We start from the raw sequence: 115,343 nt of genomic DNA on the forward strand, positions 1-115,343 counted from the left end.
CGGTGGCCTTGGAACAATGGGATACGGCCTGCCATCGGCGATGGGTGTGCAACTCGCCCACCCCGATGCCCTCGTCGTCGACATTGCCGGCGAGGCATCGATCATGATGAACATCCAAGAGATGTCGACGATTGCCCAGTACCGGTTGCCGGTCAAGGTGTTCATCCTCAACAACGAGTACATGGGCATGGTCCGGCAGTGGCAGGAATTGCTGCACGGCGGCCGCTATTCGGAAAGCTATATGTCGTCTTTGCCGGACTTCGTGAAGCTCGCCGAGGCGTTCGGGGCGGTTGGCCTGCGCGCGGAGCGACTCGAACAGCTGGACGACGTCATCAAGGAGATGATTTCGGTCGACCGGGCGGTGATTGCCGATATCCGCGTCGACAAGGCGGAGAACTGTTTTCCGATGATCCCATCGGGGGCAGCGCACAACGAGATGCTGCTTGGCCCTGAGGACAAGGCGGAACAGCCGATTTCGGAAGAAGGGATGGTCCTCGTATAACTGCCTGAGGCGGCTAATCGCCAGCGGCGCGGGCGCGCCACTGCGGTTCGCCCGTTGCTTGACCGGGACTTGCGGCCCCACGGGCCGGAGTAAAAATGAATTATCGAATAAGGATAACCGACCATGCCTGAGTCCGCTCGGCAGGAACAACATACGATTGCGGTTCTGGTGGACAACGAGCCCGGCGTTCTCGCCCGCGTCATTGGGCTTTTCTCGGGCCGCGGCTACAATATCGAGAGCTTGACCGTTGCCGAGGTTGATCAGCAAGGCAAGCTGTCGCGGATCACGATCGTTACGTCCGGCACACCAATGGTCATCGAGCAGATCAAGAACCAGTTGGGACGGCTCGTGCCCGTGCACCGGGTGAGCGACCTGACCATCGCCGGTCCCCACGTCCAGCGGGAAATGGCCCTCGTCAAAGTGCGCGGCGCCGGCGAGAAGCGCGTTGAGGCATTACGGATTGCCGACATCTTCCGCGCTCGCGTGGTCGATTCATCAAACGAATCGTTTGTTTTCGAGATCATCGGGAAGACGACGAAGCTCTCCGCATTCATCGGCCTCATGCAGCCGCTCGGGCTGATCGATGTCGCACGCACCGGCGTCGTTGCCATCGCGCGTGGGCCGGAGCCCTTCTGAGGGTCGGCGGCGAACGGCAGCTTTTCAACAGTATCGGTCCCAGCCGGGGCATCGGATGGGCCGGGATTAGTACGCGGGAGGACACAATGCGTGTTTATTACGATCGCGACGCCGATCTGAACCTGATCAAAGGTAAAAAGGTCGCGGTCATCGGCTACGGCAGCCAGGGCCATGCCCATGCTCTCAATCTTCGCGATTCCGGCGTGGCTGATGTGCGCGTCGCCTTGCGGCCGGGCTCAAGCAGCGTTGCCAAGGCCGAGAATGCGGGACTGAAGGTCGTGGGGCCCAGCGAGGCCGGCGCCTGGGCCGATGTGGTCATGATCCTCACGCCCGATGAACTTCAAGGCGGCCTTTATCGCGATCACCTCGCCGGTACTTTGAAGAAGGGCGCGGCGCTCGCCTTCGCGCACGGGCTGAACATCCATTTTCGCCTGATCGAGCCCCGTCCGGATCTCGACGTGTTCATGGTCGCGCCCAAAGGCCCGGGCCATACCGTTCGTTCGGAGTATGTGCGCGGCGCCGGTGTTCCCTCGCTGGTCGCGATCGGTCAGGACGCCAGCGGCAACGCCCTCGAACTTGCCCTCTCCTACGCCGCGGCACTCGGCGCCGGACGATCGGGTATCATCGAGACGACCTTCCGTGAGGAATGCGAGACCGATCTTTTCGGCGAACAGAGCGTGCTGTGCGGCGGATTGACGTCACTTATTCTCGCCGGATACGAAACGCTGGTCGAAGCGGGGTACGCGCCCGAGATGGCGTATTTCGAGTGCTTGCACGAAGTTAAACTGATCGTCGATCTGATCTACGAGGGCGGCATCGCCAACATGCGCTACTCGATCTCCAACACGGCCGAGTACGGGGACTATGTTTCCGGCCCGCGCATCATCGATGCTACGGTCAAGGCGCGTATGAAGCAGGTTCTGGACGACATTCAATCCGGCCGATTCGCCAAAGACTGGATGCTCGAAAACACTGCCGGACAGCCCAGCTTCAAAGCGTTGCGCCGCCGCGCCGCCGAGCACCCGATCGAGCAGGTCGGCGAGCGGCTGCGGGCAATGATGCCGTGGATCGGCGCTAATCGCCTTGTCGACAAGTCGAAAAACTAGCCTATTTGGGGTATATGGACCGCACTTGAGGAAACTTGGGTTTCCGGGAGCCCCCTCAGGTGCGGCAACCATAATCTGGTTGACAAGAAAAATCGTCCCATGTCACTTGTGGCGTGAAGCCCCGTCCGGCATGAAATTCGCTTTCGTTCCGACCGTGGCAGCGCCCTGACGTTGCAGCAGACATCGATGCGATGAGAGCCGTCGGCCGCTCAGCGCCACGAGACGTAATCGCGCCCCACGTCGCTGCGTGACCGAGTGGTGGGGGTTATGGCAAAGTCGCACCGACGCGGGCATAGCCGTCCATCCAGCGGTGGTGGGCGGTCAATCCAAAGCGCGACGCCGAGTGGCCGAGCGCGGCTGACTAAGGCGAGTCCTGAATCGCCCTCAGCAGGTTCATGACGTCTATTCTGCAGGGACTGATCCCGATGACTACCGCGAGCGACCCCAACCGAATCATCATCTTCGATACGACGCTGCGCGATGGCGAACAATCGCCCGGCGCTTCAATGAACCTGGATGAAAAGCTGCGGATTGCCCAGGTTTTGGAAGAGATGGGCGTCGACGTCATCGAGGCGGGATTCCCCATTTCGTCGCGCGGTGATTTCGAGGCCGTGCACCAGATCGCCAGGCAGGTCAAGTCATCGACGGTTTGCGGCTTGGCGCGGGCGGTACGCGGCGATATCGAGCAGGTCGCGGAGGCGCTCCGACCCGCTCCGCGCGGACGAATTCATACGTTCATTTCTACCAGTCCGCTGCACATGAAGTATAAATTGCAGTTGGAACCCGCGCAGGTCCTGGAGCGCATCGTCGAAAGCGTCTCGTACGCCCGGCGCTTTACCGATGACGTCGAGTGGTCTTGCGAGGATGGATCGCGCAGTGAGCACGACTTCCTCTGCCGGTGCGTCGAGGCGGCAATTGAAGCCGGCGCGGGCACGATCAACATCCCTGATACCGTCGGGTATGCAATTCCGACGGAATTCGCGGCCCTGATTGCGATGTTGCGCAATCGGGTGCCGAATATCGATCGGGCGATTCTCTCCGTGCATTGCCACAACGATCTCGGCCTTGGCGTTGCCAATTCGCTCGCGGCGGTGAACGAAGGCGCGCGGCAAGTCGAGTGCACGGTCAATGGCTTGGGCGAGCGAGCCGGCAACGCGGCAATGGAAGAGATTGTCATGGCGTTGCGCACACGCAACGATCTGATGCCGTATACTACCGGCGTGAGGTCGGAATTGATCATGCGCGCGTCGCGGCTTGTCTCGGCCATCACCGGATTCGTTGTGCAGCCGAACAAGGCGATCGTCGGCGCCAACGCGTTCGCTCATGAATCGGGCATCCATCAGGATGGCATGTTGAAGCATGCTGGAACGTACGAGATCATGACGCCCGAATCGGTTGGCCTGTCGAAGTCGAAGCTGGTGCTCGGCAAGCACTCCGGCCGTCACGCGTTCCGCGAAAAATTGAACGAACTGAACTACGAATTGGGTGACAATGCGATCGAGGAAGCATTTCGCCGCTTCAAGGAAATCGCCGACCGCAAGAAGGACGTATTCGACGAAGATATCATGGCGCTGGTCGATGACGAACTGACGCGTGTGGGCGATCGCATCAAGCTCGTCGCACTCGAGATCGAATGTGGCACGCGGCGCTCTCGAGCGACGATGACGCTCGAAATCGATGGTCAACGGCGGGAATGCGCGGAGAATGGCGACGGGCCTGTCGATTCGGCTTTTCGCTGCATCAAGCGGCTGTTTGAGACGCAAGCGCGCCTCAAACTGTATCAAGTACACGGCGTGACTGGCGGCACGGACGCCCAGGCCGAAGTGACTGTAAGACTCGAAGAACAAGGTCGGACGGTTAACGGGCAAGGCGCGGATACGGATACTGTGGTTGCCTCCGTTAAAGCGTACCTCCATGCATTGAACAAACTTATGGTCAAACGTGAGAAGCACGCGCCATCTGCACTGTCGGCTTGAACGCGATCGGTGAAACGGCCATTCTGCCGCAGTTTTGCATAGCACTATTTCGGATCCGGAGCGGACGCGCCGGTGCCCGACTTTCCGGTAAAGTAGCGAATTCAGCGATCGATCCAAGCGAGGGGCGATGTTCTCACGGCTATTCGGGTTTCTCTCGGCCGACATGGCGATTGACCTCGGCACGGCGAACACCCTCGTCTATGTCAAGGGCAAGGGAGTCGTGCTCAACGAGCCGTCCGTCGTGGCCATTGTCGAATACAAGGGCCGCAAGCAGGTCCTGGCGGTCGGCGAAGAAGCAAAGCTGATGCTCGGGAGAACGCCGGGCAATATTCAGGCGATTCGTCCGCTGCGCGACGGCGTCATTGCCGACTTCGAAGTCGCCGAAGAAATGATCAAGTATTTCATTCGCAAGGTTCATAACCGGCGCAGCTTTGCCAGCCCGCTCATTATTGTCTGCGTCCCGTCGGGCTCGACCGCGGTCGAGCGACGCGCAATTCAGGAATCGGCGGAACAAGCGGGCGCGCGGCGGGTTTTCCTTATTGAGGAACCGATGGCGGCAGCAATCGGTGCCGGCCTTCCGGTGACCGAACCGACAGGCTCGATGGTTGTCGACATCGGTGGCGGTACGACGGAAGTGGCGGTGCTATCGTTGGGCGGCATCGTCTATGCGAAGAGTGTCCGCGTCGGTGGTGATAAGATGGACGAAGCCGTGATCGCGTACATCCGACGAAATCACAACTTGCTCATCGGCGAGGCTTCCGCCGAACGAATCAAGGAAGAAATCGGCTCGGCCTGCCCGCCGGAAGACGGCGACGGCCAGACGCTTGAGATTAAGGGCCGCGATCTGATGCATGGAGTACCAAAGGAACTGGTGATCAGCGAGCGGCAGATCTCTGAAAGCTTGGCGGAGCCGGTGGGAACGATCATCGACGCCGTGAAGGTTGCGCTTGAGCATACGGCGCCGGAACTGGCGGCGGACATCGTCGATAAGGGCATTGTGCTTACGGGCGGTGGCGCGCTTTTGGCGAATATCGATTATGTGCTGCGACATGCGACTGGCCTTCCGGTCACGATCGCTGACGACCCGCTATCTTGCGTTGCCCTGGGAACCGGGCGCGTACTTGAAGAGATGAAAAAAATGCGCAACGTCCTTAGTACGATGTATTAGGGCGCAGTTTGGTGCTTGGATGTTCGTTTCCGCCGGTTCACAGTAGAATCCGAACGGGGTTTCAGGACCTGTCGCACGAACACGTTGTTTAACGCTGCCCTTAAAGTTTTGGCAACGCCAGGACCAAGTCCGGTATGCCCGCTGCTTTGAAATCGTTCTTTCACTGGTTTGTCTACGCGGGCCTCGTCGTGTTTGCCGGGGGGTTGATGTTGCTCGGCAAGGCAGACACGATCCTGATCGAACGGCTACGGCTCAAGGTAGACGACGTGGCGGTGCCGGTGCTCGAAGTTCTCTCCGAGCCCGCCGATGCGCTGGCACGGGTTTTGGAAGGTGCGCAACGTTGGATCAATGTTGCGGACGAAAACGCGCGGCTGCGCGAAGAGCGCGAACGCCTGTTGCGTTGGCAGGCGATTGCACAACGCCTGGAAGTCGAAAACGCTGGCCTTCGGCAGTTGCTCAAGGTTGTTCCGGAACCGCAGGCGACCTATCGGTCAGCACGCGTCGTCGCCGATTCGACCGGAGTCTTTGCTCAGAGCGTATTGATTAGTGCTGGTAGCCTTGCCGGCATTGAGCGCGGGCAAAATGTACTCACCGGTGAGGGTCTCGTTGGACGCATCGTTGGCGTTTCGGCTCGCGCATCCCGTGTTTTGCTGATTACCGACCTGAACTCGCGCGTGCCCGTGTTTGTTGGCCCATCGAACGTGCGAGCCGTGCTCGCCGGGGACAATTCGGAAAGGCCGAAACTCGTCCACATCGTTCCGGGTGCCGCCATAGAACCGGGGGATCTTGTGGTTACGTCGGGAATAGCCGGCGGATTTCCACCCGGCTTGCCGGTGGGATCGATCGACAAGGTCGACGATGAGGTTGTAACGGTCACGCCAAACATAGACCGCAACCGCCTAGAATACGTTCGAATTGCCGATTACGGCATGGATTTCCTGAAAGTTGATGCTCCGCTCGCGACGAAGGAAGAGCGGCCAAGCCAAGCGGCAGGGAACAACCTCGGGGGGGAGAGCGCCCAACGGACGGACGCACGACGATGAAGGCGTCTTTCTTGCGACGAGCTGATACGGTCAGTCGCCATCTTGTGCCGTGTGCACTGACGTTCGCGATGCTGTTCGTCGGTCTCGTCCCGCTGCATCTCCCATCGTTTCAGGCGGTGGCGCCGTCGTTGCCGTTAATCGCGGTATTCTACTGGACGCTGTATCGTCCAGACTTGATGCCGGTCCTTGCGGTATTCTTGATCGGCCTTCTACAAGATATCCTTGGGGGGCTACCAATCGGCGTAAGTTCAGTGACCTTTGTTTGTGTTCATGCTGCGGTCACAAGTCAGCGCCGGTTTTTCATCGGAAAATCGTTTAGCATTATTTGGCTCGGATTTACCGTGGTGGCAGTTGGCGCGCTTGCATTATCGTGGTTATTGAGCTGTGCATATTATGGCGCGAGCGTCTCGTTGCATGCAGTGGCGTTTCAGGTCCTGATTACCGTCGGATGCTTTCCAGTCGTCTGCTGGCTGCTCCTGCGCTGTCAGTTGTCACTGCTTCGTCAAATTTAGGCACATGGCGCGCGACCTTGATCGTCAGCGGCAGTTTACCCGGCGGGCACTGCTTCTCGCCGGCGGCAAGGCGGGGCTGCTCGCCATTCTCGCTGGCCGTCTCTATTACCTTCAGGTCGTTGATTCCGAGCGGTACCTGACGCTCGCCGAGGACAACCGGATCAATGTGCGGCTATTGCCGCCCCCACGCGGTCGAATTCTCGACCGGACGGGTCGGCCATTGGCGTCGAACCGGCAAGACTACCGCGTCGTCGTCGTCGCCGAGCAGACGTCCAGCGTCGAGGGAACCCTCGCCGCACTCGGCACCCTCGTTCCAATCAGTGACGGCGATCGCAAGCGAATTCTGCGCGAAATCGGACGCCAGCGTCAATTTGTGCCGATAACCGTGCGCGAAGACCTCGATTGGAACGACGTCGCCCGCATCGAAGTCAATTCGCTCGACCTGCCGGGAATCTCTGTCGAGGAAGGCCGAAGTCGCGAATACCCTTATGGTCCGGCTCTCTCGCATGTCTTGGGCTACGTCGGCGTCGTCTCCGAAGCGGATCTCGCGGAGGGGAGCGATCCGTTGCTCGAGTTGCCCGGTTTTCGGATTGGCAAAGCCGGGATCGAACGCAGCTACGAGCGAGTTCTCCGCGGCATCGGCGGTAATTCTCAGGTCGAGGTCAACGCGGTTGGTCGTGTCATCCGCGAACTCGACCGAACGGATGGGGAGCCGGGGGACGATGTAACGCTCGGGCTCGACCTCGATTTGCAGCAACTCGCGATCGACCGGATTGGCGACGAAAGCGGCGCGGTCGTTGTCCTCGATGTCGAGACAGGCGAAGTCCTGGCGATGGCTTCGACGCCCGGCTACGATCCGAGTGCCTTCGATCGCGGGCTGAGCAGCGAGGAATGGAAATTCCTTACAACCAATCCCAAAGCCCCGTTGATCAACAAATCGATCGCCGGCGTGTATGCGCCGGGGTCAACGTTCAAGCCCGTTGTGGCGCTGGCGGCGCTCGAAAAGGGCGTCCTCGATCCGAGCGCCACGGTGTTCTGTTCGGGGGCGTTTCGTCTCGGCGATGCCGTATTCCACTGCTGGAGGCGCGGCGGCCACGGATCGCTGGCGATGCGCGATGCGCTGGCGCAATCCTGTGATTGCTACTTTTACGAAGCTGCTCGCAGGGTTGGCGTCGACCGCATTGCTGAAATGGGACATCAGCTCGGTCTTGGCGCGCCGCTGGGGATCGATCTGCCCCATGAGCGTAGTGGCTTATTGCCGACGCGAGATTGGAAAACCGCAACGTTTGGCACCGGGTGGTCGGTCGGCGAGACGGTCATCACCGGCATCGGTCAGGGTTATGTTCTATCGACGCCGTTACAGTTGGCGGTAATGTCGGCACGCATCGCCAACGGCGGTAAGGCCATCGTGCCGCGGATGGTCCGTGATCTAGCCGTCGCTGAGCGCGCCGGGGTGGTGAAAACCGCGATCAACCTCGGCATCAGCGCCGCCCATCTCAAGGTCATCCAAGACGGAATGAACAACGTGGTGAACAGCGCCCGCGGGACAGCCAAGAGCGCGGCGATCCATGTGCCGGGTTTCGAGATGGCGGGCAAGACCGGAACGTCCCAGGTGCGGCGGATCTCCAAGGGTGAACGGCAATCGGGGGTGATCAAGAACGAACATTTGCCGTGGGAACGACGCGATCACGCTCTGTTTATCGGCTATGCGCCCGTCGCCCGGCCGCGTTATTCGTGTGCCGTCGTGATCGAACACGGCGGAGCCGGATCAAAGGCCGCTGCACCGATTGCACGCGATGTCCTTACGGCGGCGCAAACCCTGGGCGACAAACGGGTGGTTGGTGCGGACAAGGAGCGAACACCGGGGCCGCGGCGCGAGGGCTGACCGACAGTGGGATGGAATTCGTTGAATCGTCCAGGCGTGACGTTGGTGGACAAGCTCCTGCAGATCCGTTGGCTGTTCGTGCTGGCGATCTGCGGCGTTGGCGGTGCCGGCATCGCGATGCTGTATTCGGCCGGCGGCGGCAGCATGGAACCGTGGGCGATTCGCCAGTGCGTCCGCTTTATCATCGCGCTGCTTCTCATGATTACGGTCGCCGTCTGCGACATCCGGTTGTGGCTGCGCTGGGCGTACCCGATGTTCTTCGCCGCTCTCGCGCTGCTGGTCGTGGTCGATTTCGCCGGTTCCATCGGTATGGGCGCGCAGCGATGGATTGACCTTGGATTTATCAACCTACAGCCCTCCGAGTTGATGAAAATCGCGCTTGTCCTCGCCTTGGCGCGCCACTTCCACGGGTTTGCTTCGGAAGACGTGCGTCGCCCATGGCGGTTGATCATTCCCGCTTTGATGGTTTTCGTCCCCGTGGGGCTGGTCCTCAAGCAACCGGATCTAGGGACAGCCATCATGCTGCTGGCGGGCGGTGGAGCCGTCTTTTTCGCCGCCGGCGTCAGCTTGTGGATGTTTGGCGTGGTGCTTGCCGCAGGATTGGCGATGTTACCCGTCGCCTGGCAGTTTCTGCACGACTACCAACGCAACCGCGTGATGACGTTCCTTGACCCCGAGAGTGATCCGCTCGGCGCCGGCTATCACATCCTTCAGTCGAAGATCGCGCTCGGGTCCGGCGGGCTGTTCGGCAAGGGCTTCATCCAGGGCACACAAAGCCACCTCAATTTTCTTCCCGAAAAGCAGACTGATTTCATTTTTACCATGCTTGCCGAGGAATTTGGGCTGATCGGCTCCTTGGGTATGCTGGGGCTCTATATCGTCATCCTGGCTTATTGTTTTGCCATCGCGCTGTCCGCGCGAAGTCAGTTCGGCCGCCTGTTGGCAATGGGCATTGCGTCGACGTTCTTTCTTTATTTATTCATTAACATGGCGATGGTGATGGGTTTGATCCCCGTCGTCGGAGTTCCGCTGCCGTTGGTCTCCTATGGTGGCACGGCCGTCGTATCGCTGATGGCGGGGTTCGGGCTGGTAATGAGCGTCTATGTCCACCGCGACGTGATGATTAGTCGCCACTCGACGGGCACTGAGCGCTGAATGCCCGATGGCTGCACCGTCAACGTGTCATCGTCAATTGACGGCAAGCGCGATGGCCGAGCGATGCTGACGGCGCTCTCGTCAAGACACCTCTTGTCGCCACGGCGAGGCGCTTGCCGACGGAAGCGGCCGGCGAATTCCTGGCCAAACTTCAGGCCCCATTGCCGGATCGTCTCATGCGTTACCAATATGCCGCGGGCGGCCAGTATCTCCTCGATGATGCGCAGGCTCAGCGAAGACCGAAAATATAGCCTACTGCATAGCTGAACTTGGGCTCCATACCTCGGGGAAAGACTAGTCAGGGCTCCGTCGTCCTGTGCAGCTCCCGGCGGCCCAGGGTATAGGCGAGGTTTCATGCTCGGCTACCGAAGGCACATGCAGGCATAGGGGGTGCTCGGCGAGCCATCCGGGTCCGGCGATCATGATCACCACGGTGCGCGCCACAATCAGCAACTCGAGACGCAACCAAACCAGCGGTCGGCTGAGTGCCATCGCGTAGGCGTGGTCGTAGAACAGTTTGCGGCGGACGTCATCAAGGCAATGATCGCTACCGAGGTTGACCTGGGCAAAGCCGGTAATCCCCGGCAGGACGCCAAACAGGCGCTCGGCATAGAACGGAAGCGAGCTGTTCAGCGTGTGATGAAAGGTCGGCCGCTCGGGCCGCGGCCCGATCAACGACATCTCGCCACGGAGGACGTTGAGGAGCTGAGGCAGCTCGTCGAGACGGGAGCGGCGCAGGATGTTGCCGACGCGGGTCACCCGCGGGTCGTCGTCACTCGCCCACACAGCACCACTCATGCTCTCCGCATCCTCGCGCATGGAGCGGAACTTGATGATGCGGATCAGCCGGACATGATCATGGCCGCACTCGCCGATGCGAAGCTGGCGGAAGAATACCGGACCTTTGCTGTCGAGCTTGATCGCCAGCGCCGCCAGCGCAAACACAGGTGACGTCAGTGTCAGCAGCGTGATCGCAGCGGCGACGTCGATGGTCCGCTTGAGGATGCGCACGCATGGGTGGATGTGGCCCACCCGCCCCGCGGTCGCCGCTCCCATTGAAACCCCCGTCCATGCCAATGCTTGACCCGCACTCGCGGTAAGCGAAACGCTGCCGTGGCGCCGCGCACCGCCCCAGCCACAGCCCTCCCGGCCAAGAAGATAGCGGCAGGAGCCGACGAAGGCGGCGACATAGCCGGAGACGACATAAGAGATTCGATCGACGGTCCGTGGCCAACGGCCTCCAGGCCACAGAGTCGAGGCCACCGTCACGCCGCAGGCTGCCGCTGCAACAACCGCAGGCGCGGCAAACACCATCGCCTGACCGGCCAGTGCCAGGGAGCCCACGACCGCTAGCAGCAGCAGCAGCGGGGTGATGGCGCGCAGTCCCTTGCCGGAGGCGAAGGCGAAGGCCGTCCCACCGAAGCGCGGATGGATCAATTGCCGGAGGCGGAGCAGTTGCTGAAGATTTCCGGCGGCGATGCGCTGCCGCCGCCGGCGATCCTGCTCGGCGGTGGCACGTTCGAGCTCAATGGCGACGATGCGCGGATCGGAGACGGCGCGGGCGCCGTGGGCGACGATGCTCATCGGCAGCACGAAGTCGTCGTTGATGGTATCCGCGGCAAGGCTGCGGAACAGTCGGGCGCGGAACAGGTAGAAGGCGCCATGCGCGCCGATCGCCCCACCGACTACGGACTCCTGGTCGCGGAGCTTAGTTTGATACCCCCAGTACGCGGCCTCGCCAGCGCCGAAGGCGCGCAGCAGCCGATAGGTGCCGCAGACGACGCCGACCTGGGGATCGGTGAAGCGGCGGGCGGCGATGAGCAGCGCATCGACCGACACCAAGGCCGAAGCGTCGCTGAGGGCGATCACCTCGTCGCCCATCTCCGGGACCAGCGCATTGATCAACGCGAGTTTGCCGCGATTCACGCTGAATTCGCGAACCTCGACACGCAGGTGTCGGCATTCCGGCTGCTCCGCCACGGCGCGGGCGATGGCCGCCGTCTCGTCTCCGCATCCGTCGCAAGCGATGACGACGCGCAGGCGTTCCGCCGGATAGTCGAGGACAGCGAGATTGCGGATCTTATCGCCGATCACCGCAGCCTCGTTGAAAGCGGGGACAAGCACGACGACGCTGGGTAACAATCGATCTGCATCGGTCGGCCGATAGCGGCGCGGCGATACCGACGGAAGGGTGACAGGGTGGCGTCGAGCCCACGCCCAGAGCAGTGCAGGATAGATGGCGTGATGGTAGACAAGGAGGACAAGGCTCGCGACTGTCATGCCTGCGACGAGGGTCATCATCGCCGAACCGACGGAGTCAGGCAGCAAGCACGGCACGGTAGGCGGCTGCCATCGCGCCGGCATCGTAACCGTCGATGATAAAAGGGCGCAGCGTGGCATGGTTGCGCCGCTCGAAGGCGCGAACGAGGCCGGCCGCCAGGGCTTCGGCATTGCCGGGCTCGACGGCGATCGAAACGTCTGGTGCCAGTACCTCGCGGACCGCACCGACGTCGGTCGCCACCGCTGGAATCCCGCACGACTGCGCTTCCAGCAGCGCCAACGGCAGGCCTTCGGCCTCCGACGGCAGGCAGAACACATCGAGTGATTGGTAAAAGGCTTCCATGTTGTCGGTATGACCGAGAAAATGGCATCGTTCATCCACCCCCAAGGCGATTGCATGCTCCTGCAAAGCCGCCCGCATGCTTCCATCCCCGGCAATCGCGAGTTCAAACGTGTCGGGCAGACGTGCGATCGCGTCGATCAGCAGTTTATGTCCCTTGACCGGCTCAAGGCGGCCGGCCGAGCCGATGAGCTGTGTCGCCAGCGGTAGGCCCAGCACCCGGCGCGCCGCCAGCTGATTACCCGGGCGGAAGCGCGTGGTATCGATGCCGTTGGCGATGATTATCGGCCGGCTCGACGGGATCGCTGCAACGAGGGCGGAGGCGACCATCGCCGCGTCGGCAATCAGATGCGGGCGCAGTAGCGCCAGCGCTGCGGTCTGCAACGTTCGCCGCCGTCGCGATTGAAGGTGCCAAGCATCGTGCTCGGTATGCACCAGCCGGCGCACACCAGCGAGCCGCGCGGCAAGGCCGCCGTAAAGCAGCGGGCCGATGTGATGCGTGTGCACTGCGGTGGCGCCAATGCGGTGCAGCAGCCGGGCAAGGGTGAGCACGGTGGAGAAGTCGCGACCGGGTGGCTTGGCGAGTGCATGCAGCCGTGGACCCACCGACGAGACCCTCGGCCAAAGAGCCGTTAATCGCTCGATGGTGTTTTCCAGGCTGACGACATGAACCTCGACGTCGCCGGCGAGCAACCGCTCAAGTTCGAGGACCATCACCTGAATTCCCCCAGGCTCGAGTTCCTGGACGACCTCGACAACGACGGGACGCATGCAAGTCTTCCTCACGACGCCGAAATCTTGATCGGGTGAACGGAGGCGGAGAAGCGGCTGTCGTGAGCCCCACTCGGCGGGCCGTCGTCATCCGTGGCCGAAGCCTTGGCCGCTGTCGGCGCGCCGCTGGGCGGCAAGCGGGGAATGCGGGCAAGCACCGGCGCGTTGGTGGCGCGCTCGACGTCTGCCCGCGAGCGCACTGCGTCATCGGCGAACTCAGCAGCAATGGCCAATCCGAGGCCGAGCGCAATGCCCCCGGCAATGCCGGCAATCAGGAACAGGCTCGCCGTTGGGCCGACCTCGACGGGCAGGTCCGGCGGCGCGTTGATTTTGACGCGATCGCCGGCTTCAAACGTACCGAGGTCGCCAGTGACCCGGGCAAGTTCGAAGCGCCCGACCAGCTTGTCGTAGATTTCCTTCTCTGTCGCGAGCGCGCTCTCCAGGTTGGTCAGCTCCGACTGCACGTCGCTCTGGTTGGCGACCGTCTGCTCCGCTTCGGCGAGGGCGCGCTCGAGCTGCATCACCTCCACACGCAGAGAAATTTGCTGTGCCCGCGCCGCACGCACCGGCTCGAGCTGCATGGCCAGGCGCTGTGACGGCGAAGCGACGCCGGACCCGCCAGCCTGGAGGTGTTGCCGCTGCTCCCTCAGCGTTTGCAGTTCGCGCTGCAGGGCCTGGAGTGTGGGATGACGGTCGGTGTACTTCGATCGCAACTGGGCGATCTGCCCATAGAGATCGGCAATCCGCTTGTCGAGTTCCTCGGCGACCGGGTCGGGCGGTGTGAGTGTCGCTTGCAGGTCCGCTAGCGACGCGTCGGCACCGGCCAACGCCGTGCGGCGGTCTTCGAGCATTTTGCGGACTTCGGTGAGGTGGGCAACGTTGGCCGACTGAACCTCGGGCAGGCGAGCGGCGTTACGGACGCGGAAATCGGCGAGACGCTGTTCGGCCTTGCGCAGCAGCGGCCCGCGCTGCTCGATCTGCCGTTCGAGAAACTCAAGACTACTGGCGATCGACGAGCGTTCGGGGGCGGTAAGCTTCTCGATGAAGCGGGTACCGATCTGGCTGAGCTCCCGGTCGAGTGCGTTCGCCGAGTGCCCGCGCAACCGCAACTCAACGAGGTCGGTGCCGATCAGCTTGATCGCGAGGCCATTCGACAGGCGGGAGACCACCGAGTCGCGGTCCGTCTGAGAAGTCGCCTCGGTAATCTCGCCAAGATCGAGAGCGACTCTCTCCAGTACCTGCGAGTGGTGGACGAGTGAGTTGAGCACCGGCATCCGCTCCTGCAAGCGGGTACCGACGGCGAGATCGCCAAGGTAGGGACTCTGCTTCGCAGGTTCCTGCACCATGATCGTCATCTGCGTCTCGTAGGTGCGCGGGGCGTAGTGGCCGACGACGAAGCCGAGTGGCGGCAGCAGCAGCATCGGAATAAGAACGAGGAACCGCCGCCGCCATCCGGCGGCGAGGAGCAAATGAAGGATTTCCGGAAACGACCTATGCATCGCCGGCCAGCCCGCGCCGCGAGTCAGCAATGCGCGGTGGGCGTCTTGAAGCTTGCTGCCGGCAGCAACGGCATAAGGCTATGGGCACGGTATCGTCCACTGGCGATGAGTTCCACCGCGATAAGAGCAAGCGTCAGGCCAACCGCACGCCAGGGGCGACGCAGGGCAAGCCGCCAGCCCGACGGGGCGGCGCGATGGAAAAAACGGAGAGATTGCGGCAACAGCAGCGGTCAAGCTGCGGGTGCACACCGCCGCTGCCCGGCAAAAGCTTGCAATTTGCGATGCGAATTGACGAGCTGGACTTGCAAAGGGGCCGAGCGCGAGCAGGCGTTCCACCCGCGCTCGGCGGTAATAGATCATCCGCGCCTAAGGAGTGACGATCGTTCCCATCTTGACGACTTCGAAGTTGCTAGCGGCCAGTTGACCGAGCCAAGCGAGTTCGTCGTTGTCCCAGCGCTCGTCCGGTGCGCCGGAAACGAACCAGTTGCCGCCGTTATCGGCCAGTAACATGCCGTATTTCTTCATCGCGCGGGCGATAACCTGGACGTCGTGTGGTAGATACGAGATGTCGACGCCCGCCTTCAGGCGCACACGCATGCCAAAGGGGGCATACTGGCTGCCGGTATTGCTGCTCGCCCAATGCCGCGCCGGCGCGATGTAAGCCTTACGGGTGTAGCCCGGAGCAAGCGTAAAGCGCAGCGCATGCCGGATCTCGCCGGCTGCGACCTCGTCGTAGCGGACGAGTCCGGGGAAGATTGGCAGGCCCGCGGCATCGGCCGACGTCCAGCCGGCCGGCCGGAGCGCGTTCGAGTTTAGATCGAAGACAGCGCCGTTCGAGGCCCGCCAAGAGCTGACGCTGGTCGGGTAGTTGCCCACAGGGTAGGTACCGAAAGTCTCGAACAGCTTGCCGAACTGGGTCGGCTTCGCACAGTCGCGCTGGATGACAAGCACGTGCCGGTCCATATAGCTGGTGGCGCCGAGTCCCTCGATGGGCGCATTGGGCGGAAACGGATAGGGGCCAGCGTCGCTTTCCAACGGCCACGCGGTAAAGTCGATGGGAACCAGCGGCTGGTTTTCCGGAACGACGATATAAGGCACACCGATTTTCGTACCCCCATAGGTGCCGGATCCGAAGTCGGCGTGCAGGCGGGTGCTGAAGTTGGTGGTGTTGAGAATGGTCGAGGAGTTCGGATCGACCGCGGCGGTGGAGATGTCCTGGTTCCAGGGGTTGTCGGCCGGGAACGGCAGCTTGCCACCGAGGCTCGCCCCCGCGCCGAGATTGACGGCGCAGGTCACCGGCGCCGACGATGGCGTCGTTGCCGATTTGGTTACCGTCGCCGAGGCGTTACCGGCATCGTCGTACGCGGTCAGACCGTAGGAGTAGGTCGTCGCCGCGGCAAGACCGCTATCGGAGTAGGTTGTTGCCGAGGTCGTCGTCAACGCTGCGCCGTTGCGAGTCAACTTATAAAGCACGCTGCTCGTGTCGTCGGTCGATGCGCTCCAGGCCAGATCGACGCGATTGGCGGCAGGGGTCGCCGTAAAGTTGCTGGGGGTGGTCGGCGGCGTCGTGTCCGCGGTGGGGGTGCCAGCCTGGAAGACGACGTCGACCCAGTAGTTGCTAGCCTGCCAGGTCGCATTGGGAAACTGGACGTTCGAGCCGTAGCGGTAAACGCCGTTGCCGCCGGTCGCGCTGCTCGCCGGAGCATGCAGCGCGCCGTTGCTCGCCCAGTTGGCGAAGTAGGAGGGAGTCGTGCTGTAGTGGCCGGCCGAGTGGTAGGATGCGACGTATGTCTTGCCGGAGGAAATCGCCACCGGTTGAGTAAACCGCACTTCCTGCCAGCCACTGGCGGTTTCGTCGGCGGATGTCGCCGTAGCGAGCTTGGTCCCGGTGCTCGTCCACAAGCTGACCGGATGGCTTCCAGTATTCTGCGGACCTTTGTAGAAGCGCAGGCCGAGCACCTGACCAGCGACATCACTGTAGAACTTGACGCCCAACTCGACGGAGGAGGTATCCGGGTCAGTGATCACGCTCGGCGTTGCCGATGACTGCCAGATGGTGAGCGGCGTCTGGGCGATGGCAATGTAGACGGTCGCGGTGCTCTGGGCGCTCGTGCTGGCGTCTTCGATCGTGTAATCGAAGCGGGCGTCGGCGACAGAGTCCTGCGCGGGAGTGAACGTGATCCGCCCGCTGGTAGCGAGACTGACCGTGCCGTTGACGGCATGACCCACAGAGACAACACGCAGGAGGTGGCCGGTGCGTGTGTCGTTAGCGATGAGTTGGCCCGGCGTCAGTGTGAGAGTCGTATTGATTGTCGTCGATTGTAAATCGTCGACGGCAATCGGCACTTTCGCGGCGCTCAGCGACGGTGATGGCGCTGCGGCAATCGCCGCAGCTACAGCGAGGGCGCCAAGCGGCACAAGATAAATTTTCATTGTCATTGACCAATCCAGGGGGTTCTTGCTTAGGCAGTCTATGTCTAAGCACCCCATTTGGGCCATAGTTGGGCTATTTTGGGAAGATTCGCGGGCAGCGCTCCCTCGCCCATTTCGACCGCAAGAGGTCGCGTAGACCATCTCCGACAGCATCGAAAATTTCCCCTTCTAAAGACTAATCGCGTGATTTTATTAGCATAATCATCAGGCGTGGCCCGCAAGCGGACGCGTCCGCCACCTCAATGCTGGCGACAGTAAAGCGAGAGCAGCACCGCAGCCATACCCTATTTGGGTTAACCAATGCGGAGATTTTGAGGGGACACTGGTTGCGTCAGCGGCGAATCATGGCACGGCAACGACGCCCGGCATGCGCCGTTGGCTCACCAGACTGCGAGGATCTCTTCGACCTGACGGGCGCGCACGCTCCACGACTCGTCGGTCACCCGGACAAGACGTTGAGCGGCTCGCAGCCGACCCTCGGCGCCAGCCCGACGGATCGCCGCGACGAACGCCTCCGGGGTAGAGGCGACCTCGACGAGATCCCGGTAGCCGTCGAGCGCCGGAAAATCGGTGGCAACCACCGGAGCACCGGCCGCGAGATACTCCCTAAGTTTCAGAGGGTTGCAGGCGCGAATCTGCGCCGTGTCGCGAAACGGCAGGAGCGAGACGTCCCAGTGCTGTACATAGCCGGGGAGTGCCGCGTGCGGCCGCGGTCCGACAATGTCGACATTGGGCAGCGCGCGCAGGGAGCTGACGTCGCTACGCACGGGCCCGATTAGCAGGAACCGCCAGTCGGGCAGGGCAGCCGCGGCTGCGGCGATCAGCGGGACGTCGATCCATGCCGAAAGGCTGCCGAAGAATCCGGCGACCGGTGTACCGGCGAGAAAGTCGGCGGCACGTGGCTGACGGTCACCGAACCGCCGAAGATCGACGCCGTGCGGGACAACCACAGTCTTGTGCGGCGGAAATCGTGCCGCTAGCGCCGGGCTGGCGGCAAGGATCACGTCCGCTTTGTTCTGGAGCTCCGCTTCGCAACGGCAGACAGGGGTATGATCGACGCCGTCGAGCGCCCCCCAGTCGTCACCGCAATAGTAGACGACCGCCCGTTCACCGATGCTGCCGATCACGTCGACCGCCGTGGGCAGCGAAATCCACAGGATCGGTCGTTCCAAGCGATGCCGACGCAAGGCACGACGCACCGCTCGGCCAAGCAAAAGGCGGTTGAGGTACCGCGCCGCACGGCCCGACGCTGCCGGCACGGCGAGCGGCGCCAGACGATGAAACAGTCGCATGTCGCGCGAGTCGGCTTTCCCGTCCTCTGCCCGGTCCGCCGAACGCCCGCCACGGGCAACGGCGAGCAACTTTTGGGCGGCCCGTCGCATGTCATGGAGGGTAGCACGTGGGCGGCGCAGGCCGATCGACTCGACCCAGACCACGGCGCGGCTACCGGCAAGCTCGCGGACCAAGTGCTGGGTGCTGCTCGGGTGCGCCCCCCAGTCCTCGCCGAAGACGACGAGCGGTGCGCTCATTGCCGCTCCACCGGCGTCGCCGCGTCGATGAATCGGACGACACGGGCGGGAACGCCGGCGGCGAGCACGAACGCCGGCAGGTCGCCGGTGACCACGCTGCCGGCCGCGACCACGGTGCCACGGCCGATGCACACCCCGGCGGTCACGGTCACCCCGGTCGCCAGCCAGACGTCATTCTCGAGAATGATGTCACCGACCTGATCCGGCGTGTCCGGCAGGCCGGCGGCACGGTCGAGGGCGTCGAGCGGGTGGCCCGGATATCCGGCGAGAAAGGCGCGCCCGGCGAGGCGGACGTTGTCGCCGAGGGTGACCCGGCGACCGACCGCGATCGTCGTCTGCCAGCCGATGTCGACATTATCGCCGATGGTCAGTTGTGGAACGTCGTCTCCCGCCGAACGCCCGCAGAATGTCGTCTGTGTCGAGATCCGGCAGCCCCGCCCGACGCGCACGCTCAGCGGGCCGGTGACCAGAGGCAGACCGCCGCCGTAAAGGCGCAGCGCCGGGGCTGGCGCAGCGAGGCGTGCCTTGAACAAGGGCGTCCACCACAGGGCTGCCATCAACGCGCCGAGTCCGTCTGTGCCGACGCGAACCAGATAATAGAGCGGGAGGTGAAGCGCGCGGATTACCGGTATCTCAAAGCCCCGCAGTCCGACGATGGCCCGATAGGCGACATCGGCCAGTGGTGTGCGCCGCTCCTTGATGGTGCGGCGCAGGTGCAGCGAGGCGGCGGCGAGCCGGCCGCTGAGTCCATCGATCTCCCGGCCGTTATCCATCGCGCGCCTCACTGTCTTTCGGTCGATTCCCGTGCCCTGCCGAGTCGCGCATGATTGTTCCGGGCGCAACCGCGGTGGCTGGCCCGCCCTCGGCCCCCGCGAATGCATAGCGCGATATCGAGACGCTCAGGGCCAGCAAGATGTAGATCGGCCAAGTGTACGCTTGGCTGAGGAAGGTTCCGGAGACGACGAACCCGGCGATGCCGGCGAGTAACGACATCGCCGTCGCCCGCGCATAAGCGTCGCCATCTGCGGCCTCAAGCCGCCGGGTCGCGCGCAGCAGCTTGCCGGCGGTAGCACCGATCATCGCCACGAAGGTGAAAAAGCCGATGAACCCAGCTTCGGCTAGCACCTGGAACCAGACGCTGTGCGCTGCCACTGCCCTGCCGTGCCACTCATCGGTATAGTCGAAGTAGTTGTCGACGAACGTCATCATGCCGACGCCGGTGATGGGGTGGGCGAGAGCCATGTTGACGGCGGTCTGCCAAGCTTCGACGCGTCCCATCGCCGATTCATCAAGCCCATCCTGGGAGCCGACGAGGACGGTCCGCTCGCCGATCCCGGCGCCGACATAAAGGCCCACCGCCACGACGGCGCCGAGTGTCGCGGTCACCGCCAGTGACTTGACCTTCTGCTGAATGAATGGGGCGACAACGGCGAGAACGCCGAGGATGCCGCCACGGCTCTGCGTCGCCAGGATCGCCAGCATCAGTATGACGACGCTCACGGCGCCGAACAGTCGGCTGAGCATCGGAATTCGCCGGGTCATCGCCAGCCCCAGCGCAAAGCTGACCGGAAAGAGCAGCACCAGCGAGAGGTCGTTGGGATCGCCCAGGACCGAGCCAATGTCGCGGCCGATCGTCACTCGGGTGCCTTCGACCAGGCCGATGCCGTTGACCTTGTTCCACAAGGTCACCCCGGAAACCGCCAGGCCGGCAGCGACGAAGGCGTGGGCCGCACGGGCAAATTGCTGCGGACCGGCCGACAGCCATGCGATGGCGAGGGTAATGATCGCCACCTTGATGAAATAGCTGCTCCAGAAGGCAAAGGCGGTCTCGCGGCTCGTCGCCACCGCCACACCCAGAGTGAGTTCGGCGAAAAACAGTGCAAATAAGCTGAGTTCCACCGACCAGTACGGGCGAATCCGCTTGGTCCCCCAAAGGTGCCAGACCAGCGCGGCGAGCGCCGAGACAGCCGCGAGTTCCGGCATGTGGAACGAGTAGAGCGCGGGAAAAACCTCGGGAATGCGAAAATGGGACAGGACCACGAAGGCGAGGCAAAGCTCGAACGGCACCGTGCACAAGGGCACGAAGAACAGCACAAAGGCGACGAAGCCACCCAGCGGCTTGCCCACTGCCTGCCAGACGGCGCCGACGACGGCGCAGGCAGCAACGGCCACCGCGATCTGCGCGCTGGGCTGCGCCAACAACGGTCGGTTGCGGCGCTTGACGCGGCCCTCGCGCCGACCGCCGGCAGTCTCGCTCTTCGCCGGAGCGAAAGCGCTCACGTTGCCCGGCGGCACGTCGCGTCTCCCCGTCCGGCTTCGCAGCCGCTGCGCATCCGCGGTTGCGCACGCTCATCCATTATCGTGCCAGGTCTGCTGGCCACCAGCCGAACGTCTGGCCGTCCCGGGGAGGGGTCCAGCGCGCGTTCGGCCGGTCGCGAATACCGCGCAGGCAGTCGAGGGTGGGTCTGACTGTGCGCCACACGGTCGGGCCGAGCAGCGCCTTGGTGCGCAGCTTCCACCAGATCGCGGCGCCGCGCAGCGCCGGATCGGTATGCTCGGCATAGGCCAGCGCGATGCGATAGGTCTCGGCATCGCCGATATCGAATGCGGTGCTGGCGATCCAGAACGCCTCGGCGGCGAAGCGCCGGTGCATGGCGGCTCGCCAAGCGCCGATCTCGGAAAAGCAACCCGCCGCCGCAGCGATGACGCAGTCGGCCGCTTGCTCGACTTCCTTCATATCGCGCAGGCGCGCGGTACGGTACTTATGACTCATGTTGTTGCCATGCCACCGATAGAACGCCTGAACGGCACGAATGACGCCGATCGGCCCCCGGATGGCGAAACGCATCCACATCTCCATATCGCCGCTGTGCGGCAGCTCGACCGAATAGCCGCCCACCGCCTGCTGTACCCGCGTGCGTACCACCGCGGTCGGGGTTGACACCGCATTACCGTGCTCGAAGCAGCGCTGCAGGAACTGACGGCCGGGGATGACCTGGGACTCGGCCGAGCGCGGTGCCTCTACCGATGCTGGGTGCGCAGGGTCGGAAAAGTACTCGGCGAACCCGTAGGTCATGCCGACGTCAGGGTGGCGGTCCATCAACTGCGTCGCCCGCGCGAGCGCGCCCGGCGCCAGCAGGTCGTCTGCCGAGATCAGCAACGAATACTCGGCGCTCGCCCAACCGAGCAGTCCTTCGTTGTAGGTCAGGATATGCCCGCAGTTTTTTGTGTGGCGGCGAAAGGTCACGCGGGGATCGCGTTCGGCCAGCCGGGCGCCGATCTCCGGTGTCTCGTCGCTCGACGCATCGTCAATGATCAGGACCCGAACATCGACCCCCGCTTGCCGAAGAATGGCCTCGACGCAACCTTCGAGGTAGCGGCCGTAGTTGTAACAGGGGATGACGACGTCGACCGCGCTCATCTCTTACTTCCTTTCGAGAACGGCGACCGCTGCCGGCGACGCCTCTTCGGTGCGGCGCAAAGCGCCAAGCGAGGACGCGCCGGGCCCCGAGCAGGTCTCTCCGCCGACCGCGTAGGGGCTACCGCAGGACCATGTACCGGCTTCGTGGAACACGCCGAAGTGTGCATCGAACAGGTCGTGGCGGACATGAAAGGTGCCGCCGATCTGCGCGCACAGCACCTCCTGAAATCCCCGCTCCCGGATGAGGATGTGGACGGTGTAGACGTCGGCAACGAGCTTGAGCGGCGGCGTCAGCACCTCGATCGTGGCCACGCCCTGTTCACCATCGACTTTGACCCCATCGGCTTCACTACTAAAGTTGCAGCATGCGACGGCATCTGAGCGGAGGAAGGCGATGATGAAGTTGGGATCGACGAGTTTGGTGCGGGATTCGTAGACGATGCGGATGCGCATCCGCTCGCCGAGGTCGAAGACCGTCTTATCGTCTCCGGCTTCGCCCGAGATGACCACGTCTTTGATCATCACCGGCCACTGCTCCGGCGCGGCGCCGGTACGCAAGGTGGCGAGACGGCAGTCGGTCTCGTAAAGCTCGATACCCTTGTCGGTCGGCCCGTCGAAGACGATGCGACCGCCCTTGAGGTAGATGACCCGGCTGCACATCGTCTTAATGCTGAACATGTTGTGCGAGACGAAGAGAATCGTCGCCTGGGAGCGTTGCAGGTTTCGCGAGAAATCCATGCATTTCTTCTGGAACGAGACGTCGCCGACCGACAGCACCTCGTCGAGCAACAGAATGTCGGGTCGCAGGTGGGCGGCGACCGAAAACGCGAGGCGCACATACATGCCGCTCGAATACCGCTTCACCGGCGTATCGATGAAGTCGGCAAGGCCGGCGAACTCGACGATTGCCTCGAAGTTGCGACGTACCTCCTCGCGCGGCATGCCGAGGATTGCGCTGTAGAGGTAAATGTTCTCGCGGCCGGTCAGCTCCCAGTGAAAGCCGGTGCCGACTTCGAGCAGCGCGCTCACCCGCCCGGCGATAACGGCACGACCGGTGGTCGGAACGGTGATCCGCGACAACAGCTTAAGTAGCGTGCTCTTGCCGGCGCCGTTCAGGCCGATGATGCCGACGCTCTCGCCGTGGCGGATGACGAAGCTAGCGTCGCGCAGTGCCCAGAAGTCGCGGGAGTTGGAGCGCGCCGCGCTGCGGCGGAACAGCCCGCGCGCGCCTTCGGCGATGACGTCGCGCAACGTGTTGTGCTGCGCGGCGCTTCCCACCGCATAGCGCTTGCCGAGGCCTTCGGCACAAATGGCTTCGTTGACGCTCATATCACATCCGCGAAAACGCGCTCCATGCGGCCGAAATAGACGAGACCGCCGGCCAGCAGCGCGCCGGTCAGGGCGATGCCGATGCCGATGGCCGTGAAGTCCGGGCTTGTGGTGCCGAGCAGTGCCCAGCGAAAGCCCTCAATGATGCCGACCAGCGGATTGAGGCTATAGATGACCTTGAAGCGCTCGGGCACCAGGCTGACCGGGTAGATGAGCGGGCTCGCATACATCCAGATCTGGATGAGGAACGGCACGACGTGCTTGATGTCGCGGAAACGGACGTTGAGTGGCCCTAGCCATAAGGCAACCGCGAACGCCAGCCCCAGCGCGAGAAGAACGAACGCCGGCAGGAAGACGATGTTCGCGGTCGGCACCATGCCGTACCAGGCGAACAGCCCGATTAACGCAAACGAGGACAGCGCCAGATCGACGAGTGGCGCCGCCACCATCGCCAGCGGGATGATCAGCCGCGGGAAGTAGATCTTGCGGACGAGTTCACCATCTTCGACGAGGCTGAGCGAGCTGCGCCGCACCGCGTCGGCGAAGTACGTCCATGGCAACAGGGCGGTGAAGGCGAACAGCGGATAGGGAAGGCCGTCGGACGGAAGGCGAGCAAAGTAGCCGAAGACCACGGTGAAGATTAGCATGGTCAAACACGGCTGGATGATTGCCCAGCCAGCGCCGATCAGCGCCTGCTTGTAGCGAACCTTGATTTCTCGCCACACCAGGAAATAGAGGAGATTGCGGTATTGCCAAGCTGCTTTTAGCCGCGGCAGGAGATCCTGCGCTGCCGTCGAGACGACATAGGCCGACGACGGCACCCCCGACGCCTCCCGCATGCTGTGATCCACGAATAGCTCCTCTTCAGCTCAGCTCTATCCCGCGGTCGACTCTCACCTCGGTATGGTCAGCAGGTGTCGGGTGTAAGGAAGGTACCGGCAGCCTCCCGGTTTCAGCAGGCTGTGTACGTGATACACCGCCGCCAGCCGGCGTTTGCCGCGCCGGCGGCATTCATCGGAAATGGCATGCAATGCCGCGCCGTGCTTGCGCCTTAGTGAACGCCGCTCTTCGCGCGGCAACGGCAGCGTTTCAAGTTCACGCAGAAAATCATCTTCGTAGACGAGCATCTCGAAGCTTTTACTGAGCGAATGAGGTGTGTCGTTGTAGCGGTAAGAAAATTGTGGAGAGAAGCGGACTTTCTTTGAGAGAGAGGCCTTATAGGCGATCCATGTCCACTCAAAGAGCGGAGGGATGTCTCCGAACCAGTCGACCGGAAAAGCGATACTGCGAAAGATTGTACCGGATGGATAGAGCCAGTTCGCTTGGCGCAATGCGGCGAGCGGTGCTCGCCCAACCGCATCGACGTCGCTGATAATTGGCTGCTGCCGCCCGTCGACGCTGCTGAGGTAGCCGTTGGTGACCACCGCATCCGCCTCAGGCTGCGCCTCGATTGCCGCGAGCATCGCATCGACGCCGTTCGGCAGGTACGCATCGTCGTCGTCGAGGAAGGCAAAGTAGGGCGCGGATACCGCCGAGCGCCCGGCGATCAAGGCGCGCTGCAGGCCACCGACGATGTGAACGACGTGCACACCCGCGATCTGGCGTACCGCTGCGATCACTGCCGCATCGAAGCGATCTCCGTTGATTACGATGATCGGTCGCACCCGGCAGCGCTGGCCACGCATCAAGCTGTCGATGGCGTTGATCAGCGACGTGCGGCGGCCGGCCTCGGCCAGGGTCCGGATAATCACTTCAACTGTCACGAGGTTTCCCCCCAAGACCTCGCTGCGCCGGCATGTCCTGATCCGGCCAGCGTTACCTGCGAGCGACGGCAGCAAGGCTTGTGCCAAGCGTCGATGCCGCTGGCCCGCGCCATGCAATCCAACGGGCGGCAGCCGGTGATGACCGGCACCGGGGCAGGTGCAGCGAGCGCCGATGGTTCCAAAACAGAGGGAGCGGTGGGGGAAGGCGATGGGAACGGTGGAAACGAGGCAGTTTGCGCGCCCGGTGGTCTCGGTGGTCATACCGGCGCGTAACTGCGGCGCGCTGCTGCCGGCGGCGATTGCCAGCGTCGATGCGCAGGACGTCGACAACGTTGAGATCGTCGTCGTCGACGACGGCTCCAGCGATGGAACCGCCGAGTGGCTGGCCAATGAGCGCTGCTCCCGCCCGGGTCTTGTGGTTCTCACCGGCGGTGGCGACGGACCGAACATCAGCCGCAATCGGGCGATCGTCGCCGCCGCGGCACCACTGATCGCCTTCCTTGATGCCGACGATCTGTGGACACCGGGTAAGCTCGCGGCACAGCTTGCCTTCCACGCCAATGATCGGTCCGCAATCTTCAGCTTCACCGACTATCTGCACGTCGACCCGTCCGGCGCCTGTCACGGCACCAGCTTCGAGTACTGGCCGGCCTTCCGTCGTAGCCTCGCCGGCGAGGACGCCACAAACGGCTTTCGCCGGCTCGACCGTCCTGCCGCCCACATCCTTGCCGAGAACGTCGTCGGTACGTCGACAGTGGTCGCCCGGCGCGAGGTGTTGCAAAATGCATCCGGTTTTGATGCGAGCTTGCGTTCTGCAGCGGACTGGGACCTGTGGCTGCGTCTGGCGCGCAGCGGCCCGGTCGGCTTCAGCCGCACCGTCGGCACCCGCTACCTGATGCAACGGCCGGGATCGGTCAGCGCCAACGCAGCCCTGCGCATCGCCTGCATGCACCGCATCCTCGATGCCAACGCGCCGTTTCTGCTCGCCGCTGGAGAGTCCGGCTCGGTGCGGCTGGCGCGGGCGCACCTCCTCGAGACGGAAGCGGAGTTCGCGCGCGCCCAAGGACGTCGCGGCGAGGCGATCGCCACGCACCTCAGGGCGTGGGCGCTTTGCCCCTCGGCGCGCCGCCTCAGAGCAATCGCCGCCGATTTGCGCCCGGCCCGGCGAGATCCGGCGCACGCCGGTGATCAGGCCCGCGTCACTCCTCAGGCGTAAGCAAAGCGGCCCGGTTCGCCACCGCGCATACCCGGCAGTGGAGCGCTTTGCTCGTGGCGCGGGTCAGGCCGGCGACGCACCGATCGCTCGCGCGTAGACGGCGAGCACTTTGTCGACCCCGATCGCCGGGGAGAACGCCGCGGCGACCGCGGCGCGGGCCGCGGCGCGGACCGCCGTGTCGTCCATCGCCTGCCATGCGGCGATCGCCGCCGCCATTGCCGGCACGTCGCCGGGCGGAACCAGCCAGCCAGTCCGCTCGTGCGCAATGCATCGCGGCAGCGCACCAACCGCAAAGGCGGCGACCGGCACACCGTAGGCCATCGCTTCCAGTGCCGCCATCGGCAGGCCTTCGTGGCGCGAGGGCATGCAGAGCAGCCCGACGTCCTGCCAGTGTTCGGCCATCCCCGCGACCATGCCGGCGAAGCGCACGTGATGGGCGTGCGCGGCTTCGAGCGTCCGGCGCATCGGCCCATCGCCGTAAATGCAAAAGCGCAGGTGCGGGAACGCTGCAGCGAGACTGCAAAACGTGTCCGGTCCCTTCTCGTGAGAAAGACGGCCGACGAACGCCACGGTTTCGGGACGCGGGCCCGCCGCGGCCGCCGGCGCCGCCGGCAGTTCGACGAAGTTCTCGATCAGCGCCGATCCCTGCGGCAGCCGTTCGCGAATTGCATCGCTAACGGCAATGCAGTGCGCGAATCGAGCAGTCAGGTAGTCGGTGGCAACGTAGAGCCGCATCCGGCCGAAACCTGGCTCGCCGGCGTGAAAACTCGAGACGACCGGAAGGCCGAGCAGGCGTGCCATCAGTCGGCCGAGCACGCCGGCCTTATAGCCGTGGGTATGCACGATCGCCGGTCGCCGCTGGCGCAATGCGGCGAACAGGCTTGCCATCGTGCCGGCGAGGGTGGTGTGGGCAATGCCTGCGCCATCGAGCGCCGCCTTCAGCGGATGCGCGCCATGATCGGCAAGAAACACCACTTCAGCAGCGACGCCGCGGGCAACCAGTGCTCGTGCCAGGGTTGCGACGTGCGATTCGATCCCGCCCGGCTGGCGACTGTCGAGCAGCAGCCACACGGATGACGGAGTGCCCGGACGGGCCGGAGATAGCGCGGTGACTGACACCGAAGCGAGACCCTCCTGCCGGTGAGCGCAGCGGCCGCGGATGACGACGGCACCACCGGCAAGCGCTATGCCAACGACCGCGAACGCCCGAGCGACCGCCGGCCTGCGTCGCCCGTCGTGTGCGCATCCGTCGCACCGCGCCAGATAGCGCTTGGCAGGCTCCTTGCCTTATCAGCGGCAGGGACGTCCGACGGCTCGACGCCGCGGAACTTTCGCCGGGGATCGTACCTCGGGAAAATGGGGAAACGCAGCATGGGCACCTACCTGATCACCGGCGGATGCGGTTTCATTGGCTCGCACTTGGCGGATGCGCTGATTGCGGCGCGGCACCGGGTGCGCATTCTCGACGATCTGTCGACCGGGCGGTTTGGCAATGCGCCGCGGCAGGCCGAGGTGTTGGTCGGCAGCGTCGCCGACGTCGAACTGGTCGGCCGGGCGATGAGCGGCATCGACGGCTGCTTCCATCTCGCCGCGGTCGCCTCGGTGCAACGCTCGAACGAGGCGTGGCTGGAGACCCATCTGACCAACCTCGTCGGCACCATTGCCGTGCTCGATGCGGCGCGCCGGCAGCGCACGCCGGTGGTCTTCGCGTCGTCGGCGGCGGTCTACGGGCGCCAACCCGTCCAGCCGCTCACCGAGGACTGCCCACCAGATCCGCTCACCGCCTACGGCGCCGACAAGCTCGGCTGCGAGCGCCATGCCCGGGTGGCCGGGCTCGTCCACCGGGTGCCGACGGCGGGCCTGCGCTTTTTCAACGTCTACGGGCCGCGCCAGGACGGTCGATCGCCCTACTCGGGAGTGATCTCGATCTTCGCCGAGCGGCTGAGCCGCGGTGCCGCCCTCGACGTCTACGGTGATGGCCAGCAGATGCGCGATTTCGTCTATGTCGGCGACGTCGTCCGCTTTCTGAGCGCGGCAATGGCCGCGGCCAGCCCTGAGGCCCCGGTGTTCAACGTCTGCACTGGCGTTCCCACCTCGATCGTCACCCTTGCCGCCACCCTCGCCCGGCTGTGCGAGCGCCCGCACGCGGTGCGCTTCTACCCGGCGCGCGCCGGTGACATTCCGTCCTCGTTCGGCTGCCCGGAGCGGGCGGCGGCGGCGCTCGGCGTGCGCGCTGCCGTCACCCTCGCCGACGGCCTCAAAACCACCCTGGCCAGCCCCGCTGCCCCTCGCAAAGCCGCCTGATCCCCCATAGGACCAGTGGGGCGGTCAGGCCTCAAGAAGGCAGCGTCAACTGGCATCTTCAGATTGATGGCAAACGCGACGACTAAACAATGCCTCGCGACAGGCGTGGTTATGCCGTTATGCCGGCGCCGGTGCCGCTGACCCAGGTGGCGAAGGCCTGGGTGCGAGCGGACCAGAAGGTTGCGGGGCTCTAAACGAGGATATCGAGAACGAAATTATCCTGGTCGACGGCACGCCAACATCAATGTTTTCCCCGGCGATGCCGACGACGATTTCGGCAAGGTGCCACCTCCAACGAGACACCATGGCACCCTCGTTGTCCTTCGCGCCGACAGAGAGCCGTCAGGCGACGTGATTGCGGGGACGCTTGAACCGCCGAGTGGCGGTGATCAGGGCGTCCACCACCCGGTCCTGATCGCCATCAGTCATCTCCGGATAGAGCGGCAGCAGGATGCAGCCGTCGCGTGCCCGTTCGGACTGCGGCAGTGGGAACGTAGGACGTTGGCCGGCGTACGCCTCCTCGAGATGGGTGCACATGATTCCCCGCCGGGTGGCGATACCGTCGTCGAGCATGGCCTGCATCACCTCGACCTGCGGGCAGGCAGGATCGAGACGCACGCAGTAGCTCTGCCAGTTCGAGCGCGCCCATACCGGCTCGCTCGGCGCGTGCACGTCGGGGCAGTTTGCCAGTCGCTCCTTATAGTTCTGGGCAAGCGCCCGCCGTCGCTGCAGGATGTCGGGCAGGCGCTCGAGCTGACAACGTCCAACCGCTGCCTGGATGTCGGTCATCCGATAGTTGAAGCCGGGGATGCGATAGCTCTCAAAGATGACCGCGCCGGCGTTATGACGCACGGCATCGGACACGCTCATACCGTGCTGCCGCCACAGGCGGAACAGGGCATCCCACTCCGGGTTGGCGGTGGTAAGCATGCCGCCGTCACCGGTGGTGATCACTTTGCGCGGATGGAACGAGAAGCAGGCGACATCCGAGTGTGGCCGGCCGATTCGCTCCCACTGTCCGGCTTCGACGCGGATCTCCGAGCCGACCGCACACGCCGCGTCCTCAATGACCGGCAGTCCATGATGACGAGCGACCGCGAGAACGCGGCTGAGATCGCACGGCATGCCCATTTGGTGGACGCACAAGATCGCCTTGGTACGGTGGGTGACCGCAGCGGAGATGCGCTGCGGGTCGATGTTGTAGGTCTGCGGGTCGATGTCGACGAACACCGGCATGGCGTTGCAGCACAGCACGCTGTTCGCTGTGGCGATAAACGAGTGGCTGACGGTGATCACCTCGTCGCCGAAGCCAACCCCGGCCGCGAGCAGCGCGAGATGGAGGGCAGCCGTGCAGTTGGAGACGGCGCAGGCGTAACGGGCGCCGACGAATGCTGCGAACTCGTGTTCGAACGCTGCGACCTGACGGCCTTGTGTCAACCATCCGGAGAGCACCGTTGCCTGTGCAGCCGCCGCCTCGGCTTCACCTACCATCGGCCGGGCTATAGGAATCACGCCGCCGCTCCTGGCAGAGCGACACGAGCCGACCCGATCGCCTGTGTTTGTCGCCACCAGTCGACCAACTCGCGTAGTCCGGCTTCGAAACCGATCGTTGCCATGAATCCGAGTTCCCGGCGCGCCGCGGCGACGTCGGCGAGGCGGCGTGGTACCGGGTTGACCGCGCGCTGATCGGCATAGATCGGCGTGAGTCCATTCACGCCCATTGCCGACGTCAGCGATCGTGCCACCTGAGCAAGGCTCGTTTCGGTCCCGCTGCCGATGTTGTAGACGACGTCCGAGGCATCGGCCTCGGCGGCCAACAGATTGGCCCGCGCGACGTCACGGACGTGGACAAAGTCCATGGTCTGCAATCCGTCGCCAAAGATGATCGGCGGTTGGCCGGCCTCTATCCGTTCCATCCAGCGGATCATTACCTCGGTATAGCGCCCATGGATATCCATGCGTGGGCCATAAACATTGAAATAGCGCAATGCCACGTAATTGAGCCCGTAGGTATCGTTGAACGAGCGGAGCATTCCCTCGGCGAACGCCTTGGCGGCGCCGTAGAGGGTGCGGTTGTTGTAGGGATGATGACGCTCGTCGGTCGGGAACGCATCGGCCATGCCGTACACCGACGCCGAAGAGGCCATCACCACTTTGGCGATCTCGTTGCGCACGCACAGTTCGAGCAGATCGAAGGTGGCGTCGGCCATGACGTTGATCGCCGCGCGCGGATCCTCGGCACAATGGGTGATGCGCAGTGCTGCCTGATGGAAGACAATGTTGGCCCCCTCGACTAGATCGGCCATGAGCTGGCGGTCGCGAATATCGCCTTCGACGAGTTGCACACCGCCGCGCGCCATCGCCCGATCGAGATTCTCAACGCGGCCGCGGATCATGTTGTCGACGACGACGATATTCCGGCACCCGGCGTCTGCGAGCAGATCGACGATGTGCGAGCCGACGAAACCGGCACCACCGGTCACCAGCACCCGTGCGTCGGGCCATGCGATGCGTGCCTGCCTCATTGCTGGGGTCCTTTCTTTGTGTAAGGTTGGTCGTAACCGTTCCCGCCGTTCCCGTTCGCCGGGAGTGGCAACGGCGCGACACTGTCGTCGGTCGAGCGCCAGCCGATAATTCGGGCCGGTACTCCCGCGACCTTGGCGAAGGGGGGAACATCCTGGGTGACCACCGCACCGGCACCGACCAGCGCGCCCCGTCCGATGGTCACGCCCGGCAATAGCACGGCGTTGACGCCGATATCCGCCCAGTCCTCGACGCGTACCGGGGCGATGCGCAGGTCAGTGGCAATGACCGGCACATCGATCGGCTCACCGGTGTGCTCGGAGCCGAGAACCTTGGCCCCAGGCCCCCAGCCGACGCAATTCCCGAGGACGAGGTCGCGCGCGTCGAGGAAGCTGTGCGCCCCGATCCATACTTTGTCACCGATCACGCATCGGCCGTCGAAACGGCCGTGCAGGACACTGCCCTCGGAGATGATGACGCCGTTTCCGAACTCGAAGGTCTCGAGATGGCGAAAGCCGACGTTGGCGGCGATGCGCAGATCATCTCCGCAACGTGCGGCGAGCGCGCGAACGCAGGTGCGCCGCATCATCGTCTCGATGTAGCCCTCGCCGCGCGAGAAGCGGGCAAATAGCGCGGCGATGTCCTCTGCGGTACAGCGCCGTCGCAGCTCGTCGGAAAACCCACGTTCGAACGGCGGATCGGCTTCGATGGGCCGGCGGCCGCCGACGGCAGCGACGATCCGGATGCCCTCGCGTTCATGCCGCGTCAACATCGCGTACCCCCTGTCCGCAGCTTTGCGCCATCGCGGCGCAGACCCGATGGACCTGCGCTTCACTCATTTCCGGGAACAATGGCAATGACAGGGTTTCTGCGGCCATGGCTTCGCTTTGTGGAAAATCGCCGGCTCGGTAGCCGAGATCGACGTAGGCCGGCTGCAGGTGCACAGGAATCGGATAATGCATGCCGGTAGCGATGCCGAGCGCGGTCAGCGCGCCGCGCACTCGCTCGCGCTGGCGCACCCGCACCGCGTAGACATGCCAGACGTGATCGTCGCCGGCGGCAGCCGGGCGCTCGGCGTCGACGTCGGCGAGACCGGCGTCGTAGGCAGCAGCGATAGCGCGGCGGGCGGCGATCCAGGCTTCGAGCCGGTCGAGCTTAACACCGAGCACCGCGCCCTGGATGGCGTCCATCCGGTAGTTGAAGCCCCGCAGGACATGACGGTAGCGCTCTGCTTGGCCCCAGTCGCGTAGCGAGCGGACCCGCGCCGCGAAATCGTCGCGGTCGGTGACCACCGCCCCACCTTCGCCGCAGGCACCGAGATTCTTGCCGGGATAGAAGCTGAAGCAGCCGATGTCGCCGAAGGTGCCAGCGCGCCGGCCGTGTGCCGCGGCTCCGTGGGCTTGCGCCGCGTCCTCGATGACGATCAGCTGGTGGCGGCGGGCGATGGCGAGGATCGCCGGCATATCGGCGAGTCGGCCGTGCAGGTGCACGGGGATGATCGCCTTGGTCCGCGGCGTGATCGCCGCCTCGAGCTGGCTCGCGTCCATCGTCCACGCATCGGCGGTAACATCGATGAAGCGTGGTGTCGCCCCGGCGGCAAGGATCGCCGCGACCGTGGCCACGAAGGTCATCGGTACGGTGATGACTTCGTCGCCAGCGCCAATGCCGGCGGCCAGCAGCGCTAGGTGCAGGGCCGAGGTCCCGGAATTGACGCCGATCGCGTGCCCGGCACCGCAGTAGCCGGCGAACGCGGTCTCGAAACGCTCGACGCACGGGCCGAGGACGTACTGCCCGCTCTCCAGGACTTGGCTCACCGCCGATTGCAGCGCCGGGCCGATCGAGCGGTACTGCGCCTTGAGGTCGAGGAAGGGAACCGGCTCAGCAGCGACCAGAGGCATCACGAAGCCCTCCGCAACGGCGGGAATTCGACAGGATTGCCGCGCTTGGCCATCGAGCCGGTTGTCGCTTCGAGCATTTCGACGACGCGCAGGCCGGCGAGCCCGTCGGTCGTCGGCGTCGCACCGTCGATGATGCAATCGAGGAAGTGTTCGATCTCTGTGCGCAGCGCTTCCTTGGTCGAAAGCTGCGGTGCCCACATGTCGCCGGCGCGGTAGCCGATCCGCATCTCGCGAATCCGCTCCGGATCGCCGTGCACAGTCACGCCCTTGTCGTAGATCTTGACCTTCTCGCTCGGCTCGAGGTCGTCATAGACGATCATCTTTTCGCTGCCGCCGATCAGGGTCTTGCGCACCTTCACCGGCGCCAGCCAGTTGACGTTGATGTGCGCGATCATGCCGCTTTGGAAGAACACGGTGATGTAGGCAATGTTCTCCGGGCTTTCCGGGAGGTGGCGTGCGCCGTTGGCGGACACCGCCACGGCGTGGTCGGCCAACGCATATTCCAAAATCGAGAAGTCGTGTACGGCAAGGTCCCAGATGACGTTGACGTCGCGCTGGAACAGGCCAAGGTTGACGCGTATAGAATCATAGTAATAGACGCTACCGATGACGTTGGTGTTGACCATCTCACGGATCTTCTGCACCGCGGGGTGTAGACGAACGTGTGATCGACCATCAGTACAAGATTGCGCCGCGCTGCTTCGTCGACGAGGTGCTTCGCCTGCTCTGCCGTCTCGGTCATCGGCTTTTCGACAAGAACGTGCTTGCCAGCACGCAAAGCTGCAAGCGCGATTTCGAAGTGATTGCGCACAGGCGTGGCGATAGCTACAGCATCTATTCCAGGATTGCTCAAAAGATCATGGTAGTTGTTCGTGATAATTGTGCCTGGATAGCGGCGGGAAGCAAGATCACGCTGCTCTGAAGCAAGATCACTTATCGCGATAACTCGCGCGTTATTCTTTTCAGAGAAGTTGCGAACAAGATTTGGGCCCCAATATCCGTAACCGATTACACCGACACCTATGTCGGATGCCGATCCAGATGATCGGTACCCCAAGCTGATACCTGACACGTCTTGTGTCCCCCTCTGCCCGCTATTGCTGACGTTCTCGACGGTGATGAGGACTGCAATTCCGATGCCGGTTTTATGCCAGACAAATTAATCGGAAAACTTCCACGACACTTTTTTGCGGATCGAGTGGACGAAACGCGTGAGCCCGACCAGCCTGGCGCTGAACGCCGCCTCGTCGTCGTCAGCCATCACGAGGACGCGCCTGATCTCCAGTGGATGGCGGTGCACCGCGGCAAGCGTTGACGGACCGTCGGCGAGGGTGAAGGCGGCGGTGAATCCCTCGTCACGGAGTATCGCGACGTCCTGCGGCCGGTAGTCGTCGGCAAGACCGTTGGGATAGGCGAATGCTCGCACCACAACGCCGACCTCGGCCTCGATTTGTCGCTTCGATTCGACCATCTCGGCGCGGGCCTGTGCCGCCGGAATACGGCTAAGGATTGCATGGCTCCGGGTGTGGCCGGCGATGGCGACGCCGGAGCGGGCGAGGACGCGCACGTCATCCCAGCTCAAGTGCAGGTGGCGAAATGCGTCTTCCGGCACCAGCACTTGAAGGGCGCTGGCCAGCGCTGCACCCGCCGCCGGCAGCGCCTCGCACGGCAAGGCCTTAGCGGCGGTGATCCACTCGTGCAGTGCCTGCCGCCGCCCTGGTTCGTCGGACCAGGCAATCGAGCCGGTGAGCGGCAGGAACGCCTCGCAGCGCGCAGTGTGGTGGAAGCAGTAGGCGGCGAGATCCCAGAAGAACGGCTTTGAACTGCCGACGCAATCAGTGGCGAGAAACAGCGCCGCCGGAGCCGCGTGTCGGCGCAATACCGGCAGCGCCGCATCGAGCATGTCCTTGTAACCATCGTCAAAGGTGATCAGCGCCGGATTGTTTGGCAGGGTGGTATTGCCGTCCAGCCACTCCAGCACCTCATCGAGTGAGACGATGTGGAAGTGCTGTCTGAGCCAGCGCAATTGGGCGTCGAAGCTGGTGGCGGTAGCGCTGACATTGGCGGCGAAACCGACGAAATCGCTGCGGCTGGTGTCGGCGATGCGGTGATAGGCGAGGACAGTCAGTCGCGACGGCCACAGGTGATGTAGCAGGCGGTTCCCACCGAGGCGGTGAAAGAGGCGCAGGCTCGATCGAGCGAGCCCCGTTTGCCTGTTCGCGGTTACGGAACGGGCGCCGTCGCCACCGCGATGCGATTGGCGGCGAAGTGGGGAGAAGCAAAGCGATGTGGTCATTGTGCTGGCTTCCGCAAAATAAACTCTAAGCCCCCGGTGATCTTGACCAAGCGCTCGTTCGGGTTGACCGCGGGGCGGATTCGATGCGCGGCCTGCCAATAGAGTCTGGAGACCGCGTTCACCGGGCTGACGAGTGCGGAGCTCAACATGAACGGCAGCCCGGGAAACAGCGCCCGAAACAGCGCGAGCGTGCCGGTCCAGCGATCATCGGGACCGAGATGCTCGATGGTGAAGCCTGCGTCGGCGAAGAGTTGGCGGGCGCCGCGCCACGTGGTGAGATGCATGTTGGCGCCATCGAAGGTCTCGATGAAGCCGATGCTGCCGATGAAGACCGCGCCTGGCTGCAGAACGCGGGCGATCTCGGCAAGCGCGACGTCCGGATAGGATACGTATTGCAAAACAGCGTTCGACCACGCGAAGCCAAACGACTCGTCGGCGAACGGCAACGCCATGGCGTCGGCGAGGACACTGGGCGCATCGCCGCAGACGTCGACGCCGACGTATTCGAAGCCGCAATGGCGGAATACCGGGGCGAGATCGGCCGTGCCGCAGCCGACGTCGAGCATCGGCATGCTTCTGACAGTGGCGCGCGGCAGGTGGCTTTGCAGCCGGCGACGCAACCCTTTTGGTCGTGCCATTCCGCTCCAGTCGACCTCCGGTGTGGGGTTGTTGGCAAGCACCCGTCCGTCGACGCCGGTTGGCTGGGGGATGCCGATGCTGCTGGTGCGCAGCACCACCTTCGGCTTCGTGAGGCGAAGATCCCAGGTGCCGGCGGCGGAGCGATGAAAGGTGGCAGCGCACTCGTCGTTGCGGCAGCGCGCCACCGTCTCGCCGACCTCGATGTGCGCGCCGCAGGACGGGCAGCGGATCAGTCCCGATGCCGCCGCTGACAGCCGCGGCAGTTTCGGCGTCGCCGGCGCGAGGGCGACCGGACCGGCAGCGTGGGTGCTAGCGCCTGACATCGTCCACGCCTTTCGCTGACCAAGTTTCAATCCTCATCGCAAATTGCAACGCATGTCATCCAATCTGCATGTTGAGAAGGGCGTTGCGCCGAACCCATCGGTTCATCCGCGCAGCGAGACCCGGGGCGAGCGGTGCAAGCCGCTGCACCTGGCGGCACAACTCGTCGGCAAGCGACGGGTTGAAGCGGTCATTGAGCACGGCGCCGCACAGGTGCGCGTCCGCTGCCGCCAGTCGCGCGGCCGCCCGGCGCACCACGTGCTCGGAGGTGACGCCCGCGGAGACGACCAGCACGGTCGCTTCACAACTCGCGGCGATGCCGTCGGCCGGGATGGCGTATCCGCTGTCGTCGTGGACCGCCGAAGCGTCGACGATGACCAAGTCAAAATCCTCGAGGGCGACGTTGAACATCCGGCGCAGCAACTGCGGATCGCGGAAGACGAGGGGATCGGCGCCGGTGGGTGCCGGCAACAGGCCAAGCCCCCAGTCGTCGATGCGCACCACGGCGCCGCGTGGCGAGAGGTCGATCGGCGACCAAAAACGCCGGGACAGCCCGCGCGACAGTGTCGCGTCACTGTTGACGACGTCGGCATCGACGATCACGCTCTTGAGCCCGCCCGCGGCTCCCCGGCGAGCGAGCGCCAGCGCAAAGGTCGTCACCCCCTCGCCAGGATTGGCTGCGGTTACGCAGATGGTGCGCGCCGATTTGCCGACGGTCCGGCGGAAGATCGCGTCCAACTCCGGATGGTGGATCGGCAGCAACGCCCGTTCCCGCCGCATCGCTTGGCCGCCCGCGGTCTCGCCAGACGGCCCCTGTCGCAGCGACGCCGTCGAAGGCGAAGACCCGTCGCCGTCCGCGCTCCCGCCGGCGCCGCCGAGGCGTTTCACGCCGCCCGCTCTTCAGCGGGCGCTGACCAACTGATTTCGTCGGCGGGCAGCGAAGCGCGGACGTCGATGATGCGGTCGATGCGCAGTAATTCCAGCAGCTGCTTGGGCTGAGCGTTTGGGCCGATCAAGATCATCTGCCGATCTGCAACAAACAAGCGTTTGAATGCGAACGCAATCAAACCGATTGCCGCCGAATCCATAAATGTTACTTCGCGCAAGTCAATGTAAACATCACCAAAACCTTCGGTTATGACGCGCTCTAGAGTTGCGCGAACCTCGGTAATTATTGTCGCATCAAAGACGCCATCCATCGGGTATATCACTGTCCCGGTCGCACCCCGGCCTATTTTTATATTCATGATGCGAGACCTTTCGCGTCGTCTGTGTGCCGGGCGTCGAGCAAAGAACATGCCGGAGGCGAGAGACAGGCGGCAGGCGGGCGACGTGGGGTCTCGTGACGGCGCTCGTGGCTGTGTGTTACGGTGTGTGACGGGTATCGCGAGCCAGGGGAGAGAGGATGCCGATCGCCGACGATGTTCAATTGGGACGTGACGTGACGATCCACCAACCGGCGCTGGTCAACCTTTACGGATGCCAGATTGGCGATGAAACCCGCATCGGCGCGTTCGTGGAAATCCAACGCAACGCCGTGGTTGGATCGCGCTGCAAGATCTCTTCACACACCTTTATCTGCGAAGGTGTGACCATCGCCGACGAGGCGTTCATCGGTCACGGGGTAATGTTCACCAACGACCGCCGGCCGCGCGCAACCAGTGCCAGCGGCAGCCTGCAATCGGCGGAAGATTGGACTCTCGAGACTATCCGCGTCGAGCGCCGTGCGTCGATCGGTAGCAGCGCCACTATCGTCTGCGGCGTGACCATCGGCGAAGAGGCGCTAGTGGGCGCCGGGGCAGTGGTCACCCGCGACGTTCCGCCCTATGCGATCGTCGCCGGCGTGCCGGCGCGGGTGATCGGCGACGTGCGTGTGCCAGAGCGCGGGGATGTCCGCCGCGAGGAGGCCGCCGACTCGCATGGTGTTTGCACACCGGATGGGACAAATCACGGAGATTGAGATGTCAGCGGAGCTTACGAGCGTGGCCGGACCGAGTGCAGCGGAGGGGAGGCAGGGGAATGCCCTCGCTGGTGCGCTGTTCGCCGCGGCCATCGCCGCGATCACCGTACTGGTGGGCTGCAGCGAGCCGGCGATGCCGCTGGCGCCTCGGGGGCAGGACAGCATGCCTGCGCCTTATTACTTGATCGGCCCCGGCGATACGCTCGATATTTTCGTCTGGCGTAATGACGACCTGCACAAGACGCTGCGGGTGCGGCCCGACGGACGGATCAGCGTGCCGCTGATTGACGATGTCGACGCTGCCGGCAAGACGCCGACCCGCCTCGCTCGCGACATCGAAGCGCGGCTGTCGGGGTTTGTCGTCGACCCGATCGTCACTGTCATGGTCGTCGACTTCTCGGGTACCTTCGATCAGCAGATCCGGGTGATCGGCGAGGCGCAAAAGCCGCAGGCCATTCCTTACCGCGACAAGATGACGGTGCTCGACGTGATGATTGCGGTCGGCGGCCTGACCGAGTTCGCATCCGGCAACCAGGCGGTGATCTCGCGGATGAGCGACGGCAAGCAAAAGCAGTATCGCGTGCGTCTCGACGACCTCATCCGCGACGGAGACATCGGCGCCAACGTCGCGATGAATCCCGGCGACATCCTGATCATCCCGCAGCGCTACATTTAGACCCCCGCCCCGACGCTGCCGACTCGCACTCCGGCCGAGCACCAGGGCCGAGGCGCGTCTTTGCTCAGAACCGGCGGGTCAGGCCGAGCAGCACCGCGTTTTCGGTGAACTCATCTTGGCTGCTCTGCGCGAGACGCCGCCGAAACCGGTAGCCCACGAAAGCCGAAACCTCGTCGGTGAGTTGGTGCGAGGCGATCATCAGCAGGCCGACGTCGTGCAGCGTTCCCGAATTCCCGCTCGATTGTCCAGCGTTCCCGTCTTCGTCCTGTTCGATGACGGCGAACGAAATTGCCGTGCTGAGACTGGTCGCCCGATCGATCGGATGCGTCCACTGCCCGCCGACCCCGACTGACGTTTGGTTGGTCGCGGATGATGAGCCGCCGCTTTCGGATGAACTACCGTTGCCTACGGCCTCCTGCTTGACCATGAACGCCCCGATTCCGACGATCTCGCCGCCGATTCCACGGGCGGCGTCGAGATCGCCACGCCGGGTTCGGGTCAGGTCGTTGCTGAGGGTGATGCCGGTCAGATCGGCCGAGAATGGCAGGCTGCTGCCGCGGTCAACGAAACGGTGGGTCTCGGTATCGAAGCTGAGGTCGCTCACCGTGCGCAGCAGTGTCGTCTGGCCGACGCCGACGAAGTCGCGGTAGCGCGCCGATAAGCTGGTGGTCGGAGTGGGAGAGTAACCAATGGAAACCTCCGCCTCGGGGTTTTCGAGCCGCCAGCCAGCCGAGGCGCGCATGCGAAACTGCGGTGATGGCTCATAGCGGCCGCCGATTAACACTTCGGGACCTTGCAGCGTCTCGCCGCCATCATCAAGTAGCCCCCAGCCGCCGGTGACCGACATTGAAAGCCAGTGTGAGATCGCGTATTCGGGCTTGACCGAGGCACCGAGCAGTGTGACGTCGCCGGCGCCAAAGCGGGTGGTGCGCGCGCCGCCGGCCTGGCTCTCCCATTCCAGGCGTGAGCGCTGCTCGGGTGAACTGAACAGCTTGAGCTGGGCGCCGGTGGTCAGGCTGTCGGACAGCGACGTGTTGTCTTGGTTCGACCCACCGCTGCCGCCGGTGGCACTGCCGTTGCCGCTACCACTGATGAGGCTGCCAGCGAGGACCGAGCGTGCCTCAAGGTAGCCGATATCCTTCAGTCGGGATACCGCATAAGGGCTGAGTTGGTAGGACTGAACCAACGCCGATCCCGTATCGTTGGTGGTATCGAAGGTCGGCGTTGCGGCATTCAGATTCAGTTCCGAGACCACGGCCGCGGCATCCACGTAGGCGACGCCGCGCGAAAGCTCGGTATTTTAGGTCGCCACCACGTTCGGAATGGCACGCACATTCTTGCTGGTCAGCGCCACGTACTCGCCGGTCAGCGAGGCGGCCAGCGCACCGGTCATCCGCGCGCTGCTGCCGGCGATCTCGACGGATGGCGTGAGCGCGGTGATCAGCGCCGGGTCGGCTTCGCCGGCCGGATCGAGGCGGTAGTTATCGGTGTAGACGTTGGAAATGGTAGCCGAAACGGTATGCCGCCATTCCCCGCTGAAAAAGCCGTCGGGAATGACGATGATGTCGCCCGGCTCGATAGCGATGTTGGCGGGTGCATCGCCGCCTTTCAGCAGATCGCCCAAGCGCAGCGCGATTGTCTGCACTGCACCGCGATCGCCGCGAACGAGGACGGCGCGACTGACATCGGCTTTGGGGGAAAAGCCGCCGGCTGCGGCGATGGTGTCGAACAGGCGCATGCCAGCTTGGTAGGGGATGGCCTTCGGCACCTGCGAGCCGCCGATAATCCGCACGCTGCGCGTCGATGCTGCTGAGGCCGTCGGCTCCGTGCCGGCTGACCCTGCCGATCGTTCAACGGTGACGAAAACCTGTGGCGCGACCAGATAACGCGCCATCCGCTTGGCAATGGTGGCGGCGAGCTCCGCGGGAGTCTGTCCGGAGGCGGGCACGTCCTCGGCCAGCGGCACGCTGACGTAGCCGTCGGGCCGGACGATGACCCAGCGCGACAAGTCCGGCTCGCCGTGCAGTTCGACGAACAGTTCGTCATAAATGCCGATGCGGTATTCCGGCGACCGGCCATCTGCGTCGGCATCCGACCAGGCCGACGCAGATGGCCGGTCGCTTGGCGTCGCGTTGTCTGCGGCGGCGAGCGGGCCAGCCCCCAGTCCGGCGGCGATGAACAAAAAGGTCCACAGCTTATGCCAGCGCCGCTGGCCCTGGGTTGGTCGACGTGTTGGCGAATTGAGGCGAGGTAGGGCGAAAACCCAACTTTTGTTAGACGCGCTCATGCAATCTCTTCTTCCTGAGCGGCAGTCACTACGCACGCCGATGGCGAGAGAATGTAGCATTTTTTTCAATCTACTGGACATTTTGCGCCAGATCACTCGCTCTTTTTTCTAACTGGCATCCACTGTGCACGCCGATCACGAGAAAATGTAGTATTTTGTTCAATTGGAGGACGTTATCCGCCAAATCACTCACTCTTTTTCCTACGGGGCATCCACTGTGCACGTCAATGTCGCGAGCAAATAGAATTTGCGTCAATCGGTCGGACATCACGTGCTAAAGGTTCTATATTTTTTTAGGTGTAATTGCCGCTATTGGGGTACCACCTTTATTTTGTTGCACTTAGCAGCCTATCCGCGCATGATTTGGCGCGTTTTGCTTGGAAACCATTAGGAAAGAAACTGCCTGATTCTACAACACCAGAGCGAGCGTGCTCTTAAAATCAAGGGGGGGTTGGTCGTTGAGCGCTGACGGGGTGCCAACATGGAGACCGACAAGACAGAATTGAATAATCGATCGCTTTGCGAAAATGTTTCAAAAAAATGGTGGGGCGGTACTACTCCCAATGTTTTAATTGCGGATGCAGCCACGTCTCAAGCACTGGTGTATGCAAAAAGCCTGCAGGAAATAGGATTGAACGTAACGACGGTCGCGACTGGTCGCGGGACTCTCGATGAGCTCGAAAAAGCGCAGACCGATTTGGTAATCCTCGATATGGATCTTCCCGATATCGACGGGTTGCAAATCCTCAAGCACATCAGCGCGCGGCAAGGCCGAGCTGCTGCGGTCGTGACATCCTCCAATGGCTCGCTCAATGGAGCCATTCGCGCGCTGCGCCTTGGTGCTTACGATTACTTGGTCAAGCCATTCGGAGTGCAACGGCTGATCGCGGCAGCGCGGGATGCTCTGGACGGCGGCGGACACGGGCGGCAGATGACCAACGTGTCGGTCGACGGATCGGTCGCGGAGGCGCTGGTCGGATCGTCGCCTCCGATGCGGGCGGTGCACGAAACCATACGCACCGCGGCGGCATCGAAGGCAACGGTCTTCGTGACCGGCGAGAGCGGAACCGGCAAAGAGGTGGTCGCCCGCCTAATCCACGGCATGTCACCGCGGCGGGATAAACCGCATATCGCCATCAACTGCAGCGCCATCCCGCGCGACTTGATCGAGTCCGAGGTTTTCGGCCACGTCAAGGGCGCGTTCACCGGCGCTGTCCGTGACCGTGCGGGGGCAGCGATCCAGGCTGACGGGGGGACGCTGTTCCTCGACGAGATTTGCGAGATGAATTGGGATCTGCAAGCTAAACTGCTGCGCTTTCTGCAGGATGGCACGATCCGACGCGTCGGTGCGACCAAGAGCGAGCGGGTCGACGTTCGCATCATTTGCGCGACCAATCGTGACCCGGCGAACGAGGTGCAGGCCGGGCGGTTCCGCGAGGATCTCTATTACCGCCTGCACGTCATCGCGATCCGGCTGCCGCCGTTGCGGGAGCGCGGTGGCGATGCGGTCGAGATCGCCCGGGCGCTGCTCGCCCAGTACGCCGCTGAAGAGCGCAAGCAGTTTCGCCGGCTCTCGCCGTGCGCAGAAGCGACGATCGCGGGTTATCACTGGCCAGGAAATGTCCGGCAGCTGCAAAACGTGCTGCGGACGGCGGTAGTTTTCAATGATGGCGAAGTGCTGACCGCCGAGGCATTACCCGAGCTATCCGGACCGTCGGCGAAGCTTAGCCGGCTGATGCCGGTAGAAACGTTCGCGGGGAGCCGGGCCGTTGCTACCGACAACGCTTCCAGCGATGACGAAACTAGCGATGATGCGCCGTCTGTCGCTAAAATCAAACCGTTGGCGGAAGTTGAGCGCGATATCATCAACAGGGCGATCCGCGCCTGCAACAACAACATCGCGCGCGCCGCCGCCGCCCTCGGCGTCAGTCCGTCAACCATCTACCGCAAGCGCCAGCAATGGGAGCGGGGCGGCGAATTCTGAAAAGGTGCTGTCTGGAATATGATCGGAATTACCGTGATGGCGTCTCCGGCGGCTTGAGTTAGCCAATCAGGCGGCAAGGTCTACGACCGCGGTGGTCGGCGTGGTGGCCAATGTCTGCCAGCCGTCTACCTTGCGCCGGTCCTCGATCTCTTTCGCGGTTTCGGGGGAGATCATGTCGGTGTAGTCGGCGGAAACCTCCTTGTGCAGTTGCTCTGGTGCATGGGCGAACAGGTTGTGGCGTTTGTGAAGGTGCAGCGCTGGGTCGGTACCTCCAGTCACAGCGCTGCCAGCGCCGTCTCGAGGCTGGCGGTGCCGTCGACGATCAGGAATTCGGGGGTCTTCAGGCTGCGGGCGAGGAGGTCGTCGAGCAGCGCCCGGCGCCCGCGACGGGTATTGGTGCCGGCGTGGTAAGTGCCGGCAATCAGCGCCTCCACCTGCTGCGTCATCCGGCCATAGCGCGGCAGCCAACTCTTTCTCGATCAGCTCTTTGATGAAGCCGCGGATCCGATCGCGGATTCCCGCCTCGATCGGGTCGGGCCAAGCTTCCCCGAGAAACAGTATCCCGTCGTCCGCAGGCGTCGCGCTATCCCTCGTTATGGCGTGATCTCCACCGGCCCTTCAACGACGGTCTTGCTTGCGGGGTAGGCGGTGAAGAGGCCGGGAGGGAAGATCGATGCGGCACTGAAGGCGAAGATCGCGCTGGGGGAGCAGGCGACGATGGCCGATCTCACCGTGCACTATGAGGTTCACCCCACCCAGATCATGCTTGGCAGAAGCCGTTGCTGGACGATGCGGCACGGGCCTTCGACCCCGGGATGGGCGTCGATGCCGAGCACGCTCGGAAACGGGAGGTCGGGCAACTGCACGCGAAGATCGGGCAACTGACGGTCGAGCGGGATTTTTTAGAGCATCGAGGCTTTAATCGGACGCATAGCCAGCGGCAACGAGGTCATTTCGGCATTCGTCTACGGTATAGAGGCTGCATATGTCGCCGACGGCGCGCCATAGGGCGTCGATGGTTCTGGCGCCGATGCGGCGGAGATGGGCCTTGAGCTTGGCGAAGGCCATTTCGATCGGGTTCAAGTCCGGGCTGTCGGGCGGCAGGAAGAGGAATCAGGCGCCGCGCTCCTCGACGACCGCCTTGGCCTTTTCGCTGCTGTGGGCGGCGAGGTTGTCGAGGATGACGACGTCGCCGGCCTCCAGGGTGGGGGCGAGCTGAGTTTCGACCCAGAGGTCGGACCTTTCGCGGTTCATCGGCCGATCGATGATCCACGGTGCGGTCAGGCCGTCGCAGCGGAGCGCGGCGACGAATGTTTGCGTTTGCCAGTGGCCGAACGGTGCCCGCGCCGCGAGCCGCCGGTGTCGCCCGGCCACGCAGCCGTGTCATCTTCGTGGCCGTCGCCGTCTCGTCGACGAAGACGAGGCGATGCGGCTCGAGGCGCATGCGCGGCTCCGCCTCGAGCCAGGCGATAATCGCCTCGAGCCGCGCCTGCAGCTTGCTCTCACCCGGCCGACGACCTTGCCGGGCCGGCGCCGTCGAGCTCGAGGACGCGACACGCCGCGCCAATTTGACGGCAAAGCTCAAACTCACCGCGAAACGCCGCGACGCCGCGCGCCGCGAATGGCCGGCATCGATGTAACCTTGAACGCGATCCCGGAGATCCGCCGAGTAATACCAAGTCCCTGTATTCGAGACTCTCGAGAGGGATTGAACGAACCCGCTGTCGCGAGAGTGGGGTGATCGGTTAGAGCGGTTTCCACTCACTCTGGCTCATATCCTGCGGGGGTGAAGAAGTTTGCGCATTCGGCTGGTGTGAATAGATCGATGAGCGAGCCGATGGTGCGCCAGAGGCCGTCGACGGTGCGTTCGGCGGCTTTTCGGAGCAGGGGCTTCAGCTTGGCGAACGCGTTTTCGATCGGGTTGGAGTCCGGGCTGTAGGGGGCAGGAACCGCAACTCAGCGCCGGCGGCTTTTGATCGCCGTGCGGACGGCGGGCGATTTGTGGCTTGAGAGATTGTCCATGATCACGATGTCGCCTGGCTTGAGCTCGTGCACGAGGATCTGGTCGACATAGGCATCGAAGGCCCGCTGGTTGATCAGGGCGTCCAGCACCATGGGCGCGACGATGCCCGACAGCCGCAGACCGGCGACGAACGTCGTCGTCTTCCAGTGGCCAAACGGCACGCCTATGCGCAGCCGTTCACCGCGCGGGGCGCGGCCATGGGTGCGTGCGATGGCGGTGGACGCCCAGGTCTCGTCGATGAACACCAAGCGGTCCGGATCGAGATCGGGCTGCGCCTCGAACCATGCCAGCCGGCGCATCAGGACATCCGCACGGTCCTGCTCGGTCGCGTGTCCGGTCTTTTTTGCGCGTGATGCCGCGGCGCTGGAAGAAACGGTGGACGGTACCGATGCCGACCGGCGTGCCCCGTTCGGCCAACTGACGCTGCACTTCGACCAGCGTGATGTCACGCTGCTCTTTCCACAGGCCCAGGATGAAGCCCGCCTGCGCTTCAATCCGGTGCGAATTCTTGTCGCCGCCCTACACACCGCCCGGCGTCGCCGGCCTCGACCGCGCCGGATCGATCCCCATGCCGAGCCGCCCGAAAGCGGTCTCGGACCACCAGACGCAGCAACAATCCCCCAGCTCGGCCATCCGCGGGTTCGTTCAATCCGGCTTCGATGAGGTCGCGCCGGCGCACGCCGAAGACCTCGTCCGCGACCTCACAGAAGCCTCCAGATTCAAGGCTGGCAAACGAGATGGAGTTTGCATGGGGTCGGCGATAGCGCTTCGCGCGGACTTCGACGGGATCACGCTGCGCAAGCTGGCGCGGCAGAGCCGGGACGCGAACCAGAGCCGGCGGTGGCGGGCGCTGGCGCAGCTCAGCGAGGACGGACCGATCCCTGCGGTGCACGGCGTCGTACGCTGGCGGCTGGTGGATTTGATCGCGTGGGTGTGGGAGGAGTTCCGGATCGTCGTCGCCAAGCAGACGCTGAGCCGGGTGATCCGGTCGATGGGCTATCGCAAGCTCTCCGCCCGGCCGCGCCATCACGCGCAGGACCCCGCAGCGGCGGTGGCTTTTAAAAAAGCTTCCCCGCGATCCTGGCGGAGATCGCGCGCTCCAAGGCGGCGGGCAAGCGGATAGAGGTCTGGTTCGCCGACGAGGCGCGGATCGGCCAGAAGAACAAGCGCACCCGGTGCTGGGCGATGCGGGGCACGCGGCCGTCGGCGCCGCACGATCAACGGACCCGCTCGGCCTATATCCTCGGCGCGATCTGCCCGGCCGAGGGTAAGGCCGCCGGCCTGGTCCTGCCGTCCTCCACCACCGCGGCGATGCGCCTGCATCTCGAGGAGATATCGCTCGCAGTCGCCGCCGACGCGCACGCCGTTCTCCTCGTCGATCAGGCCGGCTGGCACATTTCCGACAGGCTCGACGTGCCGGCGAACATCTCCATCGTCCTCCTCCCGCCGCGCTCGCCCGGAGCTCAACCCCGCCGAAAACGTCTGGCAGTTCATGCGCGACAACTGCCTCTCCAACCGGGTCTTCACGTCCTTCGACGACATCGTCGATCACTGCCGCCAAGCCTGGAACAAGCGCGTCCCGCAGCCCTGGCGCATTATGCCGATCGGACTGCGCAACTGGGCGCATCGGTTCTGATCAATGGGACTTGGTATAAGGCTGTATAAGGGACGATGGTGTTACGGCAAGACATGGATGCGGACCTATCTTGACACCCGACAGGTCTCTACGATCAATCAGCCTCCGCCAAACTCGATGCGGTTCACTGGTCGGGGGCGTCAGCGTTCGACGCGGCGCTCGACGTCGGCGGCGAGGTTGGCAAAGGTATTGCCGTTGACGGCTATTTCATTGACATCGTCGGCATTCGAAGCGGTGATGCGAATGCCGATGCCCTTGCCCATATGACCGTGGATCAGTTCCGGATCCTTCCAGCCGTCGGCGGTGAGCATCCGATGTTCGCCTGAATGCGGCCCGAACCCCCAATCCGAGTAGTGAACGCCGGCTCCGGAGGGCTTGTATTTGGTGATGATGTTGCCTGTCACGCGCGTGCTCGAGATTTTTCGGCCAGCGTCCGCAAAGCAGATGCCAACACCGATGCGGCCCTGGCCCGGGAGGTAATCATGGGAAATCATCTCGCTGATGATATTGTCGGCGATGATGACATTTGCATGCGGCACCGCGCCTTCACGCCAGTACGGATCCCAGCCGAGCAAGACGCCGTAGTTGTGCGGCGCGATCAGCTGATTGCCGGTAATCGTAATGTCATGTCCGCCAAGGACCTTGATGCCGTTCGCTTGTAGAATCTGGTTGTTGCTGATGATCGTCGCGTATCGTCGATTGACGTCGGTGACATTGCGCGGAACGTGCACGGCGATAGCGTCATCCCATGCGTTTTGGATCGTGCAGTTTGTAACCTTAACGAAGCGTGATCCACTCAGATTGATGGCATCGCGGGCGCATCGTAAAACACGGCAGGCATCGATCTCGACTTCGTCACAGTCGCCGGCCGTGAACGTCATGTTGCGAAAGCCCTCGCCTGCAACGTTGCGTATGACGACACGGTGATAGCCGCTCACTGCGAGGCAGCGCGTGTCATCTCCACCATCGGATGTCACCTCGTCCCAATCGCCAATGAGACGGATGTCGCGAACCACGAGGATTGGCAACGCTGCCTGAGGCTGGTCCTGAGAGAACAGACGAAACGCACGACCGGCTTTGCCTTTGCGCAAGACTGCATCGCCATCACCAGAAATCAGCAAGGATGTTGCATGCGGCAGTTCCAAGCCCTCGCTGATCGTATGTTCGCCAGTGGCACGAACGAACCCACGACCGGCGCGCGCAATACCCGCGAAAGCCTCCTGCCAGAGCGCCGTCGTATCGCCGCCGTCGCCGTGAATGATGTAGCCGGTATCGGGAAGAGGACGTCCCAGAATGGTCGGTCCTGTCGAAGCAGCCGGGCCGGGCTGCGCCGTCGCTCGGCTGCTCTCACCCCCCAGCAGGAAAAGAGCGCCTCCGACGATACCGCCTGCGCGCAGCAGACGCCGCCTCGTGCCAATACTCATCGCGTGTCCAAACTCCGCTGGAGATCGGATCAAAACCCTCGAAACGAAAACGCATTCACGGAATGCCTCAGGCGGGCAAGAGAGGACCGCTTCTCTCTTGCCCGGATCACTGTGGACAGTCTCAAGTCATGTAGTAGCTTTTCACAGACTTGTAATAATAACCAGAATCACCGAACCCGTAGCGCGCGTGCTTAGTCGGATCGACCATCGTTAAGACGGTGCCGCTGAGGACGGCGCCCGTCTCAAGGAGCTCCTTCAGGCCTTGCCGAGCGATCTCGCGGGGCGTTTTGCCCCAACGGACGGCGAAAACGGTCGCATCCATATCCGGCGCCAGCTGCCGCGCGTCGGACACCGCCATGAGCGGCGGTGAGTCCACGACCACAAGATCGAAATCGCGAGCTAGCGTGACAAAGAGATCACGAACCTTTTCCGAAGTCAGTACCTTGGTCGGATCAGTGTTCAGCCGGCCTGAGGGGATAACCCATGCACCGCTGGCTTCATCCTGATGGAGGATTTCGTCCAGCGTTGCGTCGCCGCCATAGTAGTCGATCAACCCTGGCGTCTGTTGGAGTCTCATCAGACGATGGACGTTCGGCTTGCGCAAGTCGGTCTCGACGATGACCGCGCGTTTCCCCGAACTCGCTGCAATCCGTACAAGGCTGACTGCGAGAGTTGTCTTGCCTTCTTTCGGCTGTGACGAGGTGATCAGCACGGTGCGCGGCGCCGGCTTCAAGTTCGAGATGAGAATGCTGGTATAGATTGAGCGAATCGACTCGCCGAACACCGTGGAATGGCCAACGAGGAGATCTTGAAGGCCGCCATCGCGCCGACGCTTCTTGAACACGGGCATAAGGCCGAGCGTCCTCACCCCGGTGGACTGCTCGATCTGTTCACCCGAGCGGAAGCCTCGTTCCATATTCTCGACGAGAAGGATCAAGGCTGCGGCGAATACCGATGACGCGATAAACACCAGCACAAGAATTTGTAGTTTTTTCGGCTCAGAGGGCTTTTCGGGAATCGTTGCCTCCGAGAGCACACGCGCATTTGTCTGCTGGGCGACGAGATCGGACTGCGCGGTGATTTCCTCAAATCGCGATAGGAACTGCTGTAAAAGCGCTTTGTTGGCGTCCGCCTCTCGCTCCAGGGCGCGCAGCTGTACCTCAGATGCGTTGGCTTGCCCCAACCGTCCTTCCAACTGATCGGCGCTGTGCTGGAGAGCTGCCTCCCGGGCCCGCGCGACCCCGGCTTCATTGTCCAGCTTCTGCACAACCTTGTTGACTTCCGAGGTAATTTTCGATTCCAGGTCGCGCAATTCCGCCTTCGCGCTGATCAGACGAGGGTGACGGTCGCCCAGTTCCTGCGACAGATCGGCGATCTTCCGCTTGACTTCGGCCTCCTGTTTCGAAAGCTCCTGAATCGTCGGGGAACCGAGAACGTCGGCGGCGGCCTGGGCGTTGCCAGCAGCACGGATCATCTGCCGCACTTGGCCAAGCCGGGCATCAGCGGCGGCGCGCTCGGTGCGTGCAACAATGAGTTGAGTGTTGAGATCGGCCATCTGCTGGGAGATCAAGGTGCCATCTTTGCTCTGCAGCAGGCCCGCTCTCCTGCGATATTCCTCAACGGCGTTCTCCGATTGCGACACCTGCTTACGCAGATCCTGCAGCTTGCCGGCGAGCCATTTGTTGGCCCGTTGCGTTGCCTGGAATTTGGCCTCGAGCTGATCATCGATATAAACGTCGGCCACGGCGTCGGCGATCAGAGCCGCTTTTTGCGGATCCTCCGCAGTAAAGTAGACAACAATTACGCGAGATTGCCCCTTTACGCTGACTGCCAGCCGGTCAAGAAAGGCGTTGACGATAGCATCGCGTTCACGAATCCGTCGCTGCTCGTCGCTCAGCGGCCGATCCTCTCCGCTGAAGAAAGAGGCAAACGTCTCGGGTGGCAGATACTGAGCGAGCATTTCCTGTGCGTCGTCCAAGGCGATGCGGACAAAGCTCTTCGGTTTCAGCTCGTCGTTAAATTCCGGATCGTTGGCGAGATTCATCCGGTCGATGACCTTGTCTGCGATGTTCCGCGACTGGATGACTTCGATTTCGCTGAGCAGTCCCTCCTTGTCGGGAAGGACGTCGCCGAGGACGGCGGTCAAATCAGCCACCTTCTGCTCGCGGCTTTCGATGATGATGTCGGTCTGCGCGGTGTAAAGCGGCGTGATTGCCGACAAACCGAGTACAGCCAGGGTCATCATCAGAACGACGATGCCGATGAACATGTTCTTGCGCCGCCAAAATACTCTCAACAAAAACGCAAGATCAAATTCGCGAGGAGCGAGCAAAAGGCTCGATGGCGACTTTGATTGGTTCGTTGCGGTCGGCTCCGAAACGTAATTCACGGTAGTGCTCGCTCTAGTTGAGGACGCCATCGTCGCAGATCTCCTCGATGGAACCGTTTTGTCCATGGCGATCTGCCGTCTGTTCTTCCCGTCGGACTGCGGGGGTAACACGCCTTCCATGCGGCATCGATATGGCCGAACCACGGCGTTGCCGCAGAACGTAACGACACGGCTGGAACCGCTTTCAGCACAAGTGATAGACTCAAATGTTCAATCAAGGGTTAACCAAGGGCCCAACGGTCGGACCATCTGAACATACGTTCGACCAACGGTGGCAATGTATCACGCTTCGGTGGTTGACTCTGTGTCGACGGTAACAGACGGTTAAATTCAGATCCGGTATAAGTGTACAACAGCGCGTTCGAACAACCCAGCGGTTCGCGAGTGTCGGCATCTCCATGGTGCGTAGGCCGAAGCGGCATAGCCGGGCCGACGATTACCGCGCATCCGGTCACGACGTGCCGGCGAGCGGAGAATTTGGAAGTCGGTAATTGGTCAGAACGCTGGCAGCGCACCTCAGCGCCGCTGGCGATACGATACGGTGGGGTGATGGCGACGGCTTTGTTCGAAAGCGCTCATTCCCTTTTTCTGGTCAATGACTCTTGGGTATGGCAGGGAATGCCCTTGATCAGGCAGATCAGCGCACTCGTCGATCGCCGCCCAGGGGCGGAACGCTAGAAGAGCAATGGTGTGGAGGGCCGGTGAGCAAGATTGCTGGATGCGCGCGGTGACGAGGTTTGCCGGATAAACAGCAAAGACGAATTGGACTGTCGCGCAATGAAAAATGCCGCCGATCGATACAGCCCGGCCCGGACGCCCTGGTGGATGGCGCCGCATGCGCTGGCCCCGCTCATCATGTTGCCGCTGCTAACCGCAGCCTGGATCGTTCCTGTCCAATTCCATTGGGAGCTTGGCCGTTTCGCCAAGTTCATGACGTTCAATCTCTATTTGCTGGGGTTGGGCGGGGTACTGTTCTTCGCCCTTGGATCCTTTCTGGCGTCGGCATCAACGGGCGATCCGGCCGGCCGGCCGCTGGCGACAATGGCAGAATCCCGCGTGTTTCCACGGTTCATGACTTATACCTGCTGGACACTTTGGGCGATCTCCGTTGCCGCCTATGCGATCTGGTTTATGCCGGTCGCGCGCAATCCTTCACTGCTGATCGCTGTTCTGTCCGGCCGCGGTGCCGAACTCGGTATTCGCGACATGATCGGCACCATCCCTGGTGTCACAACGCTGGTACAGGCCCAGGTCGTCTACGTGACACTGATCGGTGTTCGATCTTTCTGTCTTCCATCCCTGCGCCCTAACCGATTGGAGTTTGTCGCGCTCCTGGCCATCGTTTTCCTTGCCTTGATCCGCAACGTGATATGGAGTGAGCGTCTGGCGGTTATCGAAATCGTCATTCCGCTCGCCATTCTTTACCTCCGCCGGCCCCGATTCCCTCGTCTGACGGCACTGATGCCGATGTTCGGCGCGATGGGGCTCTTCGGTTTTTTCTCAATATTTGAGTATTTTCGCTCATGGTCCGCATACTACAAATACCAATACGATAATTTTTTTGTGTTCATTCTGGCGAGATTTTCTGGGTACTATATAACGGCATTAGATAATGGCGCTGGCTTGGTCCGTGACTGGGGAGGTATTGGAGCTCCACTAAATACTGCTGAGTGGTACTGGCAGTTCCCATGGGAGATTGGGCAGACGTACATGAGCAAGCTTCTTGGTCTGCGTATATTAGATTACAATGCGTGGTTATTTTGGAATGCCACAGAAGAATTCAATAATCCGTCAGGAATTTACATGCCAATAGTTGATTTTGGCCCAGCAGGAGGGCTTGTATTTTTATTCTTATTTGGCCTATTAACCGGATACATATATCGTTCGTTCGTTCGTGGCACTTTTGCTGGTCTGATCATCTTTCCGTCATGGTTTATTGGTGTCCTTGAGCTGCCGAGAATTCATTATCTATTTAATACACGTTATTTTCCAATCATCATGATTTGTCTTGCGCTCATATTCCTCGTATCCGTCGTTCTCGGCGAGGAGCGCTGGCAATCAAATGTCCACACGCCCAGCAACGAATTCCGAGGGCATCGCCCACTTTAGGTCCTAAACTTATAAAATCGCTGGTTGTTTTCTGTATCGAGTGATTCAAGGCTTTCCAATGGAGGGAGCCTTAATGACGCATCGCCGCTACGAACTGGCGGACCATGAATGGTCGATTCTTTCGCCTTTGCTGCCCAATAAGCCCTGCGGTGTGCTTGGGTCAATGATCAGCAGGTGCTCAACGGCATCCTCTGGCGGTTTCGGACCACTCGCCCTGGGCGAAGATCCAGGAGCGCTACGGCCTGAACCGCCCCGGGTTTCCCGGAGGCCCCGACGTTTGAGAGAGTGGGGCTATGGAGACGACGAAGAAGCCGGTGAAGCCGTACCCTGCCGAGCTGCGCGAGCGCGCGGTGCGGATGGTGCGCGAGCATCATGCGAGCGAGCACGCGTCGGAGCGGGCGGCGATGCGATCGATCGCGGAGAAGGTGGGCTGCACGCCCGAGACGCTGCGCTTGTGGATACGCCAGGCCGAGCGTGACCGGGGGGGCGAACGCTTCGGTCTGTCGACGGGCGAGCGGGCACGGCTGAAGGCGCTGGAGCGCGAGGTCCGCGAGCTGCGGCAACCAAACGAGATCTTGCACAAGGCGAGTGCGTATTTCGCCCTGGTGGAGCTCGACCGCCGACAGAAGTGATGGTGTTGTTCATCGACGACCACTGGGACGTCTACGGGGTCGATGGAGTGGACGCCCTCCCGACGGCATCGATGTGCCAAGGTAGTGGTGTTGAAGACCGCTACAGAGGAGGGCGTCCATGGTCGAGGTTAGCGTCATCGGGGTGGATCTGGCGAAGAACGTTTTCCAGCTGCACGGGGCGGCCGCGGACGGCTCGGTCGTCTTCCGGCGCAAGCTGCGGCGCGGGCAAGTCTTGTCCTTCTTCGCGGAGCGGCCGGTCTGCACAGTCGCGATGGAGGCCTGCGCCAGCGCCCATTACTGGGCACGCGCGATCGGAGAGTTCGGGCACACCGTGAAGCTGATCCCGCCGGCCTACGTGAAGCCGTTCGTGAAGAGGTAGAAGAGCGATGCGACCGATGCCGAGGCTATAGCCGAAGCGGCAGCGCGCGCGACGATGCGGTTCGTCGCGGTCAGGACCGAGGCACAGCAGGCGTCGGCAATGGTCTACCGGACGCGGGATCTCTTCGTGCGGCAGCGTACCCAGGCGATCAACGCCTTGCGCGGTCACTTGGCCGAGTTCGGCGTCGTGGCACCGACCGGCGTCGCCCATGTCGGCCTCCTCACGGCGCTCATCGAGGGCGAGGAGGATGTGCTGCCGGATGCCGTGGTCGAACTGGCACGCGTACTACTCGCTCAAATCGACGACCTCTCCACGCGTATAGATACGCTCGACAAGGAGATCCGCGAACGCGCGGCGCAGGACGAGGCGGTGGCACGGTTGATGACCATGCCCGGCATCGGCGTGATCACAGCGACGGCGCTCGTCACCTTTGCCCCCGCTCCGGAAGTGTTCGCCAAGGGACGGGACTTCGCGGCTTGGTTGGGGCTCACCCCGCGGCAGCATTCGACCGGCGGTCGAGAGCGCCTGGGCAGGATCACGCGCATGGGGCAAAGGGATATCCGCCGGCTTCTGATCACGGGCGCAGTCGCCGTCGTGCGATGGGCAGCCCGCAAAGGGGCGCCGGAGGGATCGTGGTTGGCGCGCATGATGGCGAAGAAGCCGCGCATGCTGGTCGCCGTCGCGCTGGCCAACCGCATGGCCAGGATGGCGTGGGCCATGATGAGCAAGAACGAGGCTACCGAGTTCCGGCGACCGTCGCGTGAGCGATCGGCGGCCGGGATGACGTCGGAGGTGTGAGCAGGGCGAGGGAAGCGTAAGGGCGAACGGTCACGAGATCGGGTCGGAAAACCCAGCAAAACGGCTCAGGCGCCTCGAGCGCGCGGGGTCGAAATGGATCCGACCTGCATATCTCCATACGGGCCCGCGGCGTTCGAAGGCCGCATCACGAGGCCGGACACACGACCGCACCTGACCACACGCTCCGAACGCGACCCGAGAATTGCTTGACACCACGAGGGCGTCCACACACGAGCCCATCTGCCGGGAGTTGCCGATCGCCCCGTCCACCTACCGCGCCCACGCCGCCTGGCGGGCCGATCCGTCGAAAGCGCCGCCGCGGGTGCGTCGTGACGTCGCTCAGCGCGTCGAAATCCGTCGGGTCTGGGCGGAGAACTTCCGGGTTTACGGGGTGCGCAAGATCTGGCGGCAGCTCGCCCGCGAAGGGATCGATGTGGCGCACTGCACCGTCGCCCGGCTGATGCGCCAGATGGGTCTGCAAGGGATTGTTTGAAGAAAATCCGTGAGAACCACGATCAGCGACAAGGCCGTCCCCTGTCCGCTCGACCGGGTGAACCGGGACTTCCAGGCGCCGGCACCGAACCGGCTGTAAGTCTCCGACTTCACGTATGTCGCTATCTGGGCGGGCGTCGTCTACGCCGCCTTCGTCATCGCTGCCTACGCTCGCCGCAACGTCGGCTGGCGGGTGTCGGAGAGCGCCGAAGCGAGCTTCGTGCTCGACGCCCTGGAGCAGGCGATCCATGCTCGACGGCCCGCGAGCGGCGGCGGATTGATTCATCACTCCGACAGTAAGTGTGCACCGGCCAGCTGTTCCTGGGCGGCCTGACCCTCACAGCGATCGACCGTTTAGGATGGCTGGTGCCGCAAGGTGCCTCGGTGCGGCCTGACCCGCACTCCGATCGACCGCCATCCGTGTCTTTCCCCGGATTTGTCGGCCGCTCGGGAACACCTGGCGGCGAGGTTCGCCTTGCCGATGCATGTGACCCGAGAAGGGCCTGACGTTCTGTCGCGTTACTATCCTGTCCAGGCATTCGGTGTTGGCGGAATCGCCATTACATTCTCCCTCCGGAGTTCTGCCATGCATGTCGAGCAAAGCGCCACCAACGGCTTCGTCGTCGGCGGCGTCGAGACACACAAGGATCTCCATGTCGCCGCCGTCGTCGACGAACATAGCCGGGTTCTCGGCGGCCAGTGCTTCCCAACGACCCGGCACGGCTACAAGCAGATGCTCGCCTGGATGCGTTCTTTCGGCCAGCTTCGGCGGGTCGGCGTCGAGGCAACAGGCACCTACGGCGCGGGACTTCTTCGCTACCTGCAGAATGCCGGCGTCGAGGTCCTGGAGGTCACGACACCAGACAGCGGCGATCGTCGCAAGCGCGGCAAGAACGACGATCTTGATGCGCAGAATGCCGCCCATGCCGCCTTCACCGACAAGCGCACCGTCACCCCCAAGACCCGTGACGGCATGATCGAGTCCCTGCGTGTCCTCAAAGCCTGCCGGAAGACGGCGGTTGCCGCCCGGCGCGTCGCGCTGCAGATGATCCACAACACGGTCGTCTGTGCGCCCGACGAGCTGCGGGACACGCTGCGCAAGCTGACCCGCATGCAACTCATCAGAACGCTGGCGGCCTGGCGCCCGGACATGACTGACTACCGCAATGTGGCAACTGCCTATCGGATCGCGCTCAAGTCTCTCGCTCGCCGATATCTCGAACTTCACGACGAGATCGCCGACCTCGATGCCATGATCGCCGCCATCGTCGACGAGCTTGCTCCCGCCCTGGTGACACGGAATTCCATCGGTCACGCGTCCGCCGCGCAGCTCCTCCTCACCGCCGGCGACAACTCCGAGCGCCTGCAGTCCGAAGCAAGCTTCGCTGCACTCTGCGGCGTGAGCCCGGTCCCAGCCTCTTCCGGCAAGACAACGCGCCATCGCCTCAACCGTGGCGGCGACAGGGCAGCCAACAGCGCACTCCACATCATCGCCATCGGACGGCTTCGCACCGACACCCCCGCACCAAAAGCTATATCGCAAAGCGTATCGCCGAGGGCCATTCCAAGCTCGAGGCCATTCGGTGCCTCAAGCGCTACATCGCGCGAGAAATCTTCTCCCTCATCCGCCAAAGAAGGCAGGAGATCAATCAGGCGCAGATCGCCACTTGACAAACAGAAGGGCATCCGCGGCTCGCAATCCCTGCCCATTCGGTACACCGAGCGCCTCGGCGACGCTGGTATCGCGCCCTCGGTGGGCAGCGTCGGCGACAGCTACGACAACGTGCTCGCCGAAACGGTGATCGGGCTGTTCAAGACCGAGGTTATCCGCCGTCTCGGCCCATGGCGCAGCCTCGAGGCCATCGAGATCGCTACGCTCGAGTGGGTGGACTGGTTCAACCACCGCCGCCTGCTCGAGCCGATCGACAACACCCCGTCAGCCGAGGCCGAAGCAAAGTTCTCCGCCGAAATGGAGCCCCGCGCCGTGGCGGCGTAGGACTCGAACCAACCCGCCTCCGGGAAACCCGGGGCGGTTCAGTCGGGAGCGTTCCGTACGCTTTGTTTTGATTGGTGGAGCCGAGGGGGGTCGAACCCCTGACCTCCGCAATGCCATTGTAGTCGTATCTTTTTGATATCAATACATAAAAGTCATTTACCATCGGTTCCAGCGGCGTTTCCCACCCGGCAGGCCGGGTCTTGCTCGTTTTGGCCCGGTGGAGAAGACGCCAACAGCAGGGCATCGCGGCGCGCACACCGGTCGGTCCGGGTGTAGCGCGCCACCACCCGGATGTCGGTCCAAGTCCCAACATCGGCGATCACCGTGTGACTTTGCCCGCCTTCGCTCAAGCGCGACGCGAATTCGACGCGCGCCATATGGGGCGTGAATGCGACACCGATGCTTTTGCACCAGGGTTTCAGCCATCGATAGACATTGCTGCGGTTGAGCCACGGGAAGACCCGCCCGTGCCTCTCGCGGGGTATCTGCTCAGGTGGTTGGCGATTTTTGGGTTGCGGGGTCGGGCTGGATGTGAGTCAAGGTATGGATGACTCTGCCGTTCCGATACCGCTTGAGCGACGATGAGAAGGACGCGCTGCTTTCCGAGCAGGCAGCGCTGATCGAACGTCAGGCGGCGCGGATTACGGAACTCGAGGCGCTGCTGGCGCGACCGAAGAAGACGTCACGGAACAGCCACACGCCGCCGTCGCAGGACCGCAAGCCGGGCGGAAGCGGGGACAAGAAGCATGGCGAGCGGCGCAAGCTGCGGCCCTCGCGTCCGGGCTCGGCGCGGTCGCTGAGCGAGGTGCCGGACGAGACGATCAAGCGGCTGGCCACCACGTGTCCGCATTGTGCCGCCGACGTTTCGGGCCAGAGGCAGATCTGCCGCCATCGCTACGATCACATCGACATCCCGCCAATCGCACCGGTGGTGACCCGTGTTGAGCTGTTCGGCGGGCGCTGTGCTGCCTGCGGCCGCCGTTTCCGCGCCGCCCCGCCGGACGGCATGCCGCTGGGAACACCCTTTTGGGCGTCAATCCAGGCGCTGCTTTTGTATCTGCACCACAGCCATCATGTCGGTTTCGAGCGGCTGGCGCGGATGATGGCGGAGCTGTTCGGGCTGGTGATCTCCGAGGGTGCCATCGCCAACGCCTTCCGCCGCGCTGAAACAGCGATGACGGCGGCGTGCGCCGCGATCAGGAAAGGCTGCTGGCCGCCCGGGTGATCGCCTCGGACGAGACCACCGCCCGCATCGACGGCGCCACCCACTGGCATTGGGTGTTCGTCACCACCAAGGCGGTGCTGCACCAGATCGCACCCCGCCGGGCGAAAGCGGTCGCCGAAGAGGTGCTGGGCGAGCACCGGCCGGCGGTCTGGGTGTCCGACCGCTACGCCGGCCAGCAGGATCTGGCGCCCGCGCATCAGGTCTGTCTCGCCCACCTCCTGCGTGACGTCCAGTATGCCATCGACTGCGGCGATACCGTCTTCGCGCCCCGGCTGCGCGATCTGCTGCGCTGGGCGATCCGCATCGGCCGACGGCGAGATGCCCTGCGGCCGGCGACCCTCGCCACCTATCACGACCGCGCCGAACGCCGCCTCGATGCGCTCGTGGCCACACCCGCGGCGCATCCCGCCGGCCGCGAGCTGCAAACCGCAGTCAAGGCGTGGCGGACGACGTTCTTCGTCTTCCTCGAAGACCCAGACGTGCCAGCCACCAACAACGCCTGCGAGCGAGAAATCCGTCCGTCCGTCGTGTTCCGCAAGGTCACCGGCGGCTTTCGCTCGAATGGGGCGCACATCCACGCCGGATACCGATCCGTCACCAGCACCGCAGGGCTCCACGGCCAAACCGCCCGGCAAGCCATCGCCCAACTCCTCGCCGGCACCTTCCAGACCACGCCCGCAGCTTTATAGCCAGGGGGGTGAGCAGATACCTCGCGGGCAGCGCGCTCGGGATCGCCTTTCGGCAGGCTGACAAGCGCCTCGTAGACATCGGGATGCATGTCCAACGTCTTCTCGGCATCCCCTTTATCGCACTCAAAGCCGATGAACTCCCCAGCCACAAGATCGATGCGCGACCAGTCCGGGCGTAGAGTCTCGCTGATGCGCCATCCTTGGCGGAACAACACCAACAGCAGCAGATAGCGGTAACGATGGTCTTCCTTGTCGGCGCGGCTCATGTACTTGTTCGGGCGAGCATCGCGCACCGCCTCCAGGGGACGCTCGGTATCGTCGGCCCGTGGCCGTCGCGTCCGCCGGTCTACCTCGGGCAGTGCTTCGGTGTACATGCGCGGGAGCCATTGTTGGCGCCCAGCCCAATGCAGCGCCGCCATATAGGGATGGATCACCGCCCGGTTCTTGGCGCGGGCCGTCCGCCCCGGCTTCATCGCCGCAGCGGCGATCTGACCCAGCGCCGGCGTCAGCTCCGCCAATGGTAGATCGCCGACGCGCTGCTGGACCGTCGCCACCCAACATTCGGACATTGCTTCCAGCAATCGGTGATCGTACCCGGACAAGTCCTTGGCATTGACATAGAGCGCAGCCAATTCCTTGAAATTCCGCGGCATCAACCCTCGCTCGGCAATTTTGTCGTCGTGCTCGTCTGCCGTGACTGCCGACGCCGCTGCAAGATACTCTCGAGCAATGGATCGTGCCTCTTCGGGATCGGTGACGCCCTTGAGCACCTTTTCCCTGCCGCGGCGGCCGATGGGGACGCGAATGACGCACCACTTGTTGCGTCTTTGGGGATCGTTGGCCCATCTTTCACCCGGCGGCCAGACGATGATACCGTCCGACACGTGACCGCCTCCCTCACTTGCTCGACCTGCTCGCTGGTGAACAGCCACTTGCCGCGCCGCCCCGGCCGCGCGAAGCCAAGTTCGGTTAGGACACTGCGCAGCGTCTCCTCAGACAGCGGCACCTGGGCGCGCAGATCCCCGAAAGTATAGAGGCGTTCCCGGCTAAGCATCTCTCAACCATAGTATGGGCATATTGGATCTCTCTTAATGCTGCCGAGGGTGTTTTGCATCCCATGATAACGCATATACTCCGTCCATGCCGCTGAAATCTGTAAAACAGTCTGTTCAGTCATAAACATACCTTTGCCGCCATCGGACAGGACGATAGCATTTTCTATTTTACAACTATAGGGGGTATTTGCCAGTAACGCTCGCCCGGACGATCGGATCGACACCGCCGCCCCGGCTGGGCGGCCGCCGGATCAACGCAGGTTCGCCAGAAGGAACATCGCGGTGTTGGCCGGAAGCGGACATCAGTGGACGGTAACGAGATCAGCGGGGGCATGTCCAGGCCCAGCTTGGCGCGCAGCGCGGCCGAGACCTCGGGCGTCCACCATTCGTTTTCGATGCCGAAGTTCTGCTTGCCGAGTTCTAAAAGCGGCAGATCGTGGACGCGGGCGCAGGCGAGATCGACGAGTCGCTGGCCATACGGCTGCAGCCGCGCCGTCTTGTCCCCAGAGCCGGTGGCAAGCCGATCCACCCGCCGGCCCTGTGGCAACGTCCACCTGGATTAGGATCGTAGCGAGCGCGGACTTCGGCGACGTTCTCTGCCTGCGGCAGCGTTGTGAACGCATTCACCGACGTGGCCGATGCCGTCGGCGCGGCCGAGCTTACGATAGATTTCGAAATTTTCCGCCAGCCCATCGAAAATCGCCTGCGCCTCGCCTTTGACCGGTGGCTCTCGCAGCAGCCGGATCGACGCAAAGGAAAATCGACTGTGGGCGATGCCATCCGAGTCCTGCATCGCCTCGGGCAGCGATATGCCGCGCCCAGCCGCCCCGTGTGGCTCGGGGCCAAGGAGTTCCTTATTCGCAAGACGGGGGCGATCAATGCCCAAAACGGGCGACGCCGCCGAAGGTTTCCCCGCGGCGGCGTCGCACCAACAACGTCTTAACCCAAACGTACCAGTTGTTGTTATCAGCCGTCAAGGGAGATTATCCTGCACCCCAGGGGAATCGGATGAAGGACTCATGCGGTGACGAGGCTTGCGAGGAATTCGTCGTGGCATGCGGCGACTCTGCGTCGGAGGCGCAGGGTGTCCCAGCTTTTGGCCTTTCGGAAGAGGATGTGGGCCATGTGTTTCAGGGTGGTGAAGCTGGCCGGGGCGTTTTCGGTCCGGACCCGGCACTCGTCGTCTGTGAACACCATGTCCGTGACCCAGTGAAGGCTGTTTTCCACGCGCCAATGGCTGCGGACGATGAATCGCGTCTGCTCGGCCGGCAGGTTTGACCAAGTAATATAGACGCCGTCTACCCCAACCGCACCCCCGCGCACTGCGGTCGGCAAGGCAGGAATGCGAAAACGGGCCGAGATCGTCGAGCGGTCGTTCGCTCACACTCTCGAACGCGGCGGTATGCACCGGACCTGGCGGCGCCGCCGGGAAACTGTCCACAAGCGCCACCTGATCCACGTCGCCGGCCTCAGCCTCGGCATCCTGATGCGCTTGCCGATCGGCGCCGGAACTCCGAAGGAGGCCGCAGCCCACGGCCGGGTGCGGCCGTTCGTCGTTTGCCGCGAGGAAATCCTGACGACGCTCCTCGTCGCTGTCCCCGACTCGGACGGCGGTGGCGACTTCGGCCTCCTCGTCGTCGCCGCCACCGTCAACCCGACATGATCACAACAGACACATCGTCAACGGACGGCTAAGGCGCGCCGCTACTGCGGCCCGTTCGGCCCGTACTTGATCAAAAAGACGTCCCCTGCGCCGACACTGTTGCCCGGCCGCGGCTCGCTGGTCCAGCCCACCACATAGACGTTACCGTCCGCGTCGGTGGCGACGCCCGTGACACCATCATCCTCGGCTGTGCCCAGCTGGTGGCGCCACAGCTCGCGGCCGTCGCGATCGAAGGTGATGACGAAGGCGTCGTGTCCGCCCTTGTATGCGCCGAAATGCCCGTAGGTGTCGCCGACGACGTGCACCCGGCCGTCCGGCCCGGTCGCGATCCCGGTAGCCCCATCTACTTCGTACGTCCCGAACTGCTTGATCCACTCTGGGTCGGCCGCCGCGGCCGTGGTGGCCGTCACCAGCAGGGTTGCGGCGAGTATCGTGCGCAGTCTGCTGCCCATCGTCCGTGCTCCTCTCCCCAAGATTCAGGTGCCGGCGCCGAACCAAGTCGGCCTCGCGGTCGAGATCGCATACGTCGAGAGCGGGTGACAGATACCGAAAAGGTGTTCGCGTGCTGCCCGTACGCCCCCTGCTGGCCAGCCCCCCGTCTCACGCAATGACCATCGTGGCAGACTGCCGGCCACGTACCGAGTGAAATGTTCATGTTATCATCGAGCGCCGATGCACCCGGCGATCGCACGCTCGGCGCGATACACCATTAAACCGCCCCGGGTTTGCCGGAGGCTCTTCCCTTTGAGAGGATCGAGCAGTGGACAAGCCCGGGGATCCTGCGAAATTTTCGTCTGAGATGCGCGAGCGCGCGGTTCGGATGGGGTTCGAGCATCGTTACGAATATTCCTTTCAAGTGGGAGACGACCGTTCGAACCCATACCTCAAGCGCTTAGGAAAGCGTCGATCCGTTGTGGTCGCCCTGCACTCCGGTTTCTCAGTCACGTTGCATCCGGCCGGGCCAAGTTAACCCGCGACGCGAGACTCGCGATCCTCGGTGGCCGGACTTCAAGCCGCGGGATGGGCAGAGGCGAAGTTCATGAATTTGCCGATGGAAATGCGTCGAGCGACGCGGACGTGATCGACGCCGAGGTACGAGAGAGCGCCGGGCTCCCTCAGTTGCGGATGCGTCATCATCGCGCAGATTGGGCGGAGCGTCGCCGATTCACGCCAGATCGGCCACGCCAGCGAGAATTCAGCGACACTGGCGCGGCAAGTGGTGACAATGCGTGGTGAAAGACACAAAAGGTCCCGACCAAAGCACCGACAAGCAATTCGGTAAAGTGCCGTTTACTCATGATCCAGTCGAGATAATAGCGCCCGACTGATGTTCCCATAATCCCCTTGAGTAGGATCTAGTACGTATCGCCGCGCAGTTGAGAGCATGGTAGAAAAGTTGCAAGCGCTGTATTTTCCTCGTGATTCATGCTCAATAGCTCTTAGCATTGCATCTATACCATGCCTTGATGTTCCTGAACCAGCGTTATCGCCCCATATGGGGATAATTATGCTTCCCTCACTCCTTGTTCCTCTATAGGCAATCATCTCCCACGAATCAACGCGTTCACAAATTGTAAACGCTAGTAGGCCAAAGCTTCCAAGAGCGCTCGCGCCAAGTTCTGTACGTGACCCTTCTGGCGACGGATCGGCTCCTCTATAGGCATAGCGTCTAGCTTCGTCAGGGGAAAAACGCAGAGAATTGCCTTTGTAGTCATATGACCAAGTGTTAAATAGACACTTTATGATATCATGTTCTTTGCATTTTCCTAATAGATCGTATTGTGCGCCGATGAAGGTCATTTGACCGCTCGGCAACTTTAGTGGTGTTATGTAAGAATTTTTTTTCTTGGGATTTTTTCGATCACGGACACCTGCCCCTGAAGCAGATATCAAATCGCACCTTAACTGCCATACCAAGTGATCCGCCGCTCCAAGTCGACAGCGATTCGCTGCCAAAACACAGCGCTTGGCCAACGCTTGTTGACGTGATGCTTTTGAGAAAAGTGCGGTTTTTTTTGCGCTTCCATCTTTTGATCTGGGCCAACTAAACGGCCACAATGCCTTTCTCAGGATCGCTAGTCCGTTCAAAGCAGCAATGCCGATTTCCTCATAAGTAGTTTGATGACCTGTGGTTAATACGGGGCGAATGGGCGCATTTTGTAGATCCCAATAGGCACGCGGGCACCATTCTGGTCTGGCAATCTCCAGTGCCCTGAGCAACCCGAGCAGTGCCAGGAAGGCGAGCAGGTTGTCCGGCTCGAGCCCTTCGAGCCTGTGCGACGATCCGACGGTCATGACATGGCCTCGGCAGCCCGTTTCTCCGATGCACGGTGATCGGCAAGCCGCAGGATCGCCTCCATGCGCGCCAGTTCCCAGACGCCGTAGCGCTGCTTGAGGCGGACGAAAAGCGACGGCCAGTCGAGCGCGTTCCAGTCGAACGCCAGCGACTGAGGTCCAGAACCGGGCGGCAGCTCCGCCGGCATGCCGAGAACGTCCGGCATCGCTCGCGTCTCGGCGTCCTTCGGATCGCTGTGCGGGAACAGAGGGCGGCCGTAGCCGTGGTGGGTGCCGAGCACCCAGAGCACGAGCTCGGGATCATCAGCATCGGCAAAGCGGCCGATCAACGGCGCCAGCCGCACGGACAGCGCCTCGTGTCGCCAGCGCTCCGGCAGGCCGGAGGCGACGCGCGCCGCGCGCGGCAAAGAGCGGGCGGACTTGGCAAGGATCATTTCGGGGGAATCGAGATCGGGCCCGAGCGGATCACCGTAGTTCAGCCACGCCTGGAACCGCAGATCGGCCTTGCCCGCGTCGTGCAGGAACCCGGCAACTTCCAGATCCTTGACGTGATCCTCAGAAAGACCCGCGGCCCTAGCGAATTCTCCGGCCTTTTTCTCCACATCTCTGCTGTGCTCGGCGAGGGTGAGCGTGTAGCCCGGGGTTGAGCCTGCCGCGTCGTCCTCGGTCGAATTCGTGACGCCTTCCTCTTCGCGCGTCTGACTTTGTTCATTGTCGATGCCGAACGGGGCGACGAAGACAACGCCGCGTGGTCTCCCCTCTTCGTCCTCACCATAGAGATCGAGGTAAGGGTCCACCCTGCCAGTCTTGCCCTTAGCTTGCTCAAACCTCGCGAGCTCTGCCTGGATGTCCGATGGCAGGGCGACAGTCTGCAGCGCGTTCCGCAGGTCTTTCCAACGCTGGGATGCTGCGCCAGCCAGGGCGTCGGCGAGTGCTTCGGCGCTGACCGTCTCGCCGAGCAGGCCCGGCGCGATCCGCACGGCGAATGAGCGTCTGACGAACGGTTCGGCCGCTTTCCGCGCGACATCCTTCGCCTGCTCGGAATGGAGCATCGGGTTCCAGCCGAATTCGTCGACCCCACCGTAGGACGCCGGAACGATGATCGCGTCGCCTGGTTGAAGCTCCCCGGACCTGATCCAGCGGGACTGTTCGGTATTCCCCTTCCATCGGAAAACGCGACCCTTGCCGCCGCGGACGCCCCCGCGCTCTTCGTCCTCGGGACTGGCGCCTGCGACATCGGCGAGGGATCCCTGGGCGCCCTTTCCCGACAACCATCGACGCACCGCCCAGATGGGCAGCTCGATCGCTTCGCCCGAGCGCGGCGGAACGAGGGTCAGCAGACGGCGAACATTTTCGTCTTCTTGCATGCCGGGTTCGATGTCGGCGCGCCAGACGACGGTGATCGAGTCCGACTGCCGCTCGGCACCGTGCAGATAGAGCGCAACCTCCGGATCGGCCGCAGGAATCGGCGCCGTCTGGCTCAACAGGTCGAGATGCGCGGGGAGCAGAACCGGAGCGTCGTCTTTGCGTGCGAGCGTATCGGGCGTCATTGCGACGGCATCGGCAAAGGCGTTGAACCCGAAATCAATGGTCGGTTCACCGCCGCGTTTGACGGACGCCTTGACCAGACGCTCCCAACTCGCCTTGATCGCGCTGTCGTAGATGGGGTCGTTCCTGCCGAGATCACTCTTGAAGGCGATCACCGCGGCGTAGGGTGTGATGGCGCGTCCGGCACGGTTGAGACGGCCGAAGCGCTGGCGCAGCGCGTCCAGCGGTGCCGCTTCGGTGATCAGCGCGTCGAGATCGATGTCGACGCCAGACTCGATGCACTGCGTGGCGACCAGAATCAGGGGCTTGTCGAGCGTGCGCGCTTCGCCGGTACGGATCGGCGCCAGTTCCTTGTCGGCGAGTTCATCGCGATCAACCGGACGGGCCGGACCGATAAGCAGGATCAGGTTCGCTTCTTCCTCACCGAGAGTCTTTCTCAGCACCTCAAACACCGCCCTGGCCCGCGCCACCCGGTTGACCACGACGCCGACTGCCGGGAATTTGTGATCAGACCCGAATCCGTAGGAATGCTGCACCGCCGCCTGGACTTGCGCCGCGATGACCGCGGTGCGGCGTCCTGTCTCGACCTCGTCGGTATCCGCGTCGTTGTCCGGCGCTTCAACCAGCCCTTCCGCGCTGGCCTTGCCTTTCGCCATGTCGACGAGGCGGGCGGGCTTGGACGCGCTCAGGCGCTTCTTCAGCGTCGGGTTCGATCGGTCATCGTCGTTCAATCCGAAATCGCCAGGCGCCTCGCCCGGTGTCGCGGTAAGCAGGGCTACGCCCCACGGTGCGGCGCGCTCGTTTTCCCGCCAGTTCGGCCCCTTGTACATCTCTACCCAGGCGAGTGTCTGCCGGAACGGCTCGGCGAGATGCGCCTCATCGAGCAGGATCAGGCAGTCGGCGCCGATCAGCCCGGCATCCACCGGCTTCATCGAGTCGCTGACGCCGTAGCCGCGGAACAGCAGACGAGAGCCGATCTGATCGACGGTGGAGCAAAGGACCGTCGGCTGCGAGGGTGTTCGCGCCCAGTCTCTCTCGCGCGGAATGCCGCCGCGCAGCCGGCGCGCGATCAGCGGCGGCCCCTCGCCGGCAAGACCTTTCAGCCGTTCCGCTACGCGTGCGGTCACCGGGCCGGAGGGAGCGCAGAGCGCCTTCGCAAGCTTTGCCGCGCGCAGAAAGGCATCGTCGACGACCAGCCGGCGGTCAACCACGAAAGCGATGCGGACCGGCGCGCGCCGCGCGGAGCCTCGATCGGCCTCCAGCGCGAGATGGAACACGGCGATGTCGATCGCCGCCGTCTTACCCGAGCTGGTCGGCAGATCGAGCACCTTCGGCCAAGCGCCCTGATCCGCACCCGCAACCTGCCGCAGCAGCCGTTCCTGCCACGGAAATGGCAGGTAACCGTAGACCTCGCTAAAGAACGCGCCGAAATCGTTCGCCGACAGTGTCATCGGCCCTCCGTATCGAGCGGGCGGCACAGTCCGAGACCTACGAAGCGCCCGGCGCCGAGGATGACCGAGCCACGGACGGGTTCGCTGAAGCGAACGATGGCGTGAGTGAGTTGGCGGCTGGCGAGCACGGGCGGCAGGCGCCAGCGCATCCAGGCCGGCGAGAACCCTGACGGATAGGCGGACGGCGCCCCTTCGAAAGCCGAATGCTTGTCGGCGACGATCTCGTCCGGCTCGGGAAGTCCGATATTGCGGCAGGCGGCAGCGATCTGCGCCTGGATCTCGGCCTCGCGGGCCACGCCGCTTTCCTTCAGGTGGCGGTCGAGGGCAATCGGCGTGACCGTTGCGAAGATGCGCGCGGGACGGGTGTAGAGCAATGGATCGAGCGAGCGCTTACCGGCGGGCGGCTCGATGGTCGGCGACAGAAGGACCTCGAAGCCGTGACCGTATGGCGCTCCTTCCCGCGGTTTGATCGTCATCACCCGCCGCTGGTGCCGGTTCTCGATCGGCGCGATCGCCCGCATTGCGCGGCGGAAGGCCTGGTCGTCGAGGATTGCACCGTCCTGCGGCGGGACGAGTGCAAAGCCCATGACGTGCCCGTCCGCATAGGGGAAGCCGACGAAGGGCAGGGGCACGACCGCGAGATGCGGGGCGAGCGCAGGCGCGCCGTCGGCCGCATGACCGCTGATCGCCTCCGGGATCGCGTCTTCCAGGCCAATCTGCCGGTAGCCGCTGAGCAACGCATCGCGGATCGCCTTGGCGACGAGCGCGCTGGCCCGCAAGTCCGGCATTTCCCCGTCGAGATGTTCGAGGATCATCCAGCGCTCGGCGAACACGGTCCTGCTAAGCGCTTGTTCCGGCCGCTCCTGCGTCACCGGCGGGCCGAAGGAAGGGCGCCGCCCGGCCGCGAAGGCACGCCGCAACTCCGCCAGCCGGCCGCCGTAGACCCTGCGCCGGGGCTGTGCGGGATCAGCCGAAGCCCCGGCCGCCGGCTCGTCGCCGCGCCAAAACCAGCAGCGGGTGAGGCTCGCCGAATGGCCGACATAGGCGGTGTCGCCGGCCAGCCGCTGCAGTGCGCTGAACACAGCCTCCGGCGGCTCGACTTCCCAGCGCAGGCGAACGACCGGATCGTCGGGGCGCGCGGCGGGAAAACGGCGCGGCTGGCGGCTGCGCAGCGCCGGCAATACGCCTTTCGCATGCTTGCCCTTGTCGCTGCGCGGATCGTTCGGCGGCACGAAAACCGAAGGCGCCGTACGCGGTGTCGCAGCGGAGGCACACAGCTTCGGCGGCGGCAGAACTTCCAGCCATTCGAGCGCTTCTGCTTCCGCCTGCTCCTTGCCGCGGGCAGCCCAGGCGGCGACCAGCGCCGAGAAGATGCGGTCGGGCTGCGGCGGCCAGTCCGGCGCGTCGCTCTCGGGCCCGATGGCCGCGAACGAAACGCCCGACAGGAACTCGATCTCGAGGACGAGGCTCATTTGGTGTCTGCGCCGCCTTCCTCGCCACCTTCGCCGGCGAGCGCCAGCCTCTGGCTCTGGCGGACGATGTCGACGAGCTTCTCCTGCGGCGTCAGGCGGAGCGGCTCCGCGGAGATTGCGAAGCCCGCACCCCTGGCTGCCATCACGGCGGCTTCGTAGAGCGCGCGGGCATCCGAATGGCCGATCTCGATGGGCTCCGTCGTGCCATCGGCAGCCACCACGTTCAGCGGCGCCTGGCCATCGCAAACCAGATCGCAGCGCGAGCGCAAGGCATAGCCGCGCGCATCCTGCTCGGTAAGAGCGAGTAGGCCGAGTGCGGCGAGTAGCGTCCGTCCGGCCACGTCCTTATCGGGAGCCTCCCCGAAGCGCAGCCGGCGCAACGCCGCGAAGCTCAGGACGAAAGAGTGTTCAAGAGAGTCGCAGGTGATACCGAGCGGCTGAACCGAGGGAGCGATGTTGCCGTGATTGATCTCCGAGGGCCTGACCTTTTTCGCATTCTTCCCAGCGGCGCCCTCGGTCGTGGCCCACCCACTGTCGCCCTTGAAGACGTCGACCTTCCTCAGCACGCCCAAGGGATCGATCCGGCTGCCAGTGCGGCGACCCGCGGTACACATTTCCATCTCGCCGGTGCGCTGGTTGACTAACCCCTCTTCAACCGGGACATCGATGGCGATGATTTCGGAGACGAGGCAGCGGGCGAACTTCGCGCCTAAGCCCCCGCCCTCGCCGGTCGAGTGCCACGCGCCGAAAAGCAGCGCCGTGGGCGAGATCTCCAGCAGCGCCGAGGCGTCTTCCGCCTTCGCCTTGGTCAGGCGCTGACCCACGGCGCTCTTCATGAACGGCTCGCTGCCGAGCAGGCTGTCGCGCAGGATTGCATCATAGACCCGGTGCGGCGCGTCGAGCGAGGTGATCCGCGTGATGCCGTCGAGCTTGGCCGCAGTGAAGTCGACGACGACGTGGGGGACAGGCAGTCCCTCGCCAATCGCCGCCAGCAGACACTCCTCCAGCCGGTTCGCCTGCGACTGCACGCTGTCCACCAGCACGCACCACGCCTCGGAGCCGTTCAGCCGGCGGCGTTCGTAGACGTGGCGCGGCTGGGCATTGCGGCCTTCCCCCGGATAGGTCGGTGGGAAAATCTTGTCGCCTTGTCCCCCCACCGGCTGCAGCCGCTGCCGCCGGCGCAGCGCCGCCTTTGTCGCGACCGCCTCCCGAAGTGTTCCGATGTCAAGCTGCATGCCTGCTCCCCTCCTGAAGAACCCGTCGTCGCGGCCCCACTTCGCTCGGTGCCAGCGGCACATGCGCGACCGTGGCGCCGCCAACGGGCGAGCGGAGACGCTTGGCGTGAAGTCGATCCGTCAATCTGCGTGCCCCCGATCAGGCTTCGCGCGCTGCTCAACACGCACCAAAACCCCCCACATGGAGCCCTGCTTACCATAACCGCGCTCGGCATCAACGTGACCGGCTTCACGGATCACGAAACATCGTGCCTCTGATCTGCCGGCCACGCCCGTCCCGCCAGCCACGCCCGTCAATCAGGCCGCGGATCAGTGCCGCGGAATAACTGCGATCGCCTGCGCCGAGTTCATCGAGAGCGAGAAAGCCACCTTTCGGCCGCTCCAACCCCGTCGCCATCGCCCTCTCGATGCGGTAAGTTACCACAACCGTTATAACGTTTGGGCTGGTAACGATGATCGAAGTGAAGAACCGCAAGGTCGGCAACTCACTGGGCGCGGTGCTGCCGCGTGAGGCGCTGGCGAAGCTGCGCGTCGAAGAGGGGGACCGGCTGTTCCTGATCGAGACGCCGGACGGCTACCGCATCACACCCTACGATCCGGAATTCGAGAAGCAGATGGCGCTCGCCGAAACCGGCCTGGCGCAGTATCGCAACACCCTGCACACCCTGGCCAAGTAACGGCCAGGCGTTATGACCCACGATCCCGTCTGGCTCGATCCGAGGGTCATCGAGGCCGTTCACGACCGCCTCCTGGCGGAGCACGGCGGTGCTGCCGGTGTCCGCGATGCGGGGCTCCTTGCCTCAGCCCTCGCTCGGCCGAGGAACCGCGCTGCCTACGGCGAAACGGACCTGTGCACGCTGGCTGCCGCCTACGCGGCAGGGATCGCAGGGAACCACCCTTTCGTGGACGGAAACAAGCGAACCGCCTTCATGGCGGCCTACATCTTTCTGGCGCGCAACGGCCTGCGCCTGTCATCCCCTGAGGACGAGGCAACCTGCGCCGTGCTGGCGTTGGCGGCGGGGGAAATGACGGAAGACACTTTCGCCACTTGGCTCAGGGCGTGGACGGCATAGCGGGAAATCGCTCGACTGTCATCCCGTTCACAGACAATCGCTCCTCGTTCGGTCCAACATGCGTCGGAGGGGGAAGGTGCGCGACCTGCGGCACGACCGGGGCCAGTCCACTTCGGGGGAACGCACATGCCGGACGATCAGCCCGAGTTGCCGTTGCCGGCGCCGCCGTTGCCGGAGGACTTGCCGCAGCTGCCGGCGCGGATGGTCAACGAGTTCGTCTACTGCCCGCGACTGGCCTATCTCGAATGGGTGCAGAGCGAGTGGGCAAGCTCCGCCGACACCGCCGAGGGTAGCCTCCACCATCGCCGCACCGACAAGCCCGCGGGGGCGCTGCCCGATGCCGAGGATCTGAGCGAGGACGAGCGCATCCACGCACGCTCGCTGACCATCGCCTCGGACCGCCTCGGTCTGATCGCCCGTCTCGACGTGGTCGAGAGCGAGGACGGAGCCCTCGTTCCGGTCGACTACAAGCGCGGCAAGCGCCCGCACGTGGTGAGCGGCGCCTACGATCCCGAGCGCGTCCAGGTCTGCGTTCAGGGGCTGATCCTCGAAGAGCAGGGCTACCGCTGCGACGAAGGCGTGCTCTACTTCTACGAAGGCCGCGAGCGGGTGCGCGTTGCCTTCGATGCCGAGCTCCGGGCACGGACCCGCGAGGCGATCGCAGGGCTGCGACTGATCGCCGCCGGCCGCCACATCCCGCCACCGCTCGAGGACAGCCCGAAGTGCCCGCGCTGCTCGCTGGTCGGCATCTGTTTGCCGGACGAGGTCAATTTCCTCAAGCGCGGTACCGTCAACCCGCGCCCGCTCGCCGTCGGCCGCGACGACGCCCTGCCGCTCTACGTCCAGGCCCAGCGCGCCCGCATCGGCAAACAGGCGGAGACGCTGAAGATCGAGATCGAGGATGCGGCGCCGACCACCGCGCGGCTGATCGACCTCAGCCAGGTGGTGCTGATCGGCAACATCAGCATTACCACGCCGGCGGTGCACGAGCTGATGCGCCGCGAGATCCCGGTCAGCTGGTATTCCTACGGCGGCTGGTTCCTCGGCCATACCTGCGGGGTCGGGCACAAGAACGTCGAGCTGCGCACCGCCCAGTATCGGGCGAGCTTCGATGCGGCGCAGTGCCTTGCCCTCGCCCGCGGCCTCGTCGCCGCCAAGCTGAAGAACGGGCGGACCCTGCTCCGCCGCAACTGGCGCGACTCTGAGCCGCCGGCGGCGATGCTCGACGACCTCAAGCGCCAGGCCGAGCACGCGCTGCGCGCCCGCGGCCTGCCCGAACTGCTCGGCATCGAGGGCTCGGGCGCCGCCGTCTACTTCCGCCATTTGCCGGGTGCACTCAAGCGCGACGGCGATGAGCCGGCCTTCGATTTCGCCACCCGCAATCGCCGTCCGCCGACCGACCCGGTCAACGCGCTGCTGTCGTTCGGCTACGCGCTGCTCGCCCGAACCTTCACGGCGACGCTGTCGGCAGTCGGCTTCGATCCCTACCGCGGCTTCTATCATCAGCCGCGCTACGGGCGCCCGGCGCTCGCCCTCGACCTGATGGAGCCGTTCCGCCCGCTGATCGCCGATTCCGCCGTCATCCAGGCGATCAACAACGGCGAGGTGCAGGCGGCCGACTTCGTGCGCTGCGGCCCCGCGGTGGCCCTCAAGCCGGATGGCCGCAAGCGCTTCATCGCCGCCTTCGAACGGCGGCTTTCGCACGAGATCACCCATCCGCTCTTCGGTTACCGGGTCAGCTACCGCCGGCTGCTGGAAGTCCAGGCGCGGCTGCTCGGGCGCTGGCTGCTGGGCGAAATTCCCGAGTACCCGCAGTTGGTGACGCGCTGAGCGGGACGGCGAGCGGATCGGAGATCTGGCGATGAACGACGACGAGCGCCTTTACATCGTCACCTACGATATCGCCGAGCCGCGGCGCTGGCGGCGCGTCTTCAAGCTGATGAACGGCTACGGCGAATGGCTGCAACTCTCGGTCTTCCAGTGCCGCCTTTCCCGCAAACGCAAGGTCGAGCTGCAGGCGGCGCTGAGCGAGCTGATCAACGGCAACGCCGACCACGTGCTGTTGCTTGATCTCGGCCATGCCGATAAAGTCGAATTGCGGGTGACCAGCCTCGGCAAGGTGTTCGCGGCGGTCGAACGGCAGCCGATCATCGTCTGATCGTTCCGGCCACGACCATCGGCAACTTGCCGGTGCGGCGCGAGCGCTCTTGTGGCGCCGAAATCCCGGGCAGTGCTCGCAAGGCACTAAGGCATTGACGGAGCAGCGTTCTTGGAAATCGTGAAGAGAACAAAAGCGGCCCGTGACGACCTGACCGCCGTACGATCGCTGCAGCGCTCGCAAACCCCTTGCCGTACCCTCTGGAATCAGCCACTTATCAGGTGGCCACTTCCGCGGCAGTAATGCCGCGGCCTCATTGAAGCTCCAGCCACCCCCTAAGCGGCATGCGCGATACACTTCCGCGGCAGTAATGCCGCGGCCTCATTGAAGCATGATTTAATGTCTCGTCTAGAGACGCTGTATAATGAACTTCCGCGGCAGTAATGCCGCGGCCTCATTGAAGCGTCACTGTTCGAATAACCGGTGTACCAAACAGGATTTCGGTACTTCCGCGGCAGTAATGCCGCGGCCTCATTGAAGCCGACGGCTATTGCTGCTACTGACCTATCCTGCGTCATCACTTCCGCGGCAGTAATGCCGCGGCCTCATTGAAGCGCGCGCATCATTGCGGCGGACGTAAGCTTTATGATCGCCACTTCCGCGGCAGTAATGCCGCGGCCTCATTGAAGCCAAAAATACACTCATCCTTCGGTAGTCATTTCGACGTCACTTCCGCGGCAGTAATGCCGCGGCCTCATTGAAGCTGTTCCGACCCCGCTCGCCGCTTGCCGAACGCGCGCGTACTTCCGCGGCAGTAATGCCGCGGCCTCATTGAAGCGCTGCCACGTGCGACGCTGCTGGGCTCTCTGCTAGGCACTTCCGCGGCAGTAATGCCGCGGCCTCATTGAAGCACAATTGTATTTCACAATACGTTCTTCTATATCTTTACTTCCGCGGCAGTAATGCCGCGGCCTCATTGAAGCCTCCGTGTAACGGTATCCAATCGGGCGTGACGGCGGGACTTCCGCGGCAGTAATGCCGCGGCCTCATTGAAGCAAATCAATAACTTAGCATGTTTTGACAAAAATATCACACTTCCGCGGCAGTAATGCCGCGGCCTCATTGAAGCGTCAACGCTGGCCCTGCTGGCCCTGCCGGCCCCGCCGGACACTTCCGCGGCAGTAATGCCGCGGCCTCATTGAAGCACGCTAACCCAAACCGTCGACGTTGGCGACCTGTCAGGGCACTTCCGCGGCAGTAATGCCGCGGCCTCATTGAAGCATCCTAGCCTCTTTAGCTCGTCTGATTGCGACGAGTAGCACTTCCGCGGCAGTAATGCCGCGGCCTCATTGAAGCAAGCACATGGGAGGCAACCTTTGGTCTGTCCTCGGCACGTCACTTCCGCGGCAGTAATGCCGCGGCCTCATTGAAGCTCCATTGTCCCTGCTAATAAGAGACATCGCCTGTGCACTTCCGCGGCAGTAATGCCGCGGCCTCATTGAAGCCCTACGAGTTGCACCGGCCCCGCTCTCTGCGTAAGCGCACTTCCGCGGCAGTAATGCCGCGGCCTCATTGAAGCTGGTCAAAACCAACTCCAATACGCCATTACGGCAATGACTTCCGCGGCAGTAATGCCGCGGCCTCATTGAAGCCTTGGCGAGCTGACGGAACGACAGACCGCTTTCCTACTTCCGCGGCAGTAATGCCGCGGCCTCATTGAAGCACGCGCTACACGTTCCCTGCCTACCAAGCCGCACCGCATACTTCCGCGGCAGTAATGCCGCGGCCTCATTGAAGCCGAACGAACCAGTGCCGCGACGATGCGGCGCTTGCCGCGACTTCCGCGGCAGTAATGCCGCGGCCTCATTGAAGCCGCCTGCCGACCGCTCCGTGTCGCAGAAGATCGAGGATACTTCCGCGGCAGTAATGCCGCGGCCTCATTGAAGCGGTGTATCTGGATACACCCCCCCCCTCTCAAAAATACTTCCGCGGCAGTAATGCCGCGGCCTCATTGAAGCCGCAGACCGCAAGCGCAAGGTGGTCGACTATCACTTACTTCCGCGGCAGTAATGCCGCGGCCTCATTGAAGCGCGGTAATTGCAGCGTCCGACAGCACCGGAGCGGCGACTTCCGCGGCAGTAATGCCGCGGCCTCATTGAAGCTTCTCGCCGTGCAGCGTCCATTCGCGGTCGTTCGTCGACTTCCGCGGCAGTAATGCCGCGGCCTCATTGAAGCTGTCACCGCGCCGCACGCTCCTCACGACGCGCGGTGAACTTCCGCGGCAGTAATGCCGCGGCCTCATTGAAGCGTAACCAATACTCGTTATGGCATGAAGATTGATGAAACTTCCGCGGCAGTAATGCCGCGGCCTCATTGAAGCATCATACCTTGGTCGCACCCTTCGTCGCGTATGGCTTGTAGACTTCCGCGGCAGTAATGCCGCGGCCTCATTGAAGCATCGGGGTGCTTCCTGTGCACCCGTCGGTTTACGGTACTTCCGCGGCAGTAATGCCGCGGCCTCATTGAAGCCACGCTCGGCATGCTTCCTGGCGACGCTGGAGACGCGGACTTCCGCGGCAGTAATGCCGCGGCCTCATTGAAGCGGCCCAGTCTTCAGGATCGGCGAAATGGTGGTCGAATAACTTCCGCGGCAGTAATGCCGCGGCCTCATTGAAGCGTCCGTAACACGCTTGATGGTAAGCCTGCTCAGCAGGTTGCTTACTTCCGCGGCAGTAATGCCGCGGCCTCATTGAAGCCGACGACAAGTCACCCCCGGCAACGATGTTCCCGGTCGACTTCCGCGGCAGTAATGCCGCGGCCTCATTGAAGCGCTTCATACTGGCAAGATAATCCTGAGCTTTCGATACTTCCGCGGCAGTAATGCCGCGGCCTCATTGAAGCCTCCGCCTGGGCAGCGACCAGCGCGCTCAATGGAATCACTTCCGCGGCAGTAATGCCGCGGCCTCATTGAAGCGCAAACAACCAGCAGATATTCGAGTGCTGGACATCATCACTTCCGCGGCAGTAATGCCGTGGCCTCATTGAAGCTCCGGTCGGAGCGCTCGAGCAGGAGATGGCGGAACCACTTCCGCGGCAGTAATGCCGCGGCCTCATTGAAGCGACCATACGCCAGAAGGTGAAGGTTCATCGAAACCTACTTCCGCGGCAGTAATGCCGCGGCCTCATTGAAGCAAAAAGGTGGACCCGTGTCGCAGCACAATACATGATGGTACTTCCGCGGCAGTAATGCCGCGGCCTCATTGAAGCCGGTGCAACGATCGTGCGCATAGTGCCTCCTATGAGTTACTTCCGCGGCAGTAATGCCGCGGCCTCATTGAAGCAGTGAGTACGCCCTTCTTGATGCGTCACAGGGGATACTTCCGCGGCAGTAATGCCGCGGCCTCATTGAAGCGACCTTCCCGCCATCATCGCCGAAGCTATCGCTGCGGACTTCCGCGGCAGTAATGCCGCGGCCTCATTGAAGCCATCGTCCCATTTAACCCATACGTGTGAACTCTCGAATACTTCCGCGGCAGTAATGCCGCAGCCTCATTGAAGCGTTACGTAGTGGGGGGCTGACGTGTTTGTTTCTCCGGACTTCCGCGGCAGTAATGCCGCGGCCTCATTGAAGCTTTGCCGCAGCCTCGCGCTGCTGAGCCACGACGTCGCGCACTTCCGCGGCAGTAATGCCGCGGCCTCATTGAAGCTTTGCCGCAGCCTCGCGCTGCTGAGCCACGACGTCGCGCACTTCCGCGGCAGTAATGCCGCGGCCTCATTGAAGCGGCGCGGGCGAGGTGGCCTGCATGGATGAGCTAACAGGCACTTCCGCGGCAGTAATGCCGCAGCCTCATTGAAGCTTGTACACCGGGTCGTATGAATTGTACGCCAAGCCCGCACTTCCGCGGCAGTAATGACGCGGCCTGATTGAATCGAGACAGAGCCTGACGAGTGGCGAGAGCGGGGGTCGAGATACCCGAATTGCGGCTCGCTGGCATTTAGCGTAGGGTCGATGCGGTGGGTGGTGCGATCGCAAGGATTGCGCATGGCGGCTGGGGGGTAGGATGGCCGACAAGTGGGACGATTTGCTCTGCGTGTTCTTGCACGATCCGCCGGACAAAGTACTGGCGATCGGTCCCCACGAAACGCGCACCGCCGCCTATATCGAGGCGGCGGTGGGACGGCCGATCGACCCAAAGGCAGGAAAACGCGCACAGAAGGCTGACGTCTTGGCGGCCATTGCCGAGCGGCCAACGATGCCGTCGAACGACAAGGCGGCGGAGGTCGATTACGCCGGGCTCGTGTTCCATCCGCTTGATCCGATACCGCGGACCTATCGAGCGTCGTTGGATGAAGAGGATGCGAAGCGCCAGATTGGGCGCATCACGGGCAGCCTGGAATCACAGAAGCGCTTTCTCGCCCTGTGGCGGCTGCTGCCAGAACGGCTGCCGCAATTCGCCCGCCTGCCGGCCGAGACCCGCGCGCCCGATCATACCATCTGGCACCACCTAGACATCACCGCCGGGCTGCATGCCGCCCGGATGGACAGCAACGACGGCGCATTGCTGACATTTCAGCTCGGCCCGGTGCAGTCGTTCGTAGAGGCCGCCCGCTCCGTCCGCGATCTGTGGACCGGGAGTGCCATCCTGTCGTGGCTGACCTTCCAGGCGATGTTGCCGATCATCGAAGAACTCGGGCCGACAGCGCTGGTCTTCCCGTCGCTGCGCGGAGCACCGCTGATGGACCTGTGGCTACGTGACAGATTGAAACTCAGCGATGTCCCCCTGCCCGACACGGAAGCGCGCAAAGCGCCCAGCATTCCCAACCGCTTTTTCGCCATCGCGCCGTGGGGCGACGACGGCGCCAACGCCCGCCGGCTGGCCGGACAGTGTGAGGAGCGGGCGAACTCGGCATGGAAGCTACTCGCCGATGCGGTCAAAAGGCGGCTCGATCCTGAACTCACCTCGCTCTGCGCCGGGTGGGCCGGTCGGTGGGACGACCAGATCAAAAGTGTTTTCGAGGTTCGCACCGCCTGCCTTCCGGCGCTTCGCTCATCGGAGGACGAGCGCCACTGGGCAGGGCTTCTCGGCGGCACCTCATTCGATGCGACATGGCCGCCCCTTGGGGCGGCACGCAGCCTCAGCGACTGCATTCCCGATGCGAATCTTCCGGGGGGAGCAAGGGCTAGGTCGGCAGAGAAGCGCCTCGGTCGCTGGCAGGTGCAGGTGGAATTCGCCGGGCGGTTGCTGGAGGCCAGCCGGGCGATCCGGCGCGTGCCGTTGTCGACCGCAACGACCTCGTCCGGCGATGGCCAATATCCCAACAAATGCACACTGTTCGGCAGCTACGAGCAGATGGGGCCGAACGGACTCGGCGAAAGCGCGAGCTTTTGGCAGCTGGCCAAAGAAGTGAAGATCGAAGGCGTTCGGCTCGGCAAGCGCGACCGGTTCTGCGCCGTTGCCCTCGCCAAACGATTCGCCGCACCGGCGTTTCTCGCGGCGGAACTGGGCCTGCAGCCCGAGGACGTCCGCATTCCCGACACCTGGACCGTTGCCGCCGCGACGTGGCTGAAGCGCTCCGGGATGGAAGACTGGAAGACGTTCAGAGGCGATGGCGGCCAGCGCTGGAACGGCCAATGGCTGCACTGGCGGACTCAGCACGACGATGAGGACGAAGACCGCATCCCGAATGCGACATGGGCGAAAATCATCGAAGCACGGAGCGACTGGAAGGGCGCGACGCCTCCTATCTATTACGCCATTTTGAAGATGGACGCGGACGAGATCGGCGCCTGGCTGCGTGGTGAGAAGGCGCCGAGGCTTAGGGAAACCCTCCATCCGCAGACTCGCGCCTATTTCGAGGTGCTTGCCGGCAGCGAACTCGGCCTCGCCGCGTGGCGTCCCGTCGGCCCGGCGCTGCATGCGGCGATCTCGGAAGCGCTCGCCAACTTCGCGGTTCACGTCGTTCCTCACGTGGTGGCGAAGCATGCGGGGACCGTGATCTACGCCGGCGGCGACGACGTACTGGCGCTGCTGCCGGTGGAAACCGCGCTCTGCTGCGCCTGGGAACTGCGGCGGGCGTTCGGCGGCCTTCAGCCAGTCAACGGATTTGCCGATGACGGCTACTGGCGCGGCAGCGATGGTCGCGAGCGGCTGATGATGGGACCGCGGGCCAGCCTGTCGGCCGGGATGGCCGTTTTGCATGCCAAGGACGACCTGCGCGAAGGCCTGCAGGCGGCACGCAAGGCTGAGAAGCAGGCGAAGAATGGCGGCCGCGACGCCCTTGTGCTCACCGTCCAGCGCCGATCGGGGGAACGGACGAGCGTGCTCGCCGCATGGGATACGGCGCTCTGGCTGGAAGAGATGCGCACCGCGTTTGCGTCCGGCGCGTCCGATCGCTGGGCCTATCGGCTGCGCGAAGAGGAACCGACGCTTGGCGCGCTGCCGCAGTCGGCGATCCTTGCCGAGGTGCGCCGGCAGGTCGATCGCAGCGAGGAGGTCACCCGGATCCGTCTCGGCGGCGGCAACAAGAACAATGCCGGCGAGCGAGTCTCTGGTGCGCTTAGCGCATATGACAGGATGCGGAGAGGGCGCAAGGATGCATTTGACCAGGGTGAGATATTTCGTGATTTCCTGACCCTGTGTCAGTCGGCGTCGTTCCTCGCGCGCGGGCGGGACTGATGTTGCGCATCGGTCTTCGCATCGAGCCGCTCGACACCCTGTTCTTCCGCGACGGGCGACCGTTCGACGGCACACCCCGGGCGATATCCGGCTTGCCGCTGCCGCAGACCCTGGCCGGCGCCCTGCGCACCTGGCTGCTGCGGGAGAAGGGATGCGATTTCGCAAGACTTGCCGCCGACGTGAAGGCCGGGAGGACGTTTGCCGAGGCTTTGTCGAGCCAATCGGACGAGCTGCAGCGGATCGCCCGACTGAGCGTTCGCGGCCCCTGGCTCTGCCGCCCCGACGGCCCGTTGGTGCCCGCCCCGGCGATCCTTCGGCAGGTTAAGAGGAGTGACGAGATCGTCCGCCTCGCACCACTCAAAGACGGCCTGCCCGGTTGGCAGGCGCTCTACCCCGGCATGCTGCCGCTGTGGTGCAAGGACCGGAAGCCGACTGAGCCTGTCAACGGATACCTTGCACTCGATGGCCTAGCCCGCGTCATCGAGGGCGGAACGCCAGCGTCGACGGATATCGTCGATGCCTCCGAGCTTTACGACTTCGACCGGCGCACCGGGATCGTCGTCGGCGCCGCAACGCAGACCGCCGAGGAGGGCCAGATTTACGGGGTGAGCCTGCTGGCGCTGCGGCAGGACGTCTCGTTCTATGGCGAAATTGCCGGCGACAAAGAGGCCCTTCAGCAGGTCCCGGCAGCAGCAGGGGTCATCCCGTTCGGGGGCGAGGGGAGGCGGGTACAAGTAACGCCCATGGATAAGCCCTGCGCCTGGCCGTCAGCGACGGCCAAGGACGGGCGCAGCATGCTGGTGCTAACCGCGCCGGCACCGTTCGGCGGCTGGAAGCCGCACGAGTTCGCCCCGGTCGCCGCCGCAGTCCCGGGCCATGTCGCGGTCTCGGGCTGGGATCTGGCGCGCGGCGGACCGAAGCCGAACCGCTTCGCCGTCGCTGCCGGCAGCGTCTACTTTTTCCAGCAGCCGGTTGAAGGCGGTCCGGTATGCGGCTCATTGTGCGATGGCGAGGACGCAGCCGTCGGCTGGGGAACTTACGTGGAGGGGGGCTGGAACTATGCCTGAGACTGCGCTGCTGTTCATCCACGCGATTACCGGTTTGCATCCGGGATCCGGAACGGCGCTGGGCCATGTCGATCTTCCGGTGGCGCGCGAACGGCACACTGGCTGGCCGCTGATCCCCGCCTCGACGTTGAAGGGCGTGCTACGCGACGCGTGCCGGCCGAGTGAATCGAAGGGCGATGAGTACGACAGATGGTGCGCCGTCTTCGGCCCGGAGACCGCCAACGCCGCCGACCATGCGGGTGCTTTGAGCCTCACCGATGCCCGCATCCTCGCCTTTCCGGTGCGCTCTCTCGTTGGCGTCTTTGCCTGGGTCACCTGCCCGGCGGTGCTGACTCGGCTCAATCGCGACCACGGTCTGATCGAAAGCAAAGGGCAAATGAACGACAGCCCTTCACTGAAGGAAAGCGAGGCAGTGTGCCCGAAGGACAGCCCGCTTCTAATTGACGGCAATAGTCTCGTTCTCGAAGAGTTCGATTTCACCCGTGTTGGCGATGCCGAAGGTGCGGTCGAGTGGATCGCCCGTCGTGCAGTTGCGGACGCGGCGACAACCGAACGCATTAAGACCCATCTCGTCGTCCTTTCCGACGACGCCTTCGGCCATTTCGTCCGCCATGCGACGGACGTGACCGCCCGCATCGGCCTGGAATACCAGACAAAGACTGTGAAGGACGGCGCCCTGTTCTACGAGGAGTGCCTCCCGCCGGAGACGCTGTTCTACAGCCTCGTCTTCGCCGAGCCAAGCCGGCGGAGGGGAGACAAGCTTCGAGAGAAAAAGCAGGAAATTGTCTGGTTTGCTAAGGATATCATTGATTTCGCTGAGAAAAAGCTTTCGAGCAAGAGGTTTTTGCAGATCGGCGCCGACGAGACGATCGGCAGGGGCTTGTGCGCCGTTTGTCTGCATCGAACCGAACCGCAGGAGGCGACGGCATGATCGCGCCTTCCACCGACAAGCACACCCTCGACCAACGCCGCGCCGCCCACGCATGGGAGGCCGTGACGTCGATGACGAAACAAATCAAGCAGCAGCCGGATAAGGCCAAAGCATTTCGTGGACAGGCCAAGAAGCTGCCAATGCGGATAATGGCCGCCGGCCTTGGGCACGGTCTGGCGTTCGTTCGTGAGAAGGGCAAAGCGCCGGAGTTGCTGAGCCAAATCGGCGACTGGGTTCTCAATAAGAGTCGCAATCGGGACAGCGTGGCGCCAAGACCTGGCGAAAGTGCCCTGCTAAAAACGATCATCGAAAAAGACGCTTTGTTCCTGCGTCGCGCGACAGACGAGGTTCTGGCCTATCTTCTTTGGCTCAACCGATTTGCCGCGATCGAACTCCCGGATGCCGACGATGACGACTGACGGCAACCTTACCCTGCCGACGCGTACCGCGGCGGTCTTCCGCTCCGTCAGAGTTGACCTGCGTCACCCAGGCCTGCTGCTCGACAAGTTCAGTCCGCCGGGAGAGCAGAAGACACAGAAGAGAGCGTTGGACGCAGTTCTCAAGTGCAGCGGCAGCGACGCGTTCCTGCAACAACTTCGCGCGCGCCGCGGGGAAACCCTTGCACAGTTTTCCGCACGGTCATGGACGGCCGAGACGACGGCACCGATGACATTGCACCTGTCGCGCGCATCGGCCTTGGAGAACGCTGGGATCTGCCTGCATCCGCTCTACGGCTTCGTTTATCTCCCCGGCAGCGGCCTGAAGGGCATGGCGCACGCCTATGCGGAGACCGTGTGGCTGGCATCGAAGCCAATCGAGCACCAAGCGGCCGCGCAAGCGGACATCGAGCGCGTATTCGGCCTGGCGCCGAAGGGAAAAGAGGGTGGTGCTGCCGGCAGTGTCATTTTCCACGACGCCTGGCCGGAGACGTGGCCAAGTCTCATCGTCGATATCGTCAACAACCACCATAAGAAATACTACCGGAGCGAGGACGCGCCGGGCGACTGGGAGGATCCGGAACCCTCCTACTTCCTTGCCGTCCCGGCCGGCACGTCCTTCTCGTTCGCACTGTCGCCTCGTCGCGAGCAGGAAGACGATTTTGCATTGGCCAGGAAATGGCTGACCGGCGCGCTCTGCCACCTCGGCGCCGGCGCCAAGACAGCCGCCGGCTACGGCGGGTTCCGCCTTCACCGCGAACCAGCACCGACCGCGCCGAAGGAAGTGGTCGGCGACGAGGAGAAATGGACCGAGTGGAACACACCGCTCGAACTGGTCACCCCTGCTTTCCTCGCCGGCGCCAATCAGGAAGAAGGCGACTGCGACCTGCGTCCCGCCACCCTACGCGGTCTCCTGCGCTGGTGGTGGCGAACGATGCACGCCGCGTACGTCGACAGTCATACGCTGCAGGCGTTGGAAGCCACGGTCTGGGGCAATACCAAGGCCGGCAGCCCGGTGCGAATCATTGTGGAGCCCCTGGCAAAGCCGCGGGCTGAGGCGTACGGCAAGAGCAGCATCGCGAAGGCGGCGCATCTGCCCGAGCCCAAGCAGCCTAAAACAACGCAGGGCTTGTCCTACATATCTTACGGCATGGACGAGACGGTGAAGGAGCCCAACGCAGAAGGGCGGGAGGAAAAGAAGCGAAAACAGCGCTATTTTCTTCCGCCCGTCGCCAAGTGGACGCTTCGGCTCTTCGCCCGTTCGAGTCGCTTTCCTGCCGATGCGAAGCAACAAAAAAAACACCTTATCATTCCCGCAGATATTATTCTTGAGCAAGCGAAGGCAGCGCTTTGGTTGCTTTGTCACTGCGGTGGGATTGGATCTCGCTCGCGAAAAGGCTTCGGTAGCTTCAGCGAAATCAACGGATTTTGCATTCAGTCCTGCCAGGCGGCGGCGGAGCGTCTCCGCGCCGCCTGTGGCAAAGGCGGCCGAGATGCGCGTGCCCCCGAGGACGTCGAAACACCTTCGCTTGAGACGAGGCTCTCCTTCGAGGATGGGAACCTGGGCACAACCGATCCTTGGAATGCCGCGGATAAGCTTGGAACGGCTCTACAAAGCTTCGTCAAGAGTCTGCCCAAAGAAGATCGAAAAGCTCTAGGGCTCCCTCGGGCAGAAGCAACGAGCCGGCATGCCGCACCAATGCATTTTCATGTGTTTGGAGGCAAAAACCAGCTACTGAACCTACGTGTCACAGCTTTCACGACTCGTATCCACGACTTGAACCTGCAAAAGTGCCGAGACGTGTTAACAAAGTTGATGGAATATCTCTCACAGTTATTTCCATCTGCTGTTCCGATAAAATCGGTAGTGCGCTACGCCAAAGGTGATCGGGTCATAATAATTGAAACGCGCGAGATAGTAACTGTTTCAAACGACGCTAAGATTGGCCATCTGAGAATGGATATTACTTACGACGATGGAGAACCTGGCAACGTTGCCGTTAACTCCTGCGAACCCATCGAGTAACGCATGAGCCGCGCTCTTCTCCTCACCGTCGGAACGGGCGACATGTCGCGGTTGGAAGAGAGCCTGTTCGCGCCCTTGCGTAAGTCGATCGAGCAGGGCGAGTGGGAACGTGTCGTTCTGCTGCCGTCGCTGGTGACGGAACAGTACGCGGCGGAATTGAAAGTGCGCTGCGGAGGCGACCTCGTTCATGTCCAGCCTTTGCCGGCGGCCGGGTTAGAGGATGACGCCGACGCCTGCTTCGCACACTTCGATCAGGCGATCGGCGCCCTCCGCGATGACGGATTCCCAACGGCCGACATCGTCGCCGATTTCACCCGCGGTACCAAGGCGATGAGCGCGGCGCTGGTGCTGGCGGCCGTACGCCACGACCTATCGACGCTGCGCTACATCATCGGCCCGCGCGACAACCGCGGTATGGTCAGGTCAGGGATGGAGCAGATCTTCGAGATCAGCCCTGCGATCGCCACCGCGCGCAAACGCTTGGACGCTGCGTTTCAGTTCACTCGTCACGGCAACTTTGCCGGCGCACTCGCACTGCTGGACAACGATTCGAAAATCAACGGCTGGCCCTCGGCACTCGCGAACGCCGTGCCGGCGTTGAGGTCGGTGCTCCGGTTCTACGCCGCGTGGGACCGGCTCGATTACCGGACGGCCGCGGCCGTCGCATACCCGGTTATCGCTTCGCTGCCAGAGTGGCACGTGCTCTGGCCGACGCCCGCGATGGCGATGTGGACCGCTCGTCTCGCCGCCCCCGCAGCGCTGGAGGATTTCCCCGCCATGGCAGCCCGGCTCAGGCTGCTGGCCTGCGACCTTCATGCCAACGGCGAACGCCGCATCCGCGACCGACATTTCGAAGATGCCGTGCTGCGTGGGTACAGGGTGCTGGAACTGGTGGGGCAGATCCGTTTGTTCGGCCACGGTCTCGATTCTGGCCACCTACCGCCCGACCAACCGGCGGTCCAGAAACTTTCCGCGAAGCTTGCGAAAGCCGGCAGTGTTGAGCTTGGCATGCGACCTGATGGCTCGCTCACCGCAGCGCGCGAGCAGGTGGCTCGATTGCTGAAGGTTCTGGGCGATCCGCTGGCTTCGGACCTGCTCAAGTTCGATGAACAGCGGACGCTGCTTAAGGTGTCCGCCCGCAACAAAAGCGTGCTCATCCACGGCTTCCAGGCCGTCGGCCAGGACGACGACGCGCCGCTGCGTGAGCTTTATCGCGCACTTGAAGCGCTTCTCATCATGGATGGCGGCGACGTCACTCGGAACGACCTGCTGATCGCCCGGCAAATGGCCTTCTCAATCAGTCCAGTTTCTGTTTTGTAGAAGCCTGTCCTCTGCCGCCAACGTCCGGTCTAATTGAAGTTGCAGGGTAGGCCAGAATGGAGGCTTCTGGTGGCAGCATCAGCGGTTTCCTCTGCCCTGCCCGGCTAACGAGGACACCAGCTACCCTGCATTCGGCGCTCTCACTGTCAATCGGCCCTTTAATCGCGGGTGGCTGTCAACTTCTCATTGCTGAACTTTCTCCCTGAAGTGGCAGAGCCAATTATCCGGTTTTGATGCTGTTTTCAGCGGTTCGATCGCGGATGGTTGTTAACTCCGATGTCGTCTCCATGCCGGGGTCAGGGTCCTTTCCGAGGTCTGAGCCTCATGATTGTGTTCGGGGTGGGTGCCTCAACGTGCGCTACGGAGTGCGAGAAACTCGCCTTCAGCCCCTTCCTCGTACCCATCCGGCGAGGGCCGCGGCTGGAGTGGGTTGCCGGACCGGCGCAGTTGTGAGCGGCTATGCGGCGGCGCTGATTGGCTCTGGTGCCTGCCAGTTCCAGGGCAGCAGCTCGTGGATGCGGCTGGTGGGGTGGCCGGGAAGGCGGGCGAGGACGGAGGCCAACCAGGCGCGGGGATCGATGCCGTTCAGCTTCGCCGTCTCGATCAGGGTGTACATCGCCGCCGCGCGACGACCGCCCTCGTCCGAGCCGGCGAAGGTCCAATTCCGTCTGCCGACGGCGATGCCACGCAACGCGCGTTCCGCGGCGTTGTTCGAGAGGCAAACCCTGCCGTCGTCGAGGAAGCGGGTGAAGGCGGTCCAGCGCTTCAGCAGGTAGTCGATGGCTTTTGCCGTCTTCGACTTCGCCGACAGCCTCGCGTTCTGGTCGCGCAGCCAGGCTTCGAGGTCGAGGATCAGCGGGCGGGATCGCTGGTTGCGGACGGCCAGACGCTGCTCGGCCGAGGCGCCGTTGATCTCGCGCTCGATCGCGAACAGCGCGTCGATCCGCTTGACCGCCTCGATGGCGATCGGCCCCTGCTGCAGCTCCGCCAGCTCAAAGAAGCCGCGGCGGCCATGTGCCCAACAGCCGGCCTCGGTGATCGGGCCAGGCCGGCGATCGCTCTTGTACAGCCGGCCGAAGCCGGAGAAGGCGTCCGCCTGCATGATGCCGGTCCAGCCCGCGAGGAAGCGTTCGGCGTGCACGCCGCTGCGGTCGGGCGAATAAAAGAAGACGGCGGCCGGCGGGCCTGTTCCGTCCAGGTGGGGACCGCCGAACGGCCGGTCGTCGCGGACGACGGTCCACAGCCGGCCTTCCCGCGTCTTGCCCTTCGCCAGCACCGGCACCGGCGTTTCGTCGGCGTGGATGCGGGCGGCGGCGCGGACATGCGCCTCGATCGCCGCGGTCAGCGGCTGCAGGGACACGTCGCCGGCGCGGGATACACGACGCGGGTGCGCGGCAAGTGTTCCGGCAACGCACGGCGCGCCGGCTTGCGTGGCGTCGCGGCGCTGCGCGCCGGGGTCGGGCTGCGCTCCGCCGCCCGCAGCTCGGCCGCGGCATCGGCCTGGGCGACGGTCTCCTGCAGCTCGGTCAGCGCCAGCTCCAGCTGCTCCAGCCGGGCGCTGCGCTCGGACGACGTGCCGAACCGTTGCCGGCGCAGCCGGGCGATCTCCAGCTTGAGGCGCTCGATCTCCAGGTCGAGAACCCGCTTCGTCTGCTTCGCGATCGCCGCCTCGGCCTCGGCAGCGAGCCGGCCTGCGCGCTCGGCGAGGATCATCGCGTGCGCTTCGGCGAGGTCGGCGGGCAGCGGCTCGGGCGTCGTCATCACGACCCGAACTGAATCAGATTCGCACACCTTTGTAAGCTGTTATCTCATCCGGCGGCGATCGGACGCCAAGTTCGCCGCGGCATCCTCCAGTCTATGCCCTCGAGCAGATACGCGAGCTGCGCCGGCGTGATCGTCACCGTTCCATCGGCCGCCGACGGCCACAGAAACCGACCGCGTTCGAGACGTTTGGCGAACAGGCACAGGCCCTGGCCGTCGTGCCAAAGGATCTTCAAAAGGTCACCGCGTCTTCCGCGGAAGACGAACAAATGACCACAGTGCGGGTCCTGCTTCAGCCTTTCCTGCACCTGCAGCGCCAGCCCATCGAAGCCGCGCCGCATGTCGGTGTGTCCGGTCGCCAGCCACACCCGGGCGCCGGTCGGAACGGCAATCATCGCCGATCCAGCACGTCCAGAACCCGCCGCAGCGCCTCGGCGTCGAAATCGCCAACCACGCGGACACAGCGACCCGCGCCGAGTTCGATCTCGATCACCCCCGACCGACCTTGCCCAGGCTTCGCGGGCGGCATCATCGCCGGCACACCCGCAGCCCTGCCCGCAGGCCCCGCCGCGACGGCCTCCGTCGCCGCCACCTCGTTCGCGGCCGCGTCTTCCGCGACCTCGACGGCGACGAAGGACGGCAACTCCGAAGCACCGGGGATGTCGATCACGCCCAGCGCCGCCAGACGCCGCCATTTGAACACCTGTGCCGGCAGCAGCCCATGCCGCCGCGCCACCGCCGAGATCACCACTCCCGGCGCCGACGCCTCCGCCAGAACCGCAAGCTTCTGCCCGAGCGAGAACCGACGCCGCCGCTCGACCCGTCCCAGTACCTCACCCTGACGATAAGACATCGATCTTGCGCTGCCGCTAGCTCCAAATCCGAGCCAAATGCCGCACAAAATCCCGCCTCACCACAAGGCGGCCTTCACCGGATGCGTACCTTTTTTCGCAAGGCGGGCGCCATCGATGCCCTTAACGGTCAACGCCGCCGAAGGGTTGCCTCTCGGCGGCGTCGTACCAACTACAAACTAACCCAAATGCACCAGTTGTTGATTGCAACTGTCAACTTCAATCAGCGTCGCTCAATCCATAGCGCGTGGCCAGCACCACGAGGCTTGCGAGCAAAATCCCGGTTGCGATTTGCCGATTGATCGGCCGCCTGCCCCAGGTTCGTCTTATTATTGTAATAAAAAAACATTTTTTGTGGACGGTTTTTGTTAACAGTCCAAACTGTCCAACGTAAATTATATTAATGTATCAATAAGATATTGATAGTTGGATAGTTTGGATAGTCATACAGAAGATATATACATATACGCACACCTAATACGTAAGCCGCAAAACTGTCCAACCAGCCAAACTGTCCGTAACCATGTGACTCCAAACGAGTCCTTTTGGACAGTATCGGACAGTTTACTTGTCGGAGTCACCGCCTTCGGGCGATCTGGAAGCGTCCGCCATTTGATGGCAGGCACCGATGATGGCGTTGGGATCGGGTGAGTCGTCGGCAGCGGAACGAGGGTGAGGTTACCCGGTACCCCGGCCCGGCTGCCTTGTGATGCCGCCACCGATGCCGTTCTCGGCCTTTCCTGCGGCAACAGCGGAGCCGCGTCCGCGGCTGGTCGCGGCGGCGATTCGGGCCAGCGTCCTCGCGCTGAACCGCCCGACGGGGATCGATAGGCGAGATGCTTGCCGCGATTGAGAGCGTTAGCAGAACATTTCCCGCTACGCGCAGTGGGAAAGCCGCTTTTCCCACCTTGCAAACCGGGCGTTCCCTTTTTGTTTATGGCCTATTTGGGGCAATTTGGCCGGAGTGATATTTGCTAAGTGCTTGATTTAATTGGTGGAGCCGAGGGGGGTCGAACCCCTGACCTCCGCAATGCCATTGCGGCGCTCTCCCAACTGAGCTACGGCCCCGACGTGCGGCGCGTTTGGGTGACCGCGCCGACGGACGAGAAGGTACTGGCCGGATGGCGGCGGGAGCAAGGGAAAACGTAACACGTGCGATCGACTGTCTGCCGGACGCCCGTTCTCCCCAGCTGGCCGCCGCTTTCTCGGGCGCCAGCCCCGGTGTTACGCCTTGTCCTCCATCTCGTCGTCGACGTGCTCCATCACCTCGCCGATGTCGTCGTCGTCGGCGCCGAGATCGGAGGTGTCCTCCATCAGCTCGCCGCTCTCGTCGGCAAGTTCATCCTCGGCGGTCTCGTCCTCGGCGACGTCAAGATCGTCGGTTTCGACGTCCGCCACGTCGATATCGGCCCGATCGTCCTCGGCCACGGCTACTCCGGCGCCGGCACCGATGCGGCCATGCGCCGTCTCGTCCTTCAACGCGGAACTAGGCCGCTTCGGCTTCGGCGTCCGCTCGGGATCATGGACGGCGCCGCAGGCGGGGCATACCATCGGGTCCCGGCGCAGGTCGTAGAAGCGCGCGCCGCAGGCGTGGCATGTCCGCTTCGTTCCCCACTCGGGTTTGGCCACTGATCGTCCTCCGCTTGTTGTCCAATGCATAGATGTTCGCCAATTGCCACGTTTGCTTTCGGCGTGTCAAAAGCAAAAAGATCGGGTGCTTGCCCGCGCCTGGTTACCCTTTCACGTGTCTGCTGAGAATGGAGAGCCCATGACGCCGATGATCGCCTACCCGTCGGCTTCGCTGACCGGCGAGATCCGCCTTCCGGGCGACAAGTCGATATCCCATCGTGCGCTGTTGCTGGCAGCGTCGGCCACCGGCGAATCGGTTATCGACGGCCTGCTCGAAGCCACCGATGTGCTCGCCACGGCGGATGCGTTGCGCGCGCTCGGCGCCGAGATCGAGCGGCGGGACGGCCGGTGGCACGTACACGGCTGCGGCACCGGAGGCCTGCGCGAACCGCAGCGCGTTCTCGACATGGGCAACTCCGGCACCGGCGCGCGGCTGCTGATGGGGCTGGTGGCGAGCCAGCCGATCCTGACATTCTTCTGCGGCGACGATTCGCTCTCGCAGCGGCCGATGCACCGCGTCATCGAGCCGTTGAGCCTGATTGGCGCCGCGTTCTGGGCGCGCGAGGGCGGGCGCCTGCCGCTGGCCCTGCGCGGAGCCACGGCACCGCTGCCGATCGACTACCGCCTGCCCGTCGCCTCGGCGCAGGTGAAGTCGGCGGTCCTGCTCGCCGGCCTCAATGCCCCCGGCCGGATGACGGTGAGCGAGCCGCAGCCGACGCGCGATCACACCGAGCGCCTGCTGCGCAGCTTCGGAGCCGAGGTCTCGGTCGAAGAACTGACCGCCGGTGGGCGGCGCATCACCCTCGTCGGCGAGCCGGAACTCGCCGGACGGGCGGTGGAGGTCCCGGGCGACGTGTCCTCGGCGGCGTTTCCGCTTGTCGCCGCGCTTGTCGTGCCGGGCTCGCGGGTTACGCTCAGCGGCGTTGGCATCAACGCGCAGCGAATCGGCCTGATCGAGACCTTGCAGGAAATGGGCGCGCGAATCGATATTGTCGCCCGCGGGGGGCGGGAGGCTGGCGCCGACGGGAATGGCGGCGATGGCGAGCCGATCGCCGATCTCATCATCGAGGCCGGTCCGCTCGAGGGCGTCGATGTTCCCGAGACGCGCGTTCCGGCGATGATCGACGAATTTCCGGTGCTGGCGGTGGCCGCCGCCTGCGCCCGCGGCGCGACGCGGATGCGTGGCCTCGCCGAGCTGCGGGTCAAGGAGAGCGACCGCCTCGCCGCCATCGTTCAGGGCCTCGTCGCCTGCGGGATTCGCGTCGATGCCGGGGAAGACTGGATCGAGGTCCACGGTGCCGATGGCCTGCCGCCCGGCGGCGGCCTCGTCGCCACCCACTTCGACCACCGCATCGCCATGGCCTTCCTCGTCCTCGGCCTCGCCGCCAGCGCCCCGGTGCGCATCGACGACGGCAGAGCCATCGCCACCAGCTTTCCGAGCTTCGCGCCGCTGATGGCCGAGCTGGGGGCGCACATTGACGTGATCGAGCCCGCCGCGTAACTCGTGTCCAAATGGCGTGGCGTCAGCGGCGGCTACGATTCGGCGCGAACCGCGGACGGGGGCGCCGCCGCTGCGCCCGGCCCGGACCGTGCGCCCGCGCGCTGCAAGATCTCCTGCATTTCGCCGAGGGTCTTCGGCAACGGCTGGTCGGCGCCGATCAAACCAGCGTTGCGCGCCACCTCGCCGAGATCGAGCAGCATCGGCCGGCGCAGGTGCGCCTGACGCACGAGACGCGCGTCAGCCAGCGCCCGTGCCGGCTCGTCACAGGCGATCATGCGCCCGCCGGCGAACAGCGCCACCCGATCGGCCCAGTCGAGGGCGAGATCGACGTCGTGAGTGGCGAAGACGATGGTGGTGCCGCTCTCCGCCAGCCGGCGCAGCGCCGCCAGCAGGTGGGCGACGCCGTGGGGATCGAGCCCGGCGGTCGGCTCGTCGAGCAGCAGTACCTCGGGCGTCATGGCGAGCGTACCGGCGATGACTACCCGGCGCTTCTGCCCGAGGCTGAGCGCGTGGATCGGCCGGTCCGCAAGAGGGGCGATGTGCAGGTCGTCCAGGGCACGAACGACGCGCTGGCGCACCTCGGCCTCGGCGAGGCCGAGATTGAGCGGACCGAACGAGACGTCCTGGTAGACGGTTCCGGCGAACAGCTGGTCGTCCGGGTCCTGCAGCACCAGCCCGACCCGGCGACGCCAGGCGCTAAGCGCAGCCCGGCCATAGCCGGCAGGCTCGCCGTCGAGGCATACCGCGCCCCGCTCCGGTCGCAAGGAGCCGTTGAGGTGCAAGAGCAGGGTCGTTTTGCCCGATCCGTTCGGCCCGAGGATGGCGAGGCGCTCGCCGGCCTTGATCTCGAGGTCGAGCCCGTCGAGCGCGACGCCGGCGCCAGGATAGCGGAAATAAACCCCGCGCGCGGCGAGGATCACCATAAGAGAAATCCTGGTGGGAGAAGCGTCTGTGTGACCGTACTGATGCTGATAGCGACGATGCCGCTCAGCAACAGCAGCGTCAGTGTAAGAAAGACGGGCGAGCAGCGGCGCTCCGGTGACAGGACGCGCAATTCGCCAGTATAGCCGCGCGCGGCGAGCCCGGTCTCCATCCGGCTCGCCCGGTCGAGGACGCGCGGCAGCAGCGCGGCGGCGAGAAGCCCCGCCGAGCGGATCGTGCGCCGCAATCCGACGTAGCCCAGGCGTGCCTCCTGCGCCGTGCGCCCGTTTGCCGCCGTCTCGAGGGTGATGGCGACGAAGCGATAGATCAGCAGCATCATCTCGACGATCGCCACCGGCAGCCCGGCGCGGCGGAGCAGGGCGAGCGCGTCGGTCACTGGCGTCGTCAGGATGAACAGAAGCAGCGATGCGCTCGCCGCCAGCGCGCGCAATGAGACCGCGCCGGCGTCGCGCAGCCCGGCCGCGGAGACGGACAGCGACGGTATACCGCCGTCGAGGTGCAGCGAGACCGCCAGCGAGGCCGCGCCGACGCCAAGGAAGCCGAGCAGTGGCGCCAGCACCCGTGCGCAGTCGCCGGCGGGAAGGCGCGCACCCGTCAATGCGATGACGACCGCCGATGCCGCGACGAGCGCGGCCCCCGGCAGTGGCGGCAAAAGGAGGGCGAGAAGCAGCAACCCGCCGCTCAGGACCGCTTTTTCCGCCGGGTGCCGTCTGGTCCAGCGATTGCCGAGGGCGAGGCGCTCAACCCGCAGCACGGGATCGCGGAGTCGATCGTTCGGGCTCGCCGCGTGTCCGCTTTGCTTCGCCACGCCGCAAACCGAAGTAATAGCCGAGAAAGCCGGCGCCGAGCGCCGCCTGCAGCGAGAACAGCAGGCTCTCGATCTCGCCGCTGGGCGGCTCCCAGACCGAGGAGAACCACGGCCGGTAGTCGGGCCGGATCTCGGTGATCGCCGCCTCTGCCTGGTTGTCGGAGCCGGTGAACTCGGCGTTGTTAGCGAACGAATAGAACAGCGGTGCAATGCCGACGATAGCGGCGGCGGCGAGCAGCAAGGTATTGCGGGGGGCCATCAGTGCGTCTTCCCAGTAAAGGCGGCGAGCCCCTGGACGTCGGCACGGCCATAGGATTGCAGCATGTTGACGACGACGACGGTGAGCAGGCCCTCGATCACCGCCAGCGGGACCTGCGTGAATGCGAAAATCGAGGCGAACTTGATGAACGAGCCGGCGAGCCCGCTGGCGGGATCGGGGAACGCCAGCGCGAGCTGGGCCGAGGTGGTCACGTAAGTGGCGAGATCGCCCAGCGCGGCGGCGAAGAAAACGCCCCAGGCCAGCGATCCGCCGAGCGCGCGCACCAGGTGGAAGAGTCCGTAGGCGACGAAGGGCCCCACGATCGCCATCGAGAAGATATTGGCGCCCAAGGTGGTCAGCCCGCCGTGGGCGAGCAGCAGGGCCTGGAACAATAGGACGATCGATCCCAGCACGGTCATCACGCTGGGGCCGAACAGCACGGCGCCGAGGCCGGTGCCGGTCGGGTGCGAGCAACTGCCGGTGACCGAGGGGATCTTCAGCGCCGAGAGCACGAAGCAATAGGCCCCGGATGCCGCGACCAGCAGCTTCGCCTCTGGGTGCTGCTCGATCACCCGCGTCAGCCGCCAGCCGCCGTAGACGACGAATGGTGCTGACGCCGCCGCCCAGCCGAGGCAGTGCTCGGCCGGCAAGAATCCTTCCATGATGTGCACGCAATAACCCTCCGTCCGCGGCGTTCTCGTGTGAACCGCTCCGTTGCGAACGGACTCCGCCCCTATCGACGGCGCTACTTTCGCCCGCCCGGTGCACCCCGCCCGGTACGATCGCTACGGAAGCGGCGACGGCAGGTCTCCTGGCTCGCGGGTCGCTGCGCAGCTCTGGCCTTCCCGGTTTCCCAGTGGCCGTGCTCGGGCGTGCGCTCGCCGCTCACAGTTGCGGGGGCAGCCACGGCAGGGGATCCCCTTGGGGTCGCTCCCGTCCGTGTTCCCTTTTGATCCCCAGGCTCTATCGCCCTTAAGGGGAACCGTCAGCGTCAGTATAGGTCGCGGCTCTCCACCGTCAAGCAACCGCCTTCATTCGCCGCCTCGCCAGAGCCGGCATCTGCATCTCGATGGATGGTCGCGGCCTATCGATGGACCACGTGTTCATCGAACGGCTGTGGCTGTCGCTGAAGTACGAGGTGTCTACCCTGAAGGGCTACGCCGACAACCGAGAGGCGCGGGCCGGCATCCCCGTCTGGATCCTCTCTTATTGCAACTGCAAACGCCCGCCCCATCAGGCGTTGGCGGGCCGAGCACCGATCACCATGCGGCGCGAGGGCGTCATCGGCGTACGGGGCGGCAACGCCGTGGACATAACACTGCGCCTGGACGACTCTGCCGCGCCGTCCGCATGCCCCCAGCAAGCCAAAAACGGCTTGCATCATAGGGGGCATTTACACGCAGTGCGGCTCAAACCACACAGACTCGATCCAGTCCAGCCAATGCCGGGACTTAACACCTTCGCTTAACGGAGCGGCCGCACAACCAGCAGCGGGCTATTCACGATTCCGCCATGTGGAATTGCTCAACGGGGGATAGCAATGGCGTGCCGCCGGTCCTCCAGCGTTCGAGGGCGAGAGTAATCCGCTGAGCGGCGTGCCCGTCGCCGAAGGGGTTTACGCGCGACACCATTTGGGCATAGGCCTGTTCATTCTCCAGCAGGCGGCTCGCCTCTTCGGTAATCGCCGAACGCGAATTTCCGACAACCTTCGAAAGCCCGGCCTGGAACGCCTCAGGACGCTCGGTCAATTTGCGCAAGACGAGCAGCGGCTTACCCAGCGTTGGCGCTTCTTCCTGTACGCCGCCGGAATCGGTGAGGATCAGGTGGCAGCGGCGCATCAGGTTGACGAAGGCAAAGTAGTCAAGGGGCTCGGTGAGATGAATCCGCTCACCGTCGCCGAGCAGCGTCATGACCGTCTTTCGGACGTTTGGATTGAGATGGACAGGATAGACAACGAGAAGATCAGGGAACCTCTCGATGAGGTCGCGGATCGCAAGGCAGGTATTCTCCAGGTCCTGCCCCCACGACTCCCGCCGGTGCGACGTGACGACGAGTACGCGATGACCCTCGAACGGAATGCCTGCGAGCGGCGAGCCCTGCAGGTCGAAGGGGGCCTTGAGCAAGTCCTCCAACGCGTCGACGACGGTGTTGCCGGTCACGATGATGCGTTCGGGAGCAACCCCTTCGTGTAGTAGCTCCCGTCTCGCCAAAGGGGTTGGCGCAAAATGCACCTCGGTCAGGACCGACGTCAGGCGTCGATTCATCTCCTCGGGAAACGGATTGCGCATGTCGTGGCTGCGCAATCCCGCTTCGACGTGGGCGACCGGTATACCGAGATGAAAAGCGGCGATGGCCGTGGCGAGGACCGTCGTCGTATCTCCCTGGACCATCAGCAGGTCGGGCTTAAGCTCCCGTAACGTCTCGTCCATCGTCGTCAAAACGCGCGCCGCAAGTTCCGACAGGGACTGGTTCTGGCGCATCAGGTTAAGGTCGATGTCGGGGCGAATTTGGAAGATCGAAAGCACTTGATCGAGCATTTGACGGTGTTGAGCCGTGGCCACGACAATTGTTTCGAAGTGCTCGTCACTAGCGCGGAGCGCGTGCACCACCGGCGCCATTTTGATCGCTTCCGGCCGGGTGCCCATGACGACGGCAACGCGCTTGCGCGTCAGACAAGTTGATTCCGCAGGTGCGGTTGGCACGATTCCCTCGCTGGTCAGGGGGGCGGGCGCCCCGAATGTCATTCGCGGAGACGCGCAAGTGAATTCGCTCTCGTCTGCGCTCGCGTCGTAGCGGATGCCGCGGTCACAGTCACCCTCCAACACCGGGCGACCCGCAAGACCGAACGCCCGTGTTGCGGCAAGATCGGGGCACATCGGGAGACACTCGATGTGGCGATGCAGACCCTGGGTAGCGCGCCGCCGTCTTACACAACCTATTATTACCTAAAGCGCCGCGAAATTCCAATCAGAAAAGCCGCCGCGCAGGTTGTATTTTTTTTGACGCAAAGTCCGCCTATTGGTGATGGCGATCACCGCAGGCGGGCAAGAATCGGTATGCTATAGGCTTGTAATGCGGAGCGGTAGGCGCGTGTACGGTGGCGTCCGCTGCGAAAGGCCGCGATGGTTAGCGAGCCGCAATCGGCGGTCTCTTGTTGCAAGTGCGTGATCTGGACTATAAGCAGGTCGCGCAACTGCGGACAGGCACTTGAGCAGGCGGTGAGGCTGATTGTTTGCAGGGCATTTGATGCGTGCGCCAGCATCCGGACGCGGTTGATACGGATCGCGATGTTATGTCACTTGCCGGACGAAGTCAGGGGGCAGGAGGCGTGGCTCGGCCAAGCCGGGCATGCCCGCGCCGGCCAGGTACGGCCGGGGCGTGGAGGGCAAGCGGCGTGAGGCCGGTGCGCAGACGAATTGGGATGGCGCGAAAGCGCTCGCTTTTCGCAGCGTTAACGGGTCATCGGATCGACACGCCGCCGAGGTCAGGATGGAAGGCGCATACGATGTTATCGGATCAGGCACGCGAACTACGTCGCACGGATAGGGAATGACGACTTGATGCATATCAAGGATGGACCTCTGAGATCCGAGGATAACTTGGCATCGACGTTCTCAGCGTCGAGCGAGGACATCGATCTGCAGTGGTTGTTGAGAACGCTCCGCCGCCGAATGTGGGCGATTGTCTTGCCTGCTGTGCTGACGGCGATGGTCGTTGCCGCTTTCATGGTGGCCACGCCCTCTTACTACGACGCAACGTCGAGCGTCATGATCGACCCGCGGGAAACGAAGCTTCCCGATCTGCAGTCGGTGCTGAGCGGGATGCTGACCGATGATGAGGCAATGGCCAGCGAACTCGCGGTTATCAGTTCCCGCGATCTCGCCTACAGGGTCGTCGATTTCTACGATCTGGTGAACGATCCAGAGTTCAACGATGATATTGATCCGAGCGAGTTCAGTCAAATAACCTCAGGCATTAAGGACTGGATCAAAACGCAGCTCATTGCGATCGGCCTCAAGGATCCGCCGAAACCACAGACACCCGAAGAGGAGACGGCAGCGGAGAAAGCTGGTGTCGTCGACAATTATCTGGACGCGCTCAGTCCCGAACTCGTAACCAAGTCCCGGGTCATTTCGATCACCTTCCGTTCCATGGATCCGGAGCGGGCGGCGAATGTGGCGAACAAGGTTGCCGATCTCTACGTTCGTGAGGGGCTTGAGGCCCACTACGATGCGACGCGCCGGGCCACGGAATTTCTGACGGGCAAGATCGCTGACCTCCGCCAGACCGTCGATGCGTCCGACCGGGCGGTTGAAAAATTTCGCAGCCAGGCGGGCCTGCTGCAAACCAATGCCGGCACGCTTCTCTCGCAGCAGATCTCCGATCTTAACGGACAGCTCATTCTGGTTCGCGCGTCGCGCGCCGAAGCGGAAGCAAGGCTTTCCCAGGCGCGACAGTTGATCCGGACTTCCGGCTCGGCTGAAGCGGCGCAGGACGTATTGAAATCACCTATCGTCCAGCAACTGATTGAACAGGAGACGCAGACGAAACTGAAGGTCGCCGAGCTTAACGACGAATACGGTGCTCGTCATCCGCGCATGGTCGCTGCCAAGGCCGAACTGGCCGACGTGCAGGCAAAAATCAAGCGCGAGGTCTCGAAAGTGGTGAACGGCCTGGAAAATGAGGTCGGTATCGCCCGGGCACGCGAAGAAACACTGCAGAAGAGCCTTGATAGCCTGAAGAGCCAGTTGTCGCAGTCCAATGCATCCGAGGTAAAACTGCGCGCCCTTCAGCTCGACGCGGATGCTGACCGTGCGATGCTGCAGACGTTCCTTAACAACGTCCAGCAGACGAGTTCCCAATTGGACTCCTCGGTCAACGACAGCAACGCCCGGGTCATCTCCCACGCCGATATTCCGGACAAGCCGGCATTTCCGCCCAAGACACTCATCGTTCTCGTTGCCTTCATTGCCTCCGGCTTACTGGCGGCGCTGATCGTTCTCGGCATCGAGCAGATGGATAGCGGCTACCGCTCGGGAGCACAGGTGGAGAAGGGCACGGGGCTGCGGACGCTGTCTCTTATCCCACTCACGCGGTCGGGGACGGGCGGCAAGAATCCGGCCGATTATTTGTTGCGCCATCCATCGTCGATGTTCGGCGAGTCTATCCGCACGCTTTACACCAGTATCTTGCTGTCACCGGCCGGCAAGCTACCACGCAAGCTCCTTGTCACATCGTCGCAGCCGAAGGAAGGCAAGACGACCATTGCCCTGTGCCTCGGCCGGATGCGTGCTCTCGCCGGACATTCGACAGTGATCATCGAGGCCGACTTAAGGCGCCCGTCTTTGCACCGGCTGCTCAATGTCCCTCGTCGCCCCGGTCTGACAGAACTGATTCTGGGCGAGGTACAACTGAGCGACGTCCTGATCAAGGATGCCGAGTCCGGCGCTTACGTCATCCCTGCCGGAAAGCTCGCCCCCGACCCCACCGAAATCCTGTCGTCAACGCGGATGTCGGCGTTGCTTAGCGAACTTGCGGAGAAGTTCGAACTTGTCGTCGTCGACTCGCCACCGGTCGTCGCGGTTGCCGACTCGCGTCTTCTCGTTCCTCAGGTCGATTCCGCAATCCTGGTCGTCGGCTGGGCAAAGACGTCGCGAGACGTAGTCGGGCTCGCCGCGAAGCAACTGCAGGAAGCTGGCGGAAACGTTGCCGGAGCCGTGCTGTCAATGGTCGATTCCAAAAAGCACGCAAAGTACGGTTTTGCCGACTCCGCCTACTACTACGGGCCGGTCCGCCGCTACTACACGTCGTAGCCGGGACGGTTATCGACGGGCCTCTACTGCAACAAACTCCCGGTCCAAGCTCCGGTCGGTGCGCTTGCGCGTCGACCGGAGCTTGGTGCATTTAAGATCTCAACCGCGAAATACCGAAAGCCGGGAGGAAAGGCGATGTTGGCTCGGTGAGCGGCGAGCGTCACATTGCGGTTGATGCGGCGTTACGCCATTGATGATTTGAGGTGTTCGGCCAATCTCAAGCTCAGCGCAACCACGGTTAGCGTCGGGTTCACGGCGCTGACCGTCGGGAAAACGGAGGCGCCTGCGATGTAGAGGTTGTCGATGCCGTGCACGCGGCAATGGCGATCGACGACCCCGCGCTTGGTATCGTCACTCATCCGCGTCGTGGACGCTGGATGATAGTTCTCGTGGCCTGGAAACGTCGACGGTGTCGGCCCCGATTGTAACCATTCGTGGACGTGCACCCGACCAAATCCGGCCTCGCCGACGACCTCGCCAATGATTTCGATGCTGCGCTGCACCGTATGAATGTCGAGCGTGGACAAACGCCAATCGACACGCACCTTCTGCATGCCTACGCTGTCCCGTTCGGCAATCAAGGTGACCCGACTGTCAGGATTGGGGACCGTCTCCCATTCGGGATCAAGTCGGATCATCGTTGCGGCGCTCGTGCGATTCCAAATGTCGCGAGCCGTGCCGTCGAGGTCGCCCAGCAAACGACCGAGCTTGTCCATGAGGTCGCTCGGCAGCTGCCCACGGCGAATATCACGGAACAAAGACCGCAGAGCCACATATCCATCGCTCGGGTCGAGGCGCCCGTCCTTGCTCACGGGATTAGCCCACGCGCTGAATTTGGCGAGTTGTTCGCGCGCCGCTTCCTGCGGCGTGACAATCAGCCGCGGCAAGATGGTCTGCATCGCCGAAAGTGGGCGTGCCATGACATCGGCAGGCTCAGAGAGCACGATGTCCGCAGCATAAAAACCCGGGTGGTTGGCATAATATCGGCCAACGAGGTCATAACTGTTGCCGATCCCGGCCGGACTCTGCGCGTTCGAGGCAAGCATCAGGCGTGCCGTTTCGACGGCACCCATGGCGATGACGACGATGCGCGCCGTGATCGAAAAGTTTGGGCCATCGAGGCAGGCGACGCGTAACGCGGTGACGTGACGGCCGGAGGGGTCCGCGGCGATTTCGACAACGTTGGCATTGAGCAGCGTGCGGACGTTGGCCGATTGTTCCAGAGGTTCTCGATAAACTTCACCGAACCGCGTTGGAGGGCTCAGTTGGAAAATTGCGCCGGCAATCCGTTTTCCCATGAACGGTAAGCGGTAAAATTCGGCGAGGGACTCCTCCCACGAGACATTGTCCCAATGCTTTGTGGGTAATTGGACGATGTCACACGCGGGATCATAGTAGGGGGCAACATCGGCGATGGTGATCGGCCAACCACTATCAGGAATCCAAGGACGGGTGGAAAAGTCGTCCGCGTCGAACGGTCGGCAAACGCCGCCCCAGTGATTAGTGCATCCGCCGAAGTAGCGCAGACGCGAGACGTCCAGCTCGTAGAGGCCCTGACTGATCTCGCCGGCGTAGAGCGCTTGAGTGCGATCGTTAAACTCGAAACTGCCGCTTTCGACGAGAAGGACCGAGAACGATTGGCCTTCGAATTCGCGAGCGAGGGTAATGCCAGCGGCACCGGCACCCACAATGCAGATATCGAAACGAAGTACGCTTCCGTCGGGTATCGTTCTGGCGTCGTCGATCACGATGACGGCTCTCCTTCAGGAAAAGCGAAGGCGCACTTGGCGCCGGAAAGTGGGAAGAAAGGGCCACTTCAATGGCGTGCGAAGGGTATGAACTGCGGCACTACGTCAGGGCAGCAAGCGCGAACAATCGGCTCTCAGTCTGAGCCAGTAGCCAGCCGTCCAGCCATACCGTCCGCGCGGCGTTGAAGTCGGCGCGGATCCGCTCACGCAGGTAGGTGTGCAACGCGCTGTCATCGAGTTGCTCTAGGGTCTGCTGCCCCCCAGGCGCACCAGCGATCAGGTTCGCAAAAAGCCAATCGGCGTTTGCCTCTTCCGGGCGCATGCCGAGATAGGCCCGGCCCATCTCGGCCGCCGTAGCCGGTTCTGAGAATATGGCGACGGCCCGCCGCATGCTGTCCTGCCGCCCGGCACCTTGACGACCGGCAAAACGCGCCAAAACCGGCCAGCCGATCGCAACTGCGAGAGCTGTAAGCACCGAGCGGCGACAAATCATCCGTGTGGGGCCTCCTCGCGGTGTCGACACGCTCTCGGTGGTGCCGGCAGCAGAGATCTCCGGGCGCGAAAGACCTTGCCCTGGCGCCGCGCGGCGTGCGATGCCCGGTGAGGTGGGGCTCATGACGATTACCCGAACCGACGACGCGCGAATTCGTAGATTTCAATATCGGGTGCGCAAAGCTGTTCGATCTTACGCCGCAGCTCCGGTGTTACGAGCCGCTTTTTGCGAGTATCTTCCACCTTCCCTTTGTTTTGGTGGCGAATATTTACGGACACACCTAAAGTTTCCTTGAGCTTCGTCTGGAAGCTTGCCATGTCCTCGACAAAACCAACGGCGGAGAATTTTTCCAGGTTCCGTTTTGCCGCCTCGACTGCCTCGGGCGAACTAAAGTCGGAATTCGAAGGCAGGCCCGAGTAAAATTCCCCAAAAAGGACACCATACCTCGCGCCCTGTTCGGTTTCGACGAACTCTTCAAGATCGACGTGAAGGCGGGCCCACTCCTCCGGTCCATCCAGATCCCAGAAGTAGTGCGAGATGTATCGCGATACCGGTTCCCGTAGAATAGTTACGAATTTATAGGTCTGGTTAAAATTCTCATATGCACACTCGCTGAAACGCACATGCGCGGCGATGCACCGGACGCCACAGAACATGTGATAGACGAGCACCCGTTCGCGTAGATCGAGGACTGAGGGCCAGACTTGTTCCGTCGTCGTGTCTGGCGCATAGGCTTTCGCCGCATAGAAGCTGGCACCGGAAACGACCCCTGCCTGTGACGGGAGGTAGCGCATGCGAAGGGCGCGCGCGACCGACGTGCCGGCGCATTTCGGGACGTGGTGGAAAATGACCGGATGGCCGAGGAACTTGTCGGCCATCCATGCCTGTAGCTGCTTGCCATTCTCGACAATATTCATGTTCCGACCTCATCGAAGTTTCTTGCCCGCATTAGGAGACAATCGGCGTGCTCTCGCTCAAGACGCTGAACTGGTGCCGGTGGCGGGGTTCTTCCCTGTTTCAATTGCGTCGTACAGCCGCTCGTGTATTCCGTACTTGCCGCATGACGTCCGTGCGACCGCAGGAGGTTGCCGCTGAAACCTTTCGTGCAAAAGCGACACCAGTAATGTTTGAAAAAGTGGAAATACGTCCCCAACCCTAATTCCAGGCCGGGTTATCCGTCCGAACGGCGGACGTCGGCCGAATGGCGAACCGCGTCGATATCCATCCGTTCTACGCTCCGCTGACGATGTCAGTTTCCGGATGTCTATTTTTGCGCCCGTCTATAGCAAGCCGTGGCGAGCGAAGCAAACGGGGCAGCACAATCGCCGCTCACCGTTATCGGGTAGCTGACCACTGGCGGGCGCAAAGGCGCAATCCCATAAACGACCAAAACACCATGCCGCCAACGCCGTACATGCTGTTGTATGATGCCATCATTGCGATCATGGCCACGCATATCCCGGTCGCGGCTTGAACGACCGATTCATTCTCACGGTCGATGATTCCAGGGGGGCGCAACATCAATGCCGAAATCCCGATCAAGATCAGGATCGCCCCCGGCCAACCCAGCGTATAGGGCACGAACAGCAAGCCGCTATCGATGTTGAAGGTGACGGTCGTCGTTGCCGAATTGAGTTTGGTGGCGATTCCGACCGCGCCGGTTCCCGTTCCCCAGACGTTGGTCAGAGCCCGCTCTGTGAGCGTGTGGTAAAGCTCGGAGCGGGCCACATAGCTCTTGTCTCCCTCGAGATCGTTGAAGGTGGAGAGGCGCTCGGCGAATTTCTCGCCGATTGAGCCTGTCGTCAGGACCGGCAGGCAGATAACGGCGATCGCGAAGAGGCCGAAGACAAGTTTGGCACGGCGCGTACCGCGCAATTTGAAGACGAGGAAGGCGACCGAGATCATCCACCCCAGCCACGCCGTACGCACGATGCACAAAACGAAGCCACCGAGAGCACAAACGGCGGTGAGATAACGAAGGATACCCGATGTCACCAGGATGATTACGAGGCTCGGCATGGTGATGGCGCCGTAGGCCGTCGGTGAGTTCATTGTGCTGAATACGCGCACGCGCATCGGAAACGGGTATCCGATGGAGGTGATCGTCGTGCTGCGCATCCATGCGGCGTCCCAGGCCGGCAGGAAGAAATATTGGTAAACACCATAGGCGCCCATGATCGCGCCGCCCCAAAGGAACGTCTTGAAAATAGCGTCACGATAGTCGGGGAAATTTTTCCAGTCGGATGCGATGCCGAAACCGAATGCGATCGGCACGATCCAAAGCAGCAGGTCATAGGCGGCGGGAACCGGACCGGATAAAATACAACCGACAAAAAAACCGTAAAGGCAGGCGATGAGGATGAGAATAAATGGAATGTACGAAATGCGGTAAAGAACCGGCAGTTTTTTAATCAGCACAATAAGGGAGATTGCCGCTGCCAGGATCGAGGCCAGCGTGACCGGATTGGCTTCTATCCATCCGGCCTGATAGTCAACCACACGCCGGACGAATGGCGTGATCATGAACAGCCAGATGACGAACGCGACGTACTGAGCCCGGTTGGTAAAGAACAAGGCGCCGGCAAGTGAAATCGCGGCCACCGGGTAAAGCAGCCGAACGACGCCGCCCATCTTCATGAACAGCAACATCGTGAAGACCAGCGAAAAGATGAGAATGGCGCTGTTCGTCAGCATCTGCCGGTAGGAAACCTTCGCCGGCAATACTAGGGAGGTCACCGGCCGGCTAAGCATCTGTTCTCATCCCGTCGGCAACCGCGCGATTTACGATTATCAATCGTCGCTCGATCTTCGAAAAGTTGCAATACCCGTGTTCGTGTATCGGGCGCATAAGGGTTACTCGCCGTTCTGTTGCCTTGATACGCGATCCGAGCGCGCTTTGCGAACTTTGCCGATGTCGCTACGATTGATGTAAAGACGCGGAAGCGACACGCCGAGCACGAGTGGATAACTCGCGAGTGTGGCGATAAACCGCAAGACCGAGGACGCCAGTACGGCGAAGGATGCGCCGTCCATGCCGTATCGCGGTGCAAGAAAGAAAAGCAAGCCGACAAGCGCGACCATCTCGATGCAACGCAGGATGCTCGCCGTCTCCGGTTTGCCGGTAGCAAAGAACGCCTGCGAGAGAATATCGCACGTCGAGCCGAGAATGACGGCGATAAGCAGGCGTTGGAAGATCGATACGGCCGGCAGAAACTCATGCCCGAAAAGGTTGCCGATGAGGAAATCGGCAAGGATTAGCATCGGCAAACCAAGCACGAGCATGGAGAAAAGGCCGATCCGTGCGGCGAGGTCGGTCATCGCGATTGCCTGTGTCGCCTCCTGACCCGACGCTTTCGGAAACAGAACGAGAGCGATCGCCATGCCCATCTCGTTCATCGCGCGCGCCATGGCGACGGCGACGACATAAAGACCCACCGCCGCTGGCGGCAAGAGATAGACCAGCACAATGCGATCGAGAAAACGGCTGAGTGTCTGAACAGTATCGACGATAAGGGAACGCAGACCATATTGCAGCAGAGTCCGGACCGGTGCGAGGAGATTCCGAAAACGCGGTTGGCAAGTCTTCCAGATCCACCATAGTGGCCAAAATACGAATATGCACGTGTTGAGCACATATGGAAGTGACGCGGGGATCGGATCACGGATCGTGGTGAACAGCAGGTAAATACCAAGGACGATGGCGGTAACCAGTGGCGTAGCAACACGCACGCCATTGAAGATATCGAATTCATCCTTCGCGCGCAGGATCGGTGTTGCCACCTGCATGACCGTCCACATCGGCGTTGCCAACATCGCGATCTGCGCGGCGCGGATGATCGGCTCCGATGTGTTTTCCAGCCAATACGGAATAATCAGGACCCCGATCAGGCTTGACGCGATGCCAAACACGAACGCGAGCGTCAGTACGGCGCCGACGAGTTCTGGCGTCTGCGCGGGGGTCTTCTTGACGTTGTAGATGATCGCGCTTGGCAGGCCGACGACGGCGAGCTGTCCCGCGACCTGGAGCCCGATGATAATCGATGTCAACTCGCCCCGGCCCTCGGGGCCCAGTATGCGCGCAGACAAGATACCGCCAACGAACGCCAGGACAACGACGACGCCGGTGAAAAATATGGTCTCGAGGACTCTTAGCGCCCCCGGGCGAATGCCCAGTGCCCCGCCGACGCGCCGAATGATGTAAGAGAAGAACATGCGGGAGCTTCTTCCAACTCGGTCAGGGGAGAATGCTCAGATCGTCACGCAGAGCAGCGCGACACAAAAGGAAGATTCAGCATCGCGCGACGCTTGCCGGCGATTCACCAAGCGGGACCGGCGCGCGAATGCCCGCCCGTCTCGCCTCAAGCAGCGCCCAGGTTGCCGCGGAAATCTCTTCGATCATGCGCGTTTCGTCGGGTGTTAGAAGTTTCCGGCCGTATGTATTGACGTCGTTCAGGCTGCGTCCGGATACGTGCGCGCGCTGGGGCAACGCCGCCGACGGTGTGGCTCGTGCCGACGACTTGGCGGCATACCGCCGCGCAAGCTTTTCCGCGACGGCGTCGGACCACGGAAGGCCGAGGATCGCGTAGAGGGAACGATATGTCTCAAGCGGCCGGTCGATCGTATCTTGCAGCGCCACGAAGTGCATGTCTGGTGTCGTTTCTGACCATCGCAGGAGCGTCGTATAAATCACATGCCAAAGGGCCGCCGCGCCGATCGCGCTGTTTGCGAAGTGCTGGCCATAATCCGCGCGCAGCTCGGCAAACTCGATGCCGACCTGTGCGAGGCTGTCAAGAACCGCGCCGACGCCCGAGTCCCATTGCATGCGCTTGTAACTTGCGGCAACGGCCACGGCAGGTCGCACTGTGACGACAACCGGGATATTGTGGCGTTCGGCGACATCTTTGGCGGCCAAACACGCCGTTGGATCCTTCCAGATGACCGTCTTGAGGGACCAGTCGAGGCGGCAGGCGAGATAGGCCATCCGGGCGCGACCGCCAATCAGTCGTTTGACGATGCGGCGCACCCCCTTTTCGCGCGGCCAATCGAATGGCTTGAGGTCGAGTTGGACCCGGCGAATGGCGTCGACGCATCCGTCCAGGCGCTCGAAGGAGAAGTCGTTCGCTCCCGGCACCTCGTAAAAGCGGGACATCACCCGCAGTCCGAAGTTGGGATTAAACGGCTCATAGAGATAGCGAACGCCGTTCGCCAAAGCGAGATTGGTGCCGACCGGGGTTGTTCCCGACCGGGGACATCCAGTGACGAGAATGACATTTCGGGCGCGAGACATCGGCACTCGACTCGTTGAAGTCTTCCGTAAATATGTCGCTCGAACCAAGCTTTAGTCGTTCGTTGCTTGGACCAAGATGAACTGGCACTCGGGCCGACAAGCAGGCGGCAGGAGACGAGCCGGAGCGCTTGATACTCTTGCGCAAGTGCGTTGTCCAGGCACATGACCTCCGCCGACCAAACACAACCAAAAAGGGTGGCAGAACGGCAACGCCGTCTCATCATGCGGCACGGACGGATATCTAGCGTTGTTTTGGTGCTTTCGGGATGCGTATAAGCTTGCGCCCGATGGCGTCCGAAAGGTATCGGCGCCGCATTTTCCATTGAAGGGCGAAGATCGCGCTCATGTCCGCCTTACTATCGCCGGCGACCAGGGGGGGGACAGTTCGCGACCGCGATGTCGCTAACCCTGACACGGGCCGCTTTCCCTGCCGCACGCTGCAGATCGGCATTCGATGGTTCTCTGAAACCGCGGGCGGGGCGGCCCGTTATTACTACCATCTGGTGTGCGCGCTCGCTGACATGGGCGTGGATGTCCGCGGCCTCGTCATTGGATCGGATGCTGCAGCGCGGGAAACCGGCGGGCGGGTTCGCGCGTTCTCTGAGGACAGCGTGTCATTCGCCGCGCGGATGCGGGCGGCCCGCCGCGCGATCGAAGCGTCCGTGCGGGATTTTGCCCCGCATCTCATTACCTCGCATTTTGCGCTCTTCGCCGTACCCGCGCTGGACCTGATCCGCGATCATCCGTACGTCGTCCATTTCCATGGACCGTGGGCGGCCGAATCTCGCGCCGAAGGCGACAGCCGGTTCGGGGTCGCCTACAAACGGCTGATTGAAACCCTTGTCTACCGGCGAGCCGATCGATGCATCGCCTTGTCACACGCCTTCGCCCGCATTCTGGTCGAGCGCTACGGTGTCGCGGAGGATCGCGTGCGCGTCGTGCCGGGCGGAGTCGACGCAAGCCGCTTCGAGCGCACAGAAAGCCGAGGCGATGCGCGCGACGTGCTCGGCTGGCCACGCGATCGGCCGATCATCCTTGCCGTGCGACGACTGACGCAGCGGATGGGGCTCGGTAATCTTATCGAGGCGATGATCGAGGTTCGCCGCCGGGTGCCGGAAGCCCTTTTGCTGATCGCGGGCAAGGGTGCGTTGCGTGCGAGCCTGGAGTCCCAGGTGACAGCACTTGGGCTTCAGCAGCATGTCCGGTTTCTTGGCTTCGTACCGGATGCATCGCTGCCGCTCGCCTACCGCGCGGCTGATATCGTCGTTATGCCCACACGCGAGCTTGAGGGATTCGGCCTAACCGCCGTCGAAGCGTTGGCAGCGGGAACGCCCGTGCTTGTTACCCCGATTGGGGGACTGCCCGAGGTGGTGCGGCAGTTCGATGATCGCCTCATCCTCGAGGGTTTGAGCCCAGAGCACATCGCCAGCGGAGTCGCGCGCGCATTTGTCTCGCCATCGTGCCTCCCGACCGCCGGCGCCTGCGCCGACTTTGCCCGGCGGACTTACGACTGGCCGATCATCGCCCGCGCTGTGCACAATGTTTATCATGAGCTTGCATGACGCGGGGTTTACCATGAGCTTGCATGACGCGGGTCGTGGTTTCGCCGGGAGTATTTTCCGGCCCGCTCACTTCGTGTATAGGAAGCGCAACGGTGATCCCGACGTGCCGCGTGACTGATCGAGCGGATGACCACGCGCTGTGCCATCGTACTCCTCGGTTCCCGTCCGAACTCTTCTCTCAGGCTTTTCGGAGCGGCAGACGCGGTGAACCAACCAAAACGGATTATCATCGTCACTGATTACGCCTGGGTAATCGGCGGCGCATCGAAGGTGGCGATGCAAAGCGCCGTGGCGCTGGCGGAGCGCGGGTACGACACCTACCACTTTTCCGCTGTTGGTCCGGTCGCGAAGGAACTTGCCGCCGCTCCGGTCAACGTCTGCTGCCTGTCCCAGCCGTCGGTTCTGGATGAGCCGAACCGCTTCGTCGGCGCCCAGAAGGGATTATGGAACCGCGAGGCAGCGCGCGCGTTCGCGCGGTTGCTGTCCACGGTCTCGCCAGACGATACGATCGTCCATTTCCATCAGTGGACCAAGGCGCTGTCGCCGAGTATCTTCAGGCCGGTGCTGGATCAGCGCTTCCGTTTCGTGGTGACGCTGCACGACTACTTTATGGCCTGTCCGAACGGTGGGTTTCTCGATTATCCAACCACCGAGATCTGCACGCGCAAGCCTCTGACCGCCGGGTGCGTTGTTTGCGACTGTGACCCGCGCAACTACGCACACAAGCTGTGGCGGGTCGCACGGCAATTGATTCAGAATCGCTTGCTGCTGGCGTCCGCCGGACTTACGGACGTGATCTACGTCTCGGAATTCAGCCGCGCCGTGCTTGCCCCGCATCTTCCAGCGCAATTGAACTGGTATTTCGTTCCCAATCCGATCCAGGCCGAACGCACCCCGCGAATTCGTGTGGCCAAAAACCGTGCCTATGTCTTCGTCGGCCGGCTCTCGAAAGAGAAGGGGGGGTGCATTTTCGCACGGGCGGCGAGGCGCGCCGGCGTTCCCGCGATCTTCATCGGTGATGGCGAAGAACGTCAGCAGATCATGGAGGCCAACCCAGATGCGGAGATCACTGGCTGGGTGAAGCCGGGCGAAGTGTACGCTCGTCTGAGCAACGCGCGGGCGCTGATCTTCCCTTCCATCTGGTATGAGATGCAAGGTTTGACCGTCGCCGAGGCCGCGTCGATGGGCGTGCCGTCAATCGTCGGCGACCGTTCGGCGGCACGCGACTGGGTTAGCGATGGCGAAACGGGGCTTCATATGCGCGGTACGAGCGATGACGACCTCACCGCCAAACTCGTGATGCTGCAGGACGATACGGTGTTGGAGCGGATGTCGATCGCGACGTACGACGCCTTCTGGCGCAACCCGCCTGATGTCGAGAACCACGTCAATCATCTCGAGGAGACCTATCGGGCGGTCTTTTCCGCTGAGCGGAATTGAAGGCGTCGGGCTGGTTACTCGCCGGCAATCTGAACGCGTTTGGTCATTGAAACGACCGGCACGCCGGCGCGGACGATTTCATAAATGCCGGTGTATTCCCCGGGCTTCCACCCCGCCTGCGGGCGGCGCAGACCGCTAAAACCGAACCACACCATATTGCTCTTCGACAGCACGGTTTCACTATTGTGCACCTCCGCCCGGTCGGGCCCGATGATGCGAATCCGCTGGGTATCGCCTTCAAGGATTCCGAAGCTATCGGCCCAAACGACGAGCGCCGGTGCGTCGACGGAGAGCGTTTCCTGCGCGTAGGCGCCGTCGCGTGCGGCATTGGCGTCTGGGCGTTGTGCGGCGAAGCCAACGATCAGGCCGCCCGAAGGACGGTAGTTCAGTTGCGCCAGAGCCGCCGGCGACCACAGCGGATGACGGTCATTTCCGCAGGTGAACGTGGTTGCCTCGCCGACGAATGGATCGAGCGATCGTCCGTTATGGCGGACGGCGAAGTGCACATGGGGATATTCGGTTTCACCCGACAGGCCGATGAATCCCAGTCGCTGGCCGGCGGAAACCCGTTCACCCGGTTTCACCGCGACACTGCCCCGGCGCAGGTGAGCGTACTGGGTCACCCAGCCATCGCCGTGATCGATGACGACGCCGTTGCCGGCTTCACGGCCTTTGATCGCCTCGGCGCCGATTTCCTTGACGCTGACGTCCGCCATCCCGTCACGGATCGCCTTGACCACGCCAGGCGCGGCCGCCAGGACGGCGACCCCGCGCTGCATCGCCGGGAAGTCAGGCAGGCGAAAATCAACGCCATCATGGCGGTCCTGGGTCAGCCGTCCGCAGGCGAAGTCCATCCGCCCCGGCCCAGGATCGAGGTCGAAGTACTTGTGAATGGCGCAGACTTGGCGCATGTCGCAGTCGATCGGCACCTCAAGAGAGGGCGGCGCCGCCGCGGCGGCCTTCAATGATATCAGAGCGGCAGCGATGGGTGACAGCAGACAAGCCGCGATAGCGGCGACGCGTATGAACCGCATGCGGTTTGCATCTCCGTTCGGGTTCACTTCGCCACATACGGCAGGAAGCGTCCGCTACGAAACATAGGACTGCTCCTAAGGGTCGACAACCAAATGGGTCCGATCGCCGCGGGAGCATCACCCGGAAAGATCACGCGTGCGCTCGACCAACAGATCGATCAGCGCACGCACCGGCGGCGACGGTGCGCGGGATGCCGGATAGACGGCCGTCATCTCGATCGGCGGTTGCGGCCAATCAGCGAGCACCTCGACGAGGCGCCCGTCCGCGAGGTCAGAAGCAACAACGAACCGGGGCAGGTTGCCGATTCCCTGACCACCACAGACGGCGTCGTGCACCACTTCGATGTGGTTCGCGCACAGGCGCCACGACACGTGCACGCTGACTTCGCCCCGCTCGCAACTGAACCGCCAAGTCGATAAACGTCGATCGACGACGACGCAGTCGTGCTGATCGAGATCGGCGGGCTGCCGTGGCTGCCCGCGTCGCGCGAGGTAGTCCGGCGCCGCGCAGACCACCCGGCTGAACGCGCCCAACCGACGCGACGCGAGTTCGGAATCGACGAGGGTGCCCATGCGGATTGCCAGATCGAAGCCGTCGCGGACGAGATTCACCCGCTCTTCGGTAAGATGGATCTCAACGCGCATGTCCGGGAAGCGCAAGAGGTAGGAGCAGACGATTCCGTGGAGCATCTCCTGCCCGAAGCCGACCGTCGTGGTGATCCGCACCAGGCCGCGTGGTGAGTCCGCGCGCTCCATCGCCTCGGCGTCGGCTGCCTGCGCCGCGGAAACGACGGCGAGACAGCGTTCATAATAAGCCTCGCCTGCCTCGGTCACACTGAAGCTGCGGGTGTTGCGGCGCAGGAGGGCGACGCCAAGTCGCCGCTCAAGCGCGGCAACATGGCGGCTGAGCGTCGATTTCGGCAGGCCAAGCGCCCGGGACGCCGCCGAGAAACCACCCGAACGCACGACTTCGACGAAAAGCGACATCCCGGTCAGATCGATCATCACGGCACCTGGATTGAGTCGTTCGGAATTGCTCCCGCGGGGAATGCGCCATGCTGGTTGACCCCAGAGATTGCCTGAGCGGGCGTTGCCAATGTGGAACAGCGGCGTTTCATCGTAAAGACTGTTCTGTGGCGTCAGCGCATCATACGTCCTCACGTGCAAGGCACGCGCCACGCTTCGGCGGCGCGCACGCGCCAGGGTAGGCTTTGGAGGAAGTAACGATGACCAAGGTTCTCGTGCTGTACTATTCGAGCTACGGCCACATCGAGACGATGGCTGAAGAGGTCGCCGCCGGCGTGCGCGAGGCGGGCGCCGAGGCAACGGTCAAGCGCGTGCCGGAACTGGTGCCGGAAGAGGCGGCGAAGAAGTCCGGATTCAAGCTCGATCAGGCCGCGCCGCTGGCCACGGTTGCCGAGCTTCCCGATTACGACGCCATCGTCTTCGGCACACCGACGCGGTTCGGCAACATGGCCTCGCAGATGAAGCAGTTCATCGATCAGGCGGGCGGCCTGTGGTTCCAGGACAAGCTGGTCGGCAAGGTCGGCTCCGTTTTTACGTCGACGGCGACCCAGCACGGAGGTCAGGAAAGCACGATCTTGTCATTTCACACCGTTCTGCTTCACCTCGGGTTCGTCATCGTGGGTCTGCCCTACTCCTTTAAGCCCCAGATGACGCTCGATGAAATCGTCGGGGGGGCGCCTTACGGGGCGACGACAATCGCCGGTGGCGACGGTTCGCGCCAACCCAGCGAGAACGAGCGTGCCGCCGCGCGCTTTCAGGGCCGTCACGTCGCCGAGATCGCGGCGAAACTCACCGCCTGATCGCGGCGACGCCGCCGCAGACCGGTCGCCATCGTCTGGAACTTCCGTTCCTCGGGCTCGTTTCCCCGTGCGATCCATCCGGTGTGCGGCCGCTCGCGATTCCTCGCATTCAGGTAATCGGTGGCGGCGCCCCCTTTTACGGGAGAGTGTCCGATGATCCGCCACACGCTTTTTGCCGCTGCAACCGTCATGGCGCTCGGAATCGCCGCGCCGGTGATGACGGCACCGGTCGCGATGGCCGCGCCGGCGGCCCAGATCCGCAACGACGCCGAGGCAGCGCTGACCCGGCTCTACAATCAGGACACCGCCGCGCGCGCGCTCGGACGAAAAGCCAAGGGCATCTTGGTGTTTCCAGAGGTCACCAAAGGCGGTGTCGGCATCGGCGGGTCTTACGGAGAGGGGGTGCTTTACGCCGGTGGCAAGGCGGTTGATTATTACAGCATCGGTTCCGGTTCGCTCGGATTGACGCTGGGCGCGCAATCGTTCTCGCAAGTCATCATGTTCATGACCGATGACGCGCTACGCGCCTTCCGTACGAGCAAGGGCTGGGAAGCGGGCGTCGACGGCTCGGTAGTTGCCATCAAGGACGGGGCCGCAGCATCCGCCGATACGACGACAATGGATGAGCCTGTCGTCGGGTTTATGTTCAATCAGACGGGTCTGATGTTTGATGCGTCTTTCGGTGGATCGAAATACACGCGAATCCGCCGTTAGAGGCCCGACGGGGCTGCCCCAGCGCGGGTCCAAGGCCCGCGGGCAGACCGTCGCACCCGGAGCCATAAGGTCAGGCGTGCGCTGGCCGGCCGTCTCCATAGCGGATGACGGTCGCCTTTTCGAGGGTGACGAGAACCGATCCCAGCAGCGTCTCAACCGCGTCGAGGAAATTCTGGATATGTTCGGCAGAATCGACGATCTCCACGATCATCGGCAAATCGACGGAAAGTTGCAGGATTTTTGCTGTGTGCAGCCGTGAGGCGTGACCAAACCCCATTGGTCCGCGCAGCACCGTCGCTCCGGCCAATCCCATCTCGCGCGCCTTGAGAACGAGCGCCTCGTAAAGCGGCTTGCCGTCGGCGCGGTCGTTCTCGCCGAGGAAGATGCGAAGCAGGACGGCTTCTTGTGGCGGTGTACGCATGGTCGGTCTTTCTTTAGCGATTGAGCGTCATGCCGGAGATGTAGCCAAGCCAGACGGCGATGAGACACAGTGCCAGCGACAAAGCGACATTCGCGCCGGCGAGCCACCATTGGCCGTCGCGGGCGAGAGTCAGTGTTTGCAGGCTAAAGGAAGAAAACGTTGTAAAGCCGCCAAACATGCCGACCAGGACAAATTGGCGCGCGGCGGGGCCGACAATGACGCGTCCGTCCGGTCCGGTTACGGTGGCGACGAGACCAATCAGAAAAGAGCCCAGGACGTTGACTGCCAGCGTACCCCAGGGAAAGGTTTCACCGACCGTTCGGGCGAGCAGGCCCGAGCACCAGAGTCGCAGGACACCCCCGATACCCGACCCGACGAAGACCCAAGCAGATAGCTGCAGCACAATCGCCTCAAGTTGCTTCCTGACGGTTGTCCGGTGACGCCCGTTCGGCGTTCCGAGCCGCCCGAACAGAATCATGTTTTTGCGCCGTTGCAAAGCGTGACGGATGGGTGGGTCTCACGGACGACGCGCTCCGCGGCGCTCTGGGGGTGCTGTCGCGCGCGAATTTCCGATGCTTTCATTTCGAGGCACGCCGGGGAATACTCATTTGGAGATGACGGAATAGGCAGACGGAAGGAAGATTCATGAAAGTCGCGTTTTCCGCGATCGAGTTGCCCGAGAACGGTGTCGTCGTCGTCGCCGTGCTCGCTGACCGCCAGCTCTCGCCGAGCGCCCAGCGCCTTGACGAGCGTCTTGGCGGCGGGCTCCGCCGGGCGATCGACGCGAGCCGCTTCAAGGGCAAGAAAGATCAGACGTTGACCATTCTCGCCCCCGGCGGATCGGGGCTGGCCCGTGTCGACCTGATCGGGCTCGGTGATCCGGCGGAACTCGACGTGCTGCGGTTGCAGGCGGCCGGCGCGCGCATCTATGCCGCACTGGCTGGGACTGGGCATCGCGAGGCGTTCGTCGCGGTTGACGCGATACCGGGATGCTCGATCGAAGCTGCCGAAATGGCCGCACAGATGGCTTTCGGTTCCGTCCTGCGCAGCTATCGATTTGACAAGTATTTAACCAAGGAGAGCGAAGACGAAAAGCCGAGTCTCGCTGATTTGACTTTTGTCTGCGACGATGATGCGCGCGCGACGTCGCTCTTTGCCTCGAAGTCCGTTCTTGCCGACGCGGTGTTTTTGACCCGCAACCTCGCCTCAGAACCGGCGAACGTCATCTTTCCTGAATCTTTCGCGGCTGAGGCGAAAAAACTCAGTGATGTCGGCGTCGACGTCGAGGTGTTGGGTGAGGCGCAGATGCGCGATCTCGGCATGGGGGCGCTTCTCGGTGTCGGCCAGGGCTCGGCGCGCGAATCGCAACTCGTGGTCATGCAGTGGTGGGGAGCAGGGCGCGCGACAGACGATGGAGCGGGCGATGCAGGCGCGGGCGCGCCCATCGCCTTCGTCGGCAAGGGCGTGACCTTTGATAGCGGCGGGATCTCGATCAAGCCGGCGGCCAATATGGAGGATATGAAGTGGGATATGGCTGGCGGTGCGGTCGTTGCCGGCCTGATGAAGGCGTTGGCCGGCCGCAAGGCAAAGGTGAACGCCATTGGCATTGTCGGGCTCGTCGAGAACATGCCATCGGGCACGGCGCAGCGGCCGGGTGATGTC

The 115,343-nt window shown here is 63.3% G+C and carries 91 protein-coding genes, 1 tRNA gene, 10 pseudogenes, 1 CRISPR repeat array, 1 riboswitch and 1 other annotated feature (1 of these 105 running past the window's edge); of the genes and pseudogenes, 44 read left to right on the forward strand and 58 right to left on the reverse strand.

Annotation, left to right across the window (positions count from 1 at the left end):
- From IPK66_11955 to rodA, 9 genes are all read left to right on the forward strand, one after another.
- Positions 1–502: acetolactate synthase 3 large subunit (locus tag IPK66_11955; GenBank protein ID MBK8175944.1), on the forward strand; the 502-nt coding region annotated here is incomplete at its 5' end.
- Positions 503–625: 123 nt separating this feature from the next.
- Entirely contained in the window at positions 626–1,138 is a 513-nt protein-coding gene (ilvN, locus tag IPK66_11960) for an acetolactate synthase small subunit (protein ID MBK8175945.1), read from the forward strand.
- Between the two features lie 86 nt (positions 1,139–1,224).
- Entirely contained in the window at positions 1,225–2,244 is a 1,020-nt protein-coding gene (gene ilvC / locus IPK66_11965; protein ID MBK8175946.1) for a ketol-acid reductoisomerase, read from the forward strand.
- A 425-nt stretch (positions 2,245–2,669) separates the two neighbouring features.
- Positions 2,670–4,220 carry a 2-isopropylmalate synthase gene (locus tag IPK66_11970; GenBank protein ID MBK8175947.1) on the forward strand — a complete coding sequence of 517 codons (1,551 nt, stop codon included), beginning with the start codon at positions 2,670–2,672 and terminating at the stop codon, positions 4,218–4,220.
- Between the two features lie 127 nt (positions 4,221–4,347).
- On the forward strand, positions 4,348–5,388 hold the full coding sequence (locus IPK66_11975; GenBank protein ID MBK8175948.1) for a rod shape-determining protein: 1,041 nt from the start codon (positions 4,348–4,350) through the stop codon (positions 5,386–5,388).
- Positions 5,389–5,522: 134 nt separating this feature from the next.
- Positions 5,523–6,431: a rod shape-determining protein MreC gene (gene mreC, locus IPK66_11980; GenBank protein MBK8175949.1), complete on the forward strand. Its 909-nt coding sequence runs from the start codon at positions 5,523–5,525 to the stop codon at positions 6,429–6,431.
- Entirely contained in the window at positions 6,428–6,943 is a 516-nt protein-coding gene (mreD, locus tag IPK66_11985; GenBank protein MBK8175950.1) for a rod shape-determining protein MreD, read from the forward strand. Before mreC ends, mreD begins: the two co-directional genes overlap by 4 nt.
- Positions 6,944–6,947: 4 nt before the next feature.
- The gene (gene mrdA, locus IPK66_11990) at positions 6,948–8,828 is read left to right on the forward strand and encodes a penicillin-binding protein 2 (GenBank protein ID MBK8175951.1); all 1,881 of its coding nucleotides are present in this window, start codon (positions 6,948–6,950) and stop codon (positions 8,826–8,828) included.
- Between the two features lie 6 nt (positions 8,829–8,834).
- Positions 8,835–9,983 (forward strand): rod shape-determining protein RodA, encoded by a 1,149-nt coding sequence (gene rodA / locus IPK66_11995; GenBank protein MBK8175952.1) that lies wholly within the window; start codon positions 8,835–8,837, stop codon positions 9,981–9,983.
- Between the two features lie 294 nt (positions 9,984–10,277).
- Here the strand turns inward: rodA and IPK66_12000 are convergent, their stop codons facing one another.
- The 11 genes from IPK66_12000 to IPK66_12050 all read right to left on the reverse strand — a co-directional run bounded on the left by IPK66_12000 (position 10,278) and on the right by IPK66_12050 (position 25,348).
- Positions 10,278–12,311: a sugar transferase gene (locus IPK66_12000; protein ID MBK8175953.1), complete on the reverse strand. Its 2,034-nt coding sequence runs from the start codon at positions 12,309–12,311 to the stop codon at positions 10,278–10,280.
- Positions 12,301–13,374, reverse strand: coding sequence for a glycosyltransferase (locus IPK66_12005; protein MBK8175954.1), 1,074 nt, complete (start codon positions 13,372–13,374; stop codon positions 12,301–12,303). The genes IPK66_12000 and IPK66_12005 overlap by 11 nt, the downstream gene beginning before the upstream one ends.
- A gap of 11 nt (positions 13,375–13,385) precedes the next feature.
- The gene (locus IPK66_12010) at positions 13,386–14,873 is read right to left on the reverse strand and encodes a hypothetical protein (GenBank protein ID MBK8175955.1); all 1,488 of its coding nucleotides are present in this window, start codon (positions 14,871–14,873) and stop codon (positions 13,386–13,388) included.
- 366 nt (positions 14,874–15,239) lie between these two features.
- Positions 15,240–17,312: a DUF4082 domain-containing protein gene (locus IPK66_12015; protein MBK8175956.1), complete on the reverse strand. Its 2,073-nt coding sequence runs from the start codon at positions 17,310–17,312 to the stop codon at positions 15,240–15,242.
- A gap of 374 nt (positions 17,313–17,686) precedes the next feature.
- Positions 17,687–18,835, reverse strand: coding sequence for a glycosyltransferase (locus IPK66_12020; protein ID MBK8175957.1), 1,149 nt, complete (start codon positions 18,833–18,835; stop codon positions 17,687–17,689).
- Positions 18,832–19,608 carry an acyltransferase gene (locus tag IPK66_12025; GenBank protein ID MBK8175958.1) on the reverse strand — a complete coding sequence of 259 codons (777 nt, stop codon included), beginning with the start codon at positions 19,606–19,608 and terminating at the stop codon, positions 18,832–18,834. Before IPK66_12025 ends, IPK66_12020 begins: the two co-directional genes overlap by 4 nt.
- Positions 19,601–21,130 carry an O-antigen ligase family protein gene (locus IPK66_12030; protein ID MBK8175959.1) on the reverse strand — a complete coding sequence of 510 codons (1,530 nt, stop codon included), beginning with the start codon at positions 21,128–21,130 and terminating at the stop codon, positions 19,601–19,603. The genes IPK66_12025 and IPK66_12030 overlap by 8 nt, the downstream gene beginning before the upstream one ends.
- A gap of 61 nt (positions 21,131–21,191) precedes the next feature.
- Positions 21,192–22,256, reverse strand: coding sequence for a glycosyltransferase family 2 protein (locus IPK66_12035; GenBank protein ID MBK8175960.1), 1,065 nt, complete (start codon positions 22,254–22,256; stop codon positions 21,192–21,194).
- 3 nt (positions 22,257–22,259) lie between these two features.
- Positions 22,260–23,585, reverse strand: coding sequence for an ABC transporter ATP-binding protein (locus tag IPK66_12040; protein ID MBK8175961.1), 1,326 nt, complete (start codon positions 23,583–23,585; stop codon positions 22,260–22,262).
- Positions 23,582–24,424, reverse strand: a complete 843-nt coding sequence (locus tag IPK66_12045; GenBank protein MBK8175962.1) for an ABC transporter permease — start codon at positions 24,422–24,424, stop codon at positions 23,582–23,584. Before IPK66_12045 ends, IPK66_12040 begins: the two co-directional genes overlap by 4 nt.
- A 54-nt stretch (positions 24,425–24,478) precedes the next feature.
- On the reverse strand, positions 24,479–25,348 hold the full coding sequence (locus tag IPK66_12050) for a glycosyltransferase family 2 protein (GenBank protein ID MBK8175963.1): 870 nt from the start codon (positions 25,346–25,348) through the stop codon (positions 24,479–24,481).
- A 172-nt stretch (positions 25,349–25,520) separates the two neighbouring features.
- On the opposite strand from IPK66_12050, the gene IPK66_12055 reads away from it, so the two are divergent.
- Complete coding sequence (locus IPK66_12055) at positions 25,521–26,564, forward strand: glycosyltransferase family 2 protein (GenBank protein ID MBK8175964.1); 1,044 nt, start codon at positions 25,521–25,523, stop codon at positions 26,562–26,564.
- Between the two features lie 63 nt (positions 26,565–26,627).
- On the opposite strand, the gene IPK66_12060 is transcribed toward IPK66_12055, so the two are convergent.
- Positions 26,628–27,683, reverse strand: coding sequence for a glycosyltransferase family 4 protein (locus tag IPK66_12060; protein MBK8175965.1), 1,056 nt, complete (start codon positions 27,681–27,683; stop codon positions 26,628–26,630).
- A gap of 252 nt (positions 27,684–27,935) precedes the next feature.
- Here IPK66_12060 and IPK66_12065 point away from each other — a divergent pair, with 252 nt between their 5' ends.
- A complete protein-coding gene (locus tag IPK66_12065; GenBank protein MBK8175966.1) occupies positions 27,936–28,868 on the forward strand; it encodes an NAD-dependent epimerase/dehydratase family protein in 933 nt (310 codons plus the stop codon).
- A gap of 342 nt (positions 28,869–29,210) precedes the next feature.
- Here IPK66_12065 and IPK66_12070 read toward each other — a convergent pair whose 3' ends face one another.
- From IPK66_12070 to IPK66_12110, 9 genes and pseudogenes are all read right to left on the reverse strand, one after another.
- On the reverse strand, positions 29,211–30,359 hold the full coding sequence (locus IPK66_12070; protein MBK8175967.1) for a DegT/DnrJ/EryC1/StrS family aminotransferase: 1,149 nt from the start codon (positions 30,357–30,359) through the stop codon (positions 29,211–29,213).
- 17 nt (positions 30,360–30,376) lie between these two features.
- Positions 30,377–31,393: an NAD-dependent epimerase/dehydratase family protein gene (locus IPK66_12075; protein MBK8175968.1), complete on the reverse strand. Its 1,017-nt coding sequence runs from the start codon at positions 31,391–31,393 to the stop codon at positions 30,377–30,379.
- Entirely contained in the window at positions 31,390–32,163 is a 774-nt protein-coding gene (locus tag IPK66_12080) for an acyltransferase (GenBank protein MBK8175969.1), read from the reverse strand. Before IPK66_12080 ends, IPK66_12075 begins: the two co-directional genes overlap by 4 nt.
- Positions 32,147–33,289: a DegT/DnrJ/EryC1/StrS family aminotransferase gene (locus IPK66_12085; GenBank protein ID MBK8175970.1), complete on the reverse strand. Its 1,143-nt coding sequence runs from the start codon at positions 33,287–33,289 to the stop codon at positions 32,147–32,149. Before IPK66_12085 ends, IPK66_12080 begins: the two co-directional genes overlap by 17 nt.
- Positions 33,289–34,313: pseudogene (locus IPK66_12090) on the reverse strand (Gfo/Idh/MocA family oxidoreductase). The gene IPK66_12085 and the pseudogene IPK66_12090 overlap by 1 nt, the downstream one beginning before the upstream one ends.
- Before the next feature lie 135 nt (positions 34,314–34,448).
- Positions 34,449–35,585: a polysaccharide deacetylase family protein gene (locus tag IPK66_12095; GenBank protein ID MBK8175971.1), complete on the reverse strand. Its 1,137-nt coding sequence runs from the start codon at positions 35,583–35,585 to the stop codon at positions 34,449–34,451.
- A complete protein-coding gene (locus IPK66_12100) occupies positions 35,582–36,547 on the reverse strand; it encodes a methyltransferase domain-containing protein (protein MBK8175972.1) in 966 nt (321 codons plus the stop codon). Before IPK66_12100 ends, IPK66_12095 begins: the two co-directional genes overlap by 4 nt.
- A 55-nt stretch (positions 36,548–36,602) precedes the next feature.
- On the reverse strand, positions 36,603–37,433 hold the full coding sequence (locus tag IPK66_12105) for a hypothetical protein (GenBank protein ID MBK8175973.1): 831 nt from the start codon (positions 37,431–37,433) through the stop codon (positions 36,603–36,605).
- Positions 37,430–37,744, reverse strand: a complete 315-nt coding sequence (locus IPK66_12110; protein MBK8175974.1) for an STAS domain-containing protein — start codon at positions 37,742–37,744, stop codon at positions 37,430–37,432. Before IPK66_12110 ends, IPK66_12105 begins: the two co-directional genes overlap by 4 nt.
- Positions 37,745–37,950: 206 nt before the next feature.
- Here IPK66_12110 and IPK66_12115 point away from each other — a divergent pair, with 206 nt between their 5' ends.
- Both IPK66_12115 and IPK66_12120 read left to right on the forward strand, forming a co-directional pair.
- Positions 37,951–38,505, forward strand: coding sequence for an N-acetyltransferase (locus tag IPK66_12115; GenBank protein MBK8175975.1), 555 nt, complete (start codon positions 37,951–37,953; stop codon positions 38,503–38,505).
- 133 nt (positions 38,506–38,638) lie between these two features.
- Positions 38,639–39,181, forward strand: a complete 543-nt coding sequence (locus IPK66_12120) for a polysaccharide biosynthesis/export family protein (protein MBK8175976.1) — start codon at positions 38,639–38,641, stop codon at positions 39,179–39,181.
- 64 nt (positions 39,182–39,245) lie between these two features.
- On the opposite strand, the gene IPK66_12125 is transcribed toward IPK66_12120, so the two are convergent.
- Complete coding sequence (locus IPK66_12125) at positions 39,246–40,451, reverse strand: hypothetical protein (protein MBK8175977.1); 1,206 nt, start codon at positions 40,449–40,451, stop codon at positions 39,246–39,248.
- Positions 40,452–40,481: 30 nt separating this feature from the next.
- Positions 40,482–41,468, reverse strand: a complete 987-nt coding sequence (locus tag IPK66_12130; protein ID MBK8175978.1) for a polysaccharide biosynthesis/export family protein — start codon at positions 41,466–41,468, stop codon at positions 40,482–40,484.
- Between the two features lie 481 nt (positions 41,469–41,949).
- On the opposite strand from IPK66_12130, the gene IPK66_12135 reads away from it, so the two are divergent.
- Positions 41,950–43,452: a sigma-54-dependent Fis family transcriptional regulator gene (locus IPK66_12135; protein ID MBK8175979.1), complete on the forward strand. Its 1,503-nt coding sequence runs from the start codon at positions 41,950–41,952 to the stop codon at positions 43,450–43,452.
- A 66-nt stretch (positions 43,453–43,518) separates the two neighbouring features.
- On the opposite strand, the gene IPK66_12140 is transcribed toward IPK66_12135, so the two are convergent.
- The gene (locus tag IPK66_12140; GenBank protein ID MBK8175980.1) at positions 43,519–43,731 is read right to left on the reverse strand and encodes a hypothetical protein; all 213 of its coding nucleotides are present in this window, start codon (positions 43,729–43,731) and stop codon (positions 43,519–43,521) included.
- A complete protein-coding gene (locus IPK66_12145) occupies positions 43,728–43,898 on the reverse strand; it encodes a hypothetical protein (GenBank protein ID MBK8175981.1) in 171 nt (56 codons plus the stop codon). Before IPK66_12145 ends, IPK66_12140 begins: the two co-directional genes overlap by 4 nt.
- 202 nt (positions 43,899–44,100) lie before the next feature.
- Between IPK66_12145 and IPK66_12150 the strand changes: the two genes are divergently transcribed.
- Complete coding sequence (locus IPK66_12150; GenBank protein MBK8175982.1) at positions 44,101–44,337, forward strand: hypothetical protein; 237 nt, start codon at positions 44,101–44,103, stop codon at positions 44,335–44,337.
- Positions 44,338–44,370: 33 nt separating this feature from the next.
- On the opposite strand, the pseudogene IPK66_12155 reads toward IPK66_12150, so the two are convergent.
- Both IPK66_12155 and IPK66_12160 read right to left on the reverse strand, forming a co-directional pair.
- Positions 44,371–45,088 (reverse strand): annotated as a pseudogene (locus IPK66_12155) (IS630 family transposase).
- A 320-nt stretch (positions 45,089–45,408) separates the two neighbouring features.
- Positions 45,409–45,774, reverse strand: coding sequence for a transposase (locus IPK66_12160; protein ID MBK8175983.1), 366 nt, complete (start codon positions 45,772–45,774; stop codon positions 45,409–45,411).
- 76 nt (positions 45,775–45,850) lie between these two features.
- Here IPK66_12160 and IPK66_12165 point away from each other — a divergent pair, with 76 nt between their 5' ends.
- Both IPK66_12165 and IPK66_12170 read left to right on the forward strand, forming a co-directional pair.
- Complete coding sequence (locus tag IPK66_12165; GenBank protein ID MBK8175984.1) at positions 45,851–46,138, forward strand: hypothetical protein; 288 nt, start codon at positions 45,851–45,853, stop codon at positions 46,136–46,138.
- 85 nt (positions 46,139–46,223) lie between these two features.
- Positions 46,224–47,111, forward strand: a pseudogene (locus IPK66_12170) (IS630 family transposase).
- Positions 47,112–47,251: 140 nt separating this feature from the next.
- Here IPK66_12170 and IPK66_12175 read toward each other — a convergent pair.
- Together IPK66_12175 and IPK66_12180 are read right to left on the reverse strand one after the other, a co-directional pair.
- Positions 47,252–48,535 carry a right-handed parallel beta-helix repeat-containing protein gene (locus tag IPK66_12175; protein MBK8175985.1) on the reverse strand — a complete coding sequence of 428 codons (1,284 nt, stop codon included), beginning with the start codon at positions 48,533–48,535 and terminating at the stop codon, positions 47,252–47,254.
- A gap of 121 nt (positions 48,536–48,656) precedes the next feature.
- Complete coding sequence (locus tag IPK66_12180; GenBank protein MBK8175986.1) at positions 48,657–50,924, reverse strand: polysaccharide biosynthesis tyrosine autokinase; 2,268 nt, start codon at positions 50,922–50,924, stop codon at positions 48,657–48,659.
- 711 nt (positions 50,925–51,635) lie between these two features.
- Between IPK66_12180 and IPK66_12185 the strand changes: the two genes are divergently transcribed.
- The 7 genes and pseudogenes from IPK66_12185 (at position 51,636) to IPK66_12215 (ending at position 57,330) form a co-directional block, all read left to right on the forward strand.
- Positions 51,636–53,033, forward strand: a complete 1,398-nt coding sequence (locus IPK66_12185) for an oligosaccharide repeat unit polymerase (protein ID MBK8175987.1) — start codon at positions 51,636–51,638, stop codon at positions 53,031–53,033.
- A 73-nt stretch (positions 53,034–53,106) separates the two neighbouring features.
- Positions 53,107–53,275: pseudogene (locus tag IPK66_12190) on the forward strand (transposase).
- A 51-nt stretch (positions 53,276–53,326) separates the two neighbouring features.
- Positions 53,327–53,665 carry a transposase gene (locus IPK66_12195; GenBank protein ID MBK8175988.1) on the forward strand — a complete coding sequence of 113 codons (339 nt, stop codon included), beginning with the start codon at positions 53,327–53,329 and terminating at the stop codon, positions 53,663–53,665.
- Positions 53,623–53,727 (forward strand) — a sequence feature (AL1L pseudoknot). (Overlaps the previous gene by 43 nt.)
- 56 nt (positions 53,728–53,783) lie before the next feature.
- Positions 53,784–54,842: pseudogene (locus tag IPK66_12200) on the forward strand (IS110 family transposase).
- Positions 54,843–55,074: 232 nt separating this feature from the next.
- A pseudogene (locus IPK66_12205) lies at positions 55,075–55,629 on the forward strand (IS3 family transposase).
- A 291-nt stretch (positions 55,630–55,920) separates the two neighbouring features.
- Positions 55,921–57,005: pseudogene (locus IPK66_12210) on the forward strand (IS110 family transposase).
- Positions 57,006–57,021: 16 nt separating this feature from the next.
- A pseudogene (locus tag IPK66_12215) lies at positions 57,022–57,330 on the forward strand (transposase).
- A 152-nt stretch (positions 57,331–57,482) separates the two neighbouring features.
- On the opposite strand, the gene IPK66_12220 reads toward IPK66_12215, so the two are convergent.
- Positions 57,483–57,815: a tyrosine-type recombinase/integrase gene (locus IPK66_12220; GenBank protein ID MBK8175989.1), complete on the reverse strand. Its 333-nt coding sequence runs from the start codon at positions 57,813–57,815 to the stop codon at positions 57,483–57,485.
- A 62-nt stretch (positions 57,816–57,877) separates the two neighbouring features.
- Here IPK66_12220 and IPK66_12225 point away from each other — a divergent pair.
- Positions 57,878–59,244, forward strand: a pseudogene (locus IPK66_12225) (IS66 family transposase).
- 1,218 nt (positions 59,245–60,462) lie between these two features.
- On the opposite strand, the gene IPK66_12230 reads toward IPK66_12225, so the two are convergent.
- Together IPK66_12230 and IPK66_12235 are read right to left on the reverse strand one after the other, a co-directional pair.
- Positions 60,463–60,828: a hypothetical protein gene (locus IPK66_12230; protein ID MBK8175990.1), complete on the reverse strand. Its 366-nt coding sequence runs from the start codon at positions 60,826–60,828 to the stop codon at positions 60,463–60,465.
- A gap of 488 nt (positions 60,829–61,316) precedes the next feature.
- Positions 61,317–61,634 carry a transposase gene (locus IPK66_12235; protein ID MBK8175991.1) on the reverse strand — a complete coding sequence of 106 codons (318 nt, stop codon included), beginning with the start codon at positions 61,632–61,634 and terminating at the stop codon, positions 61,317–61,319.
- A gap of 7 nt (positions 61,635–61,641) precedes the next feature.
- Here IPK66_12235 and IPK66_12240 point away from each other — a divergent pair, with 7 nt between their 5' ends.
- Positions 61,642–61,962, forward strand: coding sequence for a hypothetical protein (locus IPK66_12240; GenBank protein MBK8175992.1), 321 nt, complete (start codon positions 61,642–61,644; stop codon positions 61,960–61,962).
- 41 nt (positions 61,963–62,003) lie between these two features.
- On the opposite strand, the gene IPK66_12245 is transcribed toward IPK66_12240, so the two are convergent.
- From IPK66_12245 to IPK66_12270, 6 genes are all read right to left on the reverse strand, one after another.
- Entirely contained in the window at positions 62,004–62,414 is a 411-nt protein-coding gene (locus IPK66_12245) for an SBBP repeat-containing protein (GenBank protein MBK8175993.1), read from the reverse strand.
- A gap of 838 nt (positions 62,415–63,252) precedes the next feature.
- Positions 63,253–64,257 carry a hypothetical protein gene (locus IPK66_12250; protein MBK8175994.1) on the reverse strand — a complete coding sequence of 335 codons (1,005 nt, stop codon included), beginning with the start codon at positions 64,255–64,257 and terminating at the stop codon, positions 63,253–63,255.
- On the reverse strand, positions 64,254–67,256 hold the full coding sequence (cas3u, locus tag IPK66_12255; GenBank protein MBK8175995.1) for a type I-U CRISPR-associated helicase/endonuclease Cas3: 3,003 nt from the start codon (positions 67,254–67,256) through the stop codon (positions 64,254–64,256). The genes IPK66_12250 and cas3u overlap by 4 nt, the downstream gene beginning before the upstream one ends.
- Complete coding sequence (cas5u6u, locus tag IPK66_12260) at positions 67,253–68,728, reverse strand: type I-U CRISPR-associated protein Cas5/Cas6 (GenBank protein MBK8175996.1); 1,476 nt, start codon at positions 68,726–68,728, stop codon at positions 67,253–67,255. The genes cas3u and cas5u6u overlap by 4 nt, the downstream gene beginning before the upstream one ends.
- A complete protein-coding gene (gene cas7u / locus IPK66_12265; protein MBK8175997.1) occupies positions 68,725–69,963 on the reverse strand; it encodes a type I-U CRISPR-associated protein Cas7 in 1,239 nt (412 codons plus the stop codon). The genes cas5u6u and cas7u overlap by 4 nt, the downstream gene beginning before the upstream one ends.
- A gap of 229 nt (positions 69,964–70,192) precedes the next feature.
- Positions 70,193–70,360 (reverse strand): hypothetical protein, encoded by a 168-nt coding sequence (locus IPK66_12270; GenBank protein ID MBK8175998.1) that lies wholly within the window; start codon positions 70,358–70,360, stop codon positions 70,193–70,195.
- A gap of 55 nt (positions 70,361–70,415) precedes the next feature.
- On the opposite strand from IPK66_12270, the gene IPK66_12275 reads away from it, so the two are divergent.
- From IPK66_12275 to IPK66_12320, 10 genes are all read left to right on the forward strand, one after another.
- The gene (locus tag IPK66_12275) at positions 70,416–70,640 is read left to right on the forward strand and encodes an AbrB/MazE/SpoVT family DNA-binding domain-containing protein (protein MBK8175999.1); all 225 of its coding nucleotides are present in this window, start codon (positions 70,416–70,418) and stop codon (positions 70,638–70,640) included.
- 12 nt (positions 70,641–70,652) lie between these two features.
- Positions 70,653–71,036: a type II toxin-antitoxin system death-on-curing family toxin gene (locus IPK66_12280; protein MBK8176000.1), complete on the forward strand. Its 384-nt coding sequence runs from the start codon at positions 70,653–70,655 to the stop codon at positions 71,034–71,036.
- A gap of 126 nt (positions 71,037–71,162) precedes the next feature.
- Positions 71,163–72,866, forward strand: coding sequence for a CRISPR-associated endonuclease Cas1 (gene cas1, locus IPK66_12285; protein ID MBK8176001.1), 1,704 nt, complete (start codon positions 71,163–71,165; stop codon positions 72,864–72,866).
- Between the two features lie 31 nt (positions 72,867–72,897).
- A complete protein-coding gene (gene cas2, locus IPK66_12290) occupies positions 72,898–73,194 on the forward strand; it encodes a CRISPR-associated endonuclease Cas2 (protein ID MBK8176002.1) in 297 nt (98 codons plus the stop codon).
- Positions 73,195–73,421: 227 nt separating this feature from the next.
- A CRISPR array of direct repeats spans positions 73,422–77,065; the repeat unit is 36 nt; unit sequence ACTTCCGCGGCAGTAATGCCGCGGCCTCATTGAAGC.
- Positions 77,066–77,195: 130 nt separating this feature from the next.
- Complete coding sequence (gene cas10 / locus IPK66_12295; GenBank protein ID MBK8176003.1) at positions 77,196–79,811, forward strand: type III-B CRISPR-associated protein Cas10/Cmr2; 2,616 nt, start codon at positions 77,196–77,198, stop codon at positions 79,809–79,811.
- On the forward strand, positions 79,811–80,878 hold the full coding sequence (gene cmr3, locus IPK66_12300) for a type III-B CRISPR module-associated protein Cmr3 (GenBank protein ID MBK8176004.1): 1,068 nt from the start codon (positions 79,811–79,813) through the stop codon (positions 80,876–80,878). Before cas10 ends, cmr3 begins: the two co-directional genes overlap by 1 nt.
- Positions 80,871–81,809, forward strand: coding sequence for a type III-B CRISPR module RAMP protein Cmr4 (gene cmr4, locus IPK66_12305; protein ID MBK8176005.1), 939 nt, complete (start codon positions 80,871–80,873; stop codon positions 81,807–81,809). The genes cmr3 and cmr4 overlap by 8 nt, the downstream gene beginning before the upstream one ends.
- Positions 81,806–82,228 carry a type III-B CRISPR module-associated protein Cmr5 gene (gene cmr5, locus IPK66_12310; GenBank protein ID MBK8176006.1) on the forward strand — a complete coding sequence of 141 codons (423 nt, stop codon included), beginning with the start codon at positions 81,806–81,808 and terminating at the stop codon, positions 82,226–82,228. The genes cmr4 and cmr5 overlap by 4 nt, the downstream gene beginning before the upstream one ends.
- The gene (gene cmr6, locus IPK66_12315) at positions 82,218–84,272 is read left to right on the forward strand and encodes a type III-B CRISPR module RAMP protein Cmr6 (protein ID MBK8176007.1); all 2,055 of its coding nucleotides are present in this window, start codon (positions 82,218–82,220) and stop codon (positions 84,270–84,272) included. The genes cmr5 and cmr6 overlap by 11 nt, the downstream gene beginning before the upstream one ends.
- 3 nt (positions 84,273–84,275) lie before the next feature.
- On the forward strand, positions 84,276–85,592 hold the full coding sequence (locus IPK66_12320; GenBank protein ID MBK8176008.1) for a TIGR02710 family CRISPR-associated protein: 1,317 nt from the start codon (positions 84,276–84,278) through the stop codon (positions 85,590–85,592).
- Between the two features lie 457 nt (positions 85,593–86,049).
- Here the strand turns inward: IPK66_12320 and IPK66_12325 are convergent.
- From IPK66_12325 to IPK66_12345, 5 genes and pseudogenes are all read right to left on the reverse strand, one after another.
- Positions 86,050–87,356, reverse strand: a pseudogene (locus tag IPK66_12325) (IS66 family transposase).
- A gap of 44 nt (positions 87,357–87,400) precedes the next feature.
- On the reverse strand, positions 87,401–87,748 hold the full coding sequence (gene tnpB, locus IPK66_12330; protein ID MBK8176009.1) for an IS66 family insertion sequence element accessory protein TnpB: 348 nt from the start codon (positions 87,746–87,748) through the stop codon (positions 87,401–87,403).
- Entirely contained in the window at positions 87,745–88,206 is a 462-nt protein-coding gene (locus IPK66_12335; GenBank protein MBK8176010.1) for a transposase, read from the reverse strand. The genes tnpB and IPK66_12335 overlap by 4 nt, the downstream gene beginning before the upstream one ends.
- A 990-nt stretch (positions 88,207–89,196) precedes the next feature.
- Positions 89,197–89,272: transfer RNA gene (locus tag IPK66_12340), tRNA-Ala, on the reverse strand.
- 156 nt (positions 89,273–89,428) lie between these two features.
- Complete coding sequence (locus IPK66_12345) at positions 89,429–89,833, reverse strand: TIGR02300 family protein (GenBank protein MBK8176011.1); 405 nt, start codon at positions 89,831–89,833, stop codon at positions 89,429–89,431.
- Positions 89,834–89,972: 139 nt separating this feature from the next.
- On the opposite strand from IPK66_12345, the gene aroA reads away from it, so the two are divergent.
- Positions 89,973–91,334 carry a 3-phosphoshikimate 1-carboxyvinyltransferase gene (aroA, locus tag IPK66_12350; GenBank protein MBK8176012.1) on the forward strand — a complete coding sequence of 454 codons (1,362 nt, stop codon included), beginning with the start codon at positions 89,973–89,975 and terminating at the stop codon, positions 91,332–91,334.
- A 32-nt stretch (positions 91,335–91,366) separates the two neighbouring features.
- Here aroA and IPK66_12355 read toward each other — a convergent pair whose 3' ends face one another.
- The 4 genes from IPK66_12355 to IPK66_12370 are packed head-to-tail and all read right to left on the reverse strand — an operon-like array spanning position 91,367 to position 94,014.
- Complete coding sequence (locus IPK66_12355) at positions 91,367–92,257, reverse strand: ABC transporter ATP-binding protein (GenBank protein MBK8176013.1); 891 nt, start codon at positions 92,255–92,257, stop codon at positions 91,367–91,369.
- A complete protein-coding gene (cbiQ, locus tag IPK66_12360) occupies positions 92,251–93,030 on the reverse strand; it encodes a cobalt ECF transporter T component CbiQ (GenBank protein MBK8176014.1) in 780 nt (259 codons plus the stop codon). The genes IPK66_12355 and cbiQ overlap by 7 nt, the downstream gene beginning before the upstream one ends.
- Positions 93,017–93,343, reverse strand: a complete 327-nt coding sequence (locus IPK66_12365; protein MBK8176015.1) for an energy-coupling factor ABC transporter substrate-binding protein — start codon at positions 93,341–93,343, stop codon at positions 93,017–93,019. The genes cbiQ and IPK66_12365 overlap by 14 nt, the downstream gene beginning before the upstream one ends.
- Positions 93,343–94,014: an energy-coupling factor ABC transporter permease gene (locus tag IPK66_12370; GenBank protein MBK8176016.1), complete on the reverse strand. Its 672-nt coding sequence runs from the start codon at positions 94,012–94,014 to the stop codon at positions 93,343–93,345. The genes IPK66_12365 and IPK66_12370 overlap by 1 nt, the downstream gene beginning before the upstream one ends.
- A gap of 112 nt (positions 94,015–94,126) precedes the next feature.
- Positions 94,127–94,345, reverse strand: a riboswitch (cobalamin riboswitch).
- A gap of 88 nt (positions 94,346–94,433) precedes the next feature.
- Here IPK66_12370 and IPK66_12375 point away from each other — a divergent pair.
- Entirely contained in the window at positions 94,434–94,811 is a 378-nt protein-coding gene (locus tag IPK66_12375) for a hypothetical protein (GenBank protein MBK8176017.1), read from the forward strand.
- Between the two features lie 31 nt (positions 94,812–94,842).
- On the opposite strand, the gene wecB is transcribed toward IPK66_12375, so the two are convergent.
- Entirely contained in the window at positions 94,843–96,087 is a 1,245-nt protein-coding gene (wecB, locus tag IPK66_12380) for a UDP-N-acetylglucosamine 2-epimerase (non-hydrolyzing) (protein ID MBK8176018.1), read from the reverse strand.
- A gap of 855 nt (positions 96,088–96,942) precedes the next feature.
- Between wecB and IPK66_12385 the strand changes: the two genes are divergently transcribed.
- Entirely contained in the window at positions 96,943–99,156 is a 2,214-nt protein-coding gene (locus IPK66_12385; GenBank protein MBK8176019.1) for a polysaccharide biosynthesis tyrosine autokinase, read from the forward strand.
- Positions 99,157–99,338: 182 nt separating this feature from the next.
- Here IPK66_12385 and IPK66_12390 read toward each other — a convergent pair whose 3' ends face one another.
- From IPK66_12390 to IPK66_12415, 6 genes are all read right to left on the reverse strand, one after another.
- Positions 99,339–100,904, reverse strand: coding sequence for a GMC family oxidoreductase (locus IPK66_12390; GenBank protein ID MBK8176020.1), 1,566 nt, complete (start codon positions 100,902–100,904; stop codon positions 99,339–99,341).
- Between the two features lie 100 nt (positions 100,905–101,004).
- Positions 101,005–101,397 (reverse strand): hypothetical protein, encoded by a 393-nt coding sequence (locus tag IPK66_12395; protein MBK8176021.1) that lies wholly within the window; start codon positions 101,395–101,397, stop codon positions 101,005–101,007.
- Positions 101,398–101,525: 128 nt separating this feature from the next.
- Positions 101,526–102,314 carry a sulfotransferase family 2 domain-containing protein gene (locus IPK66_12400; protein ID MBK8176022.1) on the reverse strand — a complete coding sequence of 263 codons (789 nt, stop codon included), beginning with the start codon at positions 102,312–102,314 and terminating at the stop codon, positions 101,526–101,528.
- A 418-nt stretch (positions 102,315–102,732) separates the two neighbouring features.
- Entirely contained in the window at positions 102,733–104,148 is a 1,416-nt protein-coding gene (locus tag IPK66_12405; protein MBK8176023.1) for an O-antigen ligase family protein, read from the reverse strand.
- 102 nt (positions 104,149–104,250) lie between these two features.
- Positions 104,251–105,609, reverse strand: a complete 1,359-nt coding sequence (locus IPK66_12410; protein MBK8176024.1) for an oligosaccharide flippase family protein — start codon at positions 105,607–105,609, stop codon at positions 104,251–104,253.
- A gap of 76 nt (positions 105,610–105,685) precedes the next feature.
- Positions 105,686–106,684, reverse strand: coding sequence for a hypothetical protein (locus IPK66_12415; GenBank protein ID MBK8176025.1), 999 nt, complete (start codon positions 106,682–106,684; stop codon positions 105,686–105,688).
- 344 nt (positions 106,685–107,028) lie between these two features.
- Here IPK66_12415 and IPK66_12420 point away from each other — a divergent pair, with 344 nt between their 5' ends.
- Together IPK66_12420 and IPK66_12425 are read left to right on the forward strand one after the other, a co-directional pair.
- Positions 107,029–108,246, forward strand: coding sequence for a glycosyltransferase family 4 protein (locus tag IPK66_12420; GenBank protein ID MBK8176026.1), 1,218 nt, complete (start codon positions 107,029–107,031; stop codon positions 108,244–108,246).
- Positions 108,247–108,450: 204 nt separating this feature from the next.
- A complete protein-coding gene (locus IPK66_12425) occupies positions 108,451–109,686 on the forward strand; it encodes a glycosyltransferase family 4 protein (GenBank protein MBK8176027.1) in 1,236 nt (411 codons plus the stop codon).
- Between the two features lie 14 nt (positions 109,687–109,700).
- Here IPK66_12425 and IPK66_12430 read toward each other — a convergent pair whose 3' ends face one another.
- On the reverse strand, positions 109,701–110,720 hold the full coding sequence (locus IPK66_12430; GenBank protein MBK8176028.1) for a M23 family metallopeptidase: 1,020 nt from the start codon (positions 110,718–110,720) through the stop codon (positions 109,701–109,703).
- Between the two features lie 117 nt (positions 110,721–110,837).
- Positions 110,838–111,881: a LysR family transcriptional regulator gene (locus IPK66_12435; GenBank protein MBK8176029.1), complete on the reverse strand. Its 1,044-nt coding sequence runs from the start codon at positions 111,879–111,881 to the stop codon at positions 110,838–110,840.
- 65 nt (positions 111,882–111,946) lie between these two features.
- Between IPK66_12435 and wrbA the strand changes: the two genes are divergently transcribed.
- Both wrbA and IPK66_12445 read left to right on the forward strand, forming a co-directional pair.
- Positions 111,947–112,546 carry an NAD(P)H:quinone oxidoreductase gene (gene wrbA / locus IPK66_12440; protein MBK8176030.1) on the forward strand — a complete coding sequence of 200 codons (600 nt, stop codon included), beginning with the start codon at positions 111,947–111,949 and terminating at the stop codon, positions 112,544–112,546.
- Positions 112,547–112,699: 153 nt separating this feature from the next.
- The gene (locus IPK66_12445; protein MBK8176031.1) at positions 112,700–113,260 is read left to right on the forward strand and encodes a hypothetical protein; all 561 of its coding nucleotides are present in this window, start codon (positions 112,700–112,702) and stop codon (positions 113,258–113,260) included.
- A 70-nt stretch (positions 113,261–113,330) separates the two neighbouring features.
- On the opposite strand, the gene IPK66_12450 is transcribed toward IPK66_12445, so the two are convergent.
- A complete protein-coding gene (locus IPK66_12450; GenBank protein ID MBK8176032.1) occupies positions 113,331–113,681 on the reverse strand; it encodes a DUF190 domain-containing protein in 351 nt (116 codons plus the stop codon).
- A 13-nt stretch (positions 113,682–113,694) separates the two neighbouring features.
- Positions 113,695–114,159 (reverse strand): fluoride efflux transporter CrcB, encoded by a 465-nt coding sequence (gene crcB, locus IPK66_12455; protein ID MBK8176033.1) that lies wholly within the window; start codon positions 114,157–114,159, stop codon positions 113,695–113,697.
- 167 nt (positions 114,160–114,326) lie between these two features.
- Between crcB and IPK66_12460 the strand changes: the two genes are divergently transcribed.
- On the forward strand, positions 114,327–115,343 hold the 5' portion of the coding sequence (locus IPK66_12460) for a leucyl aminopeptidase (GenBank protein MBK8176034.1). 510 nt of this gene lie beyond the right edge of the window; only the first 1,017 of its 1,527 coding nucleotides appear in the window; it begins with the start codon at positions 114,327–114,329; the stop codon falls past the right edge of the window.

The organism is Rhodospirillales bacterium (assembly GCA_016712595.1).
In the GTDB taxonomy this organism is placed as follows: Bacteria; Pseudomonadota; Alphaproteobacteria; order Rhodospirillales; family Defluviicoccaceae; genus Defluviicoccus.

What these genes read in the sequence shown, in the direction of transcription:
- IPK66_12085 (MBK8175970.1), bottom strand. Translation starts at nt 33,289, where the DNA reads ATGCCTCTGGTCGCTGCTGAGCCGGTTCCCTTCCTCGACCTCAAGGCG.
- cas1 (MBK8176001.1), top strand. Translation starts at nt 71,163, where the DNA reads ATGCCGGACGATCAGCCCGAGTTGCCGTTGCCGGCGCCGCCGTTGCCG.
- mreD (MBK8175950.1), top strand. Translation starts at nt 6,428, where the DNA reads ATGAAGGCGTCTTTCTTGCGACGAGCTGATACGGTCAGTCGCCATCTT.
- IPK66_12135 (MBK8175979.1), top strand. Translation starts at nt 41,950, where the DNA reads ATGGAGACCGACAAGACAGAATTGAATAATCGATCGCTTTGCGAAAAT.
- cmr4 (MBK8176005.1), top strand. Translation starts at nt 80,871, where the DNA reads ATGCCTGAGACTGCGCTGCTGTTCATCCACGCGATTACCGGTTTGCAT.
- aroA (MBK8176012.1), top strand. Translation starts at nt 89,973, where the DNA reads ATGACGCCGATGATCGCCTACCCGTCGGCTTCGCTGACCGGCGAGATC.
- IPK66_12120 (MBK8175976.1), top strand. Translation starts at nt 38,639, where the DNA reads ATGCCGCTGGCGCCTCGGGGGCAGGACAGCATGCCTGCGCCTTATTAC.
- IPK66_12025 (MBK8175958.1), bottom strand. Translation starts at nt 19,608, where the DNA reads ATGGATAACGGCCGGGAGATCGATGGACTCAGCGGCCGGCTCGCCGCC.
- wrbA (MBK8176030.1), top strand. Translation starts at nt 111,947, where the DNA reads ATGACCAAGGTTCTCGTGCTGTACTATTCGAGCTACGGCCACATCGAG.
- IPK66_12130 (MBK8175978.1), bottom strand. Translation starts at nt 41,468, where the DNA reads ATGAGCGCGTCTAACAAAAGTTGGGTTTTCGCCCTACCTCGCCTCAAT.
- IPK66_12010 (MBK8175955.1), bottom strand. Translation starts at nt 14,873, where the DNA reads ATGCATAGGTCGTTTCCGGAAATCCTTCATTTGCTCCTCGCCGCCGGA.
- cmr5 (MBK8176006.1), top strand. Translation starts at nt 81,806, where the DNA reads ATGATCGCGCCTTCCACCGACAAGCACACCCTCGACCAACGCCGCGCC.
- IPK66_12075 (MBK8175968.1), bottom strand. Translation starts at nt 31,393, where the DNA reads ATGAGGCAGGCACGCATCGCATGGCCCGACGCACGGGTGCTGGTGACC.
- cmr3 (MBK8176004.1), top strand. Translation starts at nt 79,811, where the DNA reads ATGTTGCGCATCGGTCTTCGCATCGAGCCGCTCGACACCCTGTTCTTC.
- IPK66_12245 (MBK8175993.1), bottom strand. Translation starts at nt 62,414, where the DNA reads ATGGGCAGCAGACTGCGCACGATACTCGCCGCAACCCTGCTGGTGACG.
- IPK66_12110 (MBK8175974.1), bottom strand. Translation starts at nt 37,744, where the DNA reads ATGGATGGCGTCTTTGATGCGACAATAATTACCGAGGTTCGCGCAACT.
- IPK66_12445 (MBK8176031.1), top strand. Translation starts at nt 112,700, where the DNA reads ATGATCCGCCACACGCTTTTTGCCGCTGCAACCGTCATGGCGCTCGGA.
- IPK66_12095 (MBK8175971.1), bottom strand. Translation starts at nt 35,585, where the DNA reads ATGACCACATCGCTTTGCTTCTCCCCACTTCGCCGCCAATCGCATCGC.
- IPK66_12430 (MBK8176028.1), bottom strand. Translation starts at nt 110,720, where the DNA reads ATGCGGTTCATACGCGTCGCCGCTATCGCGGCTTGTCTGCTGTCACCC.
- cas7u (MBK8175997.1), bottom strand. Translation starts at nt 69,963, where the DNA reads ATGCAGCTTGACATCGGAACACTTCGGGAGGCGGTCGCGACAAAGGCG.
- cas5u6u (MBK8175996.1), bottom strand. Translation starts at nt 68,728, where the DNA reads ATGAGCCTCGTCCTCGAGATCGAGTTCCTGTCGGGCGTTTCGTTCGCG.
- IPK66_12395 (MBK8176021.1), bottom strand. Translation starts at nt 101,397, where the DNA reads ATGATTTGTCGCCGCTCGGTGCTTACAGCTCTCGCAGTTGCGATCGGC.
- IPK66_12375 (MBK8176017.1), top strand. Translation starts at nt 94,434, where the DNA reads ATGGACCACGTGTTCATCGAACGGCTGTGGCTGTCGCTGAAGTACGAG.
- IPK66_12275 (MBK8175999.1), top strand. Translation starts at nt 70,416, where the DNA reads ATGATCGAAGTGAAGAACCGCAAGGTCGGCAACTCACTGGGCGCGGTG.
- IPK66_12450 (MBK8176032.1), bottom strand. Translation starts at nt 113,681, where the DNA reads ATGCGTACACCGCCACAAGAAGCCGTCCTGCTTCGCATCTTCCTCGGC.
- IPK66_12320 (MBK8176008.1), top strand. Translation starts at nt 84,276, where the DNA reads ATGAGCCGCGCTCTTCTCCTCACCGTCGGAACGGGCGACATGTCGCGG.
- IPK66_11970 (MBK8175947.1), top strand. Translation starts at nt 2,670, where the DNA reads ATGACTACCGCGAGCGACCCCAACCGAATCATCATCTTCGATACGACG.
- IPK66_12070 (MBK8175967.1), bottom strand. Translation starts at nt 30,359, where the DNA reads ATGGTAGGTGAAGCCGAGGCGGCGGCTGCACAGGCAACGGTGCTCTCC.
- IPK66_12175 (MBK8175985.1), bottom strand. Translation starts at nt 48,535, where the DNA reads ATGAGTATTGGCACGAGGCGGCGTCTGCTGCGCGCAGGCGGTATCGTC.
- mrdA (MBK8175951.1), top strand. Translation starts at nt 6,948, where the DNA reads ATGGCGCGCGACCTTGATCGTCAGCGGCAGTTTACCCGGCGGGCACTG.
- IPK66_12055 (MBK8175964.1), top strand. Translation starts at nt 25,521, where the DNA reads ATGGTTCCAAAACAGAGGGAGCGGTGGGGGAAGGCGATGGGAACGGTG.
- IPK66_12405 (MBK8176023.1), bottom strand. Translation starts at nt 104,148, where the DNA reads ATGCTTAGCCGGCCGGTGACCTCCCTAGTATTGCCGGCGAAGGTTTCC.
- cas3u (MBK8175995.1), bottom strand. Translation starts at nt 67,256, where the DNA reads ATGACACTGTCGGCGAACGATTTCGGCGCGTTCTTTAGCGAGGTCTAC.
- IPK66_12250 (MBK8175994.1), bottom strand. Translation starts at nt 64,257, where the DNA reads ATGACCGTCGGATCGTCGCACAGGCTCGAAGGGCTCGAGCCGGACAAC.
- IPK66_12365 (MBK8176015.1), bottom strand. Translation starts at nt 93,343, where the DNA reads ATGGCCCCCCGCAATACCTTGCTGCTCGCCGCCGCCGCTATCGTCGGC.
- IPK66_12115 (MBK8175975.1), top strand. Translation starts at nt 37,951, where the DNA reads ATGCCGATCGCCGACGATGTTCAATTGGGACGTGACGTGACGATCCAC.
- IPK66_12160 (MBK8175983.1), bottom strand. Translation starts at nt 45,774, where the DNA reads ATGCGCCGGCTGGCATGGTTCGAGGCGCAGCCCGATCTCGATCCGGAC.
- IPK66_12420 (MBK8176026.1), top strand. Translation starts at nt 107,029, where the DNA reads ATGTCCGCCTTACTATCGCCGGCGACCAGGGGGGGGACAGTTCGCGAC.
- IPK66_12400 (MBK8176022.1), bottom strand. Translation starts at nt 102,314, where the DNA reads ATGAATATTGTCGAGAATGGCAAGCAGCTACAGGCATGGATGGCCGAC.
- IPK66_12240 (MBK8175992.1), top strand. Translation starts at nt 61,642, where the DNA reads ATGCGAAAACGGGCCGAGATCGTCGAGCGGTCGTTCGCTCACACTCTC.
- IPK66_12100 (MBK8175972.1), bottom strand. Translation starts at nt 36,547, where the DNA reads ATGTCAGGCGCTAGCACCCACGCTGCCGGTCCGGTCGCCCTCGCGCCG.
- IPK66_12415 (MBK8176025.1), bottom strand. Translation starts at nt 106,684, where the DNA reads ATGTCTCGCGCCCGAAATGTCATTCTCGTCACTGGATGTCCCCGGTCG.
- IPK66_12040 (MBK8175961.1), bottom strand. Translation starts at nt 23,585, where the DNA reads ATGAGCGTCAACGAAGCCATTTGTGCCGAAGGCCTCGGCAAGCGCTAT.
- IPK66_12005 (MBK8175954.1), bottom strand. Translation starts at nt 13,374, where the DNA reads ATGCGTCCCGTCGTTGTCGAGGTCGTCCAGGAACTCGAGCCTGGGGGA.
- mreC (MBK8175949.1), top strand. Translation starts at nt 5,523, where the DNA reads ATGCCCGCTGCTTTGAAATCGTTCTTTCACTGGTTTGTCTACGCGGGC.
- IPK66_12410 (MBK8176024.1), bottom strand. Translation starts at nt 105,609, where the DNA reads ATGTTCTTCTCTTACATCATTCGGCGCGTCGGCGGGGCACTGGGCATT.
- IPK66_12145 (MBK8175981.1), bottom strand. Translation starts at nt 43,898, where the DNA reads ATGACGCAGCAGGTGGAGGCGCTGATTGCCGGCACTTACCACGCCGGC.
- IPK66_12280 (MBK8176000.1), top strand. Translation starts at nt 70,653, where the DNA reads ATGACCCACGATCCCGTCTGGCTCGATCCGAGGGTCATCGAGGCCGTT.
- wecB (MBK8176018.1), bottom strand. Translation starts at nt 96,087, where the DNA reads ATGACATTCGGGGCGCCCGCCCCCCTGACCAGCGAGGGAATCGTGCCA.
- IPK66_12335 (MBK8176010.1), bottom strand. Translation starts at nt 88,206, where the DNA reads ATGTCTTATCGTCAGGGTGAGGTACTGGGACGGGTCGAGCGGCGGCGT.
- IPK66_12355 (MBK8176013.1), bottom strand. Translation starts at nt 92,257, where the DNA reads ATGGTGATCCTCGCCGCGCGCGGGGTTTATTTCCGCTATCCTGGCGCC.
- tnpB (MBK8176009.1), bottom strand. Translation starts at nt 87,748, where the DNA reads ATGATTGCCGTTCCGACCGGCGCCCGGGTGTGGCTGGCGACCGGACAC.
- cas10 (MBK8176003.1), top strand. Translation starts at nt 77,196, where the DNA reads ATGGCCGACAAGTGGGACGATTTGCTCTGCGTGTTCTTGCACGATCCG.
- IPK66_12080 (MBK8175969.1), bottom strand. Translation starts at nt 32,163, where the DNA reads ATGTTGACGCGGCATGAACGCGAGGGCATCCGGATCGTCGCTGCCGTC.
- IPK66_12015 (MBK8175956.1), bottom strand. Translation starts at nt 17,312, where the DNA reads ATGACAATGAAAATTTATCTTGTGCCGCTTGGCGCCCTCGCTGTAGCT.
- IPK66_12045 (MBK8175962.1), bottom strand. Translation starts at nt 24,424, where the DNA reads ATGCGGGAGGCGTCGGGGGTGCCGTCGTCGGCCTATGTCGTCTCGACG.
- crcB (MBK8176033.1), bottom strand. Translation starts at nt 114,159, where the DNA reads ATGATTCTGTTCGGGCGGCTCGGAACGCCGAACGGGCGTCACCGGACA.
- IPK66_12020 (MBK8175957.1), bottom strand. Translation starts at nt 18,835, where the DNA reads ATGAGCGCACCGCTCGTCGTCTTCGGCGAGGACTGGGGGGCGCACCCG.
- IPK66_12195 (MBK8175988.1), top strand. Translation starts at nt 53,327, where the DNA reads ATGGAGACGACGAAGAAGCCGGTGAAGCCGTACCCTGCCGAGCTGCGC.
- cmr6 (MBK8176007.1), top strand. Translation starts at nt 82,218, where the DNA reads ATGACGACTGACGGCAACCTTACCCTGCCGACGCGTACCGCGGCGGTC.
- IPK66_12270 (MBK8175998.1), bottom strand. Translation starts at nt 70,360, where the DNA reads ATGGCGACGGGGTTGGAGCGGCCGAAAGGTGGCTTTCTCGCTCTCGAT.
- IPK66_12035 (MBK8175960.1), bottom strand. Translation starts at nt 22,256, where the DNA reads ATGAGCGCGGTCGACGTCGTCATCCCCTGTTACAACTACGGCCGCTAC.
- cas2 (MBK8176002.1), top strand. Translation starts at nt 72,898, where the DNA reads ATGAACGACGACGAGCGCCTTTACATCGTCACCTACGATATCGCCGAG.
- ilvN (MBK8175945.1), top strand. Translation starts at nt 626, where the DNA reads ATGCCTGAGTCCGCTCGGCAGGAACAACATACGATTGCGGTTCTGGTG.
- IPK66_12065 (MBK8175966.1), top strand. Translation starts at nt 27,936, where the DNA reads ATGGGCACCTACCTGATCACCGGCGGATGCGGTTTCATTGGCTCGCAC.
- ilvC (MBK8175946.1), top strand. Translation starts at nt 1,225, where the DNA reads ATGCGTGTTTATTACGATCGCGACGCCGATCTGAACCTGATCAAAGGT.
- IPK66_11975 (MBK8175948.1), top strand. Translation starts at nt 4,348, where the DNA reads ATGTTCTCACGGCTATTCGGGTTTCTCTCGGCCGACATGGCGATTGAC.